Genomic DNA, 114,532 nt, shown 5'->3' with positions numbered 1-114,532 from the left:
CGCGGTCTCTTCACCGCAGATGTACGCGCCATATCCATGATGGCCGTGCAACTGGAACGAGAAGCCCGAACCGAGGATGTTGTCGCCGAGATAACCGGCGGCGCGCGCCTCTTCCAGTGCTTGCTCGAAACGCTCGTAGACCGAGAAAATCTCGCCGTGGATGTAGTTGTAGCCCACGGAAATGCCCATCGCGTACGCACCGATGGCCATGCCTTCGATCAGCGAATGCGGGTTGTAGCGCAGGATGTCGCGATCCTTGAACGTACCCGGTTCACCTTCGTCCGAATTGCAGACGAGATACTTCTGGCCCGGGAACTGGCGCGGCATGAAACTCCACTTCAGGCCGGTCGGGAAACCCGCGCCGCCTCGGCCGCGCAGGCCCGACGCCTTGACGTCGGCGATCACCTGCTCGGGCGGAATTTTCTCGTTGAGAATGCGCGCGAGCTGCTGGTAGCCGCCGCGTGCGACATAGTCCTCGAGGTGCCAGTTGTCGCCGTTGAGCCCGGCCAGGATCAGCGGCTTGATGTGACGGTCGTGCAACGAAGTCATGCTTGATCTCCCTTGCCGGCGGCCGACTTCAGCTCCGCGATCAGCGCATCGAGCTTTTCGTCGCTCATGAAGCTGCACATCCGGTGGTTGTTGACGAGCATCACCGGGGCATCGCCGCAGGCGCCCATGCACTCGCCCTCTTTGAGCGTGAACAGGCCGTCTGCCGACGTTTCATTGAAGTCGATGCCGAGCTTCCGCTTCAGGTAATTGGCCGCATCCTCGCCGCGCGTCAATTGACACGGCAAGTTCGTGCACACGGTCAGCTTGAATTTGCCGACCGGGCCGGTGTCATACATGTTGTAGAAGGTCGCCACCTCTTGCACCGCAATCGCGGGCATTTCGAGGTAGTCCGCCACGCACTGCATGACCTCGGGCGACAACCAGCCTTTTTCGACCTGCGCAATGGCAAGCGACGCCATGACCGCGGACTGTTTCTGGTCCGCAGGATATTTGGCGACTTCACGGTCGATTTTCTTCAGGGCTTCGGGAGAAAGCATTTCCGATCCGACTTTTCTACTAAAACGTTATCCCCGCTCGCGCCGGCGCTGGCTGATCGAGATTCGATCACCCGCGTCATGTAGGCACGGCAACTGGAACGGCAGGCGGTTTTGTGGAGCGGCCCTGCCGAGGTAAAGCATACGGGCGCCCCGGGGGCGCCCGTCGCGCGATCAGCGATCGATCTCGCCGAACACGATGTCCTGGGTCCCGATGATTGCGACCGCGTCGGCAATCATGTGACCCTTCGCCATTTCATCGAGCGCGGACAAGTGAGCGAAGCCCGGTGCGCGAATCTTGAGGCGGTATGGCTTGTTTGCGCCGTCCGACACCAGATAGATGCCGAACTCACCCTTCGGATGCTCGATGGCGGCATACGTCTCGCCTTCGGGCACGTGGAACCCTTCCGTGAAGAGCTTGAAATGGTGAATCAGCTCTTCCATGTTCGACTTCATCTCGACGCGCGACGGCGGCGCCACCTTGTGATTGTCCGTAATCACCGGCAGCCCCGGGTTCGCACGCAGCCAGGCCGAACATTGCTTGATCAGACGCACCGACTGACGCATTTCTTCGACACGCACCAGATAGCGGTCGTAGCAATCGCCTTCCTTGCCGACCGGGATGTCGAAATCGAGCTTGTCATAGACTTCGTACGGCTGCTTCTTGCGCAGGTCCCAGGCAATGCCCGAGCCGCGCAGCATCGCGCCGGAAAAGCCCAGCTGCAAGGCGCGTTCCGGCGACACGACGCCGATGCCGACCAGACGTTGTTTCCAGATCCGGTTATCCGTCAGCAGCGTTTCGTATTCGTCGACACACTTCGGGAAACGGTTCGCGAAGTCGTCGATGAAATCGAGCAGCGAGCCTTGGCGAGCTTCGTTCATGCGCTTGATGGCGCGCTCGTTGTGGAACTTCGAGGCACGATATTGCGGCATCGTGTCGGGCATGTCGCGATAGACGCCGCCCGGACGATAGTAGGCCGCGTGCATGCGCGCGCCCGACACGGCTTCGTAGACGTCGAAGAGATCTTCGCGTTCACGGAAAGCGTACAGGAACACCGCCATCGCGCCCACGTCGAGCGCGTGCGAACCGATCCACATCAGGTGATTCAGGATCCGCGTGATTTCATCGAACATCACACGGATGTACTGCGCGCGGATCGGCACTTCGACGCCGAGCAGCTTCTCGATCGCCATCACATAGGCGTGCTCGTTGCACATCATCGAGACGTAGTCGAGACGGTCCATATACGGCACCGACTGCAGAAACGTCTTCGATTCAGCCAGCTTTTCAGTGGCGCGATGCAACAGGCCGATGTGCGGATCGGCGCGTTGAATGACTTCGCCGTCCAGCTCGAGCACCAGGCGCAGCACACCGTGCGCTGCCGGGTGCTGCGGGCCGAAGTTCAGTGTGTAATTCTTGATATCTGCCACGTGGCCACCTTAATGTTTCAGACCGGCGTAGTGTTCTTCGCGGATCACGCGCGGCGTGATTTCACGCGGCTCGATCGTGACCGGCTGATAGATCACACGCTTCTGTTCGGGGTCATAACGCATTTCGACGTAGCCCGAGGTCGGGAAATCCTTGCGGAACGGATGGCCGATGAAACCGTAGTCGGTCAGGATGCGGCGCAGGTCCGGATGGCCTTCGAAGACGATGCCCAACAGGTCGAACGCTTCGCGCTCGAACCAGTCGGCGGAACGCCACACGTCAATCACCGACGGCACGACCGGCAGATCGTCGTCGGGCGCGAACACGCGCACGCGCAGACGCCAGTTATGGCTGATCGACAGCAGGTGCAGGACGGCAGCGTAACGCGGGCCGTCATACGCGCCGTCGCCAAACGCCGAGTAGTCCAGGCCGGCGACGTCCATCAATTGTTCGAACTTCAGATCGGCATGACCGCGCAGCGTTTTCGCGACTTCGAGATAGTCGCTCGCCTTGACGATGAGCGTCAGCTCATCGAGCGCACAGGTCAGTTGCTGGATCTTGTCGCCCAGCACATTCTGGAGGTTCGTTTTGAGTGTATCGAGTTTCGACATGCGCGTTCCCGGTTATTTGCGCGCGATCGTATTGGTGCGCTTGATCTTGGACTGCAGCTGCATGATCCCGTAGACCAGCGCCTCCGCCGTCGGCGGACAGCCAGGCACGTAAACGTCGACCGGCACGATGCGGTCGCAACCGCGCACGACCGAGTACGAATAATGGTAGTAGCCGCCGCCATTGGCGCACGACCCCATTGAAATCACCCAGCGCGGCTCGGCCATTTGGTCGTAGACCTTACGAAGCGCAGGTGCCATCTTGTTGCACAAAGTGCCGGCCACGATCATGACGTCGGACTGACGCGGACTCGGGCGGAAAACCACGCCAAAACGGTCCAGATCGTAGCGCGCCGCACCGGCGTGCATCATTTCGACCGCACAGCACGCGAGACCGAATGTCATCGGCCACAGCGAACCCGTGCGCGTCCAGTTGATGAGTTTATCGGCCGTGGTGGTGACAAACCCTTCGCGCAAAACCCCTTCGATGCTCATATGCTTGCCCTGATTCTTACTGCAATGCTACCGCCTATGGTGCCAACCTTATTCCCAATCCAGCGCGCCGCGCTTCCAAAGGAACACAAAGCCGACCAGCAGCTCAAGCAGGAAACCCATCATGGAAAGGAAGCCCGTCCAGCCGATATCGCGGAGCGAGGCGCCCCACGGAAACAGAAACGCTGTTTCCAGATCGAACAGGATGAATAGAATGGCGATGAGATAGTAGCGCACATCGAACTTCATGCGCGCGTCTTCGAACGCCTCGAAGCCGCACTCGTACGGAGAGAGTTTTTCGCTATCGGGATTATTGGGGCCAAGAAACTTGCCGACCCCAATCAATGCCACCCCAAGACCGCCACCTACCAGGAGAAACAGCAGGACGGGATAATAGGTTCCGAGGTTCAACTCTACCCTCTTTTGGTTGGTTCGCGAACCGTCCTATCGCAGGCGTGGGGGCCTAAGGACGGAGAACATTAACCGCCTCTCAAACGTTACTTCGAAAACGGTTTCTTACGGCACAAAATAAAATGCCAGCCAAAGCATTTCGCAAGGCTGGCATCGTAGAACTGTGGTGCCGACGGCGAGACTCGAACTCGCACAGCTTTCGCCACTACCCCCTCAAGATAGCGTGTCTACCAATTTCACCACGTCGGCATTCATAGTCTGCAATCCGCTTGTCACTTACGAATCGCTTCAAGACCGCTATTGTAGCGCCGCAACATCTTTTGTTCAACGCACAATTCGCATTTTTTCGAACTTTTTTTACTGCCCGATTTTTTACGGGAGATTACTTCGGCACATCTTGCGGATTGGCTGCCGAAGCGGCTGCCGGGGCACTTGCCGCGACTGCGCCGGACGCCGTTGCCGGTGCCGTCACGGGCACATTGCCGAGTACGCCGATGGAGGCCTTCGGGTGATACGAACCGAGGAACGTCAGCGCCAGCGTCGTGATGAAGAACACCGTAGCGAGCACGGCGGTCATGCGCGACAGGAAGTTCGCCGAACCCGACGCGCCGAACAGGCTGCCCGACGAGCCGCTGCCGAACGCCGCGCCCATGTCGGCGCCCTTGCCGTGCTGCAACAACACCAGACCGATGACGCCCAGTGCCGCGAGCACCTGCACAACGATCAACAACGTCTTCAACAACCCCATCTCATCACCTGTATCAAAAATTCATGACCGGCGCATGGCGCCGGTTCGTCATCAGCGGGGCAGGCCCGCTTCGCAAATCGCCAGAAAATCTTCCGCCTTGAGCGCCGCGCCGCCGATCAGGCCGCCGTCGACGTCGGGCATCGAGAACAATTCCACGGCATTGTCGGGCTTCACGCTGCCGCCATACAACACGTGCACCGCTGCCACCGCTTCGCCCTTGGCGCGCAGCAAGGCGCGCAGATGGGCGTGCACTTCCTGCGCCTGGGCGCTCGTGGCCGTGCGGCCGGTGCCGATTGCCCACACCGGTTCGTAGGCCACCACGATGCGCGCGGCCAGCTCGGCCGTCAAGGCGTCGAGCACGGCATTGAGTTGGCGCGTCACGACGGCGTTCGTGTCGCCGCTTTCGCGCTCGGCCAGCGTCTCGCCGACACAAACGATCGGCGTCATGCCGGCGTCCAGCACGCGCAGCGTCTTGGCCGCCACCGTCGCGTCGGACTCCGCATGATACGTGCGGCGCTCCGAGTGACCGACGATGGCATAGGCTGCGCCGAACTCGGCGATCATCGGGGCTGCCACCTCACCGGTGAAGGCACCCTTCGTCTCGGCCGAGACGTCTTGTGCGCCATAAGCCAACACTTGGCCCGCCAGCACTTGCTGGCACTGTGCAAGATAGGGGAACGGCACGCAGACCGCCGCGTGAACGCCCTTCGCCGACAGCACCGGCGACGCGATCAGCGCGCCCAGCAAGGCTTGGTTGCCGGCCAGACTGCCGTGCAACTTCCAGTTGCCGACCACGAGTTTACCGGCCGTTCGGCCAGTTGCAGCAGTCGCCGCGGTTACGACAGTCGTCACGCCCCTCTCCCCATGCAATTGAACAAAACCGCTCATTTTACGGCTTTCGGACCGTGGGGGTCAATTTTGGTCGGTTTTCCGAGCTCGGCCAAGGTGCTTTCGGGGAAAATTCCCAGGAAAATCGGGCATTTCGGCCATGACCTGCCGGCCGGGCGAGGAAGCGCGCAATCGCTTCGCCGGCGCGCGGATGGCGTTGCCGGCGGCCGGCGGCAGGGAGGGCGGGACGGCGCCCGACTTACCAGGTCATGACGATCTTGCCCACGTGGGTGCTCGACTCCATCAGCGCGTGGGCCTTGGCGGCTTCGGCAACGGTGAACGTCTGATAGATTACGGGACGGATCTTGCCTGCGGCGAACAGCGGCCACACGTTGGCGTGCAGTTTTTCGGCGATCGCCGCCTTGAACGCGACCGAGCGCGGGCGCAGGGTCGAGCCCGTGACGGTCAGGCGGCGGCGCAGCAGCGCGCCCATGTCGAGCGTGGCCTTGCTGCCGCCCAGGAGGGCGATCAGGGCAATGCGGCCATCGGTCGCGAGCGCCTGAATTTCGCGCGGCAGATAGTCGCCGCCGACCATGTCAAGGATGACATCCACACCGCGGTCCTGGGTGAGCGCCTTGGTCACGGCGACGAAATCTTCGGTTTTGTAGTTGATACCGCGTTCGGCGCCGAGCGCCTCGCAGGCACGGGCCTTGTCGTCGGAGCCGGCGGTGGCGAACACGCGGTGGCCGAGTGCGACTGCCAGCTGGATCGCGGTCACGCCGATACCGCTGGTGCCGCCTTGCACGAGCAGCGTTTCCTTCTCACCGGCCTCGGTCAGCCCGAGATGCGCGCGGTCGAACACGTTGCTCCACACGGTGAAGAACGTTTCGGGCAGCGATGCCGCTTCGACATCGGACAGGCCGTCGGGAGCGGGCAGGCATTGCGCCAACGGCGCGGCGCAAAATTCCGCATAGCCGCCGCCCTGCACGAGCGCGCATACGCGCGAACCCACTTTCAGGCCGAAGGGGTTACCTGCGCCGAACGCGCCGTCTGCGCCCTCGACGATCTCGCCGGCCACTTCCAACCCGGGCAGGTCCGACGCGCCCGGTGGCACGGGGTATTGGCCGATACGTTGGAGCACGTCGGGCCGGTTGATACCCGCGGCCGCGACTTTGATCAGCACTTCACCCGTTTTGAGCTGCGGCTTCGGGCGTTCGGTGAGCTTGAGCACTTCCGGCGCGCCGAATTCGGTGATTTCCACTGCTTTCATTACCCTTCCTCCGCGTGACGGCGGACTCCCCGGCCCGCTCGCCTGTTGTCGAATGTCGAATGTCGAATCCCGCTACGATAGCACCGACTCGAAATTTGCGATGGACCCCGCGCGGGTGCAGGCGCCCGGCAATCCGCATCTCGTGGTACAACGCACTCCGATCATCGAACGAGGAATTGACGTGACGCAAACACCATCGGCAGCCGAAGCCATCGAAGCATTCCGTGCGGGCGTCTATCGCCATTACAAAGGCAACTTTTATCTTGCGCTCGGACTCGCGCGTGCGGATGAGACCCAGGAGACGGTTGTCGTTTATACACGCCTGTATCCGCGCGATGGCTTGCCCATGAGTACCCGCCTGCTGAGCATCTGGAACGACACTGTGGAAACGGGCGCCGGCCAGGTTCCGCGTTTCGAATATGTCGGGCACACGACGCCGGAAGGCTGACCGTCAGGGATTCGTTCGGCTTTCGGCCGCCCTATCGCCCTATCGCCCTATCGCCCTATCGCCCTATCGCCCTATCGCCCTATCGCCCTATCGCCCTATCGCCTTATCGCCTTATTTGCGGCTCGTGGCATTGGCAACCGCCGTTCTTGCCTATATATGCTCACGCCGGCCGCAGCATTGACCCGCTTTCCGCTCCCGACAGAACACACGTACGCGGAAAGCGGGTCAACGCTCCGGCGAACCGCCACCGTTCCGTCGACACACTGCCTCAAGCCACCCAATGCTTGCCCCAGTCTGACGCGACAGCCGTCTTCACCCGCCGCTCCACGCGGCATGCCGATTCCCGGACTCGCTCTCGAGGGACCGGCGTCGACTCCGATAATCGTCATGCCGTGACACCCCGGCGGTCCACACAGCCCCCGCGGCCTCGGGGCCGTAAACCGAACGCGGGTTTCGACGTACCGGCACCGCGGGCCCCGCCCCGGTTCGTTGAAACCCCCTGTGTATTCCGGCCTTATCGCGAAGGTCTCGGCGGTAACGCATCGATAACCGCCCGGATGAGATGCCATCCGGGCAAAGCTGCCGCTGCGGGCGGGCGTTACGCGGAAAGCGGCTGCGTACGCTCGATGAGGTGGTTCCGCTGCTCGAAGATTTGCGCTGAAAGCTCATGCGCAGTGCTCGCGAGTTCTTCGAGTTGCTCAAAGAACGCATGCACGAATTCCTCATCCAGCGAATCGATGCCGCCTTGGCCACCCACCATCGACAGCGCGACGATCTTGCCGGTCAGATTGCGCAGTTCAACCGCACGTTCATCCTGCTCCCTACGACACTGGGCAATCACTTCTTCCGGGGAAAGTTGACGCTCAACTTCAGACATAACACCTCCAACACAACAAAGTGGGTTTGCGCCCGCTTAGTGCTGTCGTGGGAGTGACGTAAGGGTTGCGTTCCTATGACGAACGGGTGGGCGGGCACCAGGTCGGGGTGAGATAACCGTGCAATCCGAGGGAAGAAACGGCCGACCCGAAGGTCACCGAACCTGTGCCCGCCCGAAGAAAAGGCGCAACAACGCATCGCACGACGGACCGCGCACGAAGCGCGGCCGTGTGCCCCTCTAACTGCTTCCGGGATCTCACCCCCGCATCGCGATTGCGTCGCGACAGGAAAAGCTTACGCGCGGCACACGGCATGTACAAGGCGATATGCCGCCAATTCTATCGTTTTGCGCGACTTTCAGAATCGTCCGAGAAAATCATTAGGATAACGTGCCGGTTTTCCGACTAGTCGCCTCCCGGCACCGCACGGCGCCTGCAAGTCGTCGCTGATGAACCGCGTCGTACGATACACAGTGGCGCGCACGAATCTTCGTTCGGTTTACGGCCCCGAGGCCGCGGGGGCTGTGTGGACCGCCGGGGTATCACGGCATGACGATTATCGGAGTCGACGCCGGTCCCTCGAGAGCGAGTCCGGGAATCGGCATGCCACGTGGAGCGGCTGGTGAAGACGGCGGTCGCGTCAGACTGGGGCAAGCATTGGGCGGCTTGAGGCAGTGTGTCGACGCGACTTGAGCGGTTCGCCGGAGCGTTGACCCGCTTTCCGCGTACGTGTGTTCTGTCGGGAGCGGAAAGCGGGTCAATGCTGCGGCCGGCGTGAGCATATATAGGCAAGACGAGCAGTGCCGGCCGGCGTGAGCATATATAGGCAAGACGAGCAGTTCCGACCGGCGCGAGAATCAATAGGCAAGACGAGCAGTTCCGGCCGGCACGAGCATCAGAAGGCAAAAGGGGTAACGAATCGCCAATCCGTGAAGCACCACAAAAAAGCGCCGGGACGAGCCCGGCGCAAACTGAGAACCGTCGACACAGGATCAGGCCTTGCTCTCCCAACCCTGCCACGACAGCTTGGAGCCTTCGGGAGCAGACCAACGCTCCTTCAGCCAGGCATACAGCGGCCCGAGCGCATTCATCGCGATACAGGCGCCAAGCGCCGCCACCGGATCGTGCGGCACCGGCCCGAATCCGCCGAACAACGTCGCGAAATACGACGCGAAGCCGAAGAACATGCCCGGGATGAACCCGAGTCCGGGCACGATCCGCGCGAGGAACATCATGCTCCCGTTCAGGCAGAACAGAATCACCATCTGCGCAGCGATAAACGCATTGCCGGTAAACACCGTTGCCGCCTGCTGGAACCCCAGCACGATGAAGAACGCGAATAACGACCCCACCGGCAATACCGGCCAGATCTTGCGCAAATTCTGCGGCGAAGGCCCCCCCATCGCAAACGTGCCTGCCCAGCTGATGAAAATCGCCCAAGGCGGCAAATGGTAAGGCGGCAGGGAAATCAGGACCGTTGTTACGGCCAGCGCCGAGGCAACGATTTCGGCAGGCAATTTCTTCATGACGCTCGTCTCCGTATTTTAGGAATGGATGCTTCAGTTCAACGACGACTCCGAAGGTTCACAACGACAGGCATGGCGATGGATATGGCAAGCGTGATGCGTAACGACGGTTATTTTTCCGCGTTTGATGACCCACAGGCGTGGCGGGATATCGAGCAGCGCGTCGGCCACCTTGAACGTGTCGAGGATGACCAGATCGGCCTGCTTGCCGACCGCAATGCCGTAGGACTCGTGAAGGCCGATCGCACGCGCCGCATTGACCGTGCCCATCTCGAGGATGGCCGCCTGATGCTCGGGAACGCCGAATTGCGCCACGTGCGCGAGCATGTTGCCGATGAGCAGCATGTCGGCCTTGCCGAAGGGCGTGAACGCGTTGCGAATGTTGTTTGACGAATAGGCGACGTTGACGCCGGCGCCATGCAGCGCCTTGACAGGCGTGAGGCCGCGCCGCTGGTTGTAACTGTCCTTGCGCCCGCCCAGGTAAAGATCCGTCGCCGGCAACGTGACGATACTGATACCCGCTTCGCGCAACAGATCCATCACCGGACCGAGCGCATCGGGTTCAAGTGAGCCAAGACTTGTCACATGGCCGAGCGACACGCGCCCTTGATACCCCAACTCAATCGTCTTGCGCGCAATGTACGAAACGGAAGCGAAACGTTGATCGCGCGTGTCGTCAGCGAAATCGATATGCATGTCGACCGGCGCATCGTGCACCATGGCCATTTCGAACACCATGTCGATGTGGCGCTGCGTGTCGTCCCAATTCAGCTCGTTGTAGGGACAGCCGCCCACCACATCCGCACCCAGGCGCATCGCGTCCTCCATCAGCGCATAGGTGCCCTGCGACTTGAGAATGCCCTCCTGCGGAAACGCCACAATCTGCAGGTCGAGCAGCGAACGGTACTCGTCGCGCAATTCCACGAGCGTTTCCACGCCGATCAGGCCTTGAATCAGATCGACGTCCGGATGCGCGCGAATGGCCACGGTCCCCTGCTTCACCGCCATGTCGAGCACCTCACGCGAGCGCTGCAACACGTCGGACCGCTCCTGCTTGCTCTTCAGGATGCCAGTCACGCGAATGGCCTCGTCCAGCGTACCGAAGCGCGCAGGCAGACGCCGGTGCAGGAGCGCCTTGTCCAGATGCAGGTGCGGCTCGACAAAGCCCGGCAATATCGCGCGGCCGCCAGCATCGATCGTTTCATTCGCGTCGGCTTCGATGCCCGGTTCCATCGCAATAATGCGGCCGTCCTTGATGGCGATATCCACTAGCGGCGCGTCGTCGTGCACGCACGCATTGAGAATCAGCAGATCCATATTCATGATGCCCCTCACCTGTCTTTATCGGATCAATAACCCAGCGCCACGCCCTCGCCACGCGGATCGGCGCCGCCCTCGAAAAACGGCGACCACGCGCCGCGCAATCGCACCGCCTGCGCCGTGCCCATGCGCATATGCGGCCAACCGACCGTCTCAACCGGATGTCCCATGGCCCGCAACGCCGTCACCGCCTCGCCAGGCGCCGTGCTCTCGACCAGCAGCTTGCTGGCCGAATCGCCCCACGACCGGCCGTACAACAGTCGCGGCGCCTCGATGGCAGTCTGCACGTCCATGCCGAAATCGAGCACACGGGTAATCAGCGATGTCTGCGTCTGCGGCTGCACCTCTCCGCCCTGCGTGCCGTAGACCATGTAAGGCGCGCCGTCCTTGAACACCATGCCCGACATCAACGTCGACGCCGACTGCTTGCCCGGCGCGATAACATTCGGATGGGCCGGATCGAGCGAGAAGAAACTGCCCCGGTTCTGCAGCAGCACGCCGGTCCCCGGATCGACCACGCACGCGCCGAAGTCGTAGTAGAGGCTCTGCACCAATCCGACCGCATTGCCCTCGGCGTCGGCGACGCTGATGAACGTGGTGTCGCTGCCGCTCGGACGACTCTGGTGCGTCAACCGTGCATCGCCCAACCAACGATCGCGTTCCTGCGCGGCCAGCGCGCGGTCGAGCAACCGCGACAACGGGATCGACGCGAACGCAGGGTCCGTCAGATAACGATCGCGATAGCCAAATGCCCACTTCACCGCCTGGATGAACGAGTGGTAGTACTTGGCGCCATCGGCATCGTCGCGCGAAAGACGCACGCCGCTCAGGAAGTTCAAAATCATCAGCCCGGCCATCCCTTGCGACGGCGGCGGCAACTGGAAAACGTCGTAGCCACGATAGCGCGTGCTGATCGGATCGACCCAGCACGCCTGGTATTGCTGAAAATCGGCATGCGAGAGCAAGCCCGCGCGATCGCGCAGGTAATGCACGATGCTGCGCGCCGCGTCGTCATAGAAATGGCGCGGGCCGCGTTGCGCGATGTTTTCAAGTGTCTGCGCCAGCGCCGGCTGCAACAGCCGGTCGCCCGTTTGCCACGCCCGGCCGCCGTCGAGGAAGACGGAAGCCGCGCCCGGGTCGGCAGCAAGGTGCGCGATGTCGTCCTGAATCCACTGCGCGAGATCGCCAGAGACGGGAACGCCGGCGCGCGCGTAGTGGATCGAAGGCTCAAGCAGTTGCGCCATCGGCAATCGGCCGAAACGCGCATGCGCGAGCCGCCAGCTGTCGACAGCACCTGGCACCGTGATCGCCGAGCGCGGACCGCGTTGCGGAATCACCCCTTCGTCTGCAAAGCACTCGCGTGTGATCTCGCGGCCGCACTGCCCGCTGCCGTTGAGCGCCGACAATGTCTTCGACCGTGCGTCGTAAATCAGCCAGAATGCGTCTCCCCCGATTCCCACCATTTGCGGCGCGACCACCCCGAGCGTACTCGCCGCGCAAATCGCCGCATCGACCGCGTGACCGCCGGCCTTGAGGATATCCAGCGCCGCCGACGACGCCAGATAATGGGCGCTTGCAACCATGCCGCGCTCGGCCATGCAAACGGGACGCGTGTTTCTCATCTTCCTTCACTCCTCGAATCGAAAACGTTCATGACGTTCGATACGAGAGTAGACGCGTCAATTGGCGATGACCATCGGGATCGGCTGGTTTGACTCTAAGGATTTTCTGATTCGGGAGAACCCTGCCCGCACCGGCCCCGCGGCTAGGTTCCGTCGTAGCCTTCGTTGATGAGGCCATGGCGAATGGCGTAATGCACGAGCCCGGCGGTCGATGCGATATCCATTTTCTGGAGGACGTTAGCCTTGTGGGTGCTGACGGTCTTGTTGCTCAGGTTCAGCGCGTGCGCGATCTCGTTGATTCCCAAACCGTCCACCAACATCTGGAAGATCTGGAACTCGCGGGCGCTCAGACGGGTATGAGGCAAGTCGGCCTCCGGGTGCTGCAGCTGGCGAATCAGTTTCTCCGCAATCAGCGACGACACGAATGTGCCCCCCTGCGCCACTTTGCGGATACCCTGGATCAACTGATTCGACGCTGCGTTCTTGGTGAGATAGCCGGTGGCGCCGGCACGGATGGCCTGCACCGCGTACTGCGTCTCGCGATACATGCTGAGAATCAAAATCGGCAGTCCGGCGTTCTGCGCGCGAATCTGCTGAATCAGCGCGATGCCGCTGCGCCCCGGCATCGACATGTCGAGCAACAGGACGTCCACGCTTTGTTTGCGCAGTTTCCTGAGAACGTCTTCGCCGTCCACCGCCTCGTCGATCACGCGCATGTCGGTCACGAGCGAAATGATCTTGCGCAGGCCGTCGCGAATGATGGCGTGATCGTCGGCAATCAGTATCTGGATCATGTGTCAGTCACCCTCGCCCGCCGCAAACGGCAATTCCGCCGCAACGCGCGTGCCGGCGCCCGGCGCACTCGTGACGGTCAGACGCCCGCCCAGCATCAATGCGCGCTCACGCATGCCGAGCAATCCGAGGCGTTTGCGTCCACACGACGGCGCGTTTTCCATGCCGCGTCCGTTGTCCTCGATCGACAGATGCAGCGTGCGGCGGGTCACGTGCAAGGACACCGCGACCCTGGATGCCTGTCCGTGCCGCGCCACGTTCGTCAGGGCCTCCTGCACGATGCGGAACACCCCGGTGCTCAGCGCCGCGCCGATCTCCACCGGCTCCGTAGGCAACGTCACGTCGCACTGCAGGGCGCTACGCTCGCCAAGCGATTCGGCCAGCCATTCGATGGCCGGGCCGAGCCCCAGTTCGTCGAGCAATGCGGGGCGCAAATCGGTGGCCAGGCGCTGCACCGCATCGACCGTGTTGTCGGCAATGTCCTTGAGGCCCTGCAGTTCACGCCGCCAGTCGTCGTTGCCACGCGCGGCCTGTGTCTCGATGACCGACAAGCCCAGGCGCAGCGCGGTCAACGATTGGCCGAGTTCGTCGTGCAGTTCACGCGCGATGCGGGTGCGCTCTTCTTCGCGCACCGATTGCAGGTACGCCGACAGTTCCCGCAATTGTCCCCGCGAGGCGCGCAGGTCGTCCTCGGCCTGTCGGCGCATTTCGGCTTCGCCGAGCGCATCCAGCGCAAACGACAAATCGCTCGACAAGGCGCGCAGCAGACGAACCACGTCGGCGCTGAACAGTTCGGGATCTTTCGCGAACAACAGGCATACCGCGACCGTGCGGCCGCCGCGCGTCAATGGCAACGCCGCGAATCCGGTCATGCCGAGCGCTTGCGCCGCGCGTGCCTGCGGCTTGCAGCGGGTGGCCCGGGCGATGTCGCGGCATACGTAGACGCGGTGGGCATCGCCGCGCCAGGCCAGCGCCCCGGCGCTGGCGTCAAAGCGTTCGCGCAGCGCGGCCGACGCGGCAAAGGATGCGCGCGACGCCTGCCCCCCCTCGAACCGATGGACGCACGCCAGCCGGAACCCGCCAGCCTGCACGGCAATGCGGCAGAAGCGATACAGCAATTGTGTCGCGTCGGCGATTTGCGCAATGACCTGGTTGGTCTTGCTTCGCATTGCATAGAGACGATTCAGGCGCGCGAGCGCCTGCTCGGAGCGCTTTCGGTCGGTGATGTCGCGCGAAATGCCCGCCGTGCCGACGACGGCGCCCGAAGCATCGCGAATCGGTGTCTTGATGGTGTCGAACCAGCGCAGTACGCCGTCGTGCCCGCACCGGATTTCCTCGTACCGCGCGCGCGCGCCGCTCCTGACGACCTCCAGGTCGGTGCGCTCATATTGGCGGCCCCAGTCGCCCGCCCACACGTCGGCAGGCGAGCGCCGAAGGATCTCCGGCTCGCGCAGGCCGCATGCCGCCATGAAGGCGTCATTGACGAGAATGTAGTGCGAATCCTTGTCCTTGAGCCACGCCTGATCGGGAATATTGTTCAGGATGGCCTTGTGCAGCTCGCTGTCGAGTCTCATGTCTCCTCCGGCGCCATGTTCCGCGCTGCCCCGGCGCATTTTGTCGAGGCTGCCATTCATCACGACTCAGTGATGCGTGAATCTTATGAATGACGAAGGATTCATCGGCCCCGATGCGCGTATCTTTGCGCACACTATACGGCGATCAAAAATGAGTGTCGCGGACGTTTTCTAAACGGTGTCGCCTTCGAGGTCGCGGCTGGTCAGATAAATCCCCCGACCGCTATGTTTGGCCCCATACAGCGCCCGGTCGGCTTCGTCGAACACGATGCCGGCGGTCTTGCTCTCGCCCGCCGGGACGAACGTGACGCCGACGCAGGCGCCGATCGCGATGTCGCCAACGGACAGCGCCATCGGCCGCGATGCGGCGTCGAGAATCGCGACGGCTGCGCGTTCGGCCACCCGCGGATCGCCGACATCCGTCATCACGATGGCGAATTCGTCGCCGCCGAAACGGGCGATCGCGTCGGTGCTGCGCACGCACGTTGCCAAGCGTTTGGCGAAGCGGCGCAGGAGTTCGTCGCCGACCGAATGCCCGTAGGTGTCATTGACCGCCTTGAAGCGATCCAGATCGACAAGCAGCAGCGCCTGCGACGATTCTCCGTCACGCGCCCGCCGCATGGCCGTGGTCAGGCGATTGTCGAAACCCTTGCGGTTGAGCAGGCCGGTCAGATGGTCGGTATGCGATTCGCGCCGCCAGCGCCGTTCGTTCGAACGCTCGATAGTAATGTCGCGCACAAACACATGGACGCCGGCGAGGACGTGGCCCGAGACCCACTCGGGCTGATATGACGCCTCGAAGCAATGGTATTCGTCGCCGCTGCCATGCTCCCAGTGGAAAGTCGCCGACTCGCCCTGATAAGCGCGCGCCAGATGCGGCCCGACGACAGCGTACATATCGCCGCCGAGCAACGCCTGCACGGTCTCGCCCACGATACGCCCGCGCGGCCGCTTCAAGCGCAGCTCGCAGGCGCGATTAACGAATGCGAAACGCTCATGCGCATCGAGGAACATGACCAAATACGGCACACGATCGGCGATCTGCTGCATCCGCCGCGCGTTGGCACGCGCGCTTTCTCGCGACGATTCGAGCGCATCGGTGTGATCGCCGAGTTGCAGCATCAGTTGACGGAATTCGTTCGCGAGTGCGCCGATTTCGTCGGCACGCTGCACGGGCAACGCTTCTACCGCCCGCAAATCGCCCGAGCTGCGCTGCACCAGGTCGCGCAAGGTGTCGAGCGGGCGCAGCAACCCACGTGCGACCCACCACATTACGAACGCCGTCAAGGCGATCGCCACGCCTGCCAGAAGCGCCACGCGCTGGCGCACCTTGGTGAGCGGCGAGAAGGCCTCCACGCCTGGCAAGACGGCCACCAGCGCCCAGTGGGTCGTTGCCATGTCGGCCCGCGCGACCAGCGGGCGCATGGACACCAGCAGGCTCGACCCGGTCGTATCGGCGCCACACAGGTTGCGTTCGTCGGCGGCCGGCTTGACGAGCATCGACAGATCCGAGTGCATCACGTAGCGCGAAGGCGTTTCGTCCGTCAGCAAACAATAGCGCCCCGAACTGCCAACATGGCTCGTGGCCAGATCGATGATGAAGTTCTCACGCAACAGATTCACTGCCCCGCCGATCACGGCCGAGACTTCGCCATTCGGGCCATGCACCGGCACGGCAAGCACAACGCCCGGGGCGCCGGTAATCTTGCCCGCGACAAGTCCGGAGATCGCCTGCGGCGCGCCCGCCATCACCCGCTTGAAATAATCGCGGTCGGCGACGTTGAGCGGCGTCTTCGGGAAGGTGGAGTCGAAAAGCAGGCGGCCGTCGGGCGAGGCGATGAAAATCGTGTTGAACGTTTCGGGCATCGATACCGACGCCGAGGCGAACGCCTGCATCTGCGCCGGTGTCATGTCCAGCCGCCCGGCCACGTGGTGCGCCATGCGCTGCAGCGCGAGAAACTTGCCCCGCACCTTGTCGTCGAGCTGATCGCTCACGAGCCGCACCTGCGTATCGAGTTGCGCCTGCAGGGAATCGCGCAACTCCCCGTAGACGAAAAACTCGATCCCGAAGGCGACCCCGGCGATCAGCACCATTGAGACGAGTGCCGTCTTCAGCGCCACGCGTCCCTTTAACGACTCGATCATATTGCCCGCGCGAGAAAGCGATCTTTTGAAAATTTTCCGAAGCTTATCACCGGAAACGGCGCTTTTTTGCGAAACTTGAGCGCGCTCGGCGACGCGGGGCAAGCGCGTTGCAATGGCGCGTCATTCCATCAGGTAAAACGCAGGACTTACCGAGGATCTGCGGGTCCCCAACGGACCTCGAGGCAGCTCCCAACCCAGTTCGCCGACGCAGGTCACGCGCAATGCGCGCACCAGGGCATAAGCGATATCGATCACGGCAGGATGGGATATCCCGGGATTCATTCAGACGCGCGCAGGTACAATGGCCGCATTGATTCAGGACTGAATGCACGTAATGCACCTCAACGACAGCACGACCCAGGACAAGCCGAAAGAGACGCCGATGATGCAGCAGTACAACCGCATCAAGGCCGACCACCCCAACATGCTCGTTTTCTATCGCATGGGCGATTTTTACGAGCTGTTTCACGACGATGCCGCCAAGGCGGCACGTCTGCTTGACGTGACGCTGACCGCGCGCGGTTCGTCGGGCGGTCAGCCGATCCGCATGGCCGGCGTGCCCCACCATGCCGTGGAGCAATACCTCGGCAAACTCGTCAAGCTCGGCGAGTCGGTCGCGATCTGCGAACAGATCGGCGACCCGGCGACCTCGAAGGGGCCCGTCGAGCGCAAAGTCGTGCGCATCGTCACGCCGGGCACGCTCACCGATGCCGCCTTGCTCACCGACAAGGTCGACCATTACCTGCTGGCGGTGCAAATGCCGGCCGCGCGCCGCGCCAGCGAACAGATCGCCGGCCTCGCCTGGCTGAGCCTCGCGAGCGGCGAGTTGCGACTGATGGAGGTGCCCGCCGAGCGGCTCGGACGCGAACTCGAACGCATCCGCCCCGCGGAAACGCTGGTCCCCGATCACGCGGCCGAAGCCTTCGCGGGCCTGCCGGTCGGAACCGCCACGCGCGTGCCCGACTGGCACTTCGACACGCAAGCCGGGACACAGCGCCTGCGCGACCAGCTCGGCGTGGCGAGCCTCACCGCCTTCGGCTGCGACGGCCTCGATCCGGCGCTCGGCGCGGCGGGCGCGTTGCTCGAATACGCCGCCGCGACGCAGGGCCAGATGCTGCGGCATGTGCAAAATCTGAACGTGGAACGGGAGGCGGCCTATATTGGCCTCGACGCCGCGACGCGCCGAAATCTCGAGTTGACGGAGACCCTGCGCGGTACCGAGGCGCCTACGCTGATGTCTCTGCTGGATACTTGCGGCACCACGATGGGCAGCCGCCTGCTGCGCCATTGGCTGCATCATCCGTTGCGTGACCAGCGCGTGCCGCAGGGCCGTCAACAGGCCATCGGCACCTTGCTCGAAGGCGCTGGCACCTGGCGCGCGCTCAATAGCGAATTGCGCCATATTGCGGACGTCGAGCGCATCACCGCGCGGCTGGCGCTGCTGACGGCACGCCCGCGCGACCTGTCGAGCCTGCGCGACGCCATGCGGCGCCTGCCCGAACTCCACGCGACCCTGCGCACCGTGGCCGAGCGTGCGCCGCTGCTCGCCATGCTGCATGAAGACCTCGCCATTCCCGACGCGGCGCTGGCGCTGCTCACAGGTGCGATTGCGCAAGAGCCGTCCGTCATGCTTCGCGACGGCGGCGTCATTGCCCGCGGCCACGACGCGGAGCTCGACGAACTGCGCGACATCTCCGAGAACTGCGGCCAGTTCCTCGTCGATCTCGAAGCGCGCGAGCGCGCCCGCACCGGCATCGGCAACTTGCGTGTCGAATTCAACAAGGTCCATGGCTTCTACATCGAAGTCACGCGCGGCCAGACCGACAAGGTGCCGGACGACTATCGCCGGCGTCAGACGCTGAAGAACGCCGAGCGGTACATCACGCCGGAACTGAAGACGTTCGAGGACAAGGCGCTTTCCGCGCAGGAGCGCTCGCTCGCCCGCGAGAAGATGCTCTACGATGCCCTGCTGCAGGCGTTGCTGCCGCACATCGGCGACTTCAAGCGGATCGCACAGGCGCTGGCCCAGCTCGACGTGTTGAGCGCGCTGGCCGAACGCGCCGAAACGCTCGGCTGGGTTGCGCCGGAACTCGTCGAGGAGCGTGTCGTCACGATTCGCCAGGGCCGTCACCCGGTCGTGGAACGCCAGGTCGAACGCTTCATTGCGAACGACTGCGCCTTGGGGGACGCACGCCGCCTGCTGCTCATCACCGGGCCGAACATGGGCGGTAAATCGACGTTCATGCGGCAAACCGCGCTGATCGCCCTGCTCGCCTATGTCGGCAGTTACGTGCCGGCGGAATCGGTCCGGCTTGGCCCGCTTGACGCCATCTTTACCCGAATCGGCGCGGCCGACGATCTCGCTGGCGGACGCTCGACGTTCATGGTCGAGATGACCGAGTCGGCGGCGATCCTGCATACGGCCACGGAAGACAGCCTGGTACTGATGGACGAAATCGGCCGGGGTACGTCGACATTCGACGGCCTCGCACTGGCGTGGGCGATCGCGCGGCATCTGCTGTCTCACAATCGCGCCTACACGCTGTTTGCCACGCACTATTTTGAATTGACGCAGTTGCCCGAGGAATTCCCGCAATGCGCCAACGTCCACCTGTCTGCCGTGGAACACGGACATGGGATCGTGTTCCTGCACGCCGTGCAGGACGGTCCGGCCAGCCAGAGCTACGGCCTGCAAGTCGCGCAGCTCGCGGGCGTGCCGATGCCGGTGATCCGCGCCGCACGCAAGCATCTGGCCTTGCTCGAGCAACAGGCGCTCGATCCGGCCGCACCGCAACTCGATCTGTTCTCCAGCGCGCATCATGCCGCCGAAGCATCGTTGTTTGAGGCGATTGACGGTTCGCCGGGCGCGCATGGCGGCAACGGCCACGCACCGGCCTTCGACGGCGCAGTCGGTGAAGGGCTCGATCCGGCCAGGGCGGCTGCGCTTGCGCGGCTGGAAACCGTCGATCCGGACGATCTCCGTCCGCGCGAAGCGCTCGATCTGCTCTACGAACTGCGTGGCCTGCTTGCCGGCCGCGCCGGTCACTGACCTCGCGCACGCCCGGATGCACGCCCTGCTGCGGCCGACGATCCCCTCCTGGCGCACCACCGGCTGCCTGCTGTCGCTGGCGCTCGCCTGGGTGGCGGCGAGCCTGCCGCATAGCGCGGCGATGGCTGCCGGCTTGACGAACACCGTTGCGAAAACCTCGGCGAACACGCGCGCAGCGCCGAAGGCAGCCGCCTCGAAACTGCCGCCGTCATTCACGTTTGCCGTATTGGGCGACACGCCGTTCAGCCCGATCGAGGAACCCAGCGTACGCACGGTATTGAGCAATATCGGCGAGAGCGACGCCGCGTTCGTCGTGCATACCGGCAATCTGAAGGGACCGAACGAGTCGTGCGGGGACGCTGTGCTGACGCACCGCATCGCCCTGCTCGCGAGTTCGGTCAAGCCGCTGGTCTACATTCCGGGCGCCAACGAATGGGCGGATTGCCGCCACACGGCCGACGGTGCGTTCAATCCCGTCGAACGGCTTGATTTCCTGCGGGATCACGCCTTCGGCACGGATGCCCCGCTTGGACAGGGAACGCTCGACATCACGCGCCAGAGCGCGCTGGCACGCTATCGGCAGTATCGGGAAAATGTGCGCTGGATGTACAACGGGATCGTGTTCGTTGGCCTGAATCTGCCTGGCAACAACAATAACTACCGCACCGCAGGCGGGCGCAACGGCGAATTCGAGGATCGCGTCGTGGCAACGCGCGTGTGGCTGCAGCACGCCCTTGTCTTCGCCGAGCAAAGGAAAGCGCTGGGGATTGTCATTTTTGCGCAGGCCGATCCGGACTTCGACGCTACGCGCGCGCGCTCCGGTCTTCGCGGCCTGTTCAGCCCACGCCGGCACGACGGATATGCAGAGTTTCGAAGCCAGTTGCAAAAACTGGCCAGCCGCTTCAAGGCGCCGATCCTGCTGATCGGCAGCGGCACGGATTTACAGGTCTCGCAGCCGTTGCGCGACGTGAAAGGCAACGGGGTGAAGCATTTCACGCGCGTCACGACCTACGGTTCGCCGGTTGCAAACCGTTGGGTTCGCATCATCGTCGATGCGCGCGCATCCCGGCTGTATTCGATCGACTCGGCGCCGACGCTCGCGCGCCCGGCGCCAGCCGCGAACGCCAGCTCAGTGGAGGGTGGGCGCTGAGTCGCCTTCGTCTTCGTCTTCGTCGATGATCTCGAGGCCCGATGCGCCGTGCGCGTGCTGGTGCTCGATTTCATCTTCGGTCGCTGCGCGCACGTCCGTGACCTTCAGTTCGAAGCGCAGCGCCATGCCGGCCAACGGATGGTTGCCATCGAGCACGACCTTGTCTTCAGCGACGTCGGTCACCGTGTAGATCAACGTGTCGGCTTCCTCGTCGCCATCTTCCGGCGTGCCTTCGAACTGCATGCCGACTTCGAGCGGCTCCGGAAAACGGCCGCGCTCTTCGACTTTGATCAAAGCCGAATCGTAGTCGCCGAACGCGTCGGTCGGTTCCAACTGCAGTTGCGTTACGAAACCGACGTCCTTGCCATCAAGCGCTTCCTCGATTTTGGGGAACGTGCCATCATAACCGCCGTGCAGGTAGACCATCGGCTCGGCGCCGCTTTCTTCAATCAGATTGCCCTGGGCGTCCGACAGTGTGTAAGTCACCGACACAACGGTATTCTTTTCGATCTTCATCAAACTCTCCGGATAACAGGCCTGCATTATAAAGGAGCCCGCGTCTTCGCTCCTTTCTACTCGCATGACAAGAACCTTGCAACCCTCGACGCTGCTCGGCGGCATGGCCCCCGACGCCTTCATGAAACGGTACTGGCACAAGCGGCCGTTACTGATTCGCCAAGCCCTGCCGGGCTTCACCGCACCGCTGTCGCGCGAGGCGCTGTTCGCGCTCGCGGGGCAAGACGACGTCGAGTCGCGTCTGGTCACGCGCAGCCGAAAGTGCTGGCAACTCGACCACGGACCATTCGATCGCGACGACCTGCCGCCGCTTACGCGACGGCAATGGACGCTGCTCGTGCAAGGGGTCAATCTCCATGCACCGGCGGTCCACGACCTCATGGGCCAGTTTCGATTTATTCCCGATGCCCGTCTTGACGATGTGATGGTCAGCTATGCTGCCGATGGCGGCGGCGTCGGCCCGCACCTCGACTCGTACGACGTTTTCCTGCTGCAGGCGCACGGCCAGCGCCGCTGGCGCATTTCGGCGCCGCACGACACGTCGTGGCAGGAAGGTGTCCCGCTGCGGATCCTCAAACACTTCGAAGCGGAAGAAGAATGGGTGCTCGAGCCCGGCGACATGCTGTACCTCCCGCCGGGCTACGCGCACGACGGCGAGGCGATCGGCGAGTGCATGACGTATTCGATCGGATTTCGCGCGCCGCTTGAACAGGAACTGCTGCAGAACTTTCTGTACTACCTCGCCGAGAACGCCCCCGAACTCCCCTTCGGCCGCCATTTCGACGGTCGATACGCAGATCCGAAACAGCCCGCCGTGCAAAAGCCCGCAGCGTTGCCCGACGCGATGGTGGACACGCTGCTCGCACAACTCGAGCGCGTGAAATGGGGACGTCGTGAAGTGTCGGATTTTCTGGGGCGCTGGCTCAGCGAACCGAAGTCGCATGTGTATTTCGATCCCCCCGAGAAGCCGCTCACGCACGCGCGTTTTGCCGCGGCGGCAGCGCTGGGCGGCGTAAGGCTCTCGCCGAAGTCGCAGTTGTTGTATGAACGCAACCGTTTCTTCATTAACGGCGAACCGCTTGAAGTGCCCGTAAATACTCGCGCAGCGCTGCGCAAGCTGGCTGACGATCGGGCCATTTCGGGGGGCGAATGTACAGTTTTCGCGCAAAAAGACCATCAAATTCAGGAAATTCTGTACGATTGGTACGCCGCAGGATGGTTGCTGCCCGGAGCAGACCCGGGGCCGCCGCGAAAGTTGCGTGCGATCGCCAAAAAAGCGGCGTGATTACGCGAGATATTGATGACGCATCGGGGAAAACCCAATATAATTTCTCGCCAAGCAGCTTGCATGACTCAGGGTAATCCTCAATTGCCGCAGTCGCGCAATCAGCTTTGCGCTGGCAAGAGCGTATTTACCGGTATCTAAAATTTTTATTTGCTTGTCTTCTACCATAAAAGGACGTGATCATGAAGAAGTCTCTCCTCGTCGCTTCGTTGTTGGCTATCGCCCTGACCGCTTGCGGTAAGAAAGAAGAGGCTGCTGCTCCCGCCGCTGACAACGCCGCTTCGGCTCCGGCTGCTGAAGTCGCTTCGGCTGCTGGTGCTGCCGCTGAAGTCGCTGCTTCGGCTGCTGGTGCTGCTGCTGACACCGCCGCTTCGGCCGCTGGTGCTGTTGCTGAAGCAGCCTCGGCTGTTCAAGCTGCTGCCAGCAAGTAAGCGCTTTCTGCCGATTCTGGCAGAAAAAAAAAGCCGGCTGCAAGCCGGCTTTTTTCATGGGCGCGTGAATCATGTGCCCTGGTTCGTCCTAGAGCGTCTGCCAGCCGAAACCGTCCGCCTGTGTGGCCACCAGAATTTCCGCCGCCGCCGTCCCCAATACTGCCGCCAACGCGGCCGTCGCCAACGCCGGTGAGTTGTTCTGCTCGCTCAGGTGTGCGGCAATCACACGCTGAAGCCGCGTGCGGTCCAGCGCCGCCAGGATTTCCGCCGCCGTATCGTTGGCCAGATGTCCGTACGTGCCGCCAATGCGCGCACGCAACGACGGCGGATACTTGCTGGCAGCCAGCATCTCGCGGTCGTGATTGCATTCGAGCACAAGCGCATCACAGCCGCCCAGCACGCCGATCAGGTGGGCCGTGGCACTCCCGACATCGGTCAGCACGCCGAGCCGGCGCTGCCCGTCTCCGAAGACGAACTGCAGCGGCTCACGCGCGTCGTGCGGCACGGTATAGGGGAGCAATTCGATCGCACCGATGGCCAGGCTGACATCGGAGCGGCACCAGCGTACATCGGCGCCGGCCGCGCCCTTGACGGCTTGCCCGGTCCCCCAGCTCATGTACAGCGGAATGGCGTGCTTGCGCGACAGCGTCAGCGCGCTGCCGATGTGATCGGCGTGTTCGTGGGTGATGACGATCGCATCCAGGCTGGATGCCTCGACCGAGCGGGCAAGAAGGCGCCGCTCGACTTCGCGCATGGAGAACCCGCAATCGAGGAGAATACGGGTCGTCGAGGCGCCTTCCGACGCCTCGACCAGCAAGGCATTGCCTTCGCTGCCGCTGCCGAGACTGGCGAACCGCACACTCCGCCTTAACGGAGCTGGTTGCTCAGCACGCCAATGATGGTCTGCGCGATGGTGGAGTTGTCAACCTTGCCTGCGTCGTCCAACACCTGCACGCGGGTCTTGTTCTCACCTTGACCCTGCACGTTCACGCTGTACTTCTTCGCCTTCTTGCTGTCCTGCACTTCCTTCGCATGGAACAGGCTGTAGAAGAACCCGTTGTCCTTCGCCAGTGACGCCGGATCAACGTAGCTCACGTAGTACATGCCCTTCGCGCGGTCGCGATCGTCGACCGTGAAGTTGCCACGGTCGAGTGCCACGCCGACACGGCGCCATGCGCGGTCAAACGGTTCGTCGATGTCGAGATACGCCACATCGCCGCTCTTGACTACCTGCGTCGCCGGCGCCGCCGACTTCGCCGATTCCACTTGCGCCTTGGCCTGATCGGACTGCACGCCCAGCCGCTGCATCAGCTTCGTCAGGAAAATCGCTTCGAGACCCGGATCGCTCGGTGCCGGCTCCCATTTCGTCGTGTCCTTCTGCGCGTTCGTGAACACTTCGACCATGCGGCGATGGCTGATGTACACGTCAGTGCTGCCGTCCGCTTCACGCTCGACACGCGTGCGGAAACGATCGCGTTCGCCGGTCGAATACAGGCCGTCCAGCACCTTGCCGAGCAAGTCGCGCACGATATCCTGCTGGAGCTTGGCGCGGTTCTCGGCCCAATCGGTCTCCATGACACCGGTGTCGGTCGAGTCGACCGTCAGCACGAAGCCGTTTTCCTGCCAGAATTCACGCAGGGTCGGCCACAGTTCGGCCGGCGCCTTCTGGATCACCAGCCAACGCTGATTGCCGTCACGCATCACCTTCATGCCCGGCACCGGCGGCAGGACCTTGTCGGCCGGCTGAGCCGCAGTGATCTGCGACTGCTTCTCATACGTCGACAGCGTGGCCGTGCCGCCCGGCGAGGCATAGCGGCGGTCATTCGACGCCGCACTCGTCAGGTCCGGGGGAACGTCGAGCGAAGGACCGCTCTTGGCGCTCTTGTATTCAACCTTGTCGGAGGACAGAGCGGACGTGAGCGAACTGCAACCGGCAAACAGCGCCATCGATGCGATAGCGGCCCATGCCAGCACGGGACGAGCTTTGGTCAAACTGACGATTCGTTTCATGAGTCGCAAAAAAAGGTAGTCAAGCGATCCCGCGTGGTTCAGGCGAACACGCCGCTATCGCGCAGCGCGCTGCGCACCGTATCGTGACAGGACGATGCCAGCGGCGTCAACGGCAAACGAATGCCCGAGCGGATCTTGCCCATGTGCTGCAGGGCCCACTTCACCGGAATTGGATTGGCTTCGACGAACATCGCACGATGCAGTTCAAGCAAACGGAACTGCAAATCGCGCGCCTTGGCCACATCGCCGGCCATCGCAGCTGCGCACAGGTCATGCATTGCGCGCGGCGCCACGTTGGCGGTGACCGAGATGTTGCCCTGGCCGCCCATCAACATCAGCATGACGGCCGTCAGGTCGTCGCCGCTGTATACCGCGAAGTGCTTCGGTGCCGCCTTGATCAACTGCGTGCCGCGGTCGAGGTTGCCCGTGGCGTCCTTCACACCGATGATGCCGGGCACCTGCGCCAGCCGCAGCAGCGTTTCATTGCTCGCGTCTGCGACCGTACGACCGGGCACATTATAGAGGATCGCGGGCAGGTCCACGCTTTCCGCGATTTTGCGGAAATGCTGGTACATGCCTTCTTGCGTCGGCTTGTTGTAGTACGGCACGACCTGCAGCGAAGCATCGGCGCCGGCTTTCTTCGCGTACTCGGTCAGCTCGATCGCTTCGGCGGTCGAGTTGCCGCCCGTGCCGGCAATGACCGGCACGCGCTTGTTCGTGTGATCGACGGCCAGCTTGATCAGCGCGCAATGCTCTTCGACCGAGACGGTCGGCGATTCGCCGGACGTGCCGACGATCACAATGGCATCCGTGCCTTCAGCAATGTGCCAGTCAATCAGGTTTCGCAGGCCGTCGTTGTCGAGGCTGCCGTCCTCCAGCATGGGCGTCACGATCGCGACGATGCTTCCTCGAATCGGTGTTTGGGTAGTCATGATTTATCGGTCAATTCTGCGATAAAGGTGGATTGTAGCGGATTACGCGCGCAGCTCGTAAAGCGCGACGTGTCCCGCAGCTTCGCCAGGTGCCGGACGCACCGCGCAAAGCCGCTGCACACAGGCCTCACGAGGCAAGGCCGCGACGCCGTCCTCATAGGCCACGACACGCAGACCCGCTGCGTCGGCCAGCGTCAAAAGTTCGCCGGGCGCAAGCAGGAACGCGGGATTCGACGGCTTTCCGAATCTCTCGTTGCCTTGCGCGAAGGTTTCATACAGCAAAATACCGCCAGGTGCCACGCTCTTGGCGATACGCAGCAGCAGCGGACGATGCAGGTAGTTCGTGACGATCACCGCGTCGAAACGGCTGTCGTCGGGCAGCGGCCACGGGCCGTTTTCAATATCGGCCTCGATACGCCTCACGGCGGCCGGCAGCGAAGCCAACGCGGCCGCGTCGCGATCGATCGCCGTCACCGTTGCGCCATGGGCGAGCAGCCAGCGCGTATGACGGCCATGTCCGCAGGCAAGGTCGAGCGAACGCGCGTTCGCGGGCAGCAGGTGCGCCCATCGCTCGAGCCACGGGGAGGCCTCGCTCATGAGTAGTGCAGCCCCATGGCTTCACGGACCTCACGCATGATTTCCTGCGCCGATTTACGTGCCTTGTCACACCCGTCGGCGACGATGGCGCGCAAGAGCGACGGGTCGTCCATGTATTTCTGCGCACGCTCGAGCATCGGTTGCTGCTCGCGCAGGATGCCGTCAATCACAGGCTGCTTGCACTCCAGGCAGCCGATGCCGGCGCTGCGGCAGCCCTTCTGCACCCATTCGCGCGTATCGTCGTCGCAATAGACCTGATGCAGTTGCCACACCGGACACTTTTCCGGCTCGCCCGGATCGGTGCGGCGCACACGCGCCGGGTCTGTCGGCATGGTGCGCACTTTTTTGGTAATCGACTCCTTGTCCTCGCGCATGCCGATGGTGTTGCCGTACGACTTCGACATCTTCTGCCCGTCGAGACCTGGCATGCGCGACGCCGGCGTCAGCATGGCTTGCGGCTCGACCAGAATCAGCTTGCGCGCGCCTTCGAGATAGCCGAACAGGCGCTCGCGGTCGCCCATGCTGAGCGACTGCGATTCGGAGAGCATGGCCCGCGCCTGCTCCAGCGCCTCGTCGTCGCCCTGTTCCTGGTACGCGGTGCGCAGCTCCAGATAAAGCTTGGCGCGCTTGTTGCCGAGCTTCTTCGCGGCCTGCAGCGACTTCTCTTCGAAGCCTTGCTCGCGGCCGTAGAGATAGTTGAAGCGGCGGGCGATCTCGCGCGTCATTTCGACGTGCGGCACCTGATCCTCACCGACCGGCACATGCAAGGCGCGGTACAGCAGGATGTCGGCGGCCATCAAGACCGGGTAGCCGAGAAAACCGTAGGTGGAGAGGTCCTTGTCCTTGAGCTTCTCGATCTGTTCCTTGTACGTCGGCACGCGCTCGAGCCAACCGAGGGGCGTGCTCATGCCGATCAGCAGCGCCAATTCGGCGTGTTCGGGCACCTTGCTCTGGATGAACAGCGTTGCCTGATTCGGATCGATGCCGGCGGCCAGCCAGTCGATCAGCACCTCCCACACGTTCTGCTCGATGATTTCGGGCGTTTCGTAGTGCGTGGTCAGCGCATGCCAGTCGACAACGCAGAAGAAGCACGGGTATTCGGACTGGAGCTTGACCCAGTTCTTGAGCACGCCGTGATAGTGACCCAGGTGCAGGCTGCCCGTGGGGCGCATGCCGGAAAAAACGCGTTCGGGGTACATGATCTGGTTATCGTTATGTCTTTCAGGAAAACAGCGCGAGCAGCGGCGTCAGCAGGAAGCGGATGGCGTCCTGGCCCAGGTTGATCAGGGGCCACAGCCACACGCGGCCGAGCACGCCGCTGACCACCAACGCCAGCACAATGAAGAAACCGTACGGCTCCAGGCGCCCCAGCGTATAGCTGAAGCGCTGCGGCAACAGGCTGACGAGGATGCGCCCGCCATCGAGCGGCGGAATGGGAAACAGGTTGAACATGCACATCACGAGATTGACGAGCAAACCGGCCTGCACCATCGACGACAGGAACGTCTCATGAACGTCGAACAACTGCAACGCAACCCCGAACAACACCCAGAGAATCGCCTGGATGAAGTTGCTGGCCGGGCCCGCGAGCGCCACCCAGATCGTGTCGCGACGCGGATTGCGCAAGCTCGAGAAGGCCACCGGCACCGGCTTGGCGTAGCCGAACAGGAAGCTCCCGCCCGTCGCGAAGTACAGGAAGAGCGGCACCAGCACCGTCCCGACGGGATCGACGTGCTTGAGCGGGTTCAGCGTCACGCGCCCCATCAGGTAGGCGGTGGGGTCGCCGAAATACTTCGCCACGTAGCCGTGGGCGGCTTCGTGCAAGGTAATGGCGAACAGCACCGGCAGCGCGTAAACCGCAATCGTTTGAATCAGGTCGGAAGTCATAGCCGGCTATTGTAGCAAGGGGCCGCCGCCATCGGTATTTCGCGCGTACGCCGGCAGGCTGCCAAGGGGCTTACGCGGACAGGCCAAACGGTGCGAGCGGCCCGCGTCCGGCCCGAATCAGCACCGGCGGCGCTTCCGTCAGATCGATCACCGTCGACGGCTCCTGGGCGCACGCGCCGCTGTCGATGACGAGGTCGACCTGCTTCTCGAGCCGCGAACGGATGGCCTCGGGATCGTTGAGCGGCTGTGTCTCGCCCGGCATGATCAGCGTCGACGCCAGCAGCGGCTGCCCCAACGCTTCGAGAATCGCGAGCGTGATGGCATGGTCGGGCACGCGCAGGCCGATCGTCTTGCGCGACGGATGCGAGAGCCGTCTCGGCACTTCCTTGGTGGCCTCGAGTATGAAAACGTACGGGCCGGGTGTTGTGGCCTTGATCAGGCGGTACTGCCGGTTGTCCACGAGCGCAAAAGTCGCCAATTCGGACAAATCTCGCACCAGCAGCGACAACATCTGTTTGTCGTCGAGGCCCCGAATGCGGCGAATCCGATCGACGGCGCTCTTGTCGTCGAGATGGCACGCCAGCGCGTAGCTCGAATCGGTCGGCAATGCCACGACGCCGCCGCCATCGATGATCTGGATGGCCTGCTTGATGAGGCGTGGCTGCGGGTTATCGGGATGAATATGGAAAAATTGGGACATGGGGTGTCGTCAATGCCAGCGTGACCAGACCGGAGTGAGGTCGTCCGGCAGCGGCGGCAGCTTGCCAAGCATTGCCCGGCTTTCCGTCGGCCCGTGAAAATCGGAACCGCGCGAGGCGAGAAAACCGTAGCGTCGCGCCACGTCGGCATACTCCCGGTACTGATCGGGGGTATGGCTGCCTGTCACGACCTCGATGGCTTCGCCGCCGAGATCGTGGAAGGTGTCGAACAGCACGCCGAATTCGAGCAGCGAGAACTTGTACCGGCCCGGATGTGCAATCACCGCCGTGCCGCCCGCGCCGCAAATCCACTTCACGGCGTCTTCCAGCGTGGCCCAGCGATGCGGGACGAAGCCCGGCTTGCCTTCTGCAAGATAACGCGTGAAGACGTCAGATACCGACGCACACTTGCCGATCTCGACGAGGTAGCGCGCAAAATGGGTGCGCGAAATCAGGTCGGGATTGCCGACGAATTTCAGTGCGCCCTGATAGGCGCCGGGAATGCCGGCGGCCGCCAGCTGCTCACTCATCTTTTTCGCGCGCACGGCACGTCCGCCGCGTGTGTCGGCAAGCCCGCCGATCAGCGCCGGATTCGCGGGATCGATATTCAAACCGACGATATGCACGGTCCGGCCCGCCCACGTGATCGAAATCTCCACCCCCGGGACATAGCGCATGCCCAGCGCCTCGGCCGCCACACGTGCTTCCTGTTGGCCGCCGACTTCGTCATGGTCGGTGAGCGCCCACAGGTCAACGCCCGCTTCGAAGGCGAGTTGCGCCACCTCGGCCGGCGCCAGGGTGCCGTCGGAGATTTTGGAGTGACAGTGAAGATCCGCGTTGAACATGATGCGTGGCCGTGATAACGGTTTCATTCTACCGCACCGCCGCATTGCGTGCGGGGCGGATCCACGCGCCGCAACCACCGCCGCGGCCACGCATCTTCAGTTCATTGGCAAAATTCGTCGATCAACGCCGCCACCTGCGCCGGCTGGTCGTGATGCACCATATGGCCCGCATCGTCGAGGAACACTTCACGAAGTTGCTTGAACGCCCGGAAACGCTCCCGGAACTTACCTCTGTCCGCCTCACTCGTCAGATGGCGCAAGACCTCGGAATCGTTCGCCTCCACGTACAGCACGGGAGCGCCGATATTGCCCCATATCGCGAGCGTTTCGTCGAGACGGTACGGATATGGGCTGGCGATCTTGTGCGCTGCGTCGCCCAACAGGTGCCAGAGGCCGTCGTCGCCGCGCCTGGCCCAATGTGGCGCGAGAAACGCGGCGCGCGCGTCGGTCAGGCGCGGGTTCGTCTTGCGCAAACGCGCCGCCACGTCTTCAAGGGATGCGTACGGACGCAGCGTGGGGGGCTCGCGCAAGTCGTCGAGCCATTTGGCCATCTGCTTGATGGCGGCGGACGGTTGTGTCGCAGGCAGACCAAAACCCTCGAGGTTGACGAGCCGCTTCACGCGCGCCGGGCGCACGCCCGCATAGTGGCACACGACATTGCCGCCCATGCTGTGGCCCACCAGGTTGACGGCCTCGCCCGGGGCATATACGTCAAGCAACGCTTCGAGGTCGGCCAGGTAGTCGGGAAACCAGTAGCTGCCTGCGCGGCCGTCCGATACCGGCCAATCCGTGAGGCCAAACCCCCGCCAGTCGGGCGCAATGATATGCCAGCGTTCGGCCAGGGCATCAGCCACGAACTGGAACGAAGCCGACATGTCCATCCAGCCGTGCAGCAGGAACAGTTTCGGGGCACCCGGCGTGCCCCACTGGCGGACATGATGGCGAAGACCGCGCACGGTCGTGAATTCGGAACGCGAGGGAGTCATAGGCAACAGCGACGCCTTACATCGCCGCAGGGAATCGGTCAGCGTTCGAGTATATCGGTTGGCGGAAAAACGAGCTTACTCGCCTTGGACGAGGGCCAGCAATTCGTCTTCGCCGAATCCTGCTGCGCGGCGCGCTTCGAGGTTGAACGGACCGCGCAGGCGCGGCGCACCATATTGTCGTGCAAGGCGTGCGTAGGTCGGGACCGGATCGCACCGGTCGCGCTCGCATCCCCAGCGGTACCAGCGATTACCGATGGCCACGTGGCCGATTTCGTCGCGCAGGATGATGTCGAGAATTTCCGCGGCGCGCGTGTCCCCGGCATTCGCAAGTTTGGCGCGGATCGGCGGACTCGCATCGAGCCCCCTCGCCTCCAGCGTGCGCGGCACCAGCGCCAGCCGGGCCAGCCAGTCGCCCGAGGTGCGTTGCGCCATGTCCCACAGGCCATCGTGCGCGGGCAGACTGCCGTAATAAAATTCGCGCCCCAGACTCGCCAGGTGGTCGGCCAGCAGGGTGAAATGGAACGCTTCTTCAGCCGCCACGAGGAGCCAGTCGTCGTAATACGCCGCCGGCAGGCCGTCGAAGCGCCAGATGGCGTCCAGCGCGAGATTGATCGCGTTGAATTCGATGTGAGCCAAGGCATGCAGCATGGCTGCGCGGCCGGCGACGGTGCTGACGGCGCGCCGCTCCAGCTCACGCGCCGACACCAGGCGCGGCGCAGCCGGACGCCCCGGCACGCCGGGGGGCTCCGCCAGACGCAGAGCGGGCTGCCAGACAGCCCGGCCACCGGTCACGGCCTCGCGCAATGCGGTGACGCCGGCGGCTTTCCGGTACGGATCGGTAACACACAGGAGTGTCAGGGCAGCGTGGCGCGCGCATCCGGGCGCGTCAGCCTGCGTCAAAGCGCCTTTTTGCGGCGCGGGAGCGATTTCGGGCATGGCGGTACAATAGGGATTCCGCTCATTTTAGCCGTGTTCAGGACCAGGCCATGCCGATCTATAAAATTGGAGACAAGACCCCGCAAATCCACGAAAGCGCTTTCGTGGCCGACACCGCCGCGATCATTGGCGAAGTGTTCATGGCCGAGAACTCGAGCGTTTGGCCTGGCGTGACGATTCGCGGCGACAACGAACCGATCCGGATCGGCCGCAGCACCAATGTCCAGGAAGGCGCGGTGTTGCACACCGACCCCGGTTTTCCGCTGACGCTGGCCGAAAACGTCAGCATCGGCCATCAGGCCATGCTGCATGGCTGCACGGTCGGCGAAGGCTCGCTGATCGGCATCCAGGCCGTACTGCTCAACGGCGCGGTCATCGGCAAGCATTGTCTCGTCGGCGCCGGCGCGCTGGTCACGGAACGCAAGACGTTTCCCGACCGCTCGCTCATTCTCGGCACGCCCGCGAAGGTCGTTCGCGAGCTGACCGACGAAGAAGTGGCCAATTTGCAGCGCAATGCAGACGGTTACGCCGAACGCCGTCAGCTGTTCAAGGAAAAACTCGTCCGCATCGGCTGACGACGCTGCGGGGCCGCCCACCCCGCAGGGCCGTTGAAAATGCGGCGATCCGGCACCATCTGGGCGGTGATATCAGCGTGAACACGCCCTCGTCTTCGCCGCATTTTTCAGGAATTTGCTTCGTGTCCGACCAGCTTCACAAATTCATGTTCGACGCCGCGCCCGTGCGCGGCGAATATGTCACCCTCGATGCCACGTGGCAAGCCGTGCTCGAGCGTCACGACTATCCGCTGCCCGTGCGCACCTTGCTCGGCGAAATGATGGCCGCCGCCGCGCTGCTGTCCGCCAACATCAAGTTCGACGGTGCGCTCGTCATGCAACTGCATGGCAACGGCCCCGTGCACATGCTGGTCGTCGAATGCAATGCCGACCTGACGATGCGTGCGACGGCCAAATACAGCGGCAGCATCCCTGACGACGCCACGCTGACCGACATGGTGAACGCGGACGGCCACGCGCGCTTCGCCATCACGCTCGATCCACGCGACAAAGTGCCGGGACAGCAACCGTATCAAGGCATTGTGCCTCTGGTCGGCGAAGACGGACCGCTGGCCGACATGGCCGACGTCCTTCAACACTACATGCATCGCTCGGAGCAGCTCGACACGCGTCTGTGGCTGGCGGCGGACGCCCAACGCGCTGTCGGCGTCCTGCTGCAACGCCTGCCGGATCATGGCGGCACGGCCGGCGCCGGCGCTGAGCGCGCGCCGGATCACGACGAAGACGCATGGGAGCGCGCCTGTCAGCTCGGCAACACGCTCACCCGCAAGGAGATGCTGGAGACGGCGCCGGAAACGATGATGCGCCGCCTGTTCTGGCAGGAAGACTTGCGCGTGTTCGAGCCGCAGGCAACCGTGTTCCGTTGCAGTTGCTCGCGACAGAAAGTCGGCGGCATGCTGCGCATGCTGGGTGTCGAGGAAGCCACCAGCATCCTGAGCGAGCGCCCCGACATCGAAGTCGCCTGCGAATTCTGCCGCCAGCAGTACCGTTTCGATCCGGTTGATGTGGCGCAACTCTTTGCGGGGGAAACGATCTCAGCAGGTGTCGCCCCTGCGCCGTCGCAACATCATTAGGGCGCATCTCTGCCGAATGGAGGCCGCCATGCGCAAGCTGCCAACTTTCCCGCCACGTCCGGCGAGCCGGACGTTGGCACGCCGTGCAGCCCCCCTCGGATTCGCCAGCGCGACTGCAGCGATTGCTTTGCTGCTGGCATCCGGCTGCGCGAGCGTGCCGCCCCCGGGCGCGCCGATCGCACGCCTGCCCGCCAGCCAGATGACGCAGCTCGCGCCGCCGTTGTCGGATGCCGAAAGACAGCGCCTCACACAGCTCGACGCCCGCATACTTGCCGAACAGGAGCGGGCGATTGCGAACGAGCGGGCATGGGCGGCATACAGCGACGCGGCACGAGCTTACTGGAACGATGGCTATCCGTACGGAGGCTACGGCTGGCCGCGATGGTACGGCGGCCCGTACTATGGCGTGGGGATCGGATTCGGCTTTTGAGGCCGGCCAGACCGGCGGCCCTGCATAAAAAAACGGCGCTCATCCATCAGGAGAGCGCCGTCTTCGTTTGGCCATAAAACCTCGGCCAGTCAATGCTTCTTGCCGTGCGCGGGCGGCGGCGTGGGCGCTGCGGCGCCGACCGACTTGTGCGCAGGTGCCGCCGCAGCCACGGGCGGCATCGCCACGGCTGCGCTGGCGCCTGCGGAGGCGCCGGACGGCATGCCGGAGCCGTCCGGCGCGACAAACTGCACGAACACCTCGCCATCCTTGACCATGCCCAGCTCGAAGCGGGCGCGCTCTTCGATGGCGGCGGTGCCTTCCTGCAAGTCCTGCACTTCGCCCGCCAGGCGGTCGTTGCGTTCCTTCAATTGCTCGTTTTTCTGCTGCTCGGCCGCGAGCTGATCGCGCAATTCGCGCACGTACAGCCAGCCGCCGTGGCCGAACCAGAGCGGATACTGGAGGGCTGCGAGCAGCAGCACCAGCACCAAGGTCACGATTCGCATGCTTTCGCCTGGCAAGTCACCCGCGCAAACGCCGCGGCATTTGCAGCGGCGCGCGCGGGCATTCGGGGTTAGCGCAGATTGTAGAAGGTTTCCTTACCCGGGTACGAAGCGATATCCCCCAGATCTTCCTCGATGCGAAGCAACTGGTTGTACTTGGCGATACGATCGCTGCGCGAGAGCGAGCCGGTCTTGATCTGGCCGGCGTTGGTGCCCACGGCGATGTCGGCAATGGTCGAATCTTCGGTTTCACCCGAACGATGCGACACGACGGCCGTATAGCCGGCGCGCTTGGCCATCTCGATGGCGGCAAACGTTTCCGTCAGCGTGCCGATCTGGTTGATCTTGATCAGGATCGAGTTACCGACGCCTTGCTCGATCCCTTGCTTGAGGATCTTGGTGTTGGTGACGAACAGGTCGTCGCCGACCAGTTGCACCTTCTTGCCGAGCTTGTCGGTCAGGATCTTCCAGCCTTCCCAGTCGTTCTCGGCCATGCCGTCTTCGATCGAGACGATCGGGAACTTGTCGCACAGGTTGGCGAGGTAGTCGGCGAACTCGGTCGGGGTCAACTGCAGGCCTTCGCCTTCGAGATGGTACTTGCCGTCCTTGAAGAATTCCGACGAGGCGCAATCGAGCGCCAGCAGGACATCTTCGCCGGCACGGTAGCCCGCTTGCTCGATCGCGGCCAACACGGTGGTCAGGCACTCGTCGTTGCTGGCGAAGTTCGGTGCGAAACCGCCTTCGTCGCCCACCGACGTGCTCATGCCGCGTTCGCCAATGATCTTCTTGAGTGCGTGGAAAATTTCCGTGCCGCAGCGCAGCGCTTCGCGGAAGCTCGACTGGCCGACCGGCACCACCATGAACTCCTGGATATCCAGGCTGTTGTTGGCGTGCGCGCCGCCGTTGATGATGTTCATCATCGGCACCGGCATCTGCATGGCGCCCGAGCCGCCGAAATAGCGGTACAGCGGCAGGCCGGCTTCTTCGGCAGCCGCCTTGGCGACGGCCATCGACACGGCCAGCGTGGCATTGGCGCCGAGGCGCGACTTGTTGTCCGTGCCGTCGAGTTCAATCAGGGTCTTGTCCAGGAAGGCCTGTTCGGCGGCATCCAGGCCCATGATCGCTTCCGAGATCTCGGTGTTGATGTGTTCGACGGCCTTCAGCACGCCACGGCCGAGGTAACGGCTCTTGTCGCCGTCACGCAGTTCGATCGCTTCGCGCGAACCGGTCGACGCACCCGACGGCACCGCCGCGCGGCCCATCACGCCCGACTCCAGCAGCACGTCGCACTCGACCGTCGGGTTGCCGCGCGAGTCCAGCACTTCGCGCCCGATGATATCTACGATTGCACTCATGTATTCCTCGGTATCTGAATAACTAAACGCTAAATGAACCTGCTACGCACTACGGCGTCGTGTCGCGGGCGCGAGACCTGGACGGTGGCGGATAAGCCCCGTCGCGGGCGGGGGGACGCCGGCAGCGCCATGCAGGCGCCGGTTGCGCGGCCACTCCCCCCTCGGTGCGCAAAACGCGGCCGCCCGGTAGGGCCAGCCGCGCCGTCAGCTTAACGACTCGGCGCCTTCATGCCAAGCGCCGTGCCGCTATATCCGACCTGTGCGCAGCGCTATAGTGGCGTGCGCCGGCCGGAAATTTTTCAATCAGTTGAAATTCTGTTCCAGAAACGCGCCCTGCTTGACGGCCGCATCGATCGTCCGCAGCGTGCCCAGCAGCTCGCGCATGCGTCCCAGCGGCACGGCGTTTGGCCCGTCGGACAAGGCCTTCGACGGGTCCGGATGGGTTTCCATGAACAAGCCCGACACGCCCACGGCCACGGCCGCGCGCGACAACACCGGCACGAACTCGCGCTGGCCGCCTGAGCTGGTGCCCTGGCCGCCCGGCAATTGCACCGAGTGCGTGGCATCGAACACGACCGGCGCACCGGTCTCGCGCATGATCGCCAGTGAGCGCATGTCGGAGACCAGATTGTTGTAGCCGAACGAAACGCCGCGCTCACAAGCCATGAACACGTCGTCGGGCAGGCCCGCCTCGCGTGCGGCGTCGCGGGCCTTGGCGATGACGTTGATCATGTCGTGCGGGGCGAGGAACTGGCCCTTCTTGATGTTCACCGGCTTGCCCGACTGCGCGCATGCCCGGATGAAATCGGTCTGGCGGCACAGGAACGCCGGCGTTTGCAGGACATCCACCACGGCGGCGACTTCCGGCACTTCCTCTTCGGTGTGCACGTCGGTCAGGACCGGCACGCCGATCTGGCGCCGCACTTCGTCGAGAATCTTCAAGCCGGCATCCCGGCCCGGGCCGCGAAACGACTTGCCCGAGCTACGGTTGGCCTTGTCGTACGACGACTTGTAGATGAACGGAATGCCAAGCGCACCGGTAATTTCCTTCAATTGGCCGGCGACGTCGATGGTCATCTGTGCCGACTCGACGACGCACGTGCCTGCGATCAGGAAAAACGGTTTGTCGAGACCGACGTCGAAACCACACAGCTTCATGGGGGACTCCTGAATCTATCCGACGCTTACGCGGCCTTCTTGCGCGACTGCTGGCCCGCCAGCGCCGCTTCGACATACGCCCTGAACAACGGGTGGCCGTCACGCGGCGTCGAGGTGAATTCCGGGTGGAATTGCACGCCCACGAACCACGGATGGACCTGCTGCGGCAGCTCCATCATTTCCGGCAGGTTCTCGGTCGGTGTACGCGCCGAGATCACCATGCCCGCACCTTCGAGTTGCGGCACGTAATGGTTGTTGACTTCGTAACGGTGACGATGGCGCTCGTTGACGTTCTCGCCGTAGATGCGCGAAGCCAGCGTGCCCGGCTTGACCGGCACACGTTGCGAGCCCAGGCGCATCGTGCCGCCCAGGTCCGAATCTTCCGAGCGCTTTTCGATCTGGCCGTCGCGGTCCTGCCATTCGGTGATCAGGGCGACGACCGGGTGCGGCGAGCCCGGCTCGAATTCCGTGCTGTTGGCATCGGCCAGCCTGGCGACGTCGCGCGCGAATTCAATCACGGCAAGCTGCATGCCCAGGCAGATGCCCAGGTACGGCACGCGGTTTTCACGAGCGTAACGGATCGCGCGGATCTTGCCCTCGGTGCCTCGACGGCCGAAACCGCCCGGCACGAGGATCGCATCGAGATGCTTCAGGACATCGGTGCCGTCTTTCTCGATCTGCTCCGAATCGATGTACTCGATGTTGACCTTCGTTTCCGTGTGGATCGACGCATGCTTGAGCGCTTCGATCAGCGACTTGTACGATTCGGTCAGGTCGACGTACTTGCCGACCATGCCGATCGTGACTTCATGCTTCGGATGTTCGACAGCCTCGACCAGACGGCTCCACATCGACAGGTCGGCCGGCTTCGGCGTGAGCTTGAGCTCTTCGCAGATGATGCGGTCCATGCCCTGATCGTGCAGCATTTGCGGGATCTTGTAGATCGTGTCGACGTCCCACACCGAAATGACGGCGTCTTGCGGGACATTCGAGAACAGCGAAATCTTGGCGCACTCATCGGCCGGGATTTCGCGATCGGCGCGGCACAGCAGCACGTTCGGCGAAATGCCGATTTCGCGCAGCTTCTGCACGCTGTGCTGGGTCGGCTTCGTCTTGAGCTCACCTGCGGTGGCGATGTACGGCACCAGCGTCAGGTGCACGAACGCCACGCTGTTGCGCCCCAGGCGCAGGTTCATCTGACGCGCGGCTTCGAGGAACGGCAGCGACTCGATGTCACCGACCGTGCCGCCGATCTCGACGATGGCGACGTCGGGATGGCCGTCCCACGCGGAACGCGCGCCGCGCTCGACGAACGCCTGAATTTCGTTGGTGATGTGCGGAATCACCTGGACCGTCTTGCCCAAGTACTCGCCGCGGCGCTCCTTGCGGATCACCGATTCGTAGATCTGGCCAGTCGTGAAGTTATTGGCCTTGCGCATCTTGGCGCTGATGAAGCGCTCATAGTGGCCCAGGTCCAAATCGGTTTCAGCGCCGTCCTCGGTCACGAACACTTCGCCGTGCTGGAACGGACTCATCGTGCCAGGATCGACGTTGATGTAAGGATCAAGCTTGAGGAGGGTGACTTTGAGGCCACGCGATTCGAGAATCGCGGCCAGAGATGCGGCAGCAATTCCCTTACCAAGAGAGGAAACCACGCCGCCCGTGACAAAAACGAATTTGGTCATCGCAGTAATTGCTCGCGGGAAAGCCGGATTATACCCGAATCCGGCCGCCCTCTCAGCGCCCTTCCCGCCAAATTTTGGCCTTGACAGGCGCCCGGGACGCCTTGATTCCAGTGCCGGCGCGGCCCGGCGCGTCAGGCGGCGCGTCCCCGCCCTGTCCGATCGCCGCGAAGGTCGGCGAGCATGCTGCGCAGCGCGGCGGCCGTCTCGACGGGACGTTCCATCGGGAACAGATGGCTGCCGCGAATGTAGCGCAGATGCTCGCCGACAATCTTGCGCGTGGCCGCGAGTCCGACCTGACGCAGCTCGCGCGAGCGCGTGCCGGCAAGGAAGCCGACCGGCACCGGCACGCCGCGCGCCGCACGGGCGCCGAGGCGGCGCGGCAGCGTCAGATAGATGCGATATTCGATTTCGCGGCGAAACGCGAGCGTGCGCTCCGGGCCGGCGCCGACAAGGTGGGTGCCGTGGTCGATGTAGTCGTGCAAGACGTCTTCGTCCCAGCGGGCGAACGCGGGCTTGCCCGCGAAATGCGACCACGCCGCATCCCAGTCGGGCCAGCTCATGCGGCGATTTTTCGTCACGCCCGCCGGCGACAGCCGCTCGTAAAGGCCCGTCAATAGCCCGAGCCGGAGCAGCTGGGCACGCCAGCCGGGCGCAACCAACGGCGAATCGATCATGACGACGCCCCGCACGAGACGCGGCGCCTTAAGCGCCGCCATCAAACTCAGGAAACCGCCCAGCGAATGGCCGACGAGCCACACCGGCTCCGTATATTCGCGCGTCAGCGTGTCGACAAGCTCATCGCGCAGGCAACGCCATTCGGGCGTCACGGGGTAGCGCGGATCGTGGCCGATGCGTTCGATCGCCCGAACGTCGTAATCGTCGCCCAGCGCGGCCCACAGCTTCCGGTAAACGCCTGCCGGAAAGCCGTTGGCATGGGAAAAATGAATGATCTCTTTGGCCATGGAATGCACAATGCCGCAACAGGCGGCGGGGGGGCGGGGGCGAATCCGCCTATTCTAGCGACGCGCGGCACGGCGAACGCGCACGAGCGTAGAGGGTTTCGTCGAATCAAGCCTCGTTCGAGGCAGCCTGCGTGGCTTGGCGCGGCCGCCCGGACGGATCATCGGATCATCCAGTAGCGGCGCGCCGCCGAGCGGTACGCGACGGCGTTCAATGTCTCGCCACGCGTCTCGAATCTGACCGCGCCGTCGGCCGCGCTGATGAATGTCCGGGAGCCGATTCCCTGGTAACGCGACACCACCGCTGGCCTCGGATGTGCGAAGCGATTGTGGAAACCGGCCTGGAACACAACGTAGCGCGGGGCCACCGCGCGTATGAATCCGGGTGTGGAGGATGTCAGGCTGCCGTGATGCGGCGCAAGCAGGATGTCGGCCGCCAGCGAACGCCGGCCGGCGCGCTTGGCAATTAGGGCCGCCTCCTGCGGGCGTTCGATGTCCCCGGCGAGCAACGCAGCATGGCGGCCGTTCGAAATGCGCAGCACGCAGCTGCGGCCATTGGGGCCGACGTCCGGCGACGCCAGCGTCGCGGTTTCGGGATGGAGAAAGGCGAAGTCCACGCCGTCCCACCGCCAACGTTGACCATCAAGGCAGGTCCGGTGGGTTGCAGCCGCCTGGCGCACCGCATGATCGGGCGGCAGCGAAGTAGCGGTCGCGACGCCCGGATACGCGGCGATCACCGCACGCGCCCCGCCGTAGTGATCCGCGTGCGCATGGCTGACGACAAGGCGGTCAAGCCGTGTCACGCCATGCGCGCGCAGAAACGGCACGATCACGCGCTCACCGGCGTCGCTGTGTTCGCCCAGCGGCGGGCCTGCGTCGTACAGCAGTTGATGGCCTGCCGTCTCCACCAACACCGCGTTGCCTTGCCCGATATCGATCATCGTCACGCGAAACTCGCCGGCAGGAACCCGTGGCGAAGACGCGGTCAGTGCCGGCACGAAAAGTCCCGCGCCCAGCCAACGAAGCCTTTCCCAGGGAAATGCCGAGCGCGGCGCGAGACACCATGCGACGCCCGTCAACGCCAACCCGGTCGCCCACGCCGGCGGTATCGCGGCGCGCCAAACCGCATGCGGCCATGCCGATAGCCATTCGAGCCAGACGGCCAGCCACGCCACCAGCGCGTGCGCCAGCCGGAGCAGCACGTCGGCAAGCGGCGACGGCAACATCAAACCGCCGAGCGAGAGCGGCGTGACGAGCAGCGCCATCACCGGGATCGCGACGGCATTGGCCAATGGCCCGACCAACGACACCTGGCCGAACCACGCGAGCGAGAGCGGGATCATCCCGAGCGTCACGGCAAACTGCGCCCGCGCGGCGCTGCCAAGATGGCGCCGCAACCGATATCGCCAGCCGGAGATCACTTCGAGCGACTCGCCCTCCCCATCGCGGCGGCCTCGCGCGGCATAGACGAGCACCGCAACCGCGCCGAACGACAGCCACAATCCGGCCGTGTCCACCGCCCACGGGTCGATCGCGACGATAATCGCCAACGCCCAGGCCAGCACATAGGACACGCCGACCGACCGGTTCGCGCCGAAGGCCAGGGCGAAGATCGCCACCATGCAGACCGCCCGCCGCGCCGGGATGCCGAAGCCGGACAGCGCGCCGTAGCCAAGCGCCGCAGCACAACCGACCAGCGCCGCCACGCGCGGCGTCGGCACGCGCAAGGGCCATGCGCCTCGGGTTCCGCACGAACGCCGCCAGCACCCCGCACCGGCAAGTGCCGCCAAACCGGCGACCAGTGTGACATGCAGCCCCGAAATCGCAAGCAGATGCGTCACGCCAGTCCGCTGAAACGTTTGCCAATCCGCCGGCGCGATCTCCGCGCGATCGCCCAGCGCCAAGGCGAGCAACACACCGCCGTAGCGTGCGTCGGCGGGCATCGCCGCCTTCATGGAGGTTCGGAGTTTGTCGCGCCATACCGCCAGCGCGTATCGCCAGCCGCCCGGATCCCCCTGAAGCCGCTCCGGTAGCGGCATGGCCTTCCCCCTCACCTGTCCCGTGGCGCGAATGCCTTGCGTCAGCAGCCAATATTCCGCATCGAAGCCGTGCCAGTTTGCAAATCCGTGCGGGCGTTTGAGACGAACCACAAATCGCCAGCGCTCCCCTGCGCGCACAAGCGCAGGCGTCGGCCGCGACCATGACAGTTGCAAGCGTTTCGGCACCCCGGCACGCGACGGCGCGACGGCTGTCACGTCGAAGTGAAACCGCGACCCGCCGGGGCCATGGACAGGCAAGGAGGCCACCACGCCAGTCACGGTGATGTCGCGCTGTTCCCATGCAGGGGCAAGGGCGTCTGCAAGCCGCGCGTGCCCTCGCCATGCTGCCCAGCCGAAGCCGAGACACGCCGAGAGGAGCACACAGGGAAGCCATCGCCACGCGGCCCATCGGCCTCGAAACGCACCGGACCGGAAAGCCAACGCCGATGCCAGCACAGCGCATGCCGCCAACACTGCGACACCCGCCACCGCCCAGGCGGCGCGCCCCGCGGGCAAGTCCGCCGACTGCTGCAACAGCCAGATGCCCGCCGCCCACGCAAGCAACACCGCCCGCATGACCGGCCCCGCTCAATGCGCGGACGGATCTTCGTGCGGTGCGAGCGATGCAGCGGGATTCAGGGAGTCCGCCGAGGAAGAAGAGGCGGACGATGCGCCAAGGGCATCGCCCGGCAGCCGCTCAGCCGGGCACGGTTGCGCCATCGCAGTGGCCAGCCTCGGCAGCACGCTCAGGGCGTTGGCGCTCGTGGCCTCGGCCAGTTGCTCGATCGGAATCTGCCGAAGCTTTGCGAGCTCGCCGGCGATACGCGGCAACTCGCCCGGGCGATTCCGTGCCTTGTACAGCCATGCCGGGGCGATATCGGGGGCGTCGGTCTCCATCACCAGCGCATCGAGCGGCACGTCGGCCGCGAGCCGGCGAATCTGCAGGGCGCGCTCAAAGGTCATGGCACCGCCGATACCGAGTTTGAAACCGAGCGACAACAGCATCTCGGCTTGCTGATGACTGCCGTTGAACGCATGCGCGATACCGCTGCTCGGCCGATAAATGCGCAGTTGCTTGAGGATGGCGTCTTGCGATCGCCGAACGTGGAGAATGACCGGCAAATCGAAGTCGCGGGCGATCTTCAGTTGCTCGATGTAGAAGAACGCCTGCCGCTCCGGATCGAGATCTTTCACAAAGAAATCGAGGCCGATTTCGCCAATACCGACGAAACGGGGATCGTTGATCGATGCCGCAACGGCCTCGCGCAACGCCGCGATATCGGCATCTTTTGCGCGCGGCGTGTAGAGCGGATGGATGCCGAGGGCATAGGCGCCGCCCGGCATCGCCCGCGCGGCGGCGCGCGCCGCATCGAAGTTTGCCACTTCGACCGCCGGGACGACGAGCCCCGTCACCCCCGCAGCGAACGCGTGGGCAATGATGGCGTCACGGTCGGTGTCGAACTCGCCGGCGTCGAGATGGCAATGGGTATCGATCCACATGGGCAGGTTTCCTGTCGGTCATTGTACGGGGCAATACGGAGCCTCGCACGCGCGGCCGGCGAACACCATCGGACAACACCGCAAAAAAACGCCGGACCTGAGTCCGGCGTCTTCGCATCATCCTGACAGCGCCCGGTCAATCGGGCGTGAGCACGCCGTCGCGCAAACGCAGCACACGATCGCATCGGCGCGCCAGATCGATGTCATGCGTCACGATCACGAAGCTCGTCCCCAGTGTATCGCTCAGTTCCAGCATCAGCGAGAAGACCGTTTCGGCCGTATGTCCGTCGAGATTGCCAGTCGGCTCGTCGGCCAGCACGCATGCCGGATGCGTGACCAGCGCCCGCGCCATCGCAACCCGCTGGCGCTCGCCGCCCGACAGCTCGCCCGGCCGATGCTTCACACGCAGGCCGAGCCCCACGCGCTCGAGCATCGCCAGCGCGGTCTTGCGCGCCTGCTCCGTGCTTTGCCGGCGGATCTTCAACGGCATGGCCACATTGTCGAGCGCCGAAAATTCCGGCAGCAGATGATGGAACTGATACACGAACCCGAGCGACTGATTGCGTTGTGCCGTCTTGTCCCTCTCGCGCAACGCAGAGAACGGCTTGCCCAGCAGCGATACCTCACCGGACGACGGATCGTCGAGCCCGCCGAGCACATGCAGCAGCGTGCTCTTGCCCGATCCGGAAGCGCCCACGATCGCAACCTTTTCGCCGCGCGCGACATCGAGATCCGCGCCGTCGAGCACGGTCACGTTGAGCTCGCCCTGACGAAACGTTTTGTGCAGCCCGCGCGCGCGCAGCACCGGATCGCCGCTTTTCGTCATCGGCGCGACACCGGCCGTTGCCTTCATGTTCAATACCTCATTCATAGCGCAATGCCTCCGCCGGCTTGACGCGCGACGCGCTCCAGCTCGGGTAGATCGTCGCCAGCGAGGCGAGGATGAAGGAAATGACGCCGATGCGCGTCACGTCGCCTGACCGCAAATCGGACGGCAGTTCGCTGATGAAGTAAATGTCTTGCGGCAGGAAATGCACGCCGACCAGACGTTCGATGAACGGCACGATCGTGCCGATATTGACCGATACGAGACAACCCAGCGCCACCCCCAGCAAGGTGCCGATGAATCCGATCGTCACACCCTGCACGATGAAGATCTTCATGACGGACGACGGCTGGGCGCCGAGCGTGCGCAGGATCGCGATGTCCGCATGCTTGTCGGTCACCGTCATCACCAGCGACGACACAAGATTGAACGCGGCCACGGCGATGATGAGCGTCAGGATGATGAACATCATGCGCTTCTCGGTCTGCACTGCGACGAACCAGTTCTTGTTCTGCTGGGTCCAGTCGCGCACCCACATGTCGCCGGAGAGCGTCTTTGCCAGGTCGCGCGCCACCAGCGGCGCGCGCTCCATGTCCTGCACCTTCAGGCGAACGCCGGTGGGGCCGGTCAGCCGGAACACCTTTTCGGCATCGTCGAGGTCGATCAGCGCGAGGCTGCTGTCGTATTCGTAATGACCGGCGGTGAAGATCGCCGTCACGGTGAACTGCTTGACGCGCGGCAGCACCCCTGCCGGCGTGACGGTGCCCTGCGGCGCGACCAGCGTGATCTTGTCCCCGACATGCACGCCGAGCCCGCGCGCCAGTTCCCGGCCAAGCACGATGCCGAAGCTGCCCGGGACCAGGTCGGCCAGGTTGCCTTCCGTAATTTGCTTGCCGAGGTCGGAGACCTTGGCCTCCTCGTCGGGCACGATACCGCGCAGGACCACGCCGCGCACGGCATCGTCGCGCGTGAGCATTGCCTGCTCGCCGACGTAGGGCGCCGCGGCCAGCACTTCCTTGTTTTTCATCGCCTCGGCGGCCGTGCGTTGCCAATCGGGGAGACTGCCGTCGACGGCGAACACCTCGACATGCGCGAGGACCGACAGCATGCGGTCACGCACCTCCTTCTGAAAGCCGTTCATGACGGAGAGCACGACAATGAGCGCCGCCACGCCAAGCGCGATGCCGGCCATCGAAATGAACGAAATGAAGGAGATGAAACCGTTGCCGGACGATCGTTTGCCGGTGCGCGTGTAGCGCCAGCCGATCTGCCATTCGTATGGGAATTTCAAACGGGTTCCTGATTCTCGAAAGGGATGGAGTTTCCGGACGCGGCCGGTCCTTGCCGGCCGGCGAGTTTCCTGCCAGCGCGAAGTTTGCCATACAATTCGCTCCGACATGGATACACCTGCCCTGCACTTTCTCCTGCCGTTCGCCTTGCCGGCATCGGCCCACATCCCGGCCCTGCTTGGCGATTTGGAGTTGCCCGCGCTCGAAAAGTTGCTTGCGCGCGCCACCCTGACCGCCGATGACGTGCCGGCCGATCCTTTCGTGCCGACGCTTCCGCACGAGCGCTGGCTGGCCACGACCTTCGGCTTGCCTGGCGTGCCGGCGCGCGCGCCGCTCGCCCCATTCATGCTGCTGGCGGACGGTGGTACGCTCGACGGGCGTTACTGGTACTGCGTACAACCGGCGCACATCCACATCGCAACTGATCATCTGGTGCTGACGGACCCTGCCGAGCTGGCGCTCGACCCGGCCGACGCCGACACCCTGTTCCAGACCGCCCGCGCGCTGTTCGCCGAGGACGGCGCCGAGCTGATCGCCCCGCGCCCCGACCGCTGGTATTTGAGCGCACCGATGCTGGGCGAGCTGCTGAGCGCGTCGCCCGCGCGCGCCGCCGGCCGCAACGTCGATATCTGGCTGCCGAAGGGCCCGGCGGAACTGACCTGGCGCAAGCTTCAGAACGAAGTCCAGATGGCATGGCACGCCCACCCGGCCAACGACGCACGTGAAGCGCGCGGCCTGCCGCCCGTCAACGCGCTGTGGCTATACGCCGGCGGCCAACGCATTGCCGCACCGCGCCTGAACAGGCCGTTTGTCACCGTCATCGCCGACGATCCGGCCACGCGCGGCCTGTCGGCGCATGTGGCGATCGATGCGCACGCCACGGCCGCCGGACTGGGCGCAGCGCAAGGCATGACACTCGTCCAGCTGGATGCCCTCGGCCCGTATTTCGTTGCCGAGGACTGGGCCCGCTGGCGCGATGCATGGGTCCGGATCGACACACAATGGCTCGCCCCGGCCCTCCAGCGGCTCGCCAAGGGCGAGACGCGCGACGTGGCGTTGACCCTTTGCGGCGACAGCCATGGCGTGACAATGCGCGTGCGATCCGGCGATCTGCGCAAATTCTGGCGTCGTCAGTCGCTGACAGACCGGCTGGTGCCGCTGGCCAAACTCGGAGAGGACGCACCGTGACTGCGATTGTGACGCGAGAGGTCGACGAATGGGTCGCCGGCAACCTGGCCAGCGCCGGCGTTCACCCGGTTCTGGCGCGCCTGTTTGCGGCGCGTGGCGTTGTCGGCCAGGAGGAGACGGAAAGCGCGCTGACGCGCCTGATCCCGCCGACGGCGCTCAAAGGGGCGGCGCATGCGGCGGAATTTCTCGCCGACGCGATCGCAGCGGGCCGCCGCATGCTGGTCGTGGCCGACTACGACTGCGACGGCGCGACCGCCTGCGCCGTGGCCGTACGCGGCTTGCGGATGTTCGGCGCAAAAGTCGAATATCTCGTGCCGAACCGGTTCGAATATGGTTACGGGCTGACCCCGGAGATCGTGGCGCTGGCCGCGCGTGCCCCGAGCGGCCCGCCCGACATCCTGATCACGGTTGACAACGGCATCGCGAGCCTCGACGGCGTAGCCGCTGCGCAAGCGCTCGGCATCGAAGTCGTGGTCACGGACCACCATCTGCCCGGCGCCGAGCTGCCGAACGCCCGTTGCATCGTCAATCCGAACCAGCCGGGGTGCGAATTCCCGAGCAAGAACCTCGCGGGCGTCGGCGTGATGTTTTATGTGCTGCTGGCCCTGCGCGCCGAACTGCGCCGGCGTGGCGCCTTCGACACGCGCGAGCAGCCTCGCCTGGACGCCCTGCTCGACCTCGTCGCGCTCGGCACCGTCGCGGACGTCGTCAAGCTTGACGCCAACAACCGGATTCTGGTCGCGCAGGGCCTGTCCCGCATGCGCGCCGGGCGCATGCACGCGGGGATCAACGCCCTCTTTCGCGCCGCCGCCCGCAATGCGCGCCAAGCCGGGAGCTTCGACCTCGGCTTCGGGCTGGGCCCGCGACTGAATGCCGCCGGACGCCTCGCGGACATGTCGCTCGGCATTGAATGCCTGCTGACGGACGATGACGCCCGCGCATGGACGCTCGCACAGGAACTCGACGCCATGAACCGCGAGCGGCGCGAGATCGAAGCCGGCATGCAGCAGGAGGCTTTGGCCGACCTGGCCCGTTTCGACCCGCGTCAGGCGACCACGTTGTGCGCGTTCAACGAGACATGGCATCAGGGCGTGATCGGCATTGTGGCGGCACGGCTCAAGGAAAAGTTCTACCGTCCGACGATTGTGTTCGCGCCGGGTGACGACGGTCAAATCAAGGGCTCCGGCCGCTCCATTCCGGGATTCCACATGCGAGACGCCCTGGATCTCGTGACCAAACGCGAACCGGGATTGATCTCAAAATTCGGCGGCCACGCGATGGCGGCCGGGCTGACGATCGGCGCCTCGGACCTCGCGCGCTTCCAGGCGGCGTTCGAAGCGGTCGGACAGGCATGGCTCGACGAGAAAGCCTTGTCGCGCGTGATCGAAACGGACGGCGACATCGGCGACGAATGTTTCGTGCCGCCGTTCGTGGCGATGCTCGACAACGAAGTCTGGGGCCAGGGCTTTCCGCCGCCGGTGTTTTCTGGCGAATTCGACGTGCTGTCGCAGGCGATCCTGAAGGACAAGCATCTGAAGCTGCAATTGGGACGCGGCCGGCAACGCTACAACGCGATCTGGTTCAATCACGCCGACACGCTGCCGAGCCGCGCCCGTTTTGCCTATCGCCTCGCCGCCGATACGTTCAATGGTGTGTCGCGCGTGCAGATGATCATCGAGCACGCCCTGGGGTAATCGATGTCAGGAAGTACCGGGAGATGACCGGCAGACGCGCTCCGAATCGGCGAACCATCGCCATAACAGCACAATCGTACCGCCCCCAAGCGCCGACGCGGCGAGATACAGCGCCGCATCGAACGAACCGGTGATCGCCACACTACGCGTGGCGATCAGCGGCCCCACGATTTGCCCCACCCCGTACGATGCGGTTGCATACCCCATCAGGCCTGCGCAATGATGACCGTACAGGTACTCCGCTTCGCACATCGCAAAGTAGCTGATGGCCGTAAACGGCAAACCTAGCAAAATGCAGCCGACGGCGAGTCCCAAAACAGTGGGACTCATCGTGCTGATGAGGATTGCGGCCGATTGAATCAGGTAACAAACTGCGAGCATGAGCCGATTGTCCCATCGCCGTGGCAACCGTCCCGCGATCAGTGCGCCCGGCACGATCGCGAGCCCGATCAAGGGCCAGAAAAAATCTCCGAGATTGGAGTCCGGCAACGCCGCTTGCGCAATGACCGGAAGAAACGTCGCCGAAATGATGTAGCCGAAACCGGGCACGGCATACGTGAGAACGAGCCAAACCGCACGCGAACGACGATGGGATGCGTCAATACCATCGTGGAATTCGGACCGGAATTTGGGTTGCGGGCTACGATCCCGACGCAACGCTTCATCCGACACATCGTCGTTGGGGTACCGTGCCAGAATCATCACAGTTGTCATCGCCGCCATCAGCGAAAACGCCATCCACCCCTGGACTGGCGTACCCCACTCCGAGATGAGCGCACCGGCTAGTCCGGTCAAGAGGATACCGATCCCCGATCCGGTGTAAATGATACCGACCAATGACGATGCGCCTTTTGCCGACAGCCATCTGGCGCCCCATTGCGCCGCGAAAATGAAGGTCCATGCACTGCATGCCCCGGAGAGAAATCGCAGCAACATCCAGATGGGAAACTGCGTGAACACCGCCATGAGCATCGTGAGCACGCACGTCGCGATCAAACCGAATCGCACGACCTTCGGCGCCGCCCACCGAACGCACCCGCACGTCAGGGCGCCAAGGCAGTATCCCGCGTAGTTTGCGGATGCCAGCCAACCGCTACCGTCGATATCAAACCATCCGGCCGAAAGCATCGCGGGCAATAGGGGCGTGAAGGCAAATCGCCCGATGCCCAAGGCAACGGCAACTGCCGCCATGCTTGCAATCGCAACGTGAATCGCGGACTTGTCGTGTGAATCGGACGGAAAAAACGTCATCGAAGGACACCGGGCTCAATCCAAAGTGGGTGCTCATCGTAGACGGTAAGCGACGACCGATGTATAAAAAATAGTGAATACACATGTTCCAACCGCTCGTATCATCCGGTGGAAATATGCAAATTCGCCTGCTCTCTCAGGACGCCAAGAAAGGCTTCCCGCGCCGGATGCAGCTTCACGTCCTTGTGCCAAACGAAATAATTGGGGACGTCATCCAGTCCCTCGAGTTGGTAACCCGCAGTCTTCGTCTCTTTCTGATACCTCACGAATACGCCTCTCGGCACCAAAGACACTCCGGCCCCCGCCCCGACGCAAGCGACGATCGTCCCGTAGCTGCTGTAGCTGACGATTCGGGAGGGCGCGATCCTGTTTGCGGAAAGCCAGCGTTCAAGCGCGCTACGATATGGGCACCCTACCGGCCACATAAGCATCGCTCTCCCTTCCAGATCACGCGGACGCCGGATCGGAGGCGCGCTCGCAGACGCGACAAGGACCAGCGGCTCTCGATAAATCTCATCGGCAGCAACGCCCGAGTCCATAGGTTGCCCCGCAACTAATCCCGCATCGAGCCGGCAACGCTGTATCTCTTCAATGATCGCCGCAGAGGAATGCGTCACGAGGGTGAGCCGTACCTCGGGGTAGGACGCATGGAATCGGGCAAGCACCGACGGCAGCCTCGCCGTGGCGGACGATTCGATCGCACCGAGCAAGAAATCGCCCGACGGCTTGTCACCGAGACTGACCGCGGCCACCGCTTCACGGGATAGCGCGAGAATGCGGTCAGCGTAGTCCAGCAGCGTTCGCCCGCTCGGCGTTAACTGCAAGCGCCGGCCTTGACGATGAAACAACTGCACGCCGACACTGCGTTCCAACGCACGAATTCGCGCCGTCACATTCGATTGCACGCAGTGCAGCTTCTCGGATGCCCCCAGTACCCCGCCTTCGTCGACCACCGCTTTGAACGTCCGCAGTTGAGCCAAATCCACGCGTGCCCCCTTCATATCTCATTTGCAGATATTTAATTGCCAAAACTTTCACTTTTTTTGACGTAAAACATTCGCCTAAGATATTTGGGACGTAATCGCGAACAGGAGCGGGTAATGTCCACTAAACACTTGCCTTGGCGCAGTAATTCAGACACATCCCACCGCGACGCGCACCGATTTTCCGAACTCAATCCGTTGCGTCGCCTGCTTCGCAGCGCGCTCGCATGGTATGGAACCGCCCGTCAAGTCTCCATCCTGTCAGCGCTGGATGACCAGGCACTGCGCGATGTCGGGATTTCACGAAACGAGGTCGGACTCTATCGTCCGCCGTCGCGATTGACGGGGCGTCACTGACCATAACCCAAAACCAGACCTGCGGCGACGCAACACCTCCATGACTGCGAAGGAAGCTTGTTCAACGGTACGCACACGCCCGTGCGAAGTCACCCGTGAATAAGCAACTGCACAAGCGCCTCATTCGACGATTCACTTCGAATGAAATAAAACATGAAAAACAATGCTTCACAAGAAGTTAGTTTTTTCGTTGCCGACGATGCAATATAGTCCCGCTTGCCCTCCCCACATCAAGAGGATAAGCCAATGCGCGCCGACTACGCCAAGGACATCACATCGCTCGCCAACACGGTTTTCTCGCATGAAGCGTTGAACAATCGATTCTATGAGACATGGATCGATAACATGCTTCCGCCCGAACACTTCGAAGTATTCGCACGAAACTATCTGGCGCGGACTAGCAACACGGCCACCATGGTCGCCCTCTCATTGATAAGTACAGACGACCTTGATGCTCGCGTAGAAATCGCAAAAAATCTTCACTCCGAATATGGTTACGGGAATCCGGAGAAAGCACATTTAAACCTTCTCAAATCGTTCTTGTTCAACACGCTTTCCCGCATGCATGGGCACGACTATCGCGAGGAACGGCTGAACACGGTACCGATACTGCCGAGCACCAAGGATTTCATTTGCCTGCAGCGAGAACTCTATACGGACAAGGGGCGCGCAAGTCGGGTGATGGGAACCCTTCTTGCACAGGAATGGCTCGCCTATTCAATGCTGACGCGTCTCTACGAAGGGGCACGAAACTATCAGCACCTGTTCGAAACGAACGATGAGTTTCATGAAAGCTGCGAATACTTTTATGTCCACATCGGCGAAGCGGAGAAAAGCCACAAAGTGCAAGCCATTGTCTCTGCATCCAGAGAATGTGCGTGTGATGACGACTTCGAGAATATGTCTCAGGGCTTTCATCAATTTCTCGAAATCACTGCTCGGTATTGGAACGCAATATACAAGCGAATCACGTAACGCATGGCACGTGCGCAGGCGTTGATACCCCACAGCGTCGCTTGACCGTCCAATCCGACGGTCAAGCGACGGGCAACCGGTTGCGCCTGGCGTGCAGATGATCATCGAGCACGCGCGGGGACAGGGAGGAATCACGCCCTGACGCGCCCCTTCCAGGCCTGCTGCGGACGCGCGTGCGGTATAATTTCTCTTTTATTGCGTCTTACCGTCCCCGAACACATGGAAGCCGAACGCCTGAACGCCATTGAATCCCTGCTCGCCGACTTGCGCACCCGCGAAGGCGAGTTACGGGGGTATCTTTGACTTCGATGCCAAGCAAGCGCGTCTAGAAGTCGTCAACAAGGAACTGGAAGACCCGAACATCTGGAACGATTCGAAGCGTGCCCAGGAGTTCGGCAAGGAAAAGAAGCAGCTCGACGGTGTCGTCTCCGCGCTGATCTCGCTGGACGCCGACCTGCGCGATACGCAGGACCTGTTCGATCTGGCGCGTGAAGAAGGTGACGAGGAAACGCTCCTCGCGGTCGAGACCGACACACAGGCGCTGGCCGCCCGCGTCGGCGACATGGAATTCCGCCGGATGTTCAACAACCCGGCCGATCCGAACAACTGCTTCATCGACATCCAGGCAGGCGCAGGCGGCACCGAAGCGTGCGATTGGGCATCGATGTTGCTGCGCCAGTACCTGCGCTACTGCGAACGCAAAGGCTTCAAGACCGAAGTGCTCGAAGAGTCCGATGGCGACGTTGCCGGCATCAAGAGCGCCACGATCAAGATCTCCGGCGAATACGCCTACGGCTACCTGCGCACCGAAACCGGCGTGCACCGCCTCGTGCGCAAATCGCCGTTCGATTCGTCAGGCGGCCGCCATACGTCGTTCTCGAGCGTGTTCGTCTACCCGGAAATTGACGACTCGATCGAAATCGACGTCAATCCGGCCGACGTGCGCACCGATACGTACCGTGCCTCGGGCGCGGGCGGGCAACACATCAACAAGACCGATTCGGCCGTGCGCCTGACGCACATTCCGAGCGGGATCGTGGTGCAGTGCCAGAACGACCGCTCGCAGCACCGCAACCGCGCCGAAGCGTGGGCCATGCTGAAATCGCGTCTGTACGAATTCGAAATGCGCAAGCGCCAGGCCGAACAGGACAAGCTCGAATCGAGCAAGACCGATGTGGGCTGGGGTCATCAGATTCGCTCCTACGTGCTCGATCAGTCGCGTATCAAGGATCTGCGGACCAACGTCGAAATGAGCAACACCCGCGCGGTGCTCGACGGCGATCTGGACGACTTCATCTCCGCCAGCCTGAAGCAAGGGGTGTAAGGATGTCGTTTGTCCGCACGCTGGCCGTGTGGCTGCTGGGCGTGTCGAGCGTGGCCGGCCTCGGGCGTGGGGCGCTCGCCGCGCCCGCCAGCGCCCCGGGCGCGCCGGAGACAGGGCCGTATCTGCACGAACTGCTCAAGCGCCCCGATTTTTCGGGCGCCTACGCCCGCATCCTCTCGATGCGCGGCCTGCCGCCGTGGGTGCGCCAGGGCGGCACGTCGACGCCGTCGCAGAAAGTCGCCGTGGCGGGCCGGCCGTGGTTGCTCGTGCAGAGCTGCAAGCCGCACGACTGCCCGAGCGAGCATGTGCATATCCTGTATGAACCGCGTTCGCAGTCGATCGCGGCGCTGTTCGTGCGTGACCCGAGTGCCGCGGCCAATGCCCCACCCGACGCGGACCGCACGGAACTGATCTGGCTGGGCGCGCCCGACGGCACGCTCAAGAATGCTTTGCTGCACACGCTGCGCTTCACCGAATAACTCTCGTTCGCATCATGACCGATCAAAATACCCAGGCCGACAAGGCCAACGCCGCGGCGCAAGCGCCGCAGGACGAAAACCAGATCATCGCGGAGCGCCGCGAGAAGCTGCAGGGCCTGCGCGCCGCCGGCGTCGCCTATCCGAACGACTTCCGTCCCGAACATCACGCCGGCGATTTGCAGGCAACGTTCAAGGACGTCGAGAACGAAGCGCTTGAAGCGGATCCGAAGACCGTTTCGATCGCCGGGCGCATGATGCTCAAGCGCATCATGGGCAAAGCAGCATTCGCCACCGTGCAGGACGGCAGCGGTCAGATCCAGTTCTTCATCAGCGCAAAGGATGTCGACGCCGACACCTTCGCCGCGTTCAAGCGCTGGGATATTGGCGACATCATCGCCGCACGCGGCCCGCTGTTCCGCACGCGAACCGGCGAGCTCTCCGTCAAGGTCGAGGAACTGCGCCTGCTGTCGAAGGCCCTGCGCCCGCTGCCGGACAAGTTCCACGGACTTGCCGATCAGGAAACGAAGTATCGTCAGCGCTACGTCGACCTGATCACGTCCCCCGAAACGCGCGACACTTTCCGGGCGCGCTCGAAGGCCATCGCGTCGATCCGCAAATTCATGATCAACGCCGAGTTCATGGAAGTCGAGACGCCGATGCTGCACGCGATTCCGGGTGGCGCGGCAGCCAAGCCGTTCGTGACGCACCACAATGCGCTCGACATGCAGATGTTCCTGCGAATCGCGCCAGAGCTGTACCTGAAGCGCCTGATCGTCGGCGGCTTCGAGCGTGTGTTCGAAATCAATCGTAATTTCCGGAACGAGGGCGTGTCGCCGCGTCACAATCCGGAATTCACGATGATGGAATTCTACGCAGCGTACACCGACTACCGCTGGCTGATGGACTTCACGGAACAGCTGATTCGCCAGGCGGCGATCGACGCGAGCGGCACCGCCACGATCACGTATCAGGGCCGCGAACTCGATCTGGCGAAGCCGTTCCATCGCCTGACGATCGTCCAGGCGATTCGCAAGTACGCCCCGGAATACACCGAAGCGCAATTGGCCGACGCCGCATTCGTGCGCGAAGCACTGAAGTCGTTCGGCGTAAAGACGGAAGCCCCGCAGTTCCTGAACGCCGGCATTGGCGCGCTGCAACTGGCGTTGTTCGAAGAAACGGCCGAATCGCAATTGTGGGAGCCGACGTTCATCATCGACTACCCGGTGGAAGTGTCGCCGCTCGCACGCGCCTCGGACACCGAGCCGGGCATCACCGAACGTTTCGAGTTGTTCATCACCGGCCGTGAAATCGCCAACGGCTTCTCGGAGCTGAACGATCCCGAAGACCAGGCGGCGCGCTTTCGCAAGCAGGTCGAACAAAAGGACGCCGGCGACGAGGAAGCCATGTTCTACGACGCCGATTACATTCGTGCGCTTGAATACGGCATGCCCCCGACGGGCGGCTGCGGCATCGGCATCGATCGCCTGATCATGCTGCTCACGGACAGCCCGAATATCCGCGACGTGCTGCTGTTCCCGCACCTGCGGCGCGAAGACTGACCAGCGTCTTTCAGACGCATCCGCAGGCCCTTTCAGCCACGCCCACGCCGGATTTCCCGGGGTCGGCGTGGCTGATGGCTTTCCGACATCCGCGATCGGGACCAAGTTGTTTCATTTGTTAATACGGACGCGTTACGGCCATCCCGTGACGATGGCGCCGAATCTCGGCACAAAGACCGCAAAACCCCGGAATCTGGACGATTTAACCAGACGAAGCCGCATCGATTGGTGAAGTTGGCCGATTTTGACATTACAAGCCGTTACAAATTGACACCCATGTCACCACTTCGGTGAACGACACTACCATCAAGCAGGCTCAAACACAGAATGCCCCTGCACCGTACCGCACGATGGAGAATTGAAAAATGGATAACAATCTGCAACCGCGCCGCATGCATCCGCTGGTCGCCGCTGCCGCCGGCAGCGTGATCCTCGTCAGTCTCGTGGGTGTCGCCGCGATCACCGGCGTACTGCCGCACGCGTCGAGCACCAACGCCCCGGCCACGCAAGGACTGTCCGCTGAACAGCAGGCCCAGCAGGCGCAGGCCGAACAGCAGCAGGCACTGCAAGCTCAGCAGGCACAGCAGGCGCAACAAGCTGAACAGGCGAAGCAGGCACAGGCCGCCGAGCAAGCGTATGAGGCAAGACAGCGTCAGGCGGAAGCCGCGCCGGCCCGCCGCGGCTCAGTGCCGCGTCCGCCGCAGACGGCTCAGCAAGCCTATCCGTCACAAGCGTATCCGTCGCAACGTCAGGCGGCTGCCTGCGCCAGTTGCGGCACCGTCTCGTCCATCGAGCCGATCAAGATCCCCGGCCAGGCGACCGGCATTGGCGCGGTGGGCGGCGCCGTCGCCGGCGGCCTGCTGGGAAACCAGTTCGGGGCCGGTAACGGACGGACGGCCATGACCGTGGTCGGTGCGCTGGGTGGCGGTCTGGCCGGCAACGCCGTTGAGAAGAACGTCCGTTCCGATACGGAATATCGTGTCAACGTGCGCATGGACAACGGCAGCACGCGCTACTTCACGTACAAGGCGGCACCGGGCGTGCAGCCGGGCGATCGCGTCCGCATTGAGAACGGCGGCCTGGTACGCGCCAGCTGACCGATTACGCAATACGCTACGGGGAACAACAAGGCGATCCTTCGGGATCGCCTTTTTTATGGACCTGGGTGCCCATGCGTCACCGCGACGATGGATCGCCCGATCAACGGGCCTCGTCGATCCACGCCATCTGGATCGCTTCCAGAATCTTCTCGCCGCTACGTTTGGGGTCGTCGTTGAACCCCTCAAGGGCGATGACCCACTCGCGCAGATCTACGAAGTTCACCCTTTGCGGATCGATGTCGGGATGTGCGTCAGCCAGCGCAATCGCGATGTCCAGGGAATCAGTCCATTTCATGGGAAGCTCCTGTTGTTCTTTTCCGCCACCCGCGCCGGGCGACGCAAACGCCTTAGTGGTTTTCCTTGGCGTGGTTAATCGAATATTTGGGAATCTCGACGACGAGATCCGTATCCGCCGGCACGCGTGCCTGGCACGACAGGCGCGACGTCGGCTCCAGGCCCCAAGCTTTATCAAGCAGGTCTTCCTCGTCATCCTCGGCGTCTTTCAGCGCATTGAAGCCCTCGCGCACGATCACGTGACACGTGGTGCAAGCACACGACTTTTCGCACGCGTGCTCGATCTCGATATGGTTGGCAAGCAGCGCGTCGCACACGGTGGTGCCCGCTTCGACTTCGAGCACGGCCCCTTCCGGGCACAGCTCGACGTGGGGCAAAACAACAATCTGAGGCATAGTGAAATCCGAGTGTGTTCCTAGAGTGACTTGTCGATGTCGGCGATCGTCCGGCCGGCCAGCGCCGCCCGGATGCTCTTGTCCATGCGGCGCGCGGCAAACGCTTCCGTGGCCTCCGACAGCGCTTCCGTCGCGGCCTTGATGGCGCCCTGATCGTCGCCCGCCGCTTTCGCCCGCAGATCGGCCAGCAAATTGTCGACCACGGCGCGCTCGCTCGCGTCGAGCAAGTCAGCGTCGGCGGCCAGCGCGCTGTCGATCGCAACAATCAGGCGCTCGGCATCGACCTGCTGTTCACGCAACGCACGCGCGCGCATATCGACTTCCGCCGATCCGAAACTGTCCTGCAGCATGCGGGCGATGTCGTCATCGGCCAGACCGTACGACGGCTTGACCGCAATCGACGCTTCCACGCCCGAATGCATCTCCCGCGCCGACACCGACAGCAAACCATCCGCGTCGACCTGATACGTGACACGAATTCGCGCCGCGCCAGCCGTCATCGGCGGAATGCCGCGCAACTCGAAGCGCGCCAGCGAACGGCAATCGGATGCCAGTTCGCGCTCGCCTTGCAGCACGTGAATCGCCATGGCCGTCTGGCCGTCCTTGAACGTGGTGAACTCCTGCGCACGTGCAACCGGAATCGTGGCGTTACGCGGAATGATCTTCTCGACCAGGCCGCCCATCGTCTCCACGCCTAGCGACAGCGGAATGACGTCGAGCAGCAGCCAGTCGTCGCCGGCGGCCTGATTGCCGGCCAGCAAATTGGCCTGCACCGCGGCGCCGAGCGCCACGACCTGATCCGGATCGAGGTCGGTCAGCGGGGGCTGGCCGAAGAACTCGCGCACCGCAGCGCGGACTTGCGGCATCCGTGTCGCGCCGCCCACCAGCACCACGCCCTTCACTTCTTCCGGGCCGATCCCGGCATCGCGCAAGGCCTTGCGCGCGGGACCGATCGTCTTTTGCACCAGCGCCGCGCCAAGCCCCGCGAACGCTTCGCGCGTGAGCGTCAGCAACACCGACTGCCCGCTGCTCAACCTGAACTGGATCGCCGTCGAATCGGCGCTGGACAACGATTCCTTGGCGCTACGCGCATGATCGAGCAGCAGGCGCACATCTTCGGGCGGCAGGTCGCCGTCGAGATGCGCCGCGCCGAGCATCCAGCGGTACACCGCTTGATCGAAGTCATCGCCGCCAAGCGCAGAATCCCCGCCCGTCGCCAGGACCTCGAAGACCCCCTTGGTCAGGCGCAGGATCGAGATATCGAACGTGCCGCCGCCGAGATCGTAGACGGCGTAGATGCCCTCGGCCGCATTGTCCAGGCCGTACGCGATCGCCGCCGCCGTCGGCTCATTGAGCAGCCGCAGCACGTTCAGGCCGGCCAGCTTGGCGGCGTCCTTGGTGGCTTGGCGTTGCGCGTCGTCGAAATACGCCGGCACGGTGATGACCGCGCCGAGCAGATCGTCGCCGAGCGAGTCTTCCGCACGCTGGCGCAGCGTCGCGAGAATCTCGGCCGATACTTCGACCGGGCTCTTCACGCCGTTGGCGGTATTGACCTGCACCATGCCCGGCGCGTCGACGAAGTCGTACGGCGCGTTGTCCGCATGCGCGACGTCGCTCAGGCCGCGGCCCATGAGGCGCTTGACCGACACGATCGTGTTGCGCGGATCGGTGACCGCCGAAGTCTTCGCGTCGTGACCGATCTGGGTGCGGCCGCCGCCGAGATAACGCACGACAGACGGCAGCAGCACGCGGCCTTGTTCATCCGGCAGCACTTCGGCCACGCCGCTACGGACGGCCGCGACCAGCGAATGCGTGGTGCCGAGATCGATCCCCACTGCGAGCCGCCGTTGATGCGGCGCGGGAGACATGCCAGGTTCGGAAATTTGCAGGAGTGCCATCGCTCTACTTCGCGGCCGCGTCAAGCGCGAACCGTCTCATCAGTGAGGCAACGGGTCGGCCTCAGCCGGCCCCGTCACGCATTTTCAAAGTCCTCGATCCGCTGCGCGATGTCCTGCTGCGCGCGCGAGATGAACATCAGTTGGCGCACCGCTTCGGCCGCCGGCCGCCACGCCGCGCTGTCGAGCCAGTCGCCCAGCTTCGCGAGGCGCGTCGCGCGGTCCGCACGCAGATCCGTCGCCAGCGCGTCGAGCGCGCCGATATTCCTGGCCGAGACGGCGTCGTCGATCGCCTCGCGCCACTCCATTTGCTGCATCAGGAAATCGGGCGCCATCGCGGTATTGTTTTCCGCGCCGACGTCGATGCCATGCAGCGTCAGCAGATACGTCGCGCGCTTGAGCGGATCGCGCAGCGTCTGGAACGCCGCATTCGCCTGCGCGGCCCATTGCATCGCCACCCGTTTCTCGGCATCGCTCGCCCGCGCGAAACGGTCCGGATGCACGCGCGATTGCACGGCGCGGTAAGCCGCCTCGAGCGCGGTCATATCGATCGCGAAGCGCTGCGGCAATTCAAACAGCAAGAAATAGTTGTCTGTCAGCGAACTCATCACCTGATCGCCCGGATCACGGCGTGATGTCCGGCTGGTCGATAACCCGCAGGCCATCGCAACCGGGCGCCCCGCGCTGACCCGTGCATCCCGTAAAAAAAGCGGCTCGCGCCGCCTTCGTCAATCGTTTCCGGCCGGACTGTCCGTCGCGTCCGGCGGCTCGCCCCGCTCGCACTTGCGGCATCGCAATGTGGTGCCGAGCATGCTGTCGCGCCCGGCCGCCGTCTGCGTCCATGCGCGCGACTGCCAAGGGGGCTGATGACGGACATGCTGGCCATGACCGCAGGCCAGCACCGCCACCCAATGACCTTCGTCGTCCCGACGGAACCCGACGATAGCCCTCAAGGGCGCGTCAGATGCGGAACGACTCGCCGCAGCCGCACTCATCCTTGACGTTGGGATTGTTGAATCGGAACCCCTCGTTCAGGCCTTCCCGCGCAAAGTCGAGCTCCGTGCCGTCGATGTACGGCAGGCTCTTCGGGTCGACCACGACTTTCACGCCGTGGCTCTCGAAGACGACGTCTTCGGGCGCGAAGTCGTCGGCATACTCGAGCTTGTACGCAAGCCCCGAGCAGCCGGTGGTCTTCACGCCCAGACGCAGGCCCACGCCCTTGCCGCGCCGCGCAATGTAGCGCGAAACGTGCTGCGCGGCCTTTTCGGTCATTGTAATCGCCATGCTGGCTTCACCTTCGACGCTGCGCGCCGCTTACGCGGCTTGCGCGGCTTCACCGTGCTTCTGCTTGTAATCGGCCACGGCCGCCTTGATGGCGTCCTCGGCAAGAATCGAGCAGTGAATCTTCACAGGCGGCAATGCCAATTCCTGAGCGATCTGCGTGTTCTTGATGTCGAGCGCCTGATCGAGGGTCTTGCCCTTGACCCATTCGGTCACGAGCGACGACGATGCAATCGCCGAGCCGCAGCCGTAGGTCTTGAACTTGGCGTCTTCAATCACGCCTTCCTCGTTCACGCGGATCTGCAACTTCATCACGTCGCCGCAAGCCGGCGCGCCGACCATGCCAGTACCGACCGCGTCGTCGCCCTTGTCGAACGAACCGACGTTACGCGGGTTTTCGTAATGATCCAGAACTTCCTTGCTGTACGACATAGCGAACTCCTTGAATTCAGTGTGCGGCCCACTGGATCGAATTCAGATCGACCCCGTCCTTGAACATTTCCCACAGCGGCGACAGATCGCGCAGCTTGCCGATCTTGTGCTGGAGCAGGTCGATCACGTAGTCGACTTCCTGCTCGGTCGTAAAACGGCCAACCGTAAAGCGGATCGAGCTGTGCGCCAGTTCGTCGTTGCGGCCCAGGGCGCGCAGGACATACGATGGTTCCAGCGATGCCGACGTGCAGGCCGAACCCGACGACACGGCGACATCCTTGATCGCCATGATCAGCGATTCGCCTTCGACATAGTTGAAGCTGACGTTCAGGTTGTGCGGCACACGCTTTTCCATGTCGCCGTTGACGTAGACTTCTTCCATTGTCGTCAGGCCGCGCAGCAGGCGATCACGCAACATGCGCACGCGCTCGTTTTCCGCCGCCATTTCTTCACGTGCCAGGCGGAACGCTTCGCCCATGCCCACGATCTGGTGCGTGGCCAGCGTGCCCGAACGCATGCCGCGCTCGTGACCGCCGCCGTGAATCTGCGCTTCAATACGGATACGCGGCTTGCGGCGGACATACAGTGCGCCGATGCCCTTCGGGCCGTAGGTCTTGTGCGCCGAAAACGACATCAGGTCAACGGCCCAGTCGGTCAGGTCGATTTCCATCTTGCCGGTCGCCTGCGCCGCGTCAACGTGGAAAATCACGCCCTTTTCACGGCAGATGCGGCCCAGTTCCGGAATATCCTGAATCACGCCGATTTCGTTGTTGACGGCCATCACCGACGCCAGGATCGTGTCGGGGCGGATCGCCGCCTTGAACGCTTCAATGTCGAGCAGGCCGTCGTCCTTGACGTCAAGGTACGTGACTTCGAAGCCTTCGCGTTCGAGCTCACGCGTGGTATCGAGCACAGCCTTGTGCTCGGTCTTCACCGTAATGAGGTGCTTGCCCTTGCCCTTATAGAAATGCGCCGCGCCCTTGATGGCCAGGTTGTTCGATTCCGTGGCCCCCGAGGTCCAGACGATTTCACGCGGATCCGCTTTCACCAGCTTGGCCACTTCCTCGCGCGCTTCTTCCACGGCTTGCTCCGCCGTCCATCCGAACGAATGGCTGCGCGAAGCCGGGTTACCGAACTGTTCGCGCAGATAGGGCAGCATTTTGTCCACGACGCGCGGGTCGACCGGCGTGGTGGCGCTGTAATCCATGTAGATGGGAAGGTGCAAGGTGTCGTTTTTCATGGGGAAGGTGCTCCAGGATCGTGCCGTGGCGCCTGTTATGAACGGGCCATGTCGAAGACCGAATTCGGAATGCGCGCAGTAATGCCCTGCGCGACGGACGTTTCGCGCGTATCGCGCAACACCGCCGACTGGGACTGCTTGCTGCGTTGCTGCTCGACGAGGTCGCGCAGCGACACCGAATCGAGGTACTCGACCATTTTCTGGTTCAGCGTGGCCCAGAGTTCATGCGTCATGCAGTGGCTGCGGTGGCCATCCTGCCCTTTCTCGCAATTGCCCTTGCTGCCGCACTGGGTAGCGTCGAGCGGCTCGTCGACCGCTATAATGATGTCGGCCACCGTCACTTCCTCGGCACGCCGAGCCAGACTGTAACCGCCGCCCGGCCCACGCACGCTCTCCACGATCTCGTGGCGGCGCAGCTTGCCGAACAACTGTTCCAGGTAGGACAGGGAAATGCGCTGGCGTTGACTAATGCCCGCAAGCGTCACGGGACCCGCGTCCTGGCGCATGGCCAGGTCGATCATCGCCGTGACGGCGAAACGGCCTTTCGTGGTAAGTCTCATGATGCAGGGCTTTAATCTCGACTATTTTCGTCAAGTATAAATTCCCCACGAATTTAGTCAAGTTCTTCTGGCGTATTTTTTGCGGCAATTTCCGACGGCCCCCTGCGATGACCGGAGAAATCCGTCCCGGGCGCCCCAAAACAGGCGGCAAATGCCGCGCGATGTCAGCCGGATTCGCGCAAGCGGCGCAACAAGCCTTCGCAGGCGTCTTCGACGTAATCGAGGACCGTCTCGAAACTGCCGCGTTCCCCGTAATAGGGATCAGGCACCTCGGTGGCGTCGTGACGCGTGGCAAAATCCATGAGACGTACGATCTTGTGGCGCCGGGCCGGCGGGCAACGCCGCTGCAGTTCCGCAAAATTGGCGTCGTCCATCGCCACGATCCAGTCGAAAGCATCGAAATCGCCCGCTTCGACCGCACGTGCGCGCAACGTGCTGAGGTCATAGCCCCGGCGCAGCGCCGCCGCCTGGGAGCGCGGGTCCGGCGGATGACCGAGATGATAGCCGTGCGTTCCCGCGGAGTCGACCGTGACGATGCCGCACAGCCCCGCGTCTGCCACCCGCTGGCGAAAGACGCCGTCCGCCGTAGGCGATCGGCAAATATTGCCCATGCAAACGAAGAGAACGGAAGTCGGCTTCATGACGACGTCGGCACCAATTCGCTGGCGCCGTCGGTGCCGAACACCAGCGCCTTGACATGCAGCAGCTGGTCGCGCGTCTGCGCCGCCTTCTCGAACTCGAGATTCCTGGCGTGATCGAGCATCTGCTTTTCGAGTTTCTTGATTTCGCGCGCCAATTGCTTCTCCGACATATCCTGGTAGCGCGCCTGTTCCACCGCATCGGCCTGTTCGGCACGCGCAACGTCCGCGTCGTAGACGCCGTCGATGATGTCCTTGATGCGCTTCTTCACGCCCGTCGGCACAATGCCGTGCGCAACGTTGTGCGCTTCCTGCTTGGCGCGGCGGCGTTCCGTCTCCGAAATCGCGCGCTTCATCGAATCCGTCATCTTGTCCGCGTAAAGGATTGCGGTCCCGTTGACGTTGCGCGCGGCCCGCCCGATCGTCTGGATCAGCGAACGTTCGGCACGCAGAAAGCCCTCCTTGTCCGCGTCGAGTATGGCGACCAGCGACACTTCCGGGATATCGAGCCCCTCACGCAGCAAGTTGATGCCGACCAGGACGTCGAATGTGCCCAGGCGCAGGTCCCGGATGATCTCCACGCGCTCGACAGTGTCAATGTCGCTGTGCAGGTAGCGCACCTTCACGCCGTTGTCCGACAGGTATTCGGTCAACTGCTCGGCCATGCGTTTGGTCAGCGTCGTGACCAGCACGCGCTCGCCTTCCTTCGTGCGCAGGTTGATTTCCGAGAGGACGTCGTCGACCTGCGTGCGCGCCGGACGCACGTGAATGATCGGGTCGACGAGCCCCGTCGGCCGCACGACCTGCTCCACGACTTGCCCGGTCCGTTTGCTCTCATAATCAGCCGGCGTCGCGGAGACGAAGATGGCCTGACGCATCTTGCGCTCGTACTCGGCAAACTTCAGCGGACGGTTATCCAGCGCCGACGGCAGGCGGAAACCGTAGTTCACGAGATTTTCCTTGCGTGCGCGGTCACCGTTGTACATGCCGTTGAACTGGCCGATCAGCACGTGCGATTCATCGAGAAACATTAGCGCGTCGCCGGGCAGATAATCGACCAGCGTCGGCGGCGGCTCGCCTGGCGCGGCGCCGCTCAAATGGCGCGAATAGTTCTCGATGCCCTTGCAGAAGCCCAGTTCCTGCAACATCTCCAGATCGAATCGCGTGCGTTGCTCCAGGCGCTGCGCCTCCACCAGCTTGCTCTCCTTGTAGAAGAAATCGAGCCGTTCTCGCAGTTCGTCCTTGATGTTCTCGATCGCGCGCAGCACGGTGTCGCGCGGCGTCACGTAGTGCGACGACGGATAGACGGTGAAGCGAGGAATCTTCTGGCGGATGCGCCCCGTGAGCGGATCGAACATCTGCAATGTGTCGACTTCGTCGTCGAAAAGCTCAACGCGCACCGCCAGCTCGGCGTGCTCCGCCGGGAAAATGTCGATCGTGTCGCCGCGCACACGAAACGTGCCACGCGCAAAGTCGGTTTCGTTACGGGTGTATTGCATTGCGATCAGACGCGCGATGATGTCGCGCTGGCCGATCTTGTCACCATGGCGCAGCGTCAGGATCATCTGGTGGTATTCGGTCGGATTGCCGATACCATAGATGGCCGAGACCGTCGCCACGATCACCACGTCGCGCCGTTCGAGCAGGCTTTTCGTCGCCGACAGGCGCATCTGCTCGATGTGCTCGTTGATCGATGAATCCTTCTCGATGAAGAGATCGCGCTGCGGCACATACGCTTCCGGCTGGTAGTAGTCGTAGTACGAGACGAAATACTCGACGGCATTGCGGGGAAAGAACTCCCGGAATTCCGAATAAAGCTGAGCCGCCAGCGTCTTGTTAGGCGCGAAGACGATCGCCGGACGCCCCATGCGCGCGATCACGTTGGCCATCGTGAAGGTCTTGCCCGAGCCGGTCACACCCAGCAGCGTCTGGAACGCAAGCCCGTCCTCGATGCCCTCGGTCAGTTGCCGAATGGCTTCCGGCTGATCGCCTGCGGGCGGAAACGGACAATAGAGCTGGTACGGGGAATCGGGAAACGTCAGGAACTTGCTCTCGTCGATCTCTTCGTCTACCACGTGCGGATGGGTCATGTTGGGCGATCCGGCTGGGCCGGCGGGCAGGAAATCGAATTCATTATTCTAGCGCGATCGGTCCGGGCAGGCGCCGGGCCCGGATTTGCGGCTGGGGGCAGCCTGATATCCCGGGGCCAGCGGGGGCTTATCGAAGGTTTTGCCACGATTTCGCCCAAGCGGGCACATCTTCGCTAAAATACCCCGTTGGGCCGATGATGCGTAAGTTGCCGCCGACCCGCGCTTTTTTCAAACTCCCTGCCTTCGAGCCGTCGAAATGACCCTCTTTTCCGCCGTTGAACTCGCCCCGCGCGATCCGATCCTTGGCCTGAACGAAGCCTTCAATGCCGATACCCGTCCCAGTAAAGTGAACCTGGGCGTGGGTGTGTACTTCGACGCGAACGGCAAACTGCCGCTGCTGCGCGCCGTGCAGGAAGCTGAAAAACAACGCGTGGCTGCCGGATTGCCGCGCGGCTACCTGCCTATCGACGGGATCGCCGCCTACGACAAGGCAGTTCAGGAAATGCTGTTCGGCAAGGATTCGGCGCTGCTGGCCGAAGGCCGCATCGTCACAGCCCAGGCCCTGGGCGGCACCGGCGCATTGAAGATCGGCGCCGACTTCCTCAAGCAACTGAACCCGAATTCGCAAGTCGCCATCAGCGACCCGAGCTGGGAAAACCACCGCGCCCTGTTCACGTCGGCCGGCTTCAACGTCGTGTCGTATCCGTATTACGACGCGCATACGCATGGGGTGAACCTCCCCGGCATGCTGGACATGCTGAATAAGGAACCGGCCGGCACGGTCGTCGTCCTCCACGCATGCTGCCATAACCCCACCGGCGTCGATCTGACCATCGACCAGTGGGCGCAGGTCGTCGAAGTCGTGAAGGCCCGCCAGCTCGTGCCGTTCCTCGACATCGCTTACCAGGGATTTGGCGATGGCATCGACGCTGACGCCGCCGTGGTGCGCCTGTTCGCCAATTCGGGCCTCAACTTCTTCGTCTCGAGCTCGTTCTCGAAGTCGTTCTCGCTGTATGGCGAACGCGTTGGCGCGCTGTCGATCGTCACGTCGAGCAAGGACGAAAGCGACCGCGTGCTGTCGCAGCTCAAGCGCGTCATCCGCACCAACTACTCGAACCCGCCGACGCATGGCGGCGCCGTGGTCGCGGCCGTGTTGGCCAACGCCGAACTGCGCGCCCTGTGGGAAGAGGAACTGGCCGAAATGCGTGAACGCATTCGCGCCATGCGCTTCGCGCTCGTCGAGAAGCTGCGCGCTCACGGCGTCGAGCGCGATTTCTCTTTCGTCATCAAGCAACGCGGCATGTTCTCGTATTCGGGCCTGACCGCCGACCAGGTCGAACGGCTGCGCGACGATTTCGGCATCTACGCGGTCTCGACCGGCCGCATCTGCGTCGCCGCGCTCAACGACAAGAACATCGACCATGTCGTGTCGGCGATTGCACAAGTGATCCGGTAAGCGAAAATCACACGCCTCACAGCGCTTTTGCCGCCATTACCGGCCGTGAAGTGCTTGAAAAGCCCGCCCATGGCGGGCTTTTTTCTTTGTCTGCGCCCTCGCGGCGCCGCTTGCGCCAAATCCATCATGCTGCACCGCAAGATCGATAGTTATAATCAATGACCTTGATCTGCCTAAACTATTGCACCATATACAACACGTCATGTCATCGGCGTATGCTGCATTGCACACACGCACAAATGACTGCATAATTTAGCGGATCCCCCGTGCCCTTGAGGCAAAGGCAATAATATGTTGTATCAGATTCATGAATACAATCGCGCGTGGCTCAACCCGCTGACCACGTGGGCCAAGGCCGCGGCCGCCACTTTCGTCAACCCCGCGAGCCCGCTTGCACTCGTTCCGGGCGCGCCGCGCATTGCCGCCAGTTATGAGCTGCTGTACCGGCTTGGCAAGGCCTATGAAAAGCCGGAATTCGACATTCGGGCAGTCGAAGTCGAGGGGCACAAGATCCCGGTCGTCGAAATGGTGGCGATGGAAAAGCCGTTTTGCCGCCTGCTGCGGTTCAAGCGCTACGCGGATGACGCAAGTGCGGTCGGCCACCTGAAAGACGACCCGGTGGTGCTGGTGTGCGCGCCCCTGTCGGGCCACCATGCCACGCTGCTGCGCGACACCGTGCGTACGCTGCTCAAGGATCACAAGGTCTACATCACCGACTGGAATGACGCCCGCATGGTGCCGACCGAAGAGGGCGCGTTCCATCTGGACGATTACGTTGCGTACATCCAGGACTTCATCCGTTATATCGGTGCCGAAAATCTGCACGTGATCTCGGTGTGCCAGCCGACCGTGCCGGTGCTCGCCGCGATTTCGTTGATGGCGAGCAATGGCGAAGTGACGCCGAAGTCCATGACGATGATGGGCGGCCCGATCGACGCGCGCAAGAGCCCGACGTCGGTCAATTCGCTCGCCACGAACAAATCGTACGAATGGTTCGAGAATCACGTGATCTACGCCGTGCCGCCGAACTATCCGGGCGCCGGCCGTCTCGTGTATCCGGGCTTTCTGCAGCATGCCGGCTTCGTCGCCATGAATCCGGACCGCCACCTGAATTCGCACTGGGACTTCTATCTCGACCTGCTGCGCGGCGATAATGACGACGCCGAAGCCCACCGCCGTTTCTACGATGAATACAACGCCGTGCTCGACATGGCCGCCGAGTATTATCTGGATACGATCAAGACGGTGTTCCAGGACTTCAGCCTGGCGCGCGGGACGTGGGATGTGAATGGCCAGCGGGTGAAACCGGAGGACATCAAGTCGACGGCGCTGTTTACGATCGAAGGCGAACTCGACGATATCTCCGGCAGCGGCCAGACCGAAGCCGCACACGAACTGTGCGCGGGCATTCCGGCCAAGCGCCGTCAGCATTTCACGGCACCCCAGTGCGGCCATTACGGCATCTTCTCCGGCAGCCGTTGGCGCAACGTCATCTATCCGCAGATTCGCGACTTCATCAAGAAGTACGACTGACGCACCCCATCGACGATCATTGACACGCCGCGCCTTCGAGGGCGTGGCGTGTCATGCCGTCATTTCACTCGCAAGTAGTCGAGCAGCACCTGCGTGTTGAATGCTGTGTACGCCGATCGGGCATCAGGCGCCATCAGATCGCGCCCCATCACCGTTGCCAGCGTGTGGCGGTTCGACATTAGGTAATATCCCAGCGCCGAAATCGTGACATACAGGTGCACGGGATCGACATCGCTGCGAATTTCCCCGCTCGCCTCGCCCCGTTTCAGGATGCTCGCCAGCATGTCGACGATCGGCGACACCAATGCGCGAATCTGCGGCGATTCGTGCATGTGCCGCGCCTCGTGCAGATTCTCGTTGTTGATGAGGCGAATCAGTTCCGGATGCGCGGCGTAATAGTCCCAGATGAAATGCGCCAGCGCCGAGACTGCAGCGAGCGGCGCCAAAGCATCCAGATTCAGTGCGTGCTCCGCGCGGTTGAAGGCCAGGTAAACGTCCTCCAGAACGGCCGTGTAAAGCTGATCCTTGTTGCCGTAGTAGTAATAGAGCATGCGCTCGTTGATGTCCGCCCGGCGGGCGATACTGTCAACCCGCGCGCCGGAGAGGCCGCGTTCGGCGAATTCCTCCGTCGCCGCAGCAAGAATACGCTGGCGCGTGCGTTCGGGATCCCGCTTGATCTTCTGGGAGGTGTCTGGCATCGTCATGAGCAGCCCGGTCGTTCTCAACGGGCGGAATTATGGCATAACGATTTCTGCGTTTCGTCAAAACGGATTCATGTTTCGACAAAATCAAGGATAATTCGGGTTTAGCCGAATCCCCGCATACGACGTGTCCGAAGTCAGCGCGCTCGCCGAGCGCATCGATTCCCTGTTGCCGCAAACCCAGTGCACGAAGTGCGGCTATGCCGGTTGCCGCCCGTACGCCGAGGCCATCGCATCCGGCGCCGCCGCCTACAACCAGTGTCCGCCGGGCGGGGCCGAAGGCGTTGCCCGGCTTGCCAGGTTGCTCGGCAAGCCGGTGATTCCGCTCAACCCCGAGAACGGCGCCGAACGTCCGCGGCCGCGCGCCGTCATCGACGAATCGCTTTGCATCGGCTGTACCCTCTGCCTGCAGGCCTGCCCGGTCGACGCGATTGCCGGCGCGCCGAAGCAGATGCACACCGTGATTGCCGATCTCTGCACGGGCTGCGACCTTTGTGTGCCACCCTGCCCGGTCGATTGCATCGAGATGATCCCGGTGACCGGCGAGCGCACCGGCTGGGATGCCTGGTCGCAAGCCGAAGCCGACGCCGCGCGCGCGAACTACGAGGGACGCCAACGCCGCCTCGCCCTTGAAAAGGCCGAGCGCGAGGCAAGGCTCGCGGCGCGTGCCGCGCGCTCGGCGGCGGGCGCGCCGCCTGCAGCCGCTGCATCGGATACGTCCGAAATATCAGCCCCCGGCAAAGCATCAAGCGTCCCTGCAATGCCCGGCGGCGTACCTCAGGACGAAGCCGCGGCCGCCGCCGCACGCAAGCAGGCCATCATCCAGGCCGCCCTCGAACGTGCCCGCCAGAAAAAGACGGCCCTCGCCGAGCAAGGGCTCGCGCCGAAGAATACCGAGAATGTCAGCGCCGAGGTCCAGGCGCAGATCGATGAGGCCGAGGCGCGCCGCCGCCGGCTCGGCATGGCCGCGCCCGAGGGCAAGCCGCCCGCAAAACCCTGATCCGCGGCGGCCACGATGGCCATCCGCGTTGCCCCGAAGTCATTTCCGCCGATGAACGCAGCCAAACGACGCGCCCTCTTTGAAACGCTGCAGCAGCACAATCCGAACCCCACGACGGAGCTGGAGTACACGTCGCCGTTCGAGTTGCTGATCGCCGTGCTGCTCTCCGCCCAGGCGACCGACGTGTCGGTCAACAAGGCCACGCGCAAGCTGTATGCCGTCGCCAATACCCCTGCAAAAATGCTGGCGCTGGGCGAAGCCGGGGTGTCGGATTACATCAAGACGATCGGTCTGTACCGCACGAAAGCCAAAAACGTGATGGTCACGTGCCAGCTGCTCCTGTCCCGGCACGCCGGCGAGGTGCCGCGTTCGCGCGAAGCGCTCGAAGCGCTGCCGGGCGTCGGCCGCAAGACAGCCAACGTCGTGCTCAACACCGCCTTCGGTGAAGACACGATCGCCGTGGACACGCATATTTTCCGCGTCGCGAATCGCACGGGACTGGCGCCGGGCAAGGATCCCCTTGCCGTCGAACTGGCCCTCGAACGTGTGACGCCAGCGGAATTCAAGCACGACGCCCATCACTGGCTGATCCTGCACGGCCGCTACGTGTGCAAGGCACGCACGCCGGAGTGCTGGCATTGCGCCATCGAGGCGCTGTGCGAATTCCAACCGAAGACGGCGGCGCCCAAGCGGTAACGCGCGAGCGCCGGGCTTCGGCAGGGGTTCGCTTCAGGCTGGCACCGGCGGCGACCGGTCGCGCGTCGACAACCATGCGACACCGGCCAGGATCAATGCCCCGCCACAAAGCTGGGCCACACTGAGCGTCTCGCCGAGCAGCCACGCCGCCAACAGCACCGTGACGACCGGCTCGAGCGTCGAGAGCATCGACGCGCGTCCCGCGCCGAGCCGTTGCAGGCCGGCAAAGAACGTCAGGATGGCAACGACGGTCGAGAACACGGCAATCGCCGCCAATGCCGCCCAGCCCGCCCCCGCTGCCGGCCATTGCAATGGCGCGCCGGCCGCCGTGCGCCACAATGCCATGGCGCCGAACGACAGGGTCGCCGCGCCGCACACGACCGTAGCCGTCACGCGGGCATCCATGTCGCGCGTCACGCGCGCGCCGATCACGATGTAGCAGGAGTAGATGAGCGCCGCGCAAATGGCGAGCGCCATGCCGAGCGGCTGGCCGGCGCCCCCGCCCACAGTCAGCGCACTGCCGGCGGAACACAGCACCAGCGCGCCGATTTTCACGGGCGTCAACTTTTCGCGCAGGAATACCGCAGCGAGCAAAGTGACGAAAAACGGGTACAGGTACAGCAGCAACGCCACGAGACTGGCTTGTGCATACTGCAACGCGCCGAAATAACACAGCGATTGCCCGACATACCCGAGGCCGCCCATCAGCGCGACCGCGACCAGCCGGCGAGGCGGCGGCAGCGCCACACGTTGCCAGCGCAGCCAGCCGGCAAGCAGCACGAAAGCCACAAAAAACCGGAACAGCAGCATCGCGAAGATGTCGGCCCCGGCGTAGCTCGCCGCCCGCGCGAAAATCGCCATCGCGCCGAAGCACGACGCAGACACGACAATCAGCGCGACACCCTGCCACAGCGAGGCGGCATGCCCCTGGGAGGTCACGGGAGGCGATGGCGGAATGCGCTGGCTTTGCGGCATAGTTTCGCGTTTTGAGGGACAATGCGATTTTGGCCCGCGTGAGGCGCCGCCGGCCGTCAATTGGCCGCCGCACGACGCCCCGGGCAGTGCCGGACCCGCCATTGTAGCGGCAACGGCAATCCAACCCCACGGAGCTGTCATGTTCAACCCGAGCCGCGACGAAGTGCGGCAATTCTTCTGCGCCACTTGGCAAAAGCAAAAAAGTGGCAGCATTCTCACACCGCTCGAAACGATCGCGGCTGACTGGATTACCGAACACCCCGAATATCATGGCGCGCTTGGCGACAGTGAAGACGCGACGGCGCGCGACTATTCACCGGAAGCGGGACAGACGAATCCGTTTCTCCATCTGTCGATGCACCTCGCGATCAGCGAGCAGGTGTCCATCGACCAGCCACCCGGCATCCGCGCCGCCTGTGAACGGCTGACGCAACGGCTCGACTCGCCGCACGAAGCGCAGCACCGCATCATGGAATGCCTGGGGCAAACGCTGTGGGAAGCACAGCGCAGCGGTCTGCCGCCCGATTCGGACGCCTATCTGGCCCGCATCGAACAGGAAGCTTCGCGGTAATCTCCCGCAGGCTTCCCGGCCCGGCACGCCGCCGCCCTGCCCCGTGCCGGGGCGGGTCCGCTTACTTGCGGGTGATGAGATCGCCGGGCAGCGATTCGATGTACGCAGCGATGTCCTTCAGCTCTTGCGTGGTGAACGGACGCGGCTTGCCGTCCTTGCCCGTGACTGCCGGATTCGACAAGACCTGCGTTTTCATGATCGCGTTGCTGCGGCCATAGATGAGGCTGGCCTCGTTCTGATACGCGCGCAGCGCGTTGTAGACGTAATCGGCGTATTGACCCGCCAGCTTCGGATATTCCGGGCTGACAGGCGCATTGAGATTGGCGCCGTGGCACGCAACGCACATGCCCTTGTCGACCAGCGCCTTGCCTGCCGCGACATCCGCCGCGTGTGCGGACAATGCGCTGCCCATTGCCAATGCCGCCGCAGCGGCTGCGAATGCCATCGATTTCTTCATGGTGAGCTCCTCGGCCACGCGCCGTTATTTCTGGGGATTGACCGGGGTGGTCGCCGTTTGCTGCGCGTAATACGCGGCAATGTCGACGATTTCCTGTTCGGTCAGCGTGGCGGCGATGCCATGCATCGTCTGGAACTTCCGATCGCCCTTGGCATATTCCTTCAGGGCATTTTCGATGTACTTCGCATTCTGCCCACCGAGCTTGGGCACGTGATACACCTCGGGAAACGCGGTCCGGTAGTCGGCGATGCCGTGGCAGCCGATACACATGGCCACCTTGTCCTTCGCCGCCTCGGGGTTAGCCTTCAGTTCGGCCGCATGGAGCGCCGTGCTGCCCACTGCCAGCGCCATCATCGTGAGGAACTTTTTCATGGTCTTCTTGGGAACGATTAGTTTGGTATTTCGGCCCGCCACACACGATCGGCCACGTTGACTCCAAAGGCGGCCGCCCGGAAAAAAGCCATTGATTGTAACCCAGCCGAACCCTCACGGTCCATTTGGGGCCGACCCGCAGACGCCGTTGTGCGAAACGCCGGCAAGTCAGCCGCGACAAGCGCTTGCGTGCAGTTGCGGCGCGCGGTATGCGCAATGTCTTATACTGAACTTTTTAACAGTTTCGATTTCCGCGGACTCCGGCTCATCATGCGCTTCGAAGGCTCTTCCCAGTACGTCGCCACCGACGACCTCAAGCTCGCCGTCAACGCGGCCGCCACGCTGCAGCGGCCGCTCCTGATCAAGGGCGAGCCCGGCACCGGCAAAACCATGCTCGCGGAAGAAGTCGCCGCCGCGCTCGGCATGCCGCTGTTGCAATGGCATATCAAGTCGACGACCAAGGCCCAGCAAGGGCTGTACGAATACGACGCGGTGTCGCGCCTGCGCGATTCGCAGTTGGGCGACGAGCGTGTACGCGAGATCGGCAACTACATCGTCAAGGGCGTGCTGTGGCAAGCGTTCGCCGCCGAAGAACGGACCGTACTGCTGATCGACGAAATCGACAAGGCCGACATCGAGTTCCCGAACGACTTGCTGCGCGAACTCGACCGCATGGAATTCCATGTGTACGAAACGCGCGAAATGGTGCGCGCGCGCCATCGTCCGCTCGTCATCATCACGTCGAACAACGAGAAAGAATTGCCCGACGCCTTTCTGCGCCGCTGCTTCTTCCACTACATCAAGTTCCCGGACCCGGCGACGATGCAGTCGATCATCGACGTGCATTTTCCGAATATCCGCCGCGAACTGGTGAGCGCCGCGCTGTCGACATTCTTTGAAGTGCGCGATATCCCGGGCCTGAAGAAGAAGCCGTCGACATCGGAACTGCTCGACTGGCTCAAGTTGTTGATGGCCGAGGAAATCGGTCCGGAGGCACTGCGCAGCACCGACAACAAGCTCGCGATCCCGCCACTGCATGGCGCGCTGCTCAAGAACGAGCAGGATGTGCACCTGTTCGAGCGCCTCGTGTTCATGAACCGCGCCAACCGTTGAGCACCGCGATGTTTCCCGCCACGCCCTCCCCGCGATCGAGAACGTCTAACGCAAGACGGATGCCGAAGCCATGCTGACCGACTTTTTCTACACCTTGCGCGCGGCCAGGCTGCCGGTCTCGGTCAAGGAATATCTGAGCCTGCTCGAAGCGTTGCAGCAGCAGGTCATCGCGCCGTCGCTCGACGAGTTCTACTATCTGGCACGCATGACGCTGGTCAAGGACGAGAAGCATTTCGACAAGTTCGACCAGGCGTTCGGCAGCTATTTCAAGGGTGTGCAGGCCGCCGTCGATGTGATGGGCGAGGTGCCGCTCGAGTGGCTCAAGAAGAAGATGCAACGCGAGCTGACGCCGGAAGACAAGGCGAAGATCGAGGCGATGGGCGGCATCGACAAGCTGATGGAACGCCTTCAGCAGTTGTTCGACGAACAGAAAGGCCGTCATGAAGGCGGCAGCAAATGGATCGGCACCGGCGGCACGTCGCCGTTCGGCAACGGCGGGTTCAACCCCGAGGGCATCCGCATCGGCGGCCAGAGCAATGGCAATCGCACCGCGGTCAAGGTGTGGGAAAAGCGCGCCTATCGCGATTACGACGACACGGTCGAACTCGGCACGCGCAACATCAAGGTGGCGCTGCGCCGCCTGCGCAAGTTCGCGCGCGAAGGGGCCGCAGAGGAGCTCGATCTCGACGGCACGATCCGCAGCACGGCCGCCAACGCCGGGTGGCTCGATCTCAAGTTGGTGCCTGAGCGGCACAATAATGTGAAAGTGCTGATGCTGCTCGATGTCGGGGGGTCGATGGACGACCACATCGCGCGCACCGAGGAGCTGTTCTCGGCGGCGAAATCCGAATTCAAGCATCTTGAGTTCTTTTACTTCCACAATTGCGTCTACGATTACCTCTGGCGTCAGAACCGTCGGCGTCATGCCGAACGATTCGAGACGTGGGACGTACTGCGCAAGTATCCGCCGGACTACAAGCTGATTTTCGTCGGCGACGCGACGATGAGCCCGTATGAGGTGCTGCAACCCGGCGGGTCCGTCGAGTACAACAACCGGGAAGCCGGCGCGGTGTGGCTGCGCCGTTTCGCCGATCGGTTCCCGCATCACGCCTGGCTCAATCCCGAACCCGAAGGCCTGTGGCAGTATCGCCAGTCGGTCGGCGTGATTCGTCAGTTGCTGGCCAACCGCATGTATCCGATCACGCTCGCCGGCCTCGAAGCCGCGATGCGCGTGCTGAGCAAGTAAGACCCGCCTTTTTCAAGACACACGCGCCCGCCCCGATGACTGCTCCGAGTCCCACGCAGCCCCTGCCGCCCTTGCGGCCGCTGGCCGACACATCGCCGTCGGCTATCGTCGCCGGTTTCGTCGCGATGATGACCGGCTACACCAGTTCCCTGATCCTGATGTTCCAGGCAGGCCAGGCCGCGCACCTCAGCCCGGGGCAGATTTCGTCGTGGATCTGGGCGCTGTCAATCGGCATGGGCGTCACGACCATTGGCCTGTCGCTGCGATACCGCACGCCCGTCGTCATCGCATGGTCGACGCCGGGCGCGGCGCTGCTGATCACATCGCTCGCGGGTGTGCCCTATGGCGAGGCCATCGGCGCGTTCATTGTGTGCAATCTGCTGATCGCCGTGTGCGGGCTGACCGGCGGCTTCGAGACGATCATGCGGCGCGTGCCGCCCGCGCTGGCGGCCGCGCTGCTCGCAGGCATCCTGTTCCGTATCGGCCTGGAAATCTTCGTCGCCGCACAGCACCAGACGGCGCTCGTGCTGGCGATGTTCTTCACCTACCTGATCGTCAAGCGCGTGGCGTCGCGTTACGCGATTCTGGCGTCGCTGATCGTCGGCACGATCACGGCCGGCGCGCTCGGGCTGCTCGACTTCAGTCACTTCGATATCGCGCTGGCCAAGCCGGTCTGGACCACGCCATCGTTCTCGCTGGCGGCCACGATCAGCATTGCCATTCCATTATTCGTCGTGGCGATGGCCTCGCAGAATGTGCCGGGGCTCGCGGTGCTGCGCGCCGACGGTTATCACGTACCTGCCTCGCCGCTGATTTCGACGACGGGCATCACGTCGGTGCTGCTCGCGCCGTTCGGCTCGCACGGTATCCATCTCGCGGCCATCACGGCGGCCATCTGCACGGGACGGGAAGCACACGAGGATCCGGCCAAGCGATATACGGCGGCGGTATGGTGCGGCGTGTTCTACCTGGTCGCCGGCACGTTTGGCGCGACCATCGCGGCCTTGTTCGCAGCGTTTCCGAAGGCGCTGGTCGTGTCCATCGCCGCGCTGGCGCTGTTCGGCTCCATCATGACCGGGCTCGCCAACGCCATGCACGACACGCGGCAACGCGAAGCGGCGCTGATCACGTTCATGGTGACGGCATCGGGACTGACCTTGCTGTCGATCGGCTCGGCGTTCTGGGGCTTGATCGCCGGGGTCGTGACGCTGGCGATTCTGAACTGGAAGCGTGCCTGAAGCGGTAAAATCGCGGCCACGCATTTAACGGATATCCGGAGTCTCAACGTGATTCAAGTCAGCACATCCTTCAAGGAAAATCTCGCACAATTGCCGTCCATTGAGGCGATCGAGCGCATCGATCTGGTCGACGCTGCGGGCGCGGTCGTGGCCTCCATCGAGAACAAGCCAGGCAAGCAAGGCTCGCTGGCCGTGTACACCTACGTGCAACAGCAATTCGGCACGCTCGATGTGAATGCCGCAGAGCATGCGCTCGCGGTGTTCGGGGAGCACACCGCGGACGCGCGCGCCAACCGTGGCGCGCACCCGAATATCGACCGCTTGCTCGATATCGTCGCCGGCAGCACGCCGCTCGAAATTCGTGTTGTGCCGCGCGCCTGACACAAGCGCCACGCGTAAAAAAGCCAGCCTCACGAGGGCTGGCTTTTTTGTTGGATGACGGCGCAGGTCAGATCGTCAGGGTCGTCCCGCCGTCGCCATTGGCCGAACGCAACTGCTTGACCCAACGCTTGGCCGGCAGGCCGGTAGCCGCTTCAACGATTTTTGCGCGGGCCTCGACATCCTTCCATTCGACCGACAGCTGCGGACCGTTGAACGCCAGGACGATGATGTTGCCGTCGTGCACTTCCGGGAAGAAAAGCACGCGGTCGTCAAACGCCTGCTTCAGGCGGCGGATGTTCTTCGGAAAGCTGGCATGATCGCCAAAGAGGTTCATCGTCAGCATGCCCGGCGCCGTCAGGAGCGAACGGCACGCCTTGTAGAACGCCGGGCTGTCGAGCACCGGACCGCGCGCGGTGGCATCGTACAGATCGATCTGCACCACGTCGGCCGTGCCATGACGCGACGCGTCCGTGACGAAATCCCATGCGTCGCCTTCAATGACCGTCAGGCGGCGATCGTCGTCCGGCAACTGGAACATGCTGCGCGCCGCCACGACAACCGCCGGGTTCAATTCGACCGCCGTGGTTTGCGTGCGCTTGAATTGCTGGTGGCAAAACTTCGTCAGGGATCCCGTGCCCAAACCCAGCTGGACCACTTGCTTCGGGGCGCGCATGAACAGCAGCCACGCCATCATCTGCTGGGCATATTCCAGCTCGATGCGGTCCGGCTTCGACAGACGCATGGCGCCTTGCACCCACTCGGTGCCGAAGTGCAGATAGCGCACGCCACCGAGCTCGGAGAAGGTCACCGGCGCATAACGCGGCGTGTAGCGGGGACGGCTCTCACGCGCGAACGCGTCAGCTTCGATGGATTTGCGTTTGATCAGAGTGGTCATACGGCCTGCAGTAGTAATCGAAATCAGCGGCGAGCGAAAAGCGCTTCCGCAAAAAACAAAAAACCTGCGGGGTGACATACCACGCAGGTCTGAAGACGTAAAGGTGAAGCATTGCGCCGCGCAAGTCAAGCGCAGATTCAGGCAGTCGCCGCCTCCAGCTTGAATTGCCCGACGACGTCAGCCAGTTTGTACGCATGGTCGCGCAGTGAGTTGGCCGCCGCCGCGGACTGTTCGACCAGCGCGGCATTCTGTTGGGTCACCTGGTCGATCTGCGCGACCGCCTGATTGATTTGCTCAACCCCCGAACTCTGCTCAGCGGTCGCGCTGGAGATTTCGGCGATGACGCCGTTGACTCGCTCCACGTTCGCGACCACCTGGGTCATTGTCTCGCCGGCACTTTGCACCAGACCGGCACCCGCACCCACCTGTTCGCCGGAAACATCGATCAGGTTCTTGATCTCCTTTGCCGCCGTCGCACTGCGCTGGGCCAGGCTTCGTACCTCGCTGGCGACAACGGCAAAGCCGCGCCCTTGCTCACCCGCACGCGCCGCTTCGACCGCGGCGTTCAACGCAAGAATGTTGGTCTGGAAAGCGATACCGTCGATCACGCCAATGATGTCGGCAATCTTCTCGGAGGCGTTGGCAATGCCATTCATGGTCGAGACGACGTTGGCAACCGCCCCGCCGCCCTCGATGGCAACGCGCGACGCCTCGGACGACAGCTTGGCGGCCTCGTTTGCCGCATCTGCCGACGACCGCACCGCGCCGGCCAGTTGCTCCATCGACGCAGCCGTCTCCTGCAGGCTGGACGCCATTTGTTCCGTCCGACTCGACAGATCGAGATTCCCTGCGGCGATTTCGGCGGCCGCGACCTTGACCATCTCACTGGAGGTGCGGATCTCTCGCAAGGTCAGCGCCATTTTTTCGACGAAGGTATTGAAGGACTTTGCGATCTGCGCGACCTCGTCGTCCCCGGCATCGGGGAGACGCCGGCTGAGATCGCCACTGCCGGAACTGATGTCGTCCAGGGCATCGCGAACGGTCGAGAGCCGGCGGAATGCGGTTGCCGTCAGCATGCCGATGGCGAGCGCAGCGACCAGGGCCACCAGCACGACCGCGATCGCCGACGTTCGCACGACGCTGCGCATGCCGGCCGTGGCGTCGGCGATATCCAGTGCGACGACAAGATTCCAGTCCGTGCCTCGAATGGGCTGCACCTGCAGCAGTTTCGCTGCACCGTCCAGTTCGAACGTTTTGGGCTCCGCGCCGGCCGCCAGCGCGTTGATGGTTTCCGGTTTCAGGTCCGGAGACCACTCGGTCGCCGGCTTGCGAAGCAACTTCTCGTCGGAATGCGCAAGCATCAGGCCGTCACGATTGACAACGAATGCGAGACTCGCCGGGGTGGGGTGCACGGACGCAACGACGTCCCGAACGCCGTCAAGAAAAACCGCCGCGGACACCACGCCCTCCATTCTGCCGTTCTTCATCACGGGCGCGGCGAACGACACCATCGGCTTGCCGGTCACGATGTCGGCATACGGTTTGGTCACCAAGGGCTTGCCGGCCTGCACGACCTCCTTGTACCACGGGCGCGCAGTGGGATCGAAACCTGGCGGCAGTCCGGCCTCGCTGGAGGTATAGGCGGTCTTGTCCGGCAGGCCAAGGGTAGTCACCTGAAAATTCCCGGTCTTTTGCAATTGTTTGATCACAAACTGCGGATCGCCGACCTGAACGCCGTTCGTGGCTGCCGACACCATGCCGGCTTTGGACGCGATCCACTCGTCGATGGCCAGCGCGTGGCCGTTGGTGATGGATTTCAGGTTCTGTCTGAGCGTGTTTTCGTTGTCGGACTTGACGATGAAGTAGGTGACAGCACCCATGATGGCCAGGCAGGCCACAACGATGGCGGTGCTGTAGACGAGAATGCGGACGCGGATGGAAGACAACATGTTCTACTCGCTAGGTCAGTCGCGTGGTTCACTCGCCGTTGGAGTGAAGGCCATCACATACAGGAAACACTGCCTGCTTGTTATCGGCAGTTTTGGCGCGAACTTGACCCGCCGCAGACATATCGGCCCGGCCGCCGAGGCGAGCGCTTATCGTTGGCGCCCGGAATGCGTCATGGTGGCCCTAGGCCACCCAGACGCCCAATGCCTGCCACGCGCGCAGTTTCTCCGCATAAGGCAGGGTGTACGCCGGACTGCTTGACGGGAGGTGAATGACTGGATGGCAATCCGCATGACGCCCAAGCGCTTTCATGCCGATGCGTGCCGCCGTAGCGCCGTTGAACGCGACGGCGGCCAGATTGGGCAGCGACTCGATCAACGCGACGAGATCGTTGCCCGCATGCTCGCGGATACGGCTATCGAGACTGCCATCGCGGCGCGCTTGCGCCACGACATCCCAAAGGCCGACGCCGTGCGCCAGCAGTGTCTGCAGCCGGATATCGTAAGGCTGCGTGGGCAGATCGCCGACGCCGATCACGTCGCCGATCAAATGCCAGAAACGGTTCTGCGGATGCGCGTAGTACTGCTGCTGCGCAAGCGACGCTTCTCCCGGCAGGCTGCCGAGCACCAGCACGCGGGTGTGCGCGTCGGCGACAGGCGGAAAGCAGCGTTTGAACGTCACACGACTGCGCCGTCTACGCGGTTTGCGGGGTTGACAGGGCTTGCGTGGCTTCCCCATCGGCCTGCGCAAGCCGCCGCCAGAAACGCGGCAGAAATGCTTCGGTCACGAGCAGTGGCGCGCCATGCCGCAGGAATACCGAGCGGCGCGCCCATAAGCGCGCACGCAGATGCGGGTCGTGCCCCTGCTGCCGCGCAGCGCGGTGCAGCAGATGCGCCGGCGCGAGCGCCCGGCTCACGAGTATGGAACGCGAGACCGCGCGATCGAAGTAGAGCAGATCGGCCAGCGGCCGGGTCTTGAGACGCCGCATGGCCTGCCAGGTCGAGCGGCTGAAGCGCAAAGGGGTCACGCTGTGCGCAACGACCATCGGCACGCCGTCAATGGACTGCAGCACGTCGCGCGCCCACAGGGGCGTACGCGGCGGCACGCCGAGGCAGGCATGCTGATCGGGATCGGCCGGCACGACACGCTCGGCCAGCACGTCGAGCGTGACATGGCCAAGTGTCTTCAGATGCCGGGTAAGCGAACCGCCGCGCGTGAGCCAGTCCTTTTGGTGACGGCTCAGGGCAGGCGCCGGGTTACGTTGCCAGCGGTGGCCGGCGACATCGAATCGGGAAGTCATGGGCAAGCATTATACGGATACGCCGCGTCTGAGGCATGCCGCGCGACGGTTCGCCGCAGGGACGGACGGACGGCCGAACTGCCGAATCACGCGGCGCACGCCGGACGGCCGGTGAACCCGGCCGACCGCCCCACTGACGGTCATCCCTTGGCCAGGAGCAGCGCGTTGGTGCGCTTGACGAAGGCCGCCGGGTCGTCCAGACTGCCGCCCTCGGCCAGCATGGCCTGATCGAACAGCAGATGGGTCCAGTCTGCAAATGCTGCGTCGTCCGCCGACAGACGCTTGACCAGCGCGTGCTCCGGATTGATCTCGAGAATCGGACGGAACTCTGGCATCTTTTGCCCGGCCGCCTTCATCAGACGCTGCAATGTGCCGCTCATGTCCTGCTCGTCGGACACGAGGCAGGACGGCGAATCGGTCAGACGGAACGTCACGCGGACTTCCTTGGCCTTGTCCGCCAACACCTCGCCCATCTTGTCGAGCAACGGCTTCAACGCGTCGCCCGTCTTTTGCTGTGCTTCCTTTTCCTGCGCGTCTTCCAGCGCGCCGAGGTCGAGATCGCCTCGCGCGACGCTGACGAGCGGCTTGCCATCGAAGTCATGCAGATAGGACAGCATCCATTCGTCGACGCGATCCGTCAGCAGCAATACCTCGATACCCTTCTTGCGGAACACTTCAAGATGCGGGCTATGGCTCGCCGCCAGCCAGCTTTCCGAGCTGACGTAGTAGATCTTGTCCTGACCTTCCTTCATGCGGCTGACGTATTCGGCCAGCGACACGTTCTGCTCCGGCGTGTCGGTGTGCGTGCTGGTAAAGCGCAACAGTTTGGCGATACGTTCGCGATTCTGCGCGTCTTCACCCACGCCTTCCTTGAGCACCTGACCGAATGCGGCCCAGAACTGGGTGTACTTGTCCTGCTGGTTCTCGGCCAGATCGTCGAGCAGGCCAAGCACGCGCTTCGCACAGCCTTCGCGGATGGCCTTGACGTCGCGGCTCTCCTGCAGGATTTCACGCGAGACGTTGAGCGGCAGGTCTGCCGAATCGACGACGCCACGCACGAAACGCAAGTAGTTCGGCAACAACTGATCAGCGTCGTCCATGATGAACACCCGCTTGACGTACAGCTTCAGTCCGCCCTGTTGCGAGCGGTCCCAAAGATCGTACGGCGCGTGTGCCGGCACGTACAGCAACTGCGTGTATTCGCTACGGCCCTCGACACGATTATGTGTCCACGCCAGCGGCGCCTGGCCATCATGAGCGATATGCTGATAGAAGGTGGTGTACTGCTCGTCGGTGATATCGCTCTTGCTGCGGGTCCAGAGCGCGCTTGCCTGGTTTACGGTCTCCTCCGCTTCGGCCGGCACCATGGCCTGCTTTTCCTGATCCCACGTCTCGCCGCGCATCACGATCGGCAGCGAGATATGGTCCGAGTATTTGCGGATGATGGCCTGCAGGCGCCAGCTCGACAGGAGTTCGTCTTCGCCTTCGCGCAAATGCAGGACGATCGACGTGCCGCGCCGGACGCGCTCGATGGTTTCCACGGAGAAATCGCCCTCGCCGCGCGAGATCCAGCGCACGCCTTCGCCCGCCGGCAAACCGGCGCGGCGGGATTCGACAGTGATCTGATCGGCGACGATAAAGCCGGAGTAGAAACCGACACCGAACTGCCCGATGAGCGCGGCGTCTTTCTGCTGGTCGCCCGACAGGCGCGAGAAAAATTCCTTCGTGCCCGACTTGGCGATGGTGCCCAGATGGGCAATGGCTTCCTCACGGCTCATGCCGACGCCGTTGTCCTCGATCGTGACCGTGCGGGCGGCCGGATCGAAGGCGACCCGGATCTTCAGGTCGGGGTCGCTCTCGTACAGCGCGCCGTTGTTGATCGCCTCGAAACGCAGCTTGTCCGCAGCGTCCGACGCGTTGGAGATCAACTCGCGCAGGAAAATTTCCTTGTTGCTGTACAGCGAATGAATCATCAGTTGCAGAAGTTGCTTCACTTCCGCCTGGAAGCTCATGGTTTCTTGCGCCACGGTCGGGAATCCTCAATCGGTTGCGTTAATGACGGAGCCGGTGCGACGCACGCGAGCGCGGACGGGCCCTGGATGACAAATAGGGACGCATACGGCCATTTCAAGGCCGCAAGGGTGTGATTTTGACGGGTTTTATGGCCCTTTACGCCGATATTAGCGTCTAAGCCGCCTTCTGAAGCTGCCGCTCGAGAAACGTCAGCATACCGGGATCGCTGGAATTGGCGATGTTCATGCGCATCCAGGTACTCGGCGCCTGGCGCGGCGAAAACAGCGCGCCCGGCGCAAACAGGAAGCCCGCCTCGTGACCGGCCGCCGCCAGCGCACTGGTATCGACCCCGGTATCGGCCCACAGGAACATGCCCGCCGACGGCTCGCTGTACATGCGCAAACCGATGCGCTCGAGCGTACGCGCCGTTTTCTCGCGGACTTCATCGAGCCGCCCGCGCAAACGGTCGGCATGGCGGCGGTAATGCCCTTCCGTCAGCACCTTGTAGACAATACGTTCATTGATCTCAGGCGTCGTCGAGCCGCTCAGCATCTTGTGATCGCAGAACGTTTTCGCCAGCTCCGGCGAACAGGCGACGAACGCCACGCGCAGATTCGCCGCCAGCGTTTTCGAGAAACTTCCCATGTAGATGACGCGTTTGAGCTGATCAAGGCTGGCAAGCCGCGTCACGGGCTGGTGAGGCGGGCACAGGTCGCAATAAATGTCGTCTTCAAGCACCAGAAAATCGTACTGTTCGGCCAGGCGCAGTATCTGGAACGCGCGCGGCGCCGTCATCGACGTGCCGGTCGGATTCTGCAGGATCGAATTGAGAATCAACAGCTTGGGACGATGCGTCTGCACGAGGCGCTCGAGCGCCTGCATGTCGACGCCATCGGGCGTGTAAGGCACGCCGATGGTGTTCGCGCCTTGCGATGCAATACGGCCGAACATCACGAACCACGCGGGATCGCCGACCAGCACCGTATCGCCGTCGCGGACATACAGGCGCAACAGGAAATCCACGGCCTGCGTGATGCCGGAGGTCAACACGATCTGCTCCGGCCGTGCGCCGATCTCGAGCTCGGCGAGTTGCGTCTGCAGTTGCTTGCGCAGCGGCAGGAAGCCTTGCGGGTTTCCGCTGGACAGCAAATGCGTCCCTGCTTGACGGCTCATCGAGCGCAGGGCCGACGTGATCATCTCGCCATCGAGCCACGATGGCGGCAATGTGCCGATACCCGGACCGCGCTCGGGCGATACCGCGTGCAGCATGCTGCGCACCAGCCAGGCCACGTCGATGGGACTCTTGTGGGCCGGCGCCGCCGCGTTCTGGGACGGCACCGCCGGGCGCTCGCGCACATAAAATCCGGAGCCGCGCCGCGCCTCGAGGAAACCCAGGGCAACCAGCCGTTCGTAGGCCTCCACCACGGAAAACCGCGACACGCGTTTCTCTTCCGCAAGATTACGAATCGACGGCATGCGCATGCCGGGCAGGAAGACGCGCTCCTCGATACGCAGGCTCGCCCAATGGACAAGCTGATCGACAAGGGTCATGCGCGCGGTGTCAAGCGCGGCGCCCGCCGTGATGGCGAGCGTGGAAAGATTGGGGCGGTCCATCGGCATCGGATGTCTCGGGCAGTTCAAAAAACCGGCGGCTGGCCGGGTGCCGCACGGCAGTTGTCTGGCCGATTCGACCCGACTGTCCGCAACGCGCCAGCAATGTTTGGCAAGCCTACGCTCCCCAAAATCCTTGTCAATCCCGAACTGTACCGAGAACTAATTGAGTAACTGTACCGTTACTGTACCGGAATTTCTCGATAAAGTGTCTTCTCAACTGGAGACCGTCATGCGTGAAATCCGTATGTTCGAACTGGATGGCCGTCAGGCCGTGAAATGGCAGACCGCGGCGCCGCAATCCTTGCAGGTGTTGCAGGGGCTGTTGTGGCTCACCGTGGAAGGCGAATCGGGCGACCATTGGCTGCGTGCCGGCGACACCTTCGAAACCGTACCGGGCCAGACGATGTGGCTGGGCACGTGGAACGAAGGTGCACGCTTTCGGCTGTCGCAGCCGACGGCGCCGCACAAGCGTACGCCGCGCCCGACGTTTGACTGGCGTATGCTGCTCGGCCGGTTCGCCATGCGCCGCCAAACGGCCCGAGGATAGTAAGCTAGCGGTTCTGCGCACCAGCGATCACCCGAACCACCGCCATGCACGCTTTAAAATTCGACCATCTCGTCGTCGCCGCCGCCACCCTCGAAGCGGGGGAAGACTATGTCATCGACGCGTTGGGGCTGACCGGCGTGCAGCCCCAACGCGGCGGCAAACATGCCGCCATGGGTACCCACAACAGTTTGCTCGGCCTGTGGGGCGGCGCGTATCTGGAGATCATCGCGATCGATCCGGACGCACCCGCGCCCGCACGTCCGCGCTGGTTCGGCCTCGACGATCCTGCCGTGCAGGCGCGCATTGCGCGCGGCCCGCATCTGTCGCACTGGGTCGCACGCGTGGAACGCCCGCGGCAACTGGTGCGTTGGCAAGCGCAGTATCCGCAGCGGCTCGCCCCCGTGCTGCCGATGCGGCGCGGCGACTTCCAATGGCATATCGGCGTGCCGGCCGACGGCGCCCTGCCGCAATGGCAAGGCGCCGGCCAGGGCGTGGTGCCGACGCTGATCCAGTGGGACACGTCCGTGCACCCTGCGGCGTCTCTGCCGGACTCGGACTGTGCCCTGAAAACGCTGCGCGGTTTTCATCCGCAAGCCGACACCGTGCGCGAACAGTTGCGCTGGCTCGGCGCCGAGTCGCTGTTGAGCCTCGAAGCGACACTCGTTGAGCCATCGCTCGTGGCGGAAATCGAAACCCCCAACGGCCTGCGAACATTGCGTTAGGCCGCGCGGCCGCCGCTCGCACGGCGCGCCGACAATCAACAGGAGACATGATGAATTCTCGTGAAACCCGGGGGATGCTGTTGGGCCTGCTCGGCGTGCTGATCTTCAGCCTGACGCTGCCGATGACGCGCATCGTCGTGGCCGAAATCCACCCGCTGCTCAATGGCCTCGGCCGGGCCCTGGCTGCCTCGGTATTGGCCGGCGCACTATTGTGGTGGCGCAAGGAAAACTTGCCGACGCGCGCGCAACTCAAGAGCCTTGCCATCGTGTCGCTCGGCGTGATTCTCGCGTTTCCGGTGTTTTCCGCCTGGGCAATGCGCACGATTCCGGCTTCGCACGGCGCGGTCGTCAACGGCTTGCAGCCGTTTTGTGTCGCCATTTACGCCTACATGCTCGGCGGCGAACGTCCGTCGCGCGGCTTCTGGGGATGCGCAGTCCTCGGCAGCGTGCTGGTGATCGCGTTCGCACTGCGCGAGGGCGGCGGCAGCCTGCATGCGGCGGACGGATTGATGCTGCTGGCGGTGGTGATCGGCGCCCTCGGTTACGCGGAAGGCGGCAAGCTCGCCAAGCAAATGGGCGGCTGGCAGGTGATCTGCTGGGCGCTGGTCGTCTCCGCGCCGGTGCTGGTGCTGCCGGTCGCCTGGCTCGCATGGCAACAACCCGCGCCGATCAGTGCGCGCGCATGGTGGGCATTCGGCTACGTGACGGTGTTTTCCCAGTTCATCGGCTTTTTCGCATGGTACGCCGGACTCGCCATGGGCGGCATTGCACGCGTGGGCCAAGTACAATTGCTGCAGATTTTCTTTACGATCGCCCTGTCCGCCCTGTTTTTCGGCGAACATGTCGACGCCGTAACGTGGCTGTTCGCCGCCGGCGTCGTCGGCACCATTGCGATCGGACGGAACATGAAGATCGGCGCTGCGCGATTTACTGGCAAGCCGGTCTAGGGCCTGGTCACGTCTCAGGCCCGCGAATACCGCAATCCGGGCAGCCGAAGCATGCCCCCGTGCCGGCCCGGATGCGAACGAACGCGCCACCCCCCGATGTCTGGCGCATGACATTTCTGAAAGCGAGACCATCATGCAAGATTGGCATTTTTCCGAACGCGCCCGCAAGCTGACCAGTTCGGCGATTCGCGAGATCCTCAAGGTGACGGAACGGCCTGAAGTGATCTCCTTCGCGGGCGGTCTGCCGTCCCCGGCGACGTTCCCCGTCGCCGAGATGCGCGCCGCCGCAGAGAAGGTGCTGACCGAATCGCCGCATGCCGCCCTGCAGTACAGCGCCACCGAGGGTTTCGCGCCGCTGCGTGATTGGGTCGCGCACCGCTACTCGTGCGACGGCCTGTCGCTGTCGGCGGACAACGTCCTGATCACGACCGGTTCACAGCAGGCACTTGACCTGCTGGGCAAGATCTTCATCGACACCGGCAGCCGCGTGCTGGTCGAAGCACCGAGCTACCTCGGCGCCCTGCAGTCGTTCTCGCTGTTCGAACCGCAATATGTGTCCGTACCGACCGACGAACACGGCCTGTTGCCGGAAGCCCTGACGGACGACCTCGTTGCAGGCGCGCGCTTCCTGTATGCGATGCCGAACTTCCAGAATCCGACGGGCCGCCGCCTGCCGCTGGAACGTCGTCAGGCGTTGGCCGCACTGGCAGTGCGGCATGGCCTGCCTATCATCGAAGACGATCCGTATGGCGAACTCGACTACGAGGGCAAGCGCCTTCCGAGCCTGCTGTCGATGGCCCCGGAACATGTCATCCACATGGGCTCGTTCTCGAAAGTCCTGGCGCCCGGGCTGCGCCTCGGCTACATCATCGCGCCGAAGACCGTGATCCTGAAGCTTGTCCAGGCCAAGCAGGCCGCGGATCTGCATACGCCGAGTCTCGTGCAGCGCATTGCGTATGAAGTCGTGAAAGACGGCTTCCTCGATCGTCACATTCCGGCCATCCGCACGCTGTACGCGACGCAGGCAAAGGCCATGCTTGATGCCCTGTCACGCCACATGCCGGCAGGCGCGAGCTGGAACACGCCGGCCGGCGGCATGTTCATCTGGTTGACATTGCCTGAAGGCATCGACACCATGGCACTGCTGGAGCAGGCTGTGGCGCAGAACGTGGCGTTCGTGCCCGGTGCGCCGTTCTATGCCGGCACACCGGTGAAACATACGCTGCGCCTGTCGTTCGTGACCGTGCCGCCCGAAAAGATTGAAATCGGCGTGGCCCGCCTCGGCAAGCTGATCGCCGACGTGCTGCAGCCGCGCGCGGCCTGATCCATCGGCCCGCGCCAGCCGCCCCCCGCCACTGGTGCGGCCAGGGCGGCGTTGTTCATCCGGCTTACCCAACCTGTTCCCGGCGATGTGCCGGGTTCCTGCAAGGAAAATCGCATGTCCGTTTATGAAAAACTGAAAGCGCTCGGCATCGAGCTGCCCGTCGCCGGCGCCCCCGCCGCCGCCTACGTGATGAGTGCACAGTCCGGCAAGACTGTGTTCCTGTCGGGCCACCTGCCGAAGAAAGACGGCAAGGTCTGGACCGGCAAGCTGGGGCAGGACGTGACGACTGCGGAAGGCCGCGAAGCCGCGCGCGCAGTCGCCATCGAATTGATCGCCACGCTGCACGCCCACACGGGCGACCTCAACAAGATCACGCGCATCGTCAAGGTCATGAGCCTCGTAAATTCCACGCTCGACTTTACGGAGCAGCACTTGGTGACCAATGGGGCCTCGGAACTGCTCGCCGAAGTGTTCGGCGACGCCGGCAAGCACGCCCGCTCGGCCTTTGGCGTGGCGCAAATTCCGCTCGGCGCCTGCGTCGAGATCGAATTGATCGCCGAAGTCGCGTAACTTCGCACGCATTGCCGGCCGCTGCATCGAAGCGCGCCGGCAATGCAATCCCATCGTTGCCGCCCGGCAGTCCTCACGCGCCCAGGTAAGCACGCCGCACGTCGTCATTGACGAGCAGATTGGCGCCGGTATCGGCCAACACCACGCGGCCATTTTCCAGGACGTAGCCACGGTCTGCGACTTTCAGCGCCTGATTGGCGTTCTGCTCCACAAGAAATACGGTGACGCCGGAGTCCCGGATTTGCCGAATGATCGTGAAGATCTGCGCAATCACCAGCGGGGCCAATCCCAGGGTCGGCTCATCGAGCAGCAACAGCCGCGGACGGCTCATCAATGCACGCCCGATGGCGAGCATCTGCTGCTCTCCCCCCGATAACGTGCCCGCCCGTTGCACCGCGCGCTCCCGCAGACGCGGAAACAGCGAGAAGACATGCGCGAGGCCGTCCTCGATCTCGCCCGAGGACGCGAAGAACGCCCCCATCTTGAGATTGTCGAGCACGGACAAGCCGGCGAACACCCGCCTGCCCTCAGGCGAGATCGCCATGCCTCGGCGCATGATCCTGTGCGTCTCCTCGCCGGTGATGTCGTGCCCCTCGAACTCGACAGCCCCGGCGCTCGCGCGCGGCGTTCCGCAAATGGTCATCAGCAAGGTTGTCTTGCCCGCACCGTTTGCGCCGATCAAGGTCACGATCTCCCCTTGCGCCACGTCGATCGACACGTCGTTCAGCGCCTGAATTGCACCGTAGTGCGTGTGAATGCCACGTAACGCCAGCATTATGCCTCCCCCAGATAAGCCTTGATGACGCGCGCGTCGTTGCGGACCTGCGCCGGTGTCCCCGTCATGACCGGTTTGCCGTGTTCCATGACCAGGATACGGTCCGACAGGTCCATGACGAGCCGCATATCGTGTTCGATCAACAGCACGGCGACCTTCTCCGTGCAGCGCAGGTCATCGATCAGCTGCTGCAGCGCCACGGTTTCCTGGGGATTGAGACCCGCGGCCGGTTCGTCGAGCAACAGCAGCTTGGGCGCGGTAATCATGCAGCGCGCGATTTCGAGCCGCCGTTGCTGACCGTAAGACAATTGCGCCGCTTCGCGATTGGCCTGATCGAACAGACCGACACGGGCAAGCCAGTGCACCGCGCTTTCCCGCGCCGCGCGCTCGGCTTGCCGGTAGCCGCGCATGTCGAGCAGGCCCGCGCATAGCCCGGTCTCGACATGGCGATGCTGCGCGACGAGCAGGTTCTCCAGCACGGTCAGTTGCTTGAACAGGCGAATGTTCTGGAATGTACGTACCAGACCGTGCCGTGCCACGCGGTGGCTCGGCAATCGCGCGATGCGCTTGCCATCCAGGACAATGTCGCCGGACGTCGGCCAATAGAAGCCCGAAACGCAATTGAAAACCGTCGTCTTGCCGGCGCCGTTTGGCCCGATGATCGCAAAGATTTCCTGTGACGCCACGTCGAACGCGACGCCGTCGACGGCGAGCAGTCCGCCAAAGCGCATGGACAGCCCCGAAACCGACAGCAAGGCTTCGCTCATCGCGTCACCTCCACGATTTGGCGGCGAGCTGGCAGCAGCCCTTGCGGACGCCACATCATCATGGCAACCATCACCATGCCGAACAAGGCCATGCGGTACTCTGAAAAGCCGCGCGCCAGTTCGGGCAGCGCAGTGAGCAATACCGCCGCGAGCACGACCCCCGCCGCCGATCCCATGCCGCCCAGCACCACGATCGCCAACACCAGCGCGGATTCGATGAATGTGAACGACTCCGGATTGACAAGTCCTTGACGCGCGGCGTAGAACGCACCGGCAACCCCTGCAAACATGGCGCCGAGTGTGAACGCCGAGAGTTTGATTCGTGTCGGATCGAGTCCCAGCGAACGGCAGGCGATCTCATCCTCGCGCAGCGCCTCCCAGGCGCGCCCGATCGGCATGCGGGCAAGCCGCCGGGTCACGGCATAGGTGGCCACCGCAAGCACGAGCGCGAGCAGGTAAAGGAAAATGACAGCGTGGTCGCCATGGTAGGTCCACCCCATGCGTTCATGCCAGGTGCTCGCCCCTTCCGTGCTCGCGGTGCGAGCGACCTCCACTCCGAACAATGTCGGCTTCGGAATACCGGCAATGCCGTCCGGGCCACCGGTCCAGTCCGTCAGGTTGTTGAGCAGCAACCGGATAATCTCTCCGAAGCCGAGCGTGACGATCGCCAGGTAATCCCCCCGCAGGCGCAGCACCGGAAATCCGAGCAGGAACCCGAACAATGCGGCCATGCCCGCCGCAAGCGGAAGGCACTGCCAGAACGACAATCCGAAGTGCTGATTGAGCAGTGCATAGGTGTAGCCGCCAACGGCATAGAACCCTACATAGCCGAGGTCGAGCAGCCCGGCGTAACCCACGACGATATTCAGCCCCAGACCGAGCATGACGTAGATGAGCGCCAGCGTGCCGACGTCGACTGCGCCTCGCGACGCGACCCAGGGGAACAGGACTGCGCCGGCCAGCACGGCCGCCATGGCAATGGGCTTGCGCGAGCCGGACATCACCGATGCAAGGGTGGAAAGGGACGCAGCGGACGAAGCGGACACACCCGACGCGCCGGCTTTGTATGCGCGGGCGACGACCGGCCGCAGCATCTGAAAAACAAACACACCGGCGGCGGCCAGCGCCATGCGATGCCATTCGTTGGCGAGCACAACGGTCAAGCCATCGTGCCGCAACGGCAGCGCCAGCATAGGCAAGGTCAGTATCGCCGTGACGGCGGCGGCGAGCGCCGCACGCCCAAGCGGACTGCGGGTCAATTCAAGCAACTTCATAGGTGTCGAAATCAGGAGTCCAGGACAGTTCACACCTTCTCGACATCGGGTCTGCCGAGCAGACCGGTCGGGCGGAACAGGAGAATCAGCACGAGCAGGCTGAACGCAACGACGTCTTTGTATTCGGACGGAAGATAGCCGGCCGCAAAGGTTTCGGCGACGCCCAATAACACGCCGCCCAGCACCGCACCCGGGATGCTGCCGATCCCCCCGAGCACTGCCGCTGTGAATGCCTTGATGCCGGCCACGAAACCGATGAACGGATTGAGCTTGCCGATGGTTAGCGCAATGAGCAATCCGCCGGTCGCGGCGAGCATCGCGCCAAGCACGAACGTGAACGAGATGACGCGGTGGGTGTCGATCCCTAACAGGTTCGCCATGCGCAAGTCTTCCGCACATGCCCGGCAGGCACGCCCGATACGGCTGCGCGTGATCAACAACGTCAGCCCGATCATCAGCACGACGGTCACCGCCACGATCAGCAGGCGCGCATACGACACGGTGACCGGAAATGCGCCACCGAGTGGAATCTCGAAAGCGCCGCCCAACAGGGTCGGCACCGACAGATCGCGCGCCCCCTGCCCCAGGCGCACGTAGTTCTGAAGAAAGATCGAGACGCCAATGGCGGAGATCAACGGCACCAGCCGCGGCCCGCCGCGCAGAGGACGATACGCCACGCGTTCGATCGACCAGCCGTACAGTCCCGTCACGGCGACCGTCACGAGCAGCGCGCCGCCGAGCAGGAACGGCAGCGGCAGGCCGCCGCTCCCGCCCAAGCCGGTCAGCGCGACAAGCCCGACATACGCGCCGATCATGTAAACCTCGCCGTGGGCGAAATTGATCATGCCGATGATGCCGTAGACCATGGTGTAGCCGATCGCGATCAACGCGTAAATCGCACCGAGACTCAACCCATTGATGAGTTGCTGAGCAAACTGTGAAACGAAGACGTCCATGTGAGGCGCGCAAAGAGAATGGCCGATGGGCCCGAGTGCACGGCAACACCCGTTGGCATTGCCGTGCGCGTAACGCGATCTGGTCGGGACGTTAGCCGGCGATCGTCTTCGAGGCGTCCTTGTGCCATTCGAACACCACGAACTCGAACGCCTTCAAGTCGCCGCGTGCGTCGTATTCGAGCTTGCCGATCGGTGTGTCGAAGGCGCGGGCCCTCAGCGTTTTCGCCACCATTGCGGTGTCGGTACTTTTGCTGGCGGCGACCGCTTCGGCAATGACCTGTACGGCGGCAAACGCCGGCATCTGGAACGGGCCGTTGAGATCGCGGCCCTTGGCGCGGAACGCCTGAACCACATCGGCATTCGCCGGGTCCGCCGCGAAATCGGCCGGCAGTGTCAGGAGCATGCCTTCAGACGACGCGCCTGCAATCGCGGTCAGGTCCTTGTTGCCGACGCCTTCCGGCCCCATGAATTTCGCGCTGAAGCCCTGCTCGCGCGCTTGCTTGAGCAGCAATCCCATTTCCGGGTGATAGCCGCCGAAGTACACGAAGTCGATACCGCGCGCCTTGAGCTTGGTAATCACCGCGGAATAGTCGGTGTCGCCGGCATGCACGCCCTCGAACATCGCGACCGGCACCTTCGCCGCGTCAAGCGCACGCTTCACCGATGTGGCGATGCCTTGCCCGTAGGACTGCTTGTCGTGCAGCACCGCGACCCGCTTGGCCTTCACGCGCTCCACGATGTATTTTGCGGCGGCGGGACCTTGCTGGTCGTCGCGCCCGATGGTGCGAAAGATCATCTTGCGCGGTTTGGCGCGCGTGATCTGCGGCGCCGTGGCGGCCGGCGTGACCATGATCACGCCTTCGTTTTCATAGATGTCGACGGCCGATAGCGCGGCGCCTGAACACACGTGGCCAATCACATACCGGATGCCTTGACTGACAATGCGGTTCGCCACGGCAACCGCCTGCTTCGGCTCGCAGGCGTCATCCATTTCCACGATCTCCAGGGGTCGCCCCCCAGCCCCGCCGTTGGCGTTGATGCGTTCGGCCGCCGTATGGACGCCCGCCTTGACCATGTCGCCGTATTGCGCGAGCGCGCCCGACATTGGACCGGCGATCGCGATGCGCAAGGTTTCCGCGTGGGCCTGAAGCGGCAACGTCAAAACGATGCCGATGGCGGCAGCGAGCGAAACGAGGGAATGAAAGCGGCGCATACGAGTCTCCATGCTGAGAATTGTCGTTCGAAGATGGGGGGCCTCGACCGCAAACCGCCAATGGCCTGGCGGCGTGCGAGAACGTCACCTTACGCGAAACGCCTGGCGCTCACCATCGGACAACGCCTCACGGCGCGCGAAACCGGACGGCTTGAAAGCGGTATTCGGAATAATCCGATGGATGCATGCGCGCATCCCCACGGCAGGACGCGGGACATCGTGCCGGAGGCGCAACGCATCGCGCACAATGCCGCTTTAGATCGGAAAAATCCGATTTTTTGGACAGGGGGATTCGGCTGGCGTCAGGCCGGCATGGTGCGGCCGAACGTGCGGCGCATGGCGAGCGCCACTGCAAGGGAAATCACAAGTGCCACCGTGAGCAGTCCGATGACGCCGTGCCATCCATGCGCATGCAGCACGACACCCGAGTAGCTGCCAAGCACGCTTGACCCAAGGTAGTAAAAGAAGAGATACAGCGCAGACGCGATCGCGCGCCCTTCCTGTGCCCGGCGTCCGACCCAACTGCTTGCCACTGTGTGGCCGCCGAAGAACCCGAACGTGAAGAGCGCCAGCCCCGCCACGACCCATAGCACCTGGCCCGCGAGCATCATCAGTAGCCCAGCGAGCGACAGCGCAACAAGCAGCCACAGCAGACGCGAACGTCCCACGCGATCCGACAGGGGACCGGCAATGAACGAACCCGCCACACCGATAAGATACATCGTGAAGATCGCGCCAATGGCGGCGTGAGGCAGTTGGAACGGCGCAGCAGACAGATGGAATCCGAGGTAATTGTAGATGCTGACGAAACTCCCCATCATCAGTCCCGCGAACAGATAGAGTCCGAGCAATGCGCGGTCGCGCAGGTGGCGGCGGGCGTGGCCGATCGCCTCGCCAAACGAAATCCGGCGGGGGGTGAATCGCCGCGACACCGGCAGGCTGCGCGTGAACTCGAGGCCCATCACGAGGCACATCAATCCGATCGAGGCCACCGCGATTCGCCATGAAAACATGTCGGCCACGAATGCGCCCAGCACGCGTCCCGCCATGCCGCCAAGAATGTTGCCGCCGATGTAGAGGCCCATCGACAACCCCAGGGAACGATTGTCGATTTCCTCGCTCAGGTAGGCCATGGCGATGGCCGGCAGGCCGGACAGCGCGAAGCCTTTCAGGGCGCCAAGCACGATCAGCAACGCGAAGTTCGTCGAGAATGCGCTGGCGAGCGTCAGCACCGACGAACTGAGCAACGCGATCGACATCAGCCGCTTCCGGCTGACGCGATCGGCCATCACGCAGGTCACCAGCAATCCGATGGCCATCGTCAGCGTCGATGCCGAAACGGCCCAACTGGCGCGCGCCGGTGTGATGTCGAACGTCGTCGTGAGCAGCGGCAACAGCGCCTGCATGCAATACAACTGCGCAAACGTCGAAAATCCACCGAAAAAGAGCGCGCGACTGATCAGCGTGTACTGGCGTGTGCCGCGCTGCGCACCGGCAGGCAAGCCGCCGGCAAGGGAGAGACTCTCGGACGAGGCCATGATGGGAGCGAAACCGCTGTTAAGGAATGACTTACCTCGTATGCTAAGTTTGCGCTTTCATTCAGTCCAATATATATTTTTATCAACTTTCCATATATGAAACAGATTAATTTGAAGGAATCATGGAGCTTCGGCATCTGCGATATTTCGTGACGGTCGCTGAGGAAATGCATTTCAGCCGTGCCGCGGCTCGCCTGAACATCGGTCAGCCCCCCTTGTCGATGCAGATTCGCGCGCTGGAACAAGAGTTGGGGGTCGCGTTGTTTGAACGCGCGCATCGGCGCGTTTTCCTGACGCCGGCCGGCCGGACATTTCTGGTGCGTGCACAGCACATCCTTGCGGAAGCGGCATCGGCGAAACTGGAGGCACAGCAGATCGCAGGCTACGAAGGCGGCGAGCTTCGGGTGGCGTTCACCACGTCGTCACCGATGACCGTCCTGATGAAGAATGTGCTCAATGCCTATCGCCAGCGATATCCGGGCGTCACGCTGACGCTCAGCGAATCTCCTTCCGAGAATCAGGTGCACGCGCTGGCCGAACGCACGCTCGATATCGGCTTGGTGCGCAGGGCCGACGATGCGCCTCCGATCCCGGGGTTACGGTTTTCGATGCTTGTCGACGAACCGCTGGTCCTGGTGATGCACCGCGCGCACCCGTTGGCGAGCCAGGCAACCGTGTCGCTTGAGGCATTGGCGAGCGAGGCGTTCATCATGCACCCGCCCGGCATCGGGACCGCAATCGATGGCAAGATCCGGCAGATGTGCGAACGCGCGGGCTATATGCCGCGCGTTGTGCAGGAAGCGCGCGAATCGACGACGATCATTGCGCTGGCGGCCAGCGGCCTGGGCATCGCCGTATTGCCTGCGGCGGTTCGATGCATCCAGATCGAGGGGGCGTGTTTTGTCGGATTGCGCGAGCCGGATGCCCGCTCCCCGTTGCTGCTGGCACAGCGTGAGAACGATCCCAGTGCGCTCGTTCGCGGGTTTGTCGCGCTTTGCGACGAGGAAGCACGCCGCGACGGCGCGGCATAGCGGATCCGGATCCCGCGCCTGCCCATTCCGGACCGGCGCGCGACCCCGCGGCTCATCCGCGCAATGAGGACGCCAACCCGATCACGATCACGCCGAGTGCCAGATTGAGGGCGACGAGGCGACGCACGCCGTTGACGGCGCGAGCGCCGTCGGGCCACGACTGTGCCTGCACGGCCCGCTGCAGACGCGGGAACAACGCAAAACGGATATGGCCGTACACCAGCATCATGACCACGCCAATCCCGGCCATGGCATGCACGGGCCAGCGCGCGTGAAGGCCGCCCTGGCCCATCATCATCATTTGCCCGCCCGAAAGCAGGATCACGACGATCGCCACGCCGACCCACGTCAGGAAACGCGACAGCGCCGCCTCCCACAGCGGCAAACGTTGCTGAGGCGACAATTCGCCCACCGCGGGACGCAGGCAGACGTACGCGAAGAACATGCCGCCCACCCAGACGACCACGCCCAGCACATGCAACATCAGACTCAACGCATAGACACTCATTCAACGCTCCTCAAGCCGCCGGCGGCGCGGCCGGGATTTCCGGCGCCAACGCCTGCGGCGAGAATTTGATGGCCGGCGCGCGGCCCTTGCGGGCCCGCTTGCCGATGTGCGGCGCGAGCGCATCGCCCGTCAACCGCGCCTCACCCGCCTTGCCGCCACGGCCGACGCCAAACACGCGCACGCCCGCCTGGCTGATCGGCACGGCTTGAAGCAGCGTCTGGCCGTCTTCCAGACCGATCAGTGTCACACCGCGGCCGCCGCCCGACAAGGCCTTCATTTCGTCCATGCCGAAGACCAGCAGGCGTCCGTCGCTCGACAGGCACGCCACAGCGCTCGCGCCCGGCCAAACCGGCGCGGGTTGAAGCGGTTCCGCATTGCCGTCCACCGTCATGAACGCCTTGCCCGCCTTCACCCGGCTGATCATGTCGCCAAGCTTGGCCGTAAAGCCGAAACCGGCGCTCGTCGCAAGCAGCAGGACGCGATCGGCCGGTGCCGCGAAGTAATGCAGCAGACGCGAGCCGGCCTCCAGTTCGATCAGCGAGGTCAGCGGCACGCCATCGCCGCGCCCGCCAGGCAGCGTGGCTACCGCAACCGAATACACGCGCCCATTGCTGCCCCATGCGATCAGCGGATCGACAGTACGGCATTCGAACGCGCCGTACAGCGCGTCGCCGGCCTTGAAGGTGAACGCTTGCGCATCGAGCCCGTGCCCCTTGAGCGCACGCACCCAGCCCTTCGCGGACACAACGACCGTCACCGGCTCGTCGACCACACGGGTCTCTGCGACGGCGCGTTTCTCTTCCTGAATCAGGGTACGGCGCTCGTCGCCAAATTGTTTGGCATCCGCTTCGATTTCCTTGATGATCAGGCGCTTCATGGCCGATTCGCTCGCGAGCAGTTCCTCGAGCTTGGCCTTCTCGTCGCGCAACGCGGCGAGCTCCTGCTCGAGCTTGATCGCCTCGAGCCGCGCCAACTGGCGCAGACGAATCTCGAGAATGTCTTCCGCTTGCCGCTCCGACAGCGAGAACGACTGCATCAGCGCCTGCTTCGGCTCATCCGATTCGCGAATGATGCGGATGACTTCATCGATGTTGAGGAAAACCGTCAGGCGGCCTTCCAGGATATGAATCCGGTCATCGACCTTGCCAAGGCGATGTTGCGAGCGGCGCGTGACCGTGGCGAAACGGAACCCGATCCACTCGCCCAGGATGTCGCGCAGCGACTTCTGACACGGACGACCGTCGGCGCCGACCATGACCAGGTTGATGGACGCACTCGATTCCAGGCTGGTGTGCGCGAGCAGCGTCGTGATGAACTCCTGCTGGTCGATGCGGCTCGACTTCGGTTCGAAGACGAGCCGCACCGGCGCGTCCTTGCCCGATTCATCACGCACCGCGTCGAGCATTGCGAGCATCGATTGCTTCAGGGTCTGCTGTTCCGGCGTGAGCGATTTCTTGCCCAGCTTGATCTTCGGATTGGTCAGTTCCTCGATCTCCTCGAGGACCTTCTGGCCAGACGTATTCGGCGGCAATTCATACACCACGGCCTGCCACTGGCCGCGCGCCATTTCCTCGATCTTCCAGCGCGCGCGCATCTTCAGGCTGCCGCGGCCCGACTCGTACGCCGCGCGAATTTCGGCTGCGCTCGAAATCAACTGGCCGCCGCCCGGGAAATCGGGGCCCGCAACGAATTCCATCAGGCCCGCATCGTCGAGCTTGGGATTGCGGATCAACGCCACCGCTGCCTGTGCGACTTCGCGCAAGTTATGCGACGGAATCTCCGTGGCCAAACCGACCGCGATCCCCGATGCGCCATTGAGCAACACGAACGGCAGACGCGCGGGCAACAGGCGCGGCTCGTCGGTGGAGCCATCGTAGTTCGGCACGAAATCCACCGTACCGGCGTCGATCTCATCCAGAAGCAGACGCGCGATCGGCGTGAGACGCGCTTCCGTGTATCGCATGGCCGCCGCGCCATCGCCGTCGCGCGAGCCGAAGTTGCCCTGGCCGTCGATCAACGGGTAGCGCATGGAAAAGTCCTGCGCGAGCCGCACGAGCGCGTCGTAGGCCGACTGGTCGCCGTGCGGGTGAAACTTGCCGAGGACGTCGCCCACGACGCGTGCGGATTTCACGGGCTTGGCGTCGGCCGCGAGCCCCATTTCGTTCATCGCGAACAGAATGCGGCGCTGCACGGGCTTTTGGCCGTCGCAAACATCAGGCAGGGCGCGGCCCTTGACGACGCTGATCGCGTAATCGAGATAGGCACGTTCGGCATACGCGCCGAGGGTGAGCGTATCGTCGTCGGGCGAGAGAAGATCTTGTTGTTCCATAAAGCAGGCAGGCGTCTGTGCGGTAACGTGTGCAATAAAGTGGCGAAGCCCTGAAGCCGCGCGCCGCGGGAGGCGTCGTCAACGACGCGCAATCGGCGGCAAACGCGTGATCATACCAAGCCGTCAGGGCAGCTCGATGATTTCCGCGCGAATCGACGGGAAGTACAACGCAAAGTTCGGTCCGCAGGACGCGCCACGCGTGATGGCACGCTCACGGATCGGAAGATGAGAGGGGGACCGGTGGTCCGGAACGTGCCTCTGTGCGCGGCGCGTCGTGCGAATCATGTTTCAACACGGCCGGGATTTCCGCCGGCACCACCGGCAGGCCCGCCGGCGCGCCCAGAATGACATGCACGCGGCGATTGCCGGCGCCACGCGCATTGCCCTGTGTGCCCGGCCGCGACGGCAGCGCGGCGCGCACCGCCCCCTCCGTCACGGACGTGGCGGACGCCATCGCCGCATCGGGATCGAAGCGCCGGTAAAGCTCCATGACGGCTACGACATAATCGCGCGTTTCCGCATACGGCGGCACCTGATACGCGTGACGCGCGACGGCGCCCTCCCCCGCGTTATACGCCGCCAGCACGAGTTCGAGACGCGCCGGGTAGCGTGCCTGCAGGTCCCGCAGAAAGCGGGCCCCGGTCGCGACGTTGATGGACGGATCGGACAACTTGTCGGCCACGGAGCGCTTCTTGTCCGCGCGCACGCCGTAACGTTCACCGGTTTCGGGCATGACCTGCATCAATCCGATCGCGCCCTTGGGCGAGACGGCATCCGGGTCGAAACCGGACTCCGCCGCAATGACGGCCTTGAGCAGCGCGGGGTCGACATCAAAGCGGTCCGCCGCACGCATGATCACAGGCGACAGGCGCTTGAGTGCCGGATGGTGCGACAACGCGTCGTACAGTTTCGCGCGCTCGCTGCCGCCTGCCGGCGCGGCACCCAGCGCGGCGCGGCCACGCAGGTCGAGCGATCCGCCCGAACGTACGAACAATCGGTAACGGGAATCGAGCGGCCGCGTCGCCAGGTGCGCCGTGCCGTTTTCGTCGACAAAGCCGTACAGGTCGGCGTGTGCAGCCGGTGACGCGCCAACGAGCGCCATCGCCAGGCCGCACGCAGCCCACCACGTTCGCAGACGCGGCCAGGAGCACCGGAGGGGATCAGTTGCTGCCGGTGACATGCACCTTGATGGTCTGGCTCATGGCCGGACCGAAGGATCGGTGTGCGCCGTCGGCAAATTGCAAAGTCAACGTGTGATCGCCTGGCGTCAGCTTGATTTGGGTTTCGGTCTGGCCCTTCCCGAAATGAAGATGGGTGTCGTCGGTCGGAACGACGTCGCCTTTCGGCTCGGCGGTGCCATCGATGATCAGGTGGTGGTGTCCGGTGCCGGGTGTCGCGGTGCCCGCCGGCGCGACGGTCATGCCGTCGACGCCGAACTTGACCGTCACTGGATTCATGACATTTGCATCGTCCTTTGGCGCGACGAAATACACGCGCTCGGCAGCCATCGCAGCCGTCGCAGCCGTCGCACTGGTCAGCAACAACGGGACGAGAAGGTAACGCGTCGTTCGCATCATGACCCGACTCCTTTCAGAATGAATGGTGGTGCCTCGAACCGACCGCGCCGGCGCAGGATAAGGCCGCATTATCCCACCATGCACGCGAGCGCGCCGGAACGCCGATCAGATGTCGGCTTCGACCTCGTTGCCGTTGGCTTCGAGCCAACTGCGGCGTTGCGCGGCCTCGCCCTTGCCCATCAGCATGTTCATGCGTGACACGGTGGCGTCGAAATCCAGGGTGCCGAGCGCCACCGGGCTCAATCGCCGCGTATCGGGGTTCATGGTGGTTTCCCACAATTGTCCCGCGCTCATCTCGCCCAGCCCCTTGAAGCGGCTGATCGACCAGGCATTTTCCTTGACGCCGTCCTTGCGCAGCTTGTCGAGAATGGCCTCGAGTTCGCCTTCGTCCAACGCGTACAGCTTCTGCGCGGGCTTCTTGCCGCGCGCCGGCGCATCAACGCGATACAACGGCGGACGCGCCACGAACACATTGCCCTGGGCGATCAAACGCGGGAAATGACGGAAGAATAGCGTGAGCAGCAAGACCTGGATATGAGATCCGTCCACATCGGCATCGGAAAGGATGCAGATCTTGCCGTAACGCAGATTCGAGAGGTCCGCATCGTCTTGCGGACCGTGCGGATCGACGCCGATCGCCACCGCGATGTCGTGCACTTCATTGTTCGCAAACAGGCGGTCGCGTTCGGTTTCCCACGTGTTCAGCACCTTGCCGCGCAGGGGCAGGATCGCCTGGAACTCCTTGTCGCGCCCCATCTTGGCCGAGCCCCCCGCCGAATCGCCCTCGACGAGGAACAGTTCGTTGCGAGCGACGTCTTCGGTCTCGCAGTCGGTCAACTTGCCCGGCAGCACAGCCACGCCGGAGCTCTTCTTTTTCTCGATCTTCTGTCCCGCACGGGTGCGCGCCTGCGCCTGGCGAATCACGAGCTCCGCGAGCTTCTTGCCATGTTCGACGTGATGATTGAGCCACAACTCCAGCGCCGGACGTGTAAACGACGACACCAGACGCACCGCGTCGCGGCTGTTCAGGCGTTCCTTGATCTGCCCCTGGAATTGCGGGTCGAGCACCTTGGCGGACAGCACGAACGACACGCGCGAGAAAACATCTTCCGGCAGCAGCTTCACGCCCTTGGGCTGCAAGTTATGCAGTTCGATAAACCCGCGCACCGCCTGAAACAACCCTTCGCGCAAGCCCGACTCATGGGTGCCGCCGGCAGGCGTCGGAATCAGGTTGACATAGGATTCACGTACGGGCGCGCCATCTTCGGTCCATGCCACGACCCACGCGGCGCCCTCGCCCTCTGCAAAGCTGTCTTCGCTACCATCGGCAAATCGCTCGCCCTCGAACAGCGGAATCAGCGGCTCAGCCCCACCCAGCGTCTCGAGCAGATAGCCGCGCAGGCCTTGCTCGTAGCACCACGTCTGTTCTTCGCCGTTCTTCTCCTGGATCAGCGTGACACGCACACCGGGCAGCAGGACGGCTTTCGAACGCAGCAGGCGCTGCAACTCGCCTAGCGGCAACTGCGCACTGTCGAAGTATTTGACGTCCGGCCACACAGTCACGCGAGTGCCGCTCTTCTTCTCGCCGCGCGCGGCGGGTCGGGAGTGCAGCGGCACGCTCACGTCGCCGCCGGCAAATTCGAGTTCCGAGACCTGATTGTCGCGCCAGACCGTCACGGCCAATCGCGTCGACAACGCGTTGGATACCGACACACCGACACCGTGCAGGCCGCCCGAGAAGGTATAGGCGCCACCGGCGGCCTTGTCGAACTTGCCGCCCGCGTGCAACCGCGTGAACACGATCTCGACCACCGGCACGCCCTCTTCGGGGTGCATGCCGATGGGAATGCCCCGGCCGTCGTCTTCGACGCTGACCGCGCCATCCTTGTGCAACGTGACGAGAATCTGCTTGCCGAAACCACCCAGGGCCTCGTCCGACGCGTTGTCGATGACTTCCTGAACGATGTGAAGCGGATTCTCAGTACGGGTGTACATACCCGGGCGTTGCTTGACCGGCTCAAGGCCCTTCAGAACCTTGATCGAGGCTTCGCTGTACTGCGCGGGCGTATTTTTTTTCGACATAGCGTGAATGAAAATGGGCTCGACGCCCCGCCGCTTATCCACACGCGCTGTGGACAACCGCGGGGACAACCCGTTAACACATGACAAAAGCGTCGCCAGATCAATGACTTGCCTTCCGGCGCCCACTTTTTGAGCAATTCAGGAGTGCGCCACGACCATGAGGCCGCGGCTATTGTACTGTCTCCCGCCGAAGGCCCCGTTCCCGGGGCCGCCGACGCTCGAAACGTCAGGACGCCTCGCCGCGCTGCTTGGCCTCGAGCATTTCCCAACGTTCGAGCGCCTCCAGCAACGCCAGTTCGATGGCTTCGAAGCGTTCCGACAGTGCCGCACCCTGTTGCGGGTCCTTCGCGAAAATGGTGCCGTCCTCGAGTTGCTTCGAAACGGTGGACTGTTCCGACTCGAGTGCTGCGATGCGCTCCGGCAAGCCTTCCAGCTCGCGCTGCTCCTTGTAACTGAGCTTGACGGTCCGGTTGCCGCCACGCTTGGCCGCCGCAACTTCCTTTACGGCCTCGGCCGGCGCCGGCGCACGTTGCGCGGCAATGGCTGCCGCGCGATCGCGCTGGATTTGCCAATCGGTGAAGCCGCCAACGTACTCGCGCCACAGGCCGTCGCCTTCGGCCGCAATGACCGAGGTTACAACATTGTCGAGAAACGTCCGGTCGTGGCTGACGAGGAATACCGTGCCGCTATAGTCCTGCAACAACTCTTCGAGCAGTTCCAGCGTCGGAATGTCGAGGTCATTGGTCGGCTCGTCGAGCACCAGCACATTCGCGGGACGCGCGAACAGGCGGGCCAGCAGCACGCGATTGCGCTCCCCGCCGGACAGCGAACGCACCGGCGAACGCGCCCGCTCGGGCGAGAACAGGAAGTCGCCGAGATAGCTCATGACGTGCTTCTTCTCGCCGTTGATTTCGATCCAGTCGCTGCCCGGACTGATCGTGTCGAGCAGCGACTTCTCCGGATCCAGTTGCGTGCGCATCTGGTCGAAATACGCGACCTGAAGATTGGTGCCGACGCGGATCTGGCCGGCGTCCGGCTGCAATTGGCCAAGCATGAGTTTGAGCAACGTCGTCTTGCCGGCGCCATTCGGTCCGACAAGGCCAATCTTGTCGCCACGCATCAGCGTCGCCGTAAAATCCCGGACAACCGTGCGCTCGCCGAACGCCTTCGTCACGTTGATCAGTTCCGCCACCATCTTTCCCGACCGGTCGGCCTGCGCGACATCCATGCGCACGTTGCCCTGTGTCTCGCGCCGTTCGGCGCGCTGCGCGCGCATGTCCCTGAGCCGCTCGATCCGGGAGACGCTGCGTGTGCGGCGAGCCTCCACGCCCTTGCGGATCCACACCTCTTCCTGCGCGAGCAACTTGTCGAACTTGTCGTTTTCGACACGCTCGATTTCGAGCTGTTGCGCCTTGCGCTCCTGATACTGCGTGAAATTGCCGGGGTACGACAGCAAACGGCCGCGATCGAGTTCGACGATCCGCGTGGCGACGCGGTCCAGAAAGCTCCGGTCATGGGTGATGAACAGCAGGCTGCCGCGAAACCCCAGCAACAGTTCCTCGAGCCAGCGGATCGCATCGAAATCGAGGTGATTGGTCGGTTCGTCGAGCAGCAGGATGTCGGGCCGCGCAACCCAGGCCTGCGCGAGCGACACGCGCTTCTGCATCCCGCCCGACAGCGTGCCCACGCGGGCATGGGCGTCGAGCCCCAACTGCGCGATCGTGGTTTCCACGCGCGTTTTCACTTGCCACGCCCCCGTCGCCTCGAGCGACGACTGAAGCGTATTCAGGCGCGCGAGCAACGCGTCATGCGCCGCACCTTCGGCCGCATCGGCCAGCGCTGCGGCGGTGTGATCGTACTCCGACAGCATGGCGTGCAGCTCGCCCAGGCCGAGCGCGACGGCATCGAACACGCTCAGTTCCGGGTCGAAGGTCGGCTCCTGCGGCACGTAGACGGTATTGAGACTGCTTTGACGCGCAACGAGGCCGTCATCGGGCGCGGTCAGCCCCGCCACGATCTTGAGCAGCGACGACTTGCCCGCGCCGTTACGGCCGATCAACCCGACCCGCTCACCCGCTTCGAGTGCGAAATCGGCATTGTCGAGCAACGCTACGTGACCGAACGCCAGTTGGGCGCCGGTAATGGAATACAAAGCCATAAATGGTGAAATGCCAGACTGCGAAGCGTGTCATTGTACCGCTCGGAACGGCCGAAGCCGCGGCGAGCGGAGGAATTCGGAAGCGTCTTTAGCGCGGCTCGGAGGATGCCGCCCGCAACATGTCGAGATGCGGGATACCGTCCTCGTCGTAGGGACCGAATTGGGTCACAAAGCCGTATGCCCCGTAAAACCTTTCGAGATACGCCTGTGCGCTGATGCGTACCGCCGCACCGGGCCAATGCGCCTCAATCTCCGAGAGCGCGCGTGCGATCAGTTCGCGCCCGATGCCCGTACCGCGATACGGCGCCGTGCTCAAAACACGGCCGAGCGACGCCTCTTCATAAGCGAGTCCCGGCGGCAACAGGCGAAGGTAGGCAACGATGCGAAGCTCGCCCTGCGCGTCGCGCGCCTGCGCGATGAGGTGCAGGCACTGCAGATCGCGTCCGTCGATGTCCTGATAGACGCAGTCCTGCTCGACGACGAACACCGCGCTGCGTGCCTCGAGCACGCGGTACAGCAATGCCGGTTCGAGCTCGTCGAATCGTTTGCACATCCACTCCATGACTCCACCTCCGCGCGCCTTGCAAAAGCCCACGACTATAGCATCGCCTGCGCCGAAGGCCGCTGCTGCGCGGCCCGTCGGGCAATCAGGCGACGTTTGGGCGGGATTTGGGGCGGGCCGGTGCCGGACGATCCGCCCGGATGGCCCTCGGCGAGGCCGGCGAATTCAGTGCGGCCGCTGGCCCGAACGCGTGGACGTTACTGGTGTTACTGGTAATAGCCGACGATGCCCTGCTCGATGTCGGCGCGCGCATTGCGTTCCGCGTCATCGAGGGCGAAACCTTGCGTGGCAAAGCCATAGGCGGTCTGCACCTGGTAGGCACCGACCTTTTCCAGACCGTTTCCGGTCGGGCGGTGGATTTCGTAGTAAGCATCCCAGCGGGCGTTTTCACGCTCCACGGCTGCGACACGGTAATGGAAATCCTGGTATTGAGTCGTTTTCATTTTTACTTCCTTCTTTACAGCATTAACTTGATAAATAAATCCCTCTCGAATCGGCATACGGTGATGAGATTACAAAAACGTGCAAATGTTTCCCAGCGCGCACGAAGGCTAACGCGGCAATATGACAGCCGCGCGACATCCGTGTTCGGGGTTTACGCCGGGAAATGTCGCATTCGTTGACGTGCCGCCGTTGCCAGGCGACGGAACGTGACGATACGGATCGTTTCGATTCAGTAGTGGGATAAGTCGCGACTGGCGTGGCACGCAAAGCACCACTGCCGCAGTCGAATCGCCAATCGGCCCACGTGGAACACCTGGACTGATCAGTGTCGTGCGTGGCTGACGGACATCGGGCTGGCGTGAAATCTTCTGATAATGGTCACACCGGCACGCGCCGGTTGTCTTGACATGCGCCCGTTGGGACGGCGCACGGAGAAACGGGCTGGCACGAATGCCGCTCACGCTCGCAGTCGGCCGGCAACACCGGCAAGGACAACGCAAGCAAACGGCACCGCACCCGATTTTGGATGCGATGCCGGCATTTTACACGAAGTTCGCGCGTTCTGCTTGCGGGATCAAGCCCCGGGCGCAGCCTCGCGGTCCTCGATCTGCGCCAGCACCCAGTACATATACCCGGCGAAGGCGCCGAAGACCATGTGCCCGGCCACCATCATCCAGTTGCGCGATTCCACGAACCACGGGAAAAACTGTGTCATCACGTAGAAATTGAAGACGTAGACAAGCAACCCGAAGGCGCCGCCGGCGATCGACACCGTAAACACGTCCGAGTCGAGCCGGAACGGTGCGACGATCGCGCCGAGGATCAGGCCAAGGACAACGCCGATCATTGCGTGCACGACGAGTGCCACGGCGACGATTGTCACGTCGAAGGTGGCCGGTGGCGGCAGGATGCCCTGCCCGAGCACGATGGCGGCCACCATGCGTGGGGGCACCCACGGACTCTGGCCGGTCATGAGCAACACCGTCAGCATTTCCACCGCCGAGAAGAAAGCGCACGCGATGAACCCCGCCACGGCAGCGGCGGCCCAGTCGGGTGTGCGATGAGAATAGCGATGCGAGTGCAGGTGGAGTTCCATAACGTCCTCCCGAACGGGCCGCCGGGCAGCGGCAGTGTCTTCAGGATAGGACAAAAATGCAGCGGTGGCGAAAGCCCGATAGCAATTGCACTATGCCCTGCCGTCCCATGCACGCCACGCGAAGCCGGTCTGCAGATCGAACGATTGCGTCCCCGCGGCAACACAAATGCGCCCGACACGCCCGTGCTGCGGTGCGGTACGGTAGAATATTCGGCAAACACCGACCTTCTGGACTGGCATGAGCAACGAGCTAACTGCGGCATCCAATTTCATCCGCAACATCATCGACGAAGACAATCGCAATGGAAAATGGGCAGAGCGCGTCGAAACGCGCTTTCCGCCCGAGCCGAACGGCTATTTGCACGTCGGACATGCGAAAAGCATTTGCCTGAACTTTGGCATCGCGCGCGACTATCACGGCATCTGCCACCTGCGCTTCGACGACACCAACCCGGAAAAGGAAGAAACGGAATACGTCGACGCCATCATCGAGACGGTGAAGTGGCTCGGCTTTTCGTACGAACAAGGCGACAAGGAACATCTGTACTTCGCCAGCGACTATTTCGAAAAGCTGTATCAGTGCGCCGAACTGCTGATCCGGAACGGCCGCGCCTACGTCGACAGCCAGACGGCCGAAGAGATGCGCGCCAACCGCGGCTCGCTGACCGAACGCGGCAAGGACTCGCCGTTCCGCAATCGTACGGTCGAAGAGAACCTCGACCTGTTCCGGCGCATGCGCGCGGGCGAATTTGCCGACGGCCAGCACGTGCTGCGCGCGAAGATCGACATGGGCTCGCCCAACATCAACATGCGGGATCCGGCCATCTACCGGATTCGCCACGCGCATCACCACCGCACGGGCGACGCCTGGTGCATCTATCCGATGTACACCTACGCGCATCCGCTCGAAGATGCGATCGAAAACATCACGCACAGCCTGTGCACGCTCGAGTTCGAAGACCAGCGCCCGTTCTACGACTGGGTGCTCGAACAGTTGGCCGAAGCCGGTGTGTTCAAGCGCCCGATGCCGCAGCAAATCGAATTTGCGCGCCTGAACCTGACCTATGCCATCACGAGCAAGCGCAAGCTGCGCCAGCTCGTGAGCGACGGGCATGTCGACGGCTGGGACGATCCGCGCATGCCGACGCTCGTCGGCCTGCGCCGGCGCGGCTTCACGCCGGAGAGCATTCAACTGTTCTGTGAACGCATTGGCGTGGCCAAGAACGATTCCTGGATCGACATGGGGGTGCTGGAACAGGCGCTGCGCGATGACCTGGACCCCAAGGCGGCGCGTTCGGTCGCGGTGCTCGATCCGCTCAAGCTGATCATCGACAACTACCCCGAAGGCCAACAGGAAGCCTGCCAGGCCCCGGTGCATCCGCACCACCCGGAACGCGGCGTGCGCACGTTCCCGCTGTCGCGCGAATTGTGGATTGAACGCGAAGACTTCCAGGCCGAACCGGTCAAGGGCTTTTTCCGTCTGTTTCCGGGCAACAAGGTGCGCCTGCGCTATGGCTACGTCGTCGAATGCACCGGCTTCGACCAGGATGCCGACGGCAATGTCACGGCGGTGCATTGCCAGTACTTCGCGGACAGCAAGTCGGGCACGCCGGGGGCAGATACGTACAAAGTCAAGGGCAACATCCATTGGGTCAGCGCGCCGCACGCGCTGGCCGCGCAAGTGCGGCTCTATGACCGCCTGTTCTCGGACCCGAATCCCGATGCCGGCGAGAAGAACTTCCTCGACGCGCTCAACCCGAACGCCAAGCGCATCACGCAAGCGTTCGTCGAGCCGGGCCTGACAGGCACCGTTGCCGAAGACCGTGTGCAGTTCGAACGTCATGGCTACTTCGTGGCCGACCGCTACGACTCGCAACCGGGCAAGTTGGTGTTCAACCGCATTGTCTCGCTCAAGGACAGCTGGGCGGCCAAGCCGGCCAAGGGCAAGTGACGCAGCATGGGCCTGGCTTCACCCGAGTCTGCGTCGTCGCTCACGTCCAGCGGCCCGCTCAGTCGCTGGCGTGACCGAGGGGCACGTCTGGCCGATGAATTGCACGGTCTGTGCGCCAGCTTCGGTCAAATCTACTTCATGCCGTCCGCGGTGGGCGGGCTGCTCCTGTTCGGCTTGTTGATGCTCGCCGACATGCCGTCGGCATGGGCCGGCCTTGCCGGCGCCGTGATGGCCACGCTCACGGCCGTCGGCCTGGGATTTCCCGCCGACGCACGCCGCGCCGGCCTGTTCAGCTATAACGGCACGCTCACGGGCATCGCACTGGGCACGCTCTGGCAAACGGACCTCTGGTTGTATGCATGGCTATTCGCTTGTGTCGTCGCGACAGTACTTCTGACACGCCTGATGGCCCGGCTGGGATGGGCGGCACTCACCGGCCCCTTCGTCGCGGTCATGAGCGTGACGCATTGCCTGCGCGGGACGCTCCACCTCGTGCCCCGCGCGCTTGGGGCGGGCTGCACATCCCACAGTGTCGGCTTTGCCTTCTGTTCCGTCGGGCAGGTCGTGTTTATCGCACCGCTCGTCCTGGGCCTGTTGACGTGGTATGTCCTGCATCTCTGGCACGCACGCGTGACGGCCTGGGCGCTTGCCGGCGGGGTCGTCTGCGGCCTCGCGGTCGCGACGTTCGGCAGCGCATGGCCCGCGTTGGCGGCACAGGCGGGCGGCATCGGCGTCAACGGCTTTCTTGCGGCCCTCGGACTCGGGATTTTCCGGCGCAACGTGCCGACCCGGCTCACGGGCGCGGCCGTCGCGGCGTTCCTGTGCGTTGTGTTCGGGCAGTTCGGCTGGCCCTACTTCACGCTGCCGTTCAACCTCGCGGTCTGGACACTGCTGACGGTCACGTCGCCCGCCGCCGACTAGCGCCTGTTCACGCTGATATCGGGCAGCACAAAAGAAAAAGCCCGAAGCATTCGCATGCTTCGGGCATCGACTCGCGCTAACCCCGTGTTGATCTTGACGCCGCGCTGGCGGCGCACGCTGTCGTTGCTTCCCCGTTATCGTTATCAAGCCGTCGTTGCTGGCGATATTCGGCTGGCCGAAGGCCCCGCACTGAATCGCTTCCTGGTCGCGTGTATCCCGCGCCTGCGTGTCTTCGCACGTATCGGTCGTTGCCGGGCTGCGTATACAGGCGCCGCCCGAGTGTGGCCGGCCTCTTGTTCGAAACGGCTTGCGCCGTCAGGGCCTTACTTCCGTTAACGGACCGGTCCGGAAATAGTTGACACGGGGTATACACTGATCAACACGGGATTCAGCCCCGATTCCCGTACCATAACCCCACCCTAATGCTTGTACCGTCGGACTCATGCGCGAATTGATTCGGATTTCAGGCGAAACGCCGTCAGGAAAGTGCCACCGTACGGGGTTCAACGTTGCGCCCGCGCACGCCGCACGAATCATCGTCGCGGCATGGACGATGGCGGCCGCGCTCACAGGCTGCGCCACTGCCCCACGCAATACCGTCATCACCGCCCCGGCCGCGACCGCTCCCCCCGGGCGCGATGCCGGCGCGGCGCATCTTGCCGCCGCCGATGCCGCCGCCCAGCAGTACCGGACGTGCCTTTACGGTTACGTCGCACGCTACGCGTATCTGAACACGGACAGTGCGGCATTGGCCGGCGAAGCTGCGCAGGAGTGCGCACCGATTGCGCAGCGGTTCCGCCAGGAGCGCCAGGCGGGCACCGCGGCCAATACGACGGCTGCCGAAGCCGCCCGCCAGGCGGACGTCGCAGCCGACGACCTTCGGGTCGGCGGCATACGGCAAGCGCAGGCGCGCGCCACGGAAATTCGCGTACAGCGGTAGTTCACCGAACCAATGAAACCGGGCGGCCCACGCCCCCTTTCGGAGCGGCGCGCGCCGCGCGGTGCTTTCCCTAATCGGGCAAGCACCGATGGTGACAAGCCAAGGGCCCATCGACAATGCATTCACCCTCTTACGTCCTTTTGGGGGTACTGCGATAACGTCATTTGCCCGCTTCGGCGGGCGTTTTCTTTGGTGCGGCGGCGTCACGCCGGTTCGGCAGCCGGCAGGTCGTCGAATAAGCGCAATTGCCGCGCCGCGCCGGCATCGAGCAATCGCACCCCTACCCCCAGAAGCCGCACCGGACGGCGGCGTCTTGCGACCGCTTCGCCCAGAAGTTGCCGACATTGCTCAGGATCAACGCCAAGTGCCCCGGCTTCCGCCGTGGTACGGGAAAAATCCGCAAAACGAATCTTTACGAACACCTTGGCAATGGTCAGCGGCTCACCGCGGCGGGCGCGGACAATGCGCTCGTCGAGTTGGCGCAGCAGCGGTTGCAGCGCCGCTTCGCAATCGGCGAGCGTCTTCAGATCGCGCGTGTAGGTCGTTTCGACGCTGATCGATTTGCGCTCGCGGTCAGGGCAGACTTCACGCGTATCGATGCCCCGGCAGCGTTCATAAAGGCGTTGGCCGAACACGCCGAATCGGTCACACAGATCGGCCAGCGCATGGGTGCGCAAATCGCCGCATGTGTCCACGCCCAAGGCACGCAACCGTTCCGCCGTCACCTTGCCCACGCCGAACAGCCGCTCGACCGGTAACGCTGCGACGAAGGCGTCGACGTCGTCGGGACGAATCACGAACAGGCCGTCCGGCTTGCGCCAGTCGCTGGCGATCTTCGCAAGGAATTTGTTCGGTGCCACACCGGCAGAGACGGTGATGCCGACGTCTGCCGCGATGCGAGCGCGAATCTCGCGGGCAATCAGCGTCGCGGAGCCGCCGCATCGGCCACTGTCGCTCACATCGAGATAAGCCTCGTCGAGCGACAGGGGTTCGATCTGGTCCGTATAGTCGCGATAGATCGCCATGATGCGTTGCGACGCTTCACGGTAGCGCTCCATCGCCGGCGGCAGGATCAGCAGATCGGGACAGAGCTTGACCGCCTGCCCCGACGGCATTGCCGAGCGAATGCCGAACGCGCGCGCCTCGTAATTGCACGTGGCGATCACGCCGCGCTGGTCCGGCTGCCCGCCAACCGCCAACGGGCGCCCCCGCAACGACGGGTCGTCGCGCATCTCGACCGAAGCATAAAAGCAGTCGCAATCGCAGTGGATGATCTTGCGCGTCACGGAACGGGGAAGTGAGCGGAATACTGGTTAAATATACAGTATTTGCCGCAAAAATGCACACGTGCTGCAGGAGGTTGCCAAAGGGGCAATCGCGCAACGTCGCGTGTCGCGGAGCGCTTGCGGCATAGTGCCGCAAATCCGTCGTACGGCGTTTCATTGTGAGTCCGAACGCGCTCGCTTGCCCGTCGGGTCTGTATCGCGGACCCATTCGATAAACTCCTGGTCATACCGATTGCCGATCGAGGTGAGGTACTCTGCATAACCGTCGTAATTTCCCGCCCGGAAACGGGACAAGATCGAATCCACTATCTCCGGATGGCGCTCGAACAGGAAGCGCGTTGCCATGTAGCCCCAAAGATACGCACGCGTGTAACGGTCACTGGACGAGTAACCGGTCTGGAATATGTCCGAGAGCCGGTACGTATTCGTCTTCGCCGCTCTGATCGCAACCGGATTGACATTTTTGTGATCAAAGTATTCCGCGATGCCTTCAACCCACCAGATAGTAGGTTTTGCACGGCTCACGCCGGAATCGCCGGCCCTGTTATACCTGCCATCGAGATAATGAACAAACTCATGCCTCAAGCCATGGATCTCGAATCGAGGCTTAAGCCACGACTTGGCTACGACAAAGAGGCGCGCTTGATTGCCGCGCTCCTCGGGATTTCCCTCGAAGTAGAGGCCGCCATTATTCGTGTTGATGTCATAGATTACGGACCCATACGCCTTGTAGCTTTCCATATCATTAAACACTACGATCTCGACCGAATCGGTGTAATCATCTGGTACTGGATTGCGTTGTGTTTTCATCATCCGATGAAATTGATTCTCAGTTTTGGCCACCACTGCGCAAATTTTCCGCATTTGCTTACGTGTAAAATCCTGAGCAACTATCCTGATTTTTTCATTGCACGCATATTTGCTTTTCATTATTTTGGCGGCCAGGTTCTTTCTGTTGGCGGCCTGGTTCTTTCGATGATCGCATAAGCCGTAGTCGCCGCAATTCTGCGCATCGTGGTACTCCACCGCTTCCACGGCAACCTCCCACAAGCGCTTGTCAGGGCCATCGATGTCTGTTGTCGCCAGCATTTGCTGGACCATCGGCTTCACTTGTGCGCGCTGCTTCGGATATTGCAGAAACCGGTAGGCTTCCCGGGCGACGTTTGCTAATTGGTGAGCTGCGCTCGTGCCCGACAAGCTTTCGCGGTTTTTGACCACAAACCGGTTGAGCGTCTCAAGCAAGGATTGGTCGTTCTCCAGGAGATGCCGGTTGCCGGGACGTTCGTGGGCATAGTAGAACACCGTCAGCAGCCCGGTAAACCAACTCGCAGCGCTCGGGGTCAATAGCGCACGTGCGGCTTCCGGATTATTTTCACTCGCCGTATGGCGCTCAATCACTTCTTTTAGCCTGCTCAGGTAGTGAGCCTCATCCTCCATGTCTGTGATGAGCCTCATTAGCCCACCCGCCGTGCTTGACGCAAGCGGATTTTCTTTGAACAACGCATCACCCTCCAGGCTCTGCTCGATGTAGGGGCGCAGCCAAACATGCAGCATCGGGTACGGATTCTCCAGGTTTTCCCGTTCATACACTTGATATGCAGCACGCAAGTAAATAATCAGATTAATCAATTTCAAATTGGTGGCATCGTATTCGTATATCGCCTGGACGAAGCGGCTGGCTACCGCGTGAAGATTATCCCCACTGAAAACCGCGCCGGCGAGCACTCTATCAATTGAAAACAATCCGTCGTGACACTCTTGGTTCGGAAGATTTTCAATATAGTCGGCGAGTGCCGAGCCTGTGTATTTCGTCATCTCAGACATGTCGCGACAACTCGTGTAATCGGCACTTTGTAGTGGTCTAATGAACCCGGACACTGATTTAGGCGAGAATACTCGCCATGAAGAGGTGTCTGATGACCAAGCAAC

Annotated in this window: 110 protein-coding genes and 1 tRNA gene (1 of these 111 cut by a window edge); 34 read left to right on the top strand and 77 right to left on the bottom strand. The window is 63.3% G+C overall.

What is annotated here, in order from left to right; translation table 11 throughout:
* The 10 genes from nuoF to PTE30175_RS13660 form a co-directional block, all read right to left on the bottom strand.
* Positions 1–549 carry the 5' portion of an NADH-quinone oxidoreductase subunit NuoF gene (gene nuoF, locus PTE30175_RS13705; RefSeq protein ID WP_150697613.1) on the bottom strand. 744 nt of this gene lie to the left of the window's left edge, so only the first 549 of its 1,293 coding nucleotides appear in the window; the start codon lies at positions 547–549; the stop codon falls past the left edge of the window.
* Positions 546–1,046 carry an NADH-quinone oxidoreductase subunit NuoE gene (gene nuoE, locus PTE30175_RS13700; protein ID WP_150697612.1) on the bottom strand — a complete coding sequence of 167 codons (501 nt, stop codon included), beginning with the start codon at positions 1,044–1,046 and terminating at the stop codon, positions 546–548. Before nuoE ends, nuoF begins: the two co-directional genes overlap by 4 nt.
* A gap of 171 nt (positions 1,047–1,217) precedes the next feature.
* Positions 1,218–2,474: an NADH-quinone oxidoreductase subunit D gene (locus PTE30175_RS13695; RefSeq protein ID WP_150697611.1), complete on the bottom strand. Its 1,257-nt coding sequence runs from the start codon at positions 2,472–2,474 to the stop codon at positions 1,218–1,220.
* 9 nt (positions 2,475–2,483) lie between these two features.
* Positions 2,484–3,083, bottom strand: coding sequence for an NADH-quinone oxidoreductase subunit C (locus tag PTE30175_RS13690; protein WP_150697610.1), 600 nt, complete (start codon positions 3,081–3,083; stop codon positions 2,484–2,486).
* A gap of 12 nt (positions 3,084–3,095) precedes the next feature.
* Positions 3,096–3,575 carry a NuoB/complex I 20 kDa subunit family protein gene (locus tag PTE30175_RS13685; protein ID WP_150697609.1) on the bottom strand — a complete coding sequence of 160 codons (480 nt, stop codon included), beginning with the start codon at positions 3,573–3,575 and terminating at the stop codon, positions 3,096–3,098.
* A 48-nt stretch (positions 3,576–3,623) separates the two neighbouring features.
* The gene (locus PTE30175_RS13680) at positions 3,624–3,983 is read right to left on the bottom strand and encodes an NADH-quinone oxidoreductase subunit A (RefSeq protein WP_150697608.1); all 360 of its coding nucleotides are present in this window, start codon (positions 3,981–3,983) and stop codon (positions 3,624–3,626) included.
* Between the two features lie 164 nt (positions 3,984–4,147).
* Positions 4,148–4,232: transfer RNA gene (locus PTE30175_RS13675), tRNA-Leu, on the bottom strand.
* Positions 4,233–4,365: 133 nt separating this feature from the next.
* Positions 4,366–4,731 carry a preprotein translocase subunit SecG gene (secG, locus tag PTE30175_RS13670; RefSeq protein ID WP_150697607.1) on the bottom strand — a complete coding sequence of 122 codons (366 nt, stop codon included), beginning with the start codon at positions 4,729–4,731 and terminating at the stop codon, positions 4,366–4,368.
* Between the two features lie 51 nt (positions 4,732–4,782).
* Positions 4,783–5,583: a triose-phosphate isomerase gene (gene tpiA, locus PTE30175_RS13665; RefSeq protein WP_224788762.1), complete on the bottom strand. Its 801-nt coding sequence runs from the start codon at positions 5,581–5,583 to the stop codon at positions 4,783–4,785.
* Between the two features lie 235 nt (positions 5,584–5,818).
* Positions 5,819–6,829, bottom strand: a complete 1,011-nt coding sequence (locus PTE30175_RS13660; protein ID WP_150697605.1) for an NAD(P)H-quinone oxidoreductase — start codon at positions 6,827–6,829, stop codon at positions 5,819–5,821.
* 181 nt (positions 6,830–7,010) lie between these two features.
* Here PTE30175_RS13660 and PTE30175_RS29115 point away from each other — a divergent pair, with 181 nt between their 5' ends.
* Positions 7,011–7,277 (top strand): DUF1653 domain-containing protein, encoded by a 267-nt coding sequence (locus tag PTE30175_RS29115; protein ID WP_338044448.1) that lies wholly within the window; start codon positions 7,011–7,013, stop codon positions 7,275–7,277.
* Positions 7,278–7,875: 598 nt separating this feature from the next.
* On the opposite strand, the gene PTE30175_RS13645 is transcribed toward PTE30175_RS29115, so the two are convergent.
* The 7 genes from PTE30175_RS13645 to PTE30175_RS13605 all read right to left on the bottom strand — a co-directional run bounded on the left by PTE30175_RS13645 (position 7,876) and on the right by PTE30175_RS13605 (position 17,131).
* A complete protein-coding gene (locus PTE30175_RS13645) occupies positions 7,876–8,154 on the bottom strand; it encodes a hypothetical protein (protein ID WP_150697602.1) in 279 nt (92 codons plus the stop codon).
* A gap of 990 nt (positions 8,155–9,144) precedes the next feature.
* The gene (locus tag PTE30175_RS13640; protein WP_150697601.1) at positions 9,145–9,678 is read right to left on the bottom strand and encodes a DUF1097 domain-containing protein; all 534 of its coding nucleotides are present in this window, start codon (positions 9,676–9,678) and stop codon (positions 9,145–9,147) included.
* Positions 9,679–9,711: 33 nt separating this feature from the next.
* Positions 9,712–11,001 carry an amidohydrolase family protein gene (locus tag PTE30175_RS13635; RefSeq protein WP_191629047.1) on the bottom strand — a complete coding sequence of 430 codons (1,290 nt, stop codon included), beginning with the start codon at positions 10,999–11,001 and terminating at the stop codon, positions 9,712–9,714.
* A 26-nt stretch (positions 11,002–11,027) separates the two neighbouring features.
* Positions 11,028–12,620, bottom strand: a complete 1,593-nt coding sequence (gene ggt / locus PTE30175_RS13630; protein ID WP_150697600.1) for a gamma-glutamyltransferase — start codon at positions 12,618–12,620, stop codon at positions 11,028–11,030.
* Between the two features lie 143 nt (positions 12,621–12,763).
* Positions 12,764–13,414, bottom strand: coding sequence for a response regulator (locus PTE30175_RS13625; RefSeq protein WP_150697599.1), 651 nt, complete (start codon positions 13,412–13,414; stop codon positions 12,764–12,766).
* A 3-nt stretch (positions 13,415–13,417) separates the two neighbouring features.
* Positions 13,418–14,986 carry a sensor histidine kinase gene (locus PTE30175_RS28675; RefSeq protein WP_224788760.1) on the bottom strand — a complete coding sequence of 523 codons (1,569 nt, stop codon included), beginning with the start codon at positions 14,984–14,986 and terminating at the stop codon, positions 13,418–13,420.
* Between the two features lie 171 nt (positions 14,987–15,157).
* A complete protein-coding gene (locus PTE30175_RS13605) occupies positions 15,158–17,131 on the bottom strand; it encodes a sensor domain-containing diguanylate cyclase (protein WP_150697598.1) in 1,974 nt (657 codons plus the stop codon).
* A gap of 334 nt (positions 17,132–17,465) precedes the next feature.
* Here PTE30175_RS13605 and mutS point away from each other — a divergent pair, with 334 nt between their 5' ends.
* The gene (gene mutS, locus PTE30175_RS13600; RefSeq protein ID WP_224788759.1) at positions 17,466–20,180 is read left to right on the top strand and encodes a DNA mismatch repair protein MutS; all 2,715 of its coding nucleotides are present in this window, start codon (positions 17,466–17,468) and stop codon (positions 20,178–20,180) included.
* A gap of 16 nt (positions 20,181–20,196) precedes the next feature.
* The gene (locus PTE30175_RS13595; protein WP_150697597.1) at positions 20,197–21,330 is read left to right on the top strand and encodes a hypothetical protein; all 1,134 of its coding nucleotides are present in this window, start codon (positions 20,197–20,199) and stop codon (positions 21,328–21,330) included.
* Here the strand turns inward: PTE30175_RS13595 and PTE30175_RS13590 are convergent.
* Positions 21,310–21,846 carry an FKBP-type peptidyl-prolyl cis-trans isomerase gene (locus PTE30175_RS13590; protein WP_150697596.1) on the bottom strand — a complete coding sequence of 179 codons (537 nt, stop codon included), beginning with the start codon at positions 21,844–21,846 and terminating at the stop codon, positions 21,310–21,312. The two genes, PTE30175_RS13595 and PTE30175_RS13590, sit on opposite strands and share 21 nt — an antisense overlap.
* A gap of 64 nt (positions 21,847–21,910) precedes the next feature.
* Here PTE30175_RS13590 and PTE30175_RS13585 point away from each other — a divergent pair, with 64 nt between their 5' ends.
* Positions 21,911–23,131, top strand: a complete 1,221-nt coding sequence (locus PTE30175_RS13585) for a cupin domain-containing protein (RefSeq protein ID WP_150697595.1) — start codon at positions 21,911–21,913, stop codon at positions 23,129–23,131.
* Positions 23,132–23,313: 182 nt separating this feature from the next.
* Positions 23,314–23,562: a hypothetical protein gene (locus PTE30175_RS13580; RefSeq protein ID WP_150697594.1), complete on the top strand. Its 249-nt coding sequence runs from the start codon at positions 23,314–23,316 to the stop codon at positions 23,560–23,562.
* A gap of 88 nt (positions 23,563–23,650) precedes the next feature.
* Here PTE30175_RS13580 and PTE30175_RS13575 read toward each other — a convergent pair whose 3' ends face one another.
* The 10 genes from PTE30175_RS13575 to PTE30175_RS13530 form a co-directional block, all read right to left on the bottom strand.
* Positions 23,651–24,421 (bottom strand): MBL fold metallo-hydrolase, encoded by a 771-nt coding sequence (locus PTE30175_RS13575; protein WP_150697593.1) that lies wholly within the window; start codon positions 24,419–24,421, stop codon positions 23,651–23,653.
* An 8-nt stretch (positions 24,422–24,429) separates the two neighbouring features.
* Entirely contained in the window at positions 24,430–25,572 is a 1,143-nt protein-coding gene (bamC, locus tag PTE30175_RS13570) for an outer membrane protein assembly factor BamC (RefSeq protein ID WP_150697592.1), read from the bottom strand.
* 38 nt (positions 25,573–25,610) lie between these two features.
* Entirely contained in the window at positions 25,611–26,504 is an 894-nt protein-coding gene (gene dapA / locus PTE30175_RS13565) for a 4-hydroxy-tetrahydrodipicolinate synthase (protein ID WP_150697591.1), read from the bottom strand.
* Between the two features lie 42 nt (positions 26,505–26,546).
* Entirely contained in the window at positions 26,547–27,101 is a 555-nt protein-coding gene (locus PTE30175_RS13560; RefSeq protein ID WP_150697590.1) for a class I SAM-dependent methyltransferase, read from the bottom strand.
* Positions 27,098–28,300, bottom strand: coding sequence for a tryptophan--tRNA ligase (locus tag PTE30175_RS13555; protein WP_150697589.1), 1,203 nt, complete (start codon positions 28,298–28,300; stop codon positions 27,098–27,100). The genes PTE30175_RS13560 and PTE30175_RS13555 overlap by 4 nt, the downstream gene beginning before the upstream one ends.
* 22 nt (positions 28,301–28,322) lie before the next feature.
* A complete protein-coding gene (locus PTE30175_RS13550; protein ID WP_150697588.1) occupies positions 28,323–28,988 on the bottom strand; it encodes a site-2 protease family protein in 666 nt (221 codons plus the stop codon).
* 70 nt (positions 28,989–29,058) lie between these two features.
* Complete coding sequence (locus PTE30175_RS13545) at positions 29,059–29,688, bottom strand: L-threonylcarbamoyladenylate synthase (RefSeq protein WP_150697587.1); 630 nt, start codon at positions 29,686–29,688, stop codon at positions 29,059–29,061.
* 9 nt (positions 29,689–29,697) lie between these two features.
* Entirely contained in the window at positions 29,698–30,531 is an 834-nt protein-coding gene (locus tag PTE30175_RS13540; RefSeq protein WP_150697586.1) for a 3',5'-nucleoside bisphosphate phosphatase, read from the bottom strand.
* 101 nt (positions 30,532–30,632) lie between these two features.
* Positions 30,633–31,517 (bottom strand): alpha/beta fold hydrolase, encoded by an 885-nt coding sequence (locus PTE30175_RS13535; protein WP_150697585.1) that lies wholly within the window; start codon positions 31,515–31,517, stop codon positions 30,633–30,635.
* A 75-nt stretch (positions 31,518–31,592) separates the two neighbouring features.
* Positions 31,593–32,453 carry a ferritin-like domain-containing protein gene (locus PTE30175_RS13530; RefSeq protein ID WP_150697584.1) on the bottom strand — a complete coding sequence of 287 codons (861 nt, stop codon included), beginning with the start codon at positions 32,451–32,453 and terminating at the stop codon, positions 31,593–31,595.
* Between the two features lie 50 nt (positions 32,454–32,503).
* Between PTE30175_RS13530 and PTE30175_RS13525 the strand changes: the two genes are divergently transcribed.
* The 3 genes from PTE30175_RS13525 to PTE30175_RS13515 all read left to right on the top strand — a co-directional run bounded on the left by PTE30175_RS13525 (position 32,504) and on the right by PTE30175_RS13515 (position 34,531).
* On the top strand, positions 32,504–33,028 hold the full coding sequence (locus PTE30175_RS13525) for a gamma carbonic anhydrase family protein (RefSeq protein ID WP_150697583.1): 525 nt from the start codon (positions 32,504–32,506) through the stop codon (positions 33,026–33,028).
* 122 nt (positions 33,029–33,150) lie between these two features.
* Positions 33,151–34,101 carry an Hsp33 family molecular chaperone HslO gene (hslO, locus tag PTE30175_RS13520; RefSeq protein WP_150697582.1) on the top strand — a complete coding sequence of 317 codons (951 nt, stop codon included), beginning with the start codon at positions 33,151–33,153 and terminating at the stop codon, positions 34,099–34,101.
* Between the two features lie 28 nt (positions 34,102–34,129).
* Complete coding sequence (locus PTE30175_RS13515) at positions 34,130–34,531, top strand: hypothetical protein (protein ID WP_150697581.1); 402 nt, start codon at positions 34,130–34,132, stop codon at positions 34,529–34,531.
* Positions 34,532–34,620: 89 nt separating this feature from the next.
* Here the strand turns inward: PTE30175_RS13515 and ftsB are convergent, their stop codons facing one another.
* From ftsB to PTE30175_RS13470, 9 genes are all read right to left on the bottom strand, one after another.
* Positions 34,621–35,034, bottom strand: a complete 414-nt coding sequence (gene ftsB, locus PTE30175_RS28670) for a cell division protein FtsB (RefSeq protein WP_150697580.1) — start codon at positions 35,032–35,034, stop codon at positions 34,621–34,623.
* A gap of 68 nt (positions 35,035–35,102) precedes the next feature.
* Positions 35,103–36,386, bottom strand: a complete 1,284-nt coding sequence (gene eno, locus PTE30175_RS13505; protein WP_150697579.1) for a phosphopyruvate hydratase — start codon at positions 36,384–36,386, stop codon at positions 35,103–35,105.
* Positions 36,387–36,689: 303 nt separating this feature from the next.
* Entirely contained in the window at positions 36,690–37,544 is an 855-nt protein-coding gene (gene kdsA / locus PTE30175_RS13500) for a 3-deoxy-8-phosphooctulonate synthase (RefSeq protein ID WP_150697578.1), read from the bottom strand.
* A gap of 26 nt (positions 37,545–37,570) precedes the next feature.
* A complete protein-coding gene (locus PTE30175_RS13495; protein WP_150697577.1) occupies positions 37,571–39,229 on the bottom strand; it encodes a CTP synthase in 1,659 nt (552 codons plus the stop codon).
* A 131-nt stretch (positions 39,230–39,360) separates the two neighbouring features.
* Positions 39,361–40,191: an alpha/beta hydrolase gene (locus PTE30175_RS13490; RefSeq protein ID WP_150697576.1), complete on the bottom strand. Its 831-nt coding sequence runs from the start codon at positions 40,189–40,191 to the stop codon at positions 39,361–39,363.
* Between the two features lie 158 nt (positions 40,192–40,349).
* Positions 40,350–42,803: a DNA internalization-related competence protein ComEC/Rec2 gene (locus tag PTE30175_RS13485; protein WP_150697575.1), complete on the bottom strand. Its 2,454-nt coding sequence runs from the start codon at positions 42,801–42,803 to the stop codon at positions 40,350–40,352.
* A gap of 12 nt (positions 42,804–42,815) precedes the next feature.
* The gene (locus PTE30175_RS13480) at positions 42,816–43,727 is read right to left on the bottom strand and encodes a TatD family hydrolase (protein ID WP_150697574.1); all 912 of its coding nucleotides are present in this window, start codon (positions 43,725–43,727) and stop codon (positions 42,816–42,818) included.
* A 136-nt stretch (positions 43,728–43,863) separates the two neighbouring features.
* Entirely contained in the window at positions 43,864–44,580 is a 717-nt protein-coding gene (lolD, locus tag PTE30175_RS13475) for a lipoprotein-releasing ABC transporter ATP-binding protein LolD (RefSeq protein WP_224788769.1), read from the bottom strand.
* A 10-nt stretch (positions 44,581–44,590) separates the two neighbouring features.
* Positions 44,591–45,844: a lipoprotein-releasing ABC transporter permease subunit gene (locus PTE30175_RS13470; protein WP_150697572.1), complete on the bottom strand. Its 1,254-nt coding sequence runs from the start codon at positions 45,842–45,844 to the stop codon at positions 44,591–44,593.
* Positions 45,845–45,950: 106 nt separating this feature from the next.
* On the opposite strand from PTE30175_RS13470, the gene PTE30175_RS13465 reads away from it, so the two are divergent.
* Both PTE30175_RS13465 and recJ read left to right on the top strand, forming a co-directional pair.
* Positions 45,951–47,030, top strand: a complete 1,080-nt coding sequence (locus tag PTE30175_RS13465; protein ID WP_150697571.1) for a regulator — start codon at positions 45,951–45,953, stop codon at positions 47,028–47,030.
* Positions 47,027–48,724: a single-stranded-DNA-specific exonuclease RecJ gene (gene recJ, locus PTE30175_RS13460; RefSeq protein ID WP_150697570.1), complete on the top strand. Its 1,698-nt coding sequence runs from the start codon at positions 47,027–47,029 to the stop codon at positions 48,722–48,724. The genes PTE30175_RS13465 and recJ overlap by 4 nt, the downstream gene beginning before the upstream one ends.
* Before the next feature lie 6 nt (positions 48,725–48,730).
* On the opposite strand, the gene PTE30175_RS13455 is transcribed toward recJ, so the two are convergent.
* Positions 48,731–49,975: a YbfB/YjiJ family MFS transporter gene (locus PTE30175_RS13455; protein ID WP_224788756.1), complete on the bottom strand. Its 1,245-nt coding sequence runs from the start codon at positions 49,973–49,975 to the stop codon at positions 48,731–48,733.
* Positions 49,976–50,076: 101 nt separating this feature from the next.
* The gene (locus PTE30175_RS13450; RefSeq protein WP_224788755.1) at positions 50,077–50,976 is read right to left on the bottom strand and encodes a LysR family transcriptional regulator; all 900 of its coding nucleotides are present in this window, start codon (positions 50,974–50,976) and stop codon (positions 50,077–50,079) included.
* A gap of 99 nt (positions 50,977–51,075) precedes the next feature.
* Between PTE30175_RS13450 and PTE30175_RS29230 the strand changes: the two genes are divergently transcribed.
* The 6 genes from PTE30175_RS29230 to PTE30175_RS13420 all read left to right on the top strand — a co-directional run bounded on the left by PTE30175_RS29230 (position 51,076) and on the right by PTE30175_RS13420 (position 56,749).
* Positions 51,076–51,315, top strand: a complete 240-nt coding sequence (locus PTE30175_RS29230) for a YjiS-like domain-containing protein (protein ID WP_150697568.1) — start codon at positions 51,076–51,078, stop codon at positions 51,313–51,315.
* A 246-nt stretch (positions 51,316–51,561) separates the two neighbouring features.
* The gene (locus tag PTE30175_RS13440; protein ID WP_150697567.1) at positions 51,562–52,290 is read left to right on the top strand and encodes an iron-containing redox enzyme family protein; all 729 of its coding nucleotides are present in this window, start codon (positions 51,562–51,564) and stop codon (positions 52,288–52,290) included.
* A 219-nt stretch (positions 52,291–52,509) separates the two neighbouring features.
* Positions 52,510–53,614 (top strand): peptide chain release factor 2 gene (gene prfB / locus PTE30175_RS13435; RefSeq protein ID WP_150697566.1). Its coding sequence is split into 2 segments (ribosomal slippage): positions 52,510–52,590 and positions 52,592–53,614, totalling 1,104 coding nucleotides; the frame shifts between segments, so codons are not numbered across the junction.
* Between the two features lie 2 nt (positions 53,615–53,616).
* Entirely contained in the window at positions 53,617–54,093 is a 477-nt protein-coding gene (locus PTE30175_RS13430) for an Ivy family c-type lysozyme inhibitor (RefSeq protein ID WP_150697565.1), read from the top strand.
* A 14-nt stretch (positions 54,094–54,107) separates the two neighbouring features.
* A complete protein-coding gene (gene lysS, locus PTE30175_RS13425) occupies positions 54,108–55,652 on the top strand; it encodes a lysine--tRNA ligase (protein WP_150697564.1) in 1,545 nt (514 codons plus the stop codon).
* 365 nt (positions 55,653–56,017) lie between these two features.
* Entirely contained in the window at positions 56,018–56,749 is a 732-nt protein-coding gene (locus tag PTE30175_RS13420) for an outer membrane lipoprotein (RefSeq protein ID WP_150697563.1), read from the top strand.
* A gap of 103 nt (positions 56,750–56,852) precedes the next feature.
* On the opposite strand, the gene iscX is transcribed toward PTE30175_RS13420, so the two are convergent.
* The 11 genes from iscX to uvrB all read right to left on the bottom strand — a co-directional run bounded on the left by iscX (position 56,853) and on the right by uvrB (position 65,577).
* Positions 56,853–57,047, bottom strand: coding sequence for a Fe-S cluster assembly protein IscX (gene iscX, locus PTE30175_RS13415; protein ID WP_150697562.1), 195 nt, complete (start codon positions 57,045–57,047; stop codon positions 56,853–56,855).
* A gap of 52 nt (positions 57,048–57,099) precedes the next feature.
* A complete protein-coding gene (fdx, locus tag PTE30175_RS13410) occupies positions 57,100–57,441 on the bottom strand; it encodes an ISC system 2Fe-2S type ferredoxin (RefSeq protein WP_150697561.1) in 342 nt (113 codons plus the stop codon).
* Between the two features lie 20 nt (positions 57,442–57,461).
* Complete coding sequence (gene hscA / locus PTE30175_RS13405; protein WP_150697560.1) at positions 57,462–59,339, bottom strand: Fe-S protein assembly chaperone HscA; 1,878 nt, start codon at positions 59,337–59,339, stop codon at positions 57,462–57,464.
* 74 nt (positions 59,340–59,413) lie between these two features.
* Complete coding sequence (hscB, locus tag PTE30175_RS13400; RefSeq protein WP_150697559.1) at positions 59,414–59,944, bottom strand: Fe-S protein assembly co-chaperone HscB; 531 nt, start codon at positions 59,942–59,944, stop codon at positions 59,414–59,416.
* A 120-nt stretch (positions 59,945–60,064) separates the two neighbouring features.
* Positions 60,065–60,331, bottom strand: a complete 267-nt coding sequence (locus PTE30175_RS13395) for a DUF3565 domain-containing protein (protein WP_150697558.1) — start codon at positions 60,329–60,331, stop codon at positions 60,065–60,067.
* On the bottom strand, positions 60,297–60,620 hold the full coding sequence (gene iscA / locus PTE30175_RS13390) for an iron-sulfur cluster assembly protein IscA (protein WP_150697557.1): 324 nt from the start codon (positions 60,618–60,620) through the stop codon (positions 60,297–60,299). Before iscA ends, PTE30175_RS13395 begins: the two co-directional genes overlap by 35 nt.
* 30 nt (positions 60,621–60,650) lie before the next feature.
* Complete coding sequence (gene iscU, locus PTE30175_RS13385; RefSeq protein WP_150697556.1) at positions 60,651–61,049, bottom strand: Fe-S cluster assembly scaffold IscU; 399 nt, start codon at positions 61,047–61,049, stop codon at positions 60,651–60,653.
* A gap of 16 nt (positions 61,050–61,065) precedes the next feature.
* A complete protein-coding gene (locus PTE30175_RS13380; RefSeq protein ID WP_150697555.1) occupies positions 61,066–62,289 on the bottom strand; it encodes an IscS subfamily cysteine desulfurase in 1,224 nt (407 codons plus the stop codon).
* A gap of 35 nt (positions 62,290–62,324) precedes the next feature.
* Positions 62,325–62,849 (bottom strand): Fe-S cluster assembly transcriptional regulator IscR, encoded by a 525-nt coding sequence (gene iscR, locus PTE30175_RS13375; RefSeq protein WP_150697554.1) that lies wholly within the window; start codon positions 62,847–62,849, stop codon positions 62,325–62,327.
* A 164-nt stretch (positions 62,850–63,013) separates the two neighbouring features.
* Complete coding sequence (locus PTE30175_RS13370) at positions 63,014–63,490, bottom strand: low molecular weight protein-tyrosine-phosphatase (protein WP_150697553.1); 477 nt, start codon at positions 63,488–63,490, stop codon at positions 63,014–63,016.
* Positions 63,487–65,577: an excinuclease ABC subunit UvrB gene (gene uvrB, locus PTE30175_RS13365; protein ID WP_150697552.1), complete on the bottom strand. Its 2,091-nt coding sequence runs from the start codon at positions 65,575–65,577 to the stop codon at positions 63,487–63,489. The genes PTE30175_RS13370 and uvrB overlap by 4 nt, the downstream gene beginning before the upstream one ends.
* A gap of 256 nt (positions 65,578–65,833) precedes the next feature.
* Between uvrB and PTE30175_RS13360 the strand changes: the two genes are divergently transcribed.
* Entirely contained in the window at positions 65,834–67,033 is a 1,200-nt protein-coding gene (locus PTE30175_RS13360; RefSeq protein WP_150697551.1) for an amino acid aminotransferase, read from the top strand.
* A gap of 291 nt (positions 67,034–67,324) precedes the next feature.
* A complete protein-coding gene (locus tag PTE30175_RS13355; protein ID WP_150697550.1) occupies positions 67,325–68,566 on the top strand; it encodes a polyhydroxyalkanoate depolymerase in 1,242 nt (413 codons plus the stop codon).
* Between the two features lie 59 nt (positions 68,567–68,625).
* Here the strand turns inward: PTE30175_RS13355 and PTE30175_RS13350 are convergent, their stop codons facing one another.
* Positions 68,626–69,270 (bottom strand): TetR/AcrR family transcriptional regulator, encoded by a 645-nt coding sequence (locus PTE30175_RS13350; protein WP_150697549.1) that lies wholly within the window; start codon positions 69,268–69,270, stop codon positions 68,626–68,628.
* Between the two features lie 124 nt (positions 69,271–69,394).
* Between PTE30175_RS13350 and rsxB the strand changes: the two genes are divergently transcribed.
* Both rsxB and nth read left to right on the top strand, forming a co-directional pair.
* Positions 69,395–70,267: an electron transport complex subunit RsxB gene (gene rsxB, locus PTE30175_RS13345; RefSeq protein WP_150697548.1), complete on the top strand. Its 873-nt coding sequence runs from the start codon at positions 69,395–69,397 to the stop codon at positions 70,265–70,267.
* Between the two features lie 51 nt (positions 70,268–70,318).
* Positions 70,319–70,963: an endonuclease III gene (gene nth / locus PTE30175_RS13340; protein ID WP_150697547.1), complete on the top strand. Its 645-nt coding sequence runs from the start codon at positions 70,319–70,321 to the stop codon at positions 70,961–70,963.
* Positions 70,964–70,996: 33 nt separating this feature from the next.
* Here nth and PTE30175_RS13335 read toward each other — a convergent pair whose 3' ends face one another.
* On the bottom strand, positions 70,997–71,938 hold the full coding sequence (locus PTE30175_RS13335; RefSeq protein WP_150697546.1) for a DMT family transporter: 942 nt from the start codon (positions 71,936–71,938) through the stop codon (positions 70,997–70,999).
* A 139-nt stretch (positions 71,939–72,077) separates the two neighbouring features.
* On the opposite strand from PTE30175_RS13335, the gene PTE30175_RS13330 reads away from it, so the two are divergent.
* Positions 72,078–72,509, top strand: a complete 432-nt coding sequence (locus tag PTE30175_RS13330) for a DUF1841 family protein (protein WP_150697545.1) — start codon at positions 72,078–72,080, stop codon at positions 72,507–72,509.
* Between the two features lie 61 nt (positions 72,510–72,570).
* On the opposite strand, the gene PTE30175_RS13325 is transcribed toward PTE30175_RS13330, so the two are convergent.
* Entirely contained in the window at positions 72,571–72,966 is a 396-nt protein-coding gene (locus tag PTE30175_RS13325; protein WP_150697544.1) for a c-type cytochrome, read from the bottom strand.
* A 24-nt stretch (positions 72,967–72,990) separates the two neighbouring features.
* Positions 72,991–73,338, bottom strand: coding sequence for a c-type cytochrome (locus PTE30175_RS13320; RefSeq protein ID WP_150697543.1), 348 nt, complete (start codon positions 73,336–73,338; stop codon positions 72,991–72,993).
* Between the two features lie 216 nt (positions 73,339–73,554).
* On the opposite strand from PTE30175_RS13320, the gene PTE30175_RS13315 reads away from it, so the two are divergent.
* The 4 genes from PTE30175_RS13315 (at position 73,555) to PTE30175_RS13300 (ending at position 77,316) form a co-directional block, all read left to right on the top strand.
* On the top strand, positions 73,555–74,451 hold the full coding sequence (locus tag PTE30175_RS13315) for an AAA family ATPase (protein WP_224788754.1): 897 nt from the start codon (positions 73,555–73,557) through the stop codon (positions 74,449–74,451).
* Between the two features lie 70 nt (positions 74,452–74,521).
* The gene (locus PTE30175_RS13310) at positions 74,522–75,697 is read left to right on the top strand and encodes a vWA domain-containing protein (protein ID WP_150697542.1); all 1,176 of its coding nucleotides are present in this window, start codon (positions 74,522–74,524) and stop codon (positions 75,695–75,697) included.
* A gap of 35 nt (positions 75,698–75,732) precedes the next feature.
* A complete protein-coding gene (locus PTE30175_RS13305; protein WP_150697541.1) occupies positions 75,733–76,935 on the top strand; it encodes a benzoate/H(+) symporter BenE family transporter in 1,203 nt (400 codons plus the stop codon).
* A 48-nt stretch (positions 76,936–76,983) separates the two neighbouring features.
* Positions 76,984–77,316, top strand: coding sequence for a DUF2322 family protein (locus PTE30175_RS13300; protein WP_150697540.1), 333 nt, complete (start codon positions 76,984–76,986; stop codon positions 77,314–77,316).
* Positions 77,317–77,383: 67 nt separating this feature from the next.
* Here PTE30175_RS13300 and PTE30175_RS13295 read toward each other — a convergent pair whose 3' ends face one another.
* The 6 genes from PTE30175_RS13295 to PTE30175_RS13270 all read right to left on the bottom strand — a co-directional run bounded on the left by PTE30175_RS13295 (position 77,384) and on the right by PTE30175_RS13270 (position 85,085).
* The gene (locus PTE30175_RS13295; RefSeq protein WP_150697539.1) at positions 77,384–78,211 is read right to left on the bottom strand and encodes a class I SAM-dependent methyltransferase; all 828 of its coding nucleotides are present in this window, start codon (positions 78,209–78,211) and stop codon (positions 77,384–77,386) included.
* Positions 78,212–78,348: 137 nt separating this feature from the next.
* Positions 78,349–80,160, bottom strand: a complete 1,812-nt coding sequence (locus PTE30175_RS13290; protein ID WP_150697538.1) for a methyl-accepting chemotaxis protein — start codon at positions 80,158–80,160, stop codon at positions 78,349–78,351.
* A gap of 181 nt (positions 80,161–80,341) precedes the next feature.
* Complete coding sequence (locus PTE30175_RS13285; RefSeq protein ID WP_150697537.1) at positions 80,342–80,839, bottom strand: DNA-deoxyinosine glycosylase; 498 nt, start codon at positions 80,837–80,839, stop codon at positions 80,342–80,344.
* Between the two features lie 13 nt (positions 80,840–80,852).
* Positions 80,853–81,458, bottom strand: coding sequence for a chorismate--pyruvate lyase family protein (locus tag PTE30175_RS13280; RefSeq protein WP_150697536.1), 606 nt, complete (start codon positions 81,456–81,458; stop codon positions 80,853–80,855).
* Between the two features lie 140 nt (positions 81,459–81,598).
* Positions 81,599–83,485, bottom strand: a complete 1,887-nt coding sequence (gene htpG / locus PTE30175_RS13275; RefSeq protein WP_150697535.1) for a molecular chaperone HtpG — start codon at positions 83,483–83,485, stop codon at positions 81,599–81,601.
* A gap of 160 nt (positions 83,486–83,645) precedes the next feature.
* Positions 83,646–85,085 carry an aminotransferase-like domain-containing protein gene (locus PTE30175_RS13270; RefSeq protein WP_150697675.1) on the bottom strand — a complete coding sequence of 480 codons (1,440 nt, stop codon included), beginning with the start codon at positions 85,083–85,085 and terminating at the stop codon, positions 83,646–83,648.
* A 229-nt stretch (positions 85,086–85,314) separates the two neighbouring features.
* Here PTE30175_RS13270 and PTE30175_RS13265 point away from each other — a divergent pair, with 229 nt between their 5' ends.
* From PTE30175_RS13265 to PTE30175_RS13245, 5 genes are all read left to right on the top strand, one after another.
* Entirely contained in the window at positions 85,315–85,632 is a 318-nt protein-coding gene (locus PTE30175_RS13265; RefSeq protein WP_150697534.1) for a DUF2917 domain-containing protein, read from the top strand.
* A 44-nt stretch (positions 85,633–85,676) separates the two neighbouring features.
* Complete coding sequence (locus PTE30175_RS13260; RefSeq protein ID WP_150697533.1) at positions 85,677–86,354, top strand: VOC family protein; 678 nt, start codon at positions 85,677–85,679, stop codon at positions 86,352–86,354.
* A gap of 50 nt (positions 86,355–86,404) precedes the next feature.
* Complete coding sequence (locus PTE30175_RS13255; protein ID WP_150697674.1) at positions 86,405–87,301, top strand: DMT family transporter; 897 nt, start codon at positions 86,405–86,407, stop codon at positions 87,299–87,301.
* Positions 87,302–87,434: 133 nt separating this feature from the next.
* Positions 87,435–88,625 (top strand): aminotransferase-like domain-containing protein, encoded by a 1,191-nt coding sequence (locus PTE30175_RS13250; protein WP_150697532.1) that lies wholly within the window; start codon positions 87,435–87,437, stop codon positions 88,623–88,625.
* 114 nt (positions 88,626–88,739) lie between these two features.
* Positions 88,740–89,195: a RidA family protein gene (locus tag PTE30175_RS13245; RefSeq protein ID WP_150697531.1), complete on the top strand. Its 456-nt coding sequence runs from the start codon at positions 88,740–88,742 to the stop codon at positions 89,193–89,195.
* A gap of 73 nt (positions 89,196–89,268) precedes the next feature.
* Here PTE30175_RS13245 and PTE30175_RS13240 read toward each other — a convergent pair whose 3' ends face one another.
* The 6 genes from PTE30175_RS13240 to PTE30175_RS13215 all read right to left on the bottom strand — a co-directional run bounded on the left by PTE30175_RS13240 (position 89,269) and on the right by PTE30175_RS13215 (position 95,718).
* A complete protein-coding gene (locus tag PTE30175_RS13240) occupies positions 89,269–89,970 on the bottom strand; it encodes an ABC transporter ATP-binding protein (RefSeq protein ID WP_150697530.1) in 702 nt (233 codons plus the stop codon).
* Positions 89,970–90,737 carry a high-affinity branched-chain amino acid ABC transporter ATP-binding protein LivG gene (gene livG, locus PTE30175_RS13235; protein ID WP_150697529.1) on the bottom strand — a complete coding sequence of 256 codons (768 nt, stop codon included), beginning with the start codon at positions 90,735–90,737 and terminating at the stop codon, positions 89,970–89,972. The genes PTE30175_RS13240 and livG overlap by 1 nt, the downstream gene beginning before the upstream one ends.
* Positions 90,734–92,011, bottom strand: coding sequence for a high-affinity branched-chain amino acid ABC transporter permease LivM (gene livM, locus PTE30175_RS13230; RefSeq protein WP_150697528.1), 1,278 nt, complete (start codon positions 92,009–92,011; stop codon positions 90,734–90,736). The genes livG and livM overlap by 4 nt, the downstream gene beginning before the upstream one ends.
* 29 nt (positions 92,012–92,040) lie before the next feature.
* Positions 92,041–92,967: a high-affinity branched-chain amino acid ABC transporter permease LivH gene (gene livH / locus PTE30175_RS13225; protein ID WP_150697527.1), complete on the bottom strand. Its 927-nt coding sequence runs from the start codon at positions 92,965–92,967 to the stop codon at positions 92,041–92,043.
* A gap of 91 nt (positions 92,968–93,058) precedes the next feature.
* Positions 93,059–94,180 (bottom strand): high-affinity branched-chain amino acid ABC transporter substrate-binding protein, encoded by a 1,122-nt coding sequence (locus PTE30175_RS13220; protein WP_150697526.1) that lies wholly within the window; start codon positions 94,178–94,180, stop codon positions 93,059–93,061.
* A 302-nt stretch (positions 94,181–94,482) separates the two neighbouring features.
* On the bottom strand, positions 94,483–95,718 hold the full coding sequence (locus PTE30175_RS13215) for an MFS transporter (RefSeq protein WP_150697525.1): 1,236 nt from the start codon (positions 95,716–95,718) through the stop codon (positions 94,483–94,485).
* A gap of 122 nt (positions 95,719–95,840) precedes the next feature.
* Between PTE30175_RS13215 and PTE30175_RS13210 the strand changes: the two genes are divergently transcribed.
* Positions 95,841–96,749: a LysR family transcriptional regulator gene (locus tag PTE30175_RS13210; protein ID WP_150697524.1), complete on the top strand. Its 909-nt coding sequence runs from the start codon at positions 95,841–95,843 to the stop codon at positions 96,747–96,749.
* Between the two features lie 52 nt (positions 96,750–96,801).
* Here the strand turns inward: PTE30175_RS13210 and PTE30175_RS13205 are convergent, their stop codons facing one another.
* The 9 genes from PTE30175_RS13205 to PTE30175_RS13165 all read right to left on the bottom strand — a co-directional run bounded on the left by PTE30175_RS13205 (position 96,802) and on the right by PTE30175_RS13165 (position 107,505).
* Positions 96,802–97,257, bottom strand: coding sequence for a CopD family protein (locus PTE30175_RS13205; RefSeq protein ID WP_150697523.1), 456 nt, complete (start codon positions 97,255–97,257; stop codon positions 96,802–96,804).
* A 10-nt stretch (positions 97,258–97,267) separates the two neighbouring features.
* Entirely contained in the window at positions 97,268–99,586 is a 2,319-nt protein-coding gene (gene parC / locus PTE30175_RS13200) for a DNA topoisomerase IV subunit A (RefSeq protein ID WP_150697522.1), read from the bottom strand.
* Between the two features lie 211 nt (positions 99,587–99,797).
* A complete protein-coding gene (locus PTE30175_RS13195; RefSeq protein ID WP_224788753.1) occupies positions 99,798–100,688 on the bottom strand; it encodes a lytic transglycosylase domain-containing protein in 891 nt (296 codons plus the stop codon).
* 58 nt (positions 100,689–100,746) lie between these two features.
* Entirely contained in the window at positions 100,747–101,160 is a 414-nt protein-coding gene (locus PTE30175_RS13190) for a DUF4399 domain-containing protein (RefSeq protein ID WP_224788768.1), read from the bottom strand.
* Positions 101,161–101,268: 108 nt separating this feature from the next.
* On the bottom strand, positions 101,269–103,245 hold the full coding sequence (locus PTE30175_RS13185; protein ID WP_150697519.1) for a DNA topoisomerase IV subunit B: 1,977 nt from the start codon (positions 103,243–103,245) through the stop codon (positions 101,269–101,271).
* Positions 103,246–103,471: 226 nt separating this feature from the next.
* Entirely contained in the window at positions 103,472–105,403 is a 1,932-nt protein-coding gene (locus PTE30175_RS13180; protein ID WP_150697518.1) for an ATP-binding cassette domain-containing protein, read from the bottom strand.
* 88 nt (positions 105,404–105,491) lie between these two features.
* Positions 105,492–105,956 (bottom strand): GNAT family N-acetyltransferase, encoded by a 465-nt coding sequence (locus tag PTE30175_RS13175; RefSeq protein WP_224788752.1) that lies wholly within the window; start codon positions 105,954–105,956, stop codon positions 105,492–105,494.
* 215 nt (positions 105,957–106,171) lie between these two features.
* Positions 106,172–106,408 (bottom strand): hypothetical protein, encoded by a 237-nt coding sequence (locus tag PTE30175_RS13170; protein ID WP_150697516.1) that lies wholly within the window; start codon positions 106,406–106,408, stop codon positions 106,172–106,174.
* 575 nt (positions 106,409–106,983) lie between these two features.
* Complete coding sequence (locus PTE30175_RS13165) at positions 106,984–107,505, bottom strand: hypothetical protein (RefSeq protein ID WP_150697515.1); 522 nt, start codon at positions 107,503–107,505, stop codon at positions 106,984–106,986.
* A gap of 238 nt (positions 107,506–107,743) precedes the next feature.
* Between PTE30175_RS13165 and PTE30175_RS13160 the strand changes: the two genes are divergently transcribed.
* The 3 genes from PTE30175_RS13160 (at position 107,744) to PTE30175_RS13150 (ending at position 111,317) form a co-directional block, all read left to right on the top strand.
* A complete protein-coding gene (locus tag PTE30175_RS13160) occupies positions 107,744–109,456 on the top strand; it encodes a glutamine--tRNA ligase/YqeY domain fusion protein (RefSeq protein WP_150697514.1) in 1,713 nt (570 codons plus the stop codon).
* A gap of 6 nt (positions 109,457–109,462) precedes the next feature.
* Positions 109,463–110,377 carry an urea transporter gene (locus tag PTE30175_RS13155; protein ID WP_150697513.1) on the top strand — a complete coding sequence of 305 codons (915 nt, stop codon included), beginning with the start codon at positions 109,463–109,465 and terminating at the stop codon, positions 110,375–110,377.
* Between the two features lie 442 nt (positions 110,378–110,819).
* Positions 110,820–111,317, top strand: a complete 498-nt coding sequence (locus PTE30175_RS13150; protein WP_150697512.1) for a hypothetical protein — start codon at positions 110,820–110,822, stop codon at positions 111,315–111,317.
* 203 nt (positions 111,318–111,520) lie between these two features.
* Here PTE30175_RS13150 and dinB read toward each other — a convergent pair whose 3' ends face one another.
* Together dinB and PTE30175_RS13140 are read right to left on the bottom strand one after the other, a co-directional pair.
* A complete protein-coding gene (gene dinB, locus PTE30175_RS13145) occupies positions 111,521–112,603 on the bottom strand; it encodes a DNA polymerase IV (RefSeq protein ID WP_150697511.1) in 1,083 nt (360 codons plus the stop codon).
* 153 nt (positions 112,604–112,756) lie between these two features.
* The gene (locus PTE30175_RS13140) at positions 112,757–114,427 is read right to left on the bottom strand and encodes a collagenase (RefSeq protein WP_191629045.1); all 1,671 of its coding nucleotides are present in this window, start codon (positions 114,425–114,427) and stop codon (positions 112,757–112,759) included.
* Positions 114,428–114,532 lie beyond the last annotated feature (105 nt).

Source organism: Pandoraea terrae, from assembly GCF_902459695.1.
In the GTDB taxonomy this organism is placed as follows: domain Bacteria; phylum Pseudomonadota; class Gammaproteobacteria; order Burkholderiales; family Burkholderiaceae; genus Pandoraea; species Pandoraea terrae.
This window is presented reverse-complemented; position numbering and strand designations above follow the sequence as displayed.

Bases quoted from the DNA above. Each gene is read 5' to 3' on its own strand.
- nuoE (WP_150697612.1), bottom strand. From the start codon at position 1,046: ATGCTTTCTCCCGAAGCCCTGAAGAAAATCGACCGTGAAGTCGCCAAA.
- PTE30175_RS13690 (WP_150697610.1), bottom strand. From the start codon at position 3,083: ATGTCGAAACTCGATACACTCAAAACGAACCTCCAGAATGTGCTGGGC.
- PTE30175_RS13685 (WP_150697609.1), bottom strand. From the start codon at position 3,575: ATGAGCATCGAAGGGGTTTTGCGCGAAGGGTTTGTCACCACCACGGCC.
- secG (WP_150697607.1), bottom strand. From the start codon at position 4,731: ATGGGGTTGTTGAAGACGTTGTTGATCGTTGTGCAGGTGCTCGCGGCA.
- PTE30175_RS13660 (WP_150697605.1), bottom strand. From the start codon at position 6,829: ATGAAAGCAGTGGAAATCACCGAATTCGGCGCGCCGGAAGTGCTCAAG.
- PTE30175_RS13645 (WP_150697602.1), bottom strand. From the start codon at position 8,154: ATGTCTGAAGTTGAGCGTCAACTTTCCCCGGAAGAAGTGATTGCCCAG.
- PTE30175_RS13640 (WP_150697601.1), bottom strand. From the start codon at position 9,678: ATGAAGAAATTGCCTGCCGAAATCGTTGCCTCGGCGCTGGCCGTAACA.
- PTE30175_RS13635 (WP_191629047.1), bottom strand. From the start codon at position 11,001: ATGAATATGGATCTGCTGATTCTCAATGCGTGCGTGCACGACGACGCG.
- ggt (WP_150697600.1), bottom strand. From the start codon at position 12,620: ATGAGAAACACGCGTCCCGTTTGCATGGCCGAGCGCGGCATGGTTGCA.
- PTE30175_RS13625 (WP_150697599.1), bottom strand. From the start codon at position 13,414: ATGATCCAGATACTGATTGCCGACGATCACGCCATCATTCGCGACGGC.
- PTE30175_RS28675 (WP_224788760.1), bottom strand. From the start codon at position 14,986: ATGAGACTCGACAGCGAGCTGCACAAGGCCATCCTGAACAATATTCCC.
- PTE30175_RS13605 (WP_150697598.1), bottom strand. From the start codon at position 17,131: ATGATCGAGTCGTTAAAGGGACGCGTGGCGCTGAAGACGGCACTCGTC.
- mutS (WP_224788759.1), top strand. From the start codon at position 17,466: ATGCACCTCAACGACAGCACGACCCAGGACAAGCCGAAAGAGACGCCG.
- PTE30175_RS13595 (WP_150697597.1), top strand. From the start codon at position 20,197: ATGCACGCCCTGCTGCGGCCGACGATCCCCTCCTGGCGCACCACCGGC.
- PTE30175_RS13590 (WP_150697596.1), bottom strand. From the start codon at position 21,846: ATGAAGATCGAAAAGAATACCGTTGTGTCGGTGACTTACACACTGTCG.
- PTE30175_RS13585 (WP_150697595.1), top strand. From the start codon at position 21,911: ATGACAAGAACCTTGCAACCCTCGACGCTGCTCGGCGGCATGGCCCCC.
- PTE30175_RS13580 (WP_150697594.1), top strand. From the start codon at position 23,314: ATGAAGAAGTCTCTCCTCGTCGCTTCGTTGTTGGCTATCGCCCTGACC.
- bamC (WP_150697592.1), bottom strand. From the start codon at position 25,572: ATGAAACGAATCGTCAGTTTGACCAAAGCTCGTCCCGTGCTGGCATGG.
- dapA (WP_150697591.1), bottom strand. From the start codon at position 26,504: ATGACTACCCAAACACCGATTCGAGGAAGCATCGTCGCGATCGTGACG.
- PTE30175_RS13560 (WP_150697590.1), bottom strand. From the start codon at position 27,101: ATGAGCGAGGCCTCCCCGTGGCTCGAGCGATGGGCGCACCTGCTGCCC.
- PTE30175_RS13555 (WP_150697589.1), bottom strand. From the start codon at position 28,300: ATGTACCCCGAACGCGTTTTTTCCGGCATGCGCCCCACGGGCAGCCTG.
- PTE30175_RS13550 (WP_150697588.1), bottom strand. From the start codon at position 28,988: ATGACTTCCGACCTGATTCAAACGATTGCGGTTTACGCGCTGCCGGTG.
- PTE30175_RS13545 (WP_150697587.1), bottom strand. From the start codon at position 29,688: ATGTCCCAATTTTTCCATATTCATCCCGATAACCCGCAGCCACGCCTC.
- PTE30175_RS13540 (WP_150697586.1), bottom strand. From the start codon at position 30,531: ATGTTCAACGCGGATCTTCACTGTCACTCCAAAATCTCCGACGGCACC.
- PTE30175_RS13535 (WP_150697585.1), bottom strand. From the start codon at position 31,517: ATGACTCCCTCGCGTTCCGAATTCACGACCGTGCGCGGTCTTCGCCAT.
- PTE30175_RS13530 (WP_150697584.1), bottom strand. From the start codon at position 32,453: ATGCCCGAAATCGCTCCCGCGCCGCAAAAAGGCGCTTTGACGCAGGCT.
- PTE30175_RS13525 (WP_150697583.1), top strand. From the start codon at position 32,504: ATGCCGATCTATAAAATTGGAGACAAGACCCCGCAAATCCACGAAAGC.
- PTE30175_RS13515 (WP_150697581.1), top strand. From the start codon at position 34,130: ATGCGCAAGCTGCCAACTTTCCCGCCACGTCCGGCGAGCCGGACGTTG.
- ftsB (WP_150697580.1), bottom strand. From the start codon at position 35,034: ATGCGAATCGTGACCTTGGTGCTGGTGCTGCTGCTCGCAGCCCTCCAG.
- eno (WP_150697579.1), bottom strand. From the start codon at position 36,386: ATGAGTGCAATCGTAGATATCATCGGGCGCGAAGTGCTGGACTCGCGC.
- kdsA (WP_150697578.1), bottom strand. From the start codon at position 37,544: ATGAAGCTGTGTGGTTTCGACGTCGGTCTCGACAAACCGTTTTTCCTG.
- PTE30175_RS13495 (WP_150697577.1), bottom strand. From the start codon at position 39,229: ATGACCAAATTCGTTTTTGTCACGGGCGGCGTGGTTTCCTCTCTTGGT.
- PTE30175_RS13490 (WP_150697576.1), bottom strand. From the start codon at position 40,191: ATGGCCAAAGAGATCATTCATTTTTCCCATGCCAACGGCTTTCCGGCA.
- PTE30175_RS13485 (WP_150697575.1), bottom strand. From the start codon at position 42,803: ATGCGGGCGGTGTTGCTTGCGTGGGCGGCGGGCATCTGGCTGTTGCAG.
- PTE30175_RS13480 (WP_150697574.1), bottom strand. From the start codon at position 43,727: ATGTGGATCGATACCCATTGCCATCTCGACGCCGGCGAGTTCGACACC.
- lolD (WP_224788769.1), bottom strand. From the start codon at position 44,580: ATGAAGGCAACGGCCGGTGTCGCGCCGATGACGAAAAGCGGCGATCCG.
- PTE30175_RS13465 (WP_150697571.1), top strand. From the start codon at position 45,951: ATGGATACACCTGCCCTGCACTTTCTCCTGCCGTTCGCCTTGCCGGCA.
- PTE30175_RS13455 (WP_224788756.1), bottom strand. From the start codon at position 49,975: ATGACGTTTTTTCCGTCCGATTCACACGACAAGTCCGCGATTCACGTT.
- PTE30175_RS13450 (WP_224788755.1), bottom strand. From the start codon at position 50,976: ATGAAGGGGGCACGCGTGGATTTGGCTCAACTGCGGACGTTCAAAGCG.
- PTE30175_RS29230 (WP_150697568.1), top strand. From the start codon at position 51,076: ATGTCCACTAAACACTTGCCTTGGCGCAGTAATTCAGACACATCCCAC.
- PTE30175_RS13440 (WP_150697567.1), top strand. From the start codon at position 51,562: ATGCGCGCCGACTACGCCAAGGACATCACATCGCTCGCCAACACGGTT.
- PTE30175_RS13430 (WP_150697565.1), top strand. From the start codon at position 53,617: ATGTCGTTTGTCCGCACGCTGGCCGTGTGGCTGCTGGGCGTGTCGAGC.
- lysS (WP_150697564.1), top strand. From the start codon at position 54,108: ATGACCGATCAAAATACCCAGGCCGACAAGGCCAACGCCGCGGCGCAA.
- PTE30175_RS13420 (WP_150697563.1), top strand. From the start codon at position 56,018: ATGGATAACAATCTGCAACCGCGCCGCATGCATCCGCTGGTCGCCGCT.
- iscX (WP_150697562.1), bottom strand. From the start codon at position 57,047: ATGAAATGGACTGATTCCCTGGACATCGCGATTGCGCTGGCTGACGCA.
- fdx (WP_150697561.1), bottom strand. From the start codon at position 57,441: ATGCCTCAGATTGTTGTTTTGCCCCACGTCGAGCTGTGCCCGGAAGGG.
- hscA (WP_150697560.1), bottom strand. From the start codon at position 59,339: ATGGCACTCCTGCAAATTTCCGAACCTGGCATGTCTCCCGCGCCGCAT.
- hscB (WP_150697559.1), bottom strand. From the start codon at position 59,944: ATGAGTTCGCTGACAGACAACTATTTCTTGCTGTTTGAATTGCCGCAG.
- PTE30175_RS13395 (WP_150697558.1), bottom strand. From the start codon at position 60,331: ATGAGTGCGGCTGCGGCGAGTCGTTCCGCATCTGACGCGCCCTTGAGG.
- iscA (WP_150697557.1), bottom strand. From the start codon at position 60,620: ATGGCGATTACAATGACCGAAAAGGCCGCGCAGCACGTTTCGCGCTAC.
- iscU (WP_150697556.1), bottom strand. From the start codon at position 61,049: ATGTCGTACAGCAAGGAAGTTCTGGATCATTACGAAAACCCGCGTAAC.
- PTE30175_RS13380 (WP_150697555.1), bottom strand. From the start codon at position 62,289: ATGAAAAACGACACCTTGCACCTTCCCATCTACATGGATTACAGCGCC.
- iscR (WP_150697554.1), bottom strand. From the start codon at position 62,849: ATGAGACTTACCACGAAAGGCCGTTTCGCCGTCACGGCGATGATCGAC.
- PTE30175_RS13370 (WP_150697553.1), bottom strand. From the start codon at position 63,490: ATGAAGCCGACTTCCGTTCTCTTCGTTTGCATGGGCAATATTTGCCGA.
- uvrB (WP_150697552.1), bottom strand. From the start codon at position 65,577: ATGACCCATCCGCACGTGGTAGACGAAGAGATCGACGAGAGCAAGTTC.
- PTE30175_RS13360 (WP_150697551.1), top strand. From the start codon at position 65,834: ATGACCCTCTTTTCCGCCGTTGAACTCGCCCCGCGCGATCCGATCCTT.
- PTE30175_RS13355 (WP_150697550.1), top strand. From the start codon at position 67,325: ATGTTGTATCAGATTCATGAATACAATCGCGCGTGGCTCAACCCGCTG.
- PTE30175_RS13350 (WP_150697549.1), bottom strand. From the start codon at position 69,270: ATGACGATGCCAGACACCTCCCAGAAGATCAAGCGGGATCCCGAACGC.
- nth (WP_150697547.1), top strand. From the start codon at position 70,319: ATGAACGCAGCCAAACGACGCGCCCTCTTTGAAACGCTGCAGCAGCAC.
- PTE30175_RS13335 (WP_150697546.1), bottom strand. From the start codon at position 71,938: ATGCCGCAAAGCCAGCGCATTCCGCCATCGCCTCCCGTGACCTCCCAG.
- PTE30175_RS13330 (WP_150697545.1), top strand. From the start codon at position 72,078: ATGTTCAACCCGAGCCGCGACGAAGTGCGGCAATTCTTCTGCGCCACT.
- PTE30175_RS13325 (WP_150697544.1), bottom strand. From the start codon at position 72,966: ATGAAGAAATCGATGGCATTCGCAGCCGCTGCGGCGGCATTGGCAATG.
- PTE30175_RS13320 (WP_150697543.1), bottom strand. From the start codon at position 73,338: ATGAAAAAGTTCCTCACGATGATGGCGCTGGCAGTGGGCAGCACGGCG.
- PTE30175_RS13315 (WP_224788754.1), top strand. From the start codon at position 73,555: ATGTCTTATACTGAACTTTTTAACAGTTTCGATTTCCGCGGACTCCGG.
- PTE30175_RS13310 (WP_150697542.1), top strand. From the start codon at position 74,522: ATGCTGACCGACTTTTTCTACACCTTGCGCGCGGCCAGGCTGCCGGTC.
- PTE30175_RS13305 (WP_150697541.1), top strand. From the start codon at position 75,733: ATGACTGCTCCGAGTCCCACGCAGCCCCTGCCGCCCTTGCGGCCGCTG.
- PTE30175_RS13295 (WP_150697539.1), bottom strand. From the start codon at position 78,211: ATGACCACTCTGATCAAACGCAAATCCATCGAAGCTGACGCGTTCGCG.
- PTE30175_RS13290 (WP_150697538.1), bottom strand. From the start codon at position 80,160: ATGTTGTCTTCCATCCGCGTCCGCATTCTCGTCTACAGCACCGCCATC.
- PTE30175_RS13280 (WP_150697536.1), bottom strand. From the start codon at position 81,458: ATGACTTCCCGATTCGATGTCGCCGGCCACCGCTGGCAACGTAACCCG.
- PTE30175_RS13270 (WP_150697675.1), bottom strand. From the start codon at position 85,085: ATGGACCGCCCCAATCTTTCCACGCTCGCCATCACGGCGGGCGCCGCG.
- PTE30175_RS13265 (WP_150697534.1), top strand. From the start codon at position 85,315: ATGCGTGAAATCCGTATGTTCGAACTGGATGGCCGTCAGGCCGTGAAA.
- PTE30175_RS13260 (WP_150697533.1), top strand. From the start codon at position 85,677: ATGCACGCTTTAAAATTCGACCATCTCGTCGTCGCCGCCGCCACCCTC.
- PTE30175_RS13255 (WP_150697674.1), top strand. From the start codon at position 86,405: ATGAATTCTCGTGAAACCCGGGGGATGCTGTTGGGCCTGCTCGGCGTG.
- PTE30175_RS13250 (WP_150697532.1), top strand. From the start codon at position 87,435: ATGCAAGATTGGCATTTTTCCGAACGCGCCCGCAAGCTGACCAGTTCG.
- PTE30175_RS13245 (WP_150697531.1), top strand. From the start codon at position 88,740: ATGTCCGTTTATGAAAAACTGAAAGCGCTCGGCATCGAGCTGCCCGTC.
- PTE30175_RS13240 (WP_150697530.1), bottom strand. From the start codon at position 89,970: ATGCTGGCGTTACGTGGCATTCACACGCACTACGGTGCAATTCAGGCG.
- livG (WP_150697529.1), bottom strand. From the start codon at position 90,737: ATGAGCGAAGCCTTGCTGTCGGTTTCGGGGCTGTCCATGCGCTTTGGC.
- livM (WP_150697528.1), bottom strand. From the start codon at position 92,011: ATGAAGTTGCTTGAATTGACCCGCAGTCCGCTTGGGCGTGCGGCGCTC.
- livH (WP_150697527.1), bottom strand. From the start codon at position 92,967: ATGGACGTCTTCGTTTCACAGTTTGCTCAGCAACTCATCAATGGGTTG.
- PTE30175_RS13220 (WP_150697526.1), bottom strand. From the start codon at position 94,180: ATGCGCCGCTTTCATTCCCTCGTTTCGCTCGCTGCCGCCATCGGCATC.
- PTE30175_RS13215 (WP_150697525.1), bottom strand. From the start codon at position 95,718: ATGGCCTCGTCCGAGAGTCTCTCCCTTGCCGGCGGCTTGCCTGCCGGT.
- PTE30175_RS13210 (WP_150697524.1), top strand. From the start codon at position 95,841: ATGGAGCTTCGGCATCTGCGATATTTCGTGACGGTCGCTGAGGAAATG.
- PTE30175_RS13205 (WP_150697523.1), bottom strand. From the start codon at position 97,257: ATGAGTGTCTATGCGTTGAGTCTGATGTTGCATGTGCTGGGCGTGGTC.
- parC (WP_150697522.1), bottom strand. From the start codon at position 99,586: ATGGAACAACAAGATCTTCTCTCGCCCGACGACGATACGCTCACCCTC.
- PTE30175_RS13195 (WP_224788753.1), bottom strand. From the start codon at position 100,688: ATGGCGCTCGTTGGCGCGTCACCGGCTGCACACGCCGACCTGTACGGC.
- PTE30175_RS13190 (WP_224788768.1), bottom strand. From the start codon at position 101,160: ATGCGAACGACGCGTTACCTTCTCGTCCCGTTGTTGCTGACCAGTGCG.
- PTE30175_RS13185 (WP_150697519.1), bottom strand. From the start codon at position 103,245: ATGTCGAAAAAAAATACGCCCGCGCAGTACAGCGAAGCCTCGATCAAG.
- PTE30175_RS13180 (WP_150697518.1), bottom strand. From the start codon at position 105,403: ATGGCTTTGTATTCCATTACCGGCGCCCAACTGGCGTTCGGTCACGTA.
- PTE30175_RS13175 (WP_224788752.1), bottom strand. From the start codon at position 105,956: ATGTGCAAACGATTCGACGAGCTCGAACCGGCATTGCTGTACCGCGTG.
- PTE30175_RS13170 (WP_150697516.1), bottom strand. From the start codon at position 106,408: ATGAAAACGACTCAATACCAGGATTTCCATTACCGTGTCGCAGCCGTG.
- PTE30175_RS13165 (WP_150697515.1), bottom strand. From the start codon at position 107,505: ATGGAACTCCACCTGCACTCGCATCGCTATTCTCATCGCACACCCGAC.
- PTE30175_RS13160 (WP_150697514.1), top strand. From the start codon at position 107,744: ATGAGCAACGAGCTAACTGCGGCATCCAATTTCATCCGCAACATCATC.
- PTE30175_RS13155 (WP_150697513.1), top strand. From the start codon at position 109,463: ATGGGCCTGGCTTCACCCGAGTCTGCGTCGTCGCTCACGTCCAGCGGC.
- PTE30175_RS13150 (WP_150697512.1), top strand. From the start codon at position 110,820: ATGCGCGAATTGATTCGGATTTCAGGCGAAACGCCGTCAGGAAAGTGC.
- PTE30175_RS13140 (WP_191629045.1), bottom strand. From the start codon at position 114,427: ATGTCTGAGATGACGAAATACACAGGCTCGGCACTCGCCGACTATATT.